The organism is Paraburkholderia unamae (genome assembly GCF_003096875.1).
GTDB lineage: Bacteria > Pseudomonadota > Gammaproteobacteria > Burkholderiales > Burkholderiaceae > Paraburkholderia > Paraburkholderia unamae.
On the sequence record NZ_QEOB01000020.1, the window covers coordinates 1,159 to 114,264 of the forward strand.

Consider the following 113,106-nt stretch of genomic DNA (forward strand, 5'->3'; position numbering starts at 1 on the left):
TGAACGTGGGCACGATCGGTCACGTTGACCACGGCAAGACCACGCTGACGGCAGCGATCACGACGGTTCTGACCAAGAAGTTTGGCGGTGAAGCCAAGGCGTACGACCAGATCGACGCGGCACCGGAAGAAAAGGCACGTGGTATTACCATCAACACCGCGCACGTCGAGTACGAAACGGCTAACCGCCACTACGCACACGTCGACTGCCCGGGCCACGCTGACTATGTGAAGAACATGATCACGGGCGCGGCACAGATGGACGGCGCAATCCTGGTGTGCTCGGCCGCTGACGGCCCGATGCCGCAAACGCGTGAGCACATCCTGCTCGCCCGTCAGGTTGGCGTGCCTTACATCATCGTGTTCCTGAACAAGTGCGACATGGTCGACGACGCCGAGCTGCTCGAGCTGGTCGAAATGGAAGTGCGCGAGCTTCTCTCGAAGTACGACTTCCCGGGCGACGACACGCCGATCATCAAGGGTTCGGCCAAGCTGGCGCTGGAAGGCGACACGGGCGAGCTGGGCGAAGTGGCGATCATGAACCTGGCCGACGCACTGGACACGTACATCCCGACGCCGGAGCGCGCAGTTGACGGCGCGTTCCTGATGCCGGTGGAAGACGTGTTCTCGATCTCGGGTCGCGGCACGGTGGTGACGGGTCGTATCGAGCGCGGTCTGGTCAAGGTCGGCGAGGAAATCGAAATCGTCGGTATCAAGCCGACGGTGAAGACGACCTGCACGGGCGTGGAAATGTTCCGCAAGCTGCTCGACCAGGGTCAGGCAGGCGACAACGTGGGTATCCTGCTGCGCGGCACGAAGCGTGAAGACGTGGAGCGTGGCCAGGTTCTGGCGAAGCCGGGTTCGATCACGCCGCACACGCACTTCACGGCTGAAGTGTACGTGCTGAGCAAGGACGAAGGCGGCCGTCACACGCCGTTCTTCAACAACTACCGTCCGCAGTTCTACTTCCGTACGACGGACGTGACGGGCTCGATCGAGCTGCCGAAGGACAAGGAAATGGTCATGCCGGGCGACAACGTGTCGATCACGGTGAAGCTGATCGCTCCGATCGCGATGGAAGAAGGTCTGCGCTTCGCAATCCGCGAAGGTGGCCGTACCGTCGGCGCCGGCGTGGTTGCAAAGATCATCGAGTAAGTTTTTTGCCAGTCTCGTTGATCGACTAAGTGGTTTCGGGGTTGGCTTTGCCGCCAACCCCAACATGGTTTAGGGGTATAGCTCAACTGGCAGAGCGTCGGTCTCCAAAACCGAAGGTTGGGGGTTCGATTCCCTCTGCCCCTGCCAACTTCCCGCGCTCAGGCGCGTTGTTCTTTAAGGTGTTATGGCGAATCCTTCCGTCGAAACTGTTAATACTTCCAGCGACAAGCTGATGCTTGTAGCGGGTGTATTGTTGGTTGTGGCCGGGTTCGTAGGGTTCTACTGGCTCGGTAGCCAGGAGTGGTATGTCCGCGGTGCAGCGCTCGCAGTGGGCGTGATCGCGGGGGTGGTAGTCGGTCTTCTCTCGGCGCCCGGCAAGAGCTTCATCGCATTTGCCAAAGACTCGTACAAGGAAGTTCGCAAGGTCGTCTGGCCGACTCGCAAAGAGGCCACGCAAACGACGTTGGTGGTCTTCGGTTTTGTGCTGGCAATGGCCATCATTCTGTGGGTTTGCGACAAATCCATCGAGTGGGTGATTTTCTCGGCGATTCTGGGTTGGAAATGATATGAGCGATACACCGGCACCCCCGAGCGGAAAGCGTTGGTATGTGGTGCACGCCTACTCCGGCATGGAGAAGAGCGTGCAACGTGCGCTTCAAGAGCGTATCGAACGTGCTGACATGCAAGATAAGTTTGGCCAGATCCTCGTTCCGACTGAAGAAGTGGTCGAGGTGAAGGGTGGTCACAAATCGGTGACCGAACGTCGTTTCTTCCCGGGCTATGTCCTGGTTGAGATGGAAATGACGGACGAAACGTGGCACCTCGTGAAGAACACGGCAAAGGTGACCGGTTTCGTCGGCGGGGCACGCAATCGCCCGAGCCCGATTTCGCCGCGCGAAGTCGAAAAGATCATGTCGCAGATGCAGGAAGGCGTTGAGAAGCCGCGCCCCAAGACCCTGTTCGAAGTCGGCGAGATGGTCCGCGTGAAGGAAGGTCCGTTCACGGACTTCAACGGCAGCGTCGAAGAAGTCAACTACGAAAAGTCGCGCGTCCGGGTCTCTGTTACCATTTTCGGTCGCGCCACACCGGTCGAACTCGAATTCGGCCAGGTCGAAAAGCTATAAATCGAATACGACGGATCGCACTTTTGGTGCGGTCCGTTTTTCCGCGCTTACGGTCCGCGTCATGGCCGTAGAGGAGCGCCAGTAGTCCTGTCGGCTGTAGATGTAGCCAAAGCAGTTGGCACAGCGAAGATTGCGGCGAACGCGCGCTACCACTCACCAGAACGCTCACGCGTTCCAAAGAGGTTTTCAACATGGCAAAGAAAATCATCGGCTTTATCAAGCTGCAGATTCCTGCAGGTAAAGCCAATCCGTCGCCGCCGGTCGGCCCGGCACTGGGTCAACGCGGCCTGAACATCATGGAGTTCTGCAAGGCGTTCAACGCGCAGACTCAAGCGATGGAACCGGGTCTGCCGATTCCGGTCGTCATCACCGCGTTCGCGGACAAGAGCTTCACGTTCGTCCTGAAGACGCCGCCGGCTACGGTTCTGATCAAGAAGGCAGCGAAGGTCGACAAGGGTTCGGCCAAGCCGCACACCGACAAGGTCGCCACGATCACGCGCGCGCAAGCCGAAGAAATCGCCAAGACCAAGATGCCGGACCTCACGGCAGCCGATATGGATGCAGCGGTCCGCACGATCGCTGGTAGCGCCCGCTCGATGGGCATCGTCGTGGAGGGCGTGTAAATGGCTAAGGTTTCCAAGCGTCAAAAGGCACTGGCCGCCAAGATCGACCGCCAGAAGCAATACCCGATCGGCGACGCACTGTCGCTCGTGAAGGAATGCGCCACGGCGAAGTTCGACGAGTCGATCGACGTTGCAGTGCAGCTCGGCATCGATGCGAAGAAGTCGGACCAGGTCGTTCGCGGCTCGGTCGTTCTGCCCGCTGGTACCGGCAAGTCGGTCCGCGTTGCAGTGTTCGCGCAAGGTGAAAAGGCTGAACAAGCCAAGGCAGCAGGCGCTGAGATCGTCGGTATGGAAGACCTCGCCGAGCAGATCAAGGGCGGCAACCTGAACTTCGACATCGTGATCGCTTCGCCGGACACGATGCGCGTCGTCGGTACGCTCGGTCAGATCCTCGGCCCGCGCGGCCTGATGCCGAACCCGAAGGTCGGGACGGTCACGCCGGACGTCGCCACCGCGGTCAAGAACGCGAAGGCTGGTCAGGTGCAATTCCGTGTCGACAAGGCCGGTATCATCCACGCGACCATCGGCCGTGCTTCGTTCGAGCCGACCGCGCTGCGCAGCAACCTGGACGCGCTCCTCGAAGCGCTGACCAAGGCCAAGCCGGCAACGAGCAAGGGCGTGTACCTGCGTAAGGTCGCTGTTTCGAGCACGATGGGTGTTGGCGTTCGCGTCGACCAGTCGTCGCTGGCAGCGTAAGCTTCGCGAAAAGTTTTGCCGCGTTGACGCTCGATTGGGCAGCAGCGCGGATTTAAAGGGCTTTGGGCGGTTGCGCGGTGGCAAGTACCGCATCGCGCAGCCGGTTGTCAAAGACCGTTGGCGGAAGTGCAGCAGTTGGGCGCTTCCTTAATGCAAAGCCAACGCAGATGGCGAACCCGAAAAGGTTTTGAAGTGCTGATGTGAGCGGGAGCGGGCGGCAACGCCCGAAGATGCAAGCTGATTTACTCCGGACTGGTCGGTCGCCGTTGTTGAACGCGGCATCTGGCGCAACTGCGTTGGGTGTCGAATCTGGAGGTTAACCGTGCCACTGAACAAAGAAGGTAAGCAGGCCGTCGTGGCTGAAGTCTCCGCGCAAGTCGCGAAGGCTCAGACCGTCGTGTTGGCCGAGTATCGTGGAATCGCGGTTGGCGATCTGACCAAGCTGCGCGCGAAAGCGCGTGAGCAACAGGTGTACCTGCGCGTGTTGAAGAACACGCTGGCGCGTCGCGCTGTCGAAGGTACCCCGTTTGCTTCGCTGGCAGAGCAGATGACTGGCCCCCTGATCTACGGCATCTCGGAAGATGCAATTGCTGCTGCGAAGGTCGTCAACGACTTCGCAAAGAGCAATGACAAGTTGGTCATCAAGGCTGGTTCCTACGAAGGCAACGTGATGGACAAGGCAGGCGTGCAAGCGCTGGCCAGCATCCCGAGCCGCGAAGAACTGCTCTCGAAGCTGCTGTTCGTTATGCAAGCTCCTGTCTCCGGCTTCGCGCGTGCACTCGCCGCGCTGGCAGAGAAGAAGCAAGCAGAAGAAGCTGCCTGATTTCAGGCAGTCGAACAAGCAAGAGCGAGCGAAGATCGCTAGCTGTTTCCGAATTCAAATCTGGAGTAATTTCAAATGGCAATCGCAAAAGAAGACATCCTCGAAGCCGTTGGCTCGATGTCGGTTCTCGAACTGAACGAACTGGTCAAGGCATTCGAAGAGAAGTTTGGCGTGTCGGCAGCTGCTGTGGCAGTCGCTGGCCCGGCAGGCGGCGGCGCTGCTGCTGCTGCTGAAGAGCAGACCGAATTCACGGTCAACCTGCTCGAAGCAGGCGCAAACAAGGTTTCGGTCATTAAGGCTGTTCGCGAACTGACGGGTCTCGGCCTGAAGGAAGCGAAGGACCTGGTTGACGGTGCACCGAAGCCTGTTAAGGAAGCTGTGCCCAAGGCTGCTGCTGAAGAAGCCAAGAAGAAGCTGGAAGAAGCCGGCGCGAAGGCTGAAATCAAGTAAGTTTCAGCGCGCTGTGCGAAGGCTGGCGGTTTTTACACCGCCGGCCTTTTTGTGCTTTGTGGGTTCTGCGTTTTTGTGTTCGATTTTTTGCAAGTCGGAGGCGTGAATGCGGGACCGAGAAGCCAAAGAAAATCGTCTTTCGCTGCGTGAGGTATGCGTGGGGGGCGGCGCTTCTCTTTGTCTTCTGAAGCGACTGCAGAAGGCAAGTTTGGTCGGGCAGCGGGCACGTTATGACAAGCCGAAATCCGTTGCCGTCAGCCAGCGGTTGGTAGAGGCCAACCACCAAGCTTCCAGGGCTCGCGAAGCCATCGGGTCTCAGTCGGTGAACACTCGGGTCGTCCTACCCGCCGTGATTCGGAGATCGTATGCACTATTCCTTCACCGAGAAGAAGCGTATTCGCAAGAGTTTCGCGAAACGCCCCATCGTTCACCAGGTTCCTTTCCTGCTGGCCACCCAGCTTGAATCATTCAGCACGTTTCTGCAAGCAGAAACGGCGACCGCACAACGCAAACCGGAAGGTCTGCAAGCTGCGTTCTCGTCCGTTTTTCCTATTGTTTCCCATAACGGCTTTGCTCGTCTAGAGTTCGTGAGCTACATGCTCTCGCCGCCGGCATTCAACATCAAGGAATGTCAGCAGCGTGGCCTCACGTACTGCTCGGCGCTGCGCGCCAAAGTCCGTCTCGTCCTGCTCGACAAGGAATCGCCGAGCAAGCCGGTCGTGAAGGAAGTGAAGGAACAGGAAGTGTACATGGGCGAAATTCCGCTCATGACGCCGACGGGTTCGTTCGTCATCAACGGCACCGAGCGTGTCATCGTCTCGCAGCTGCACCGCTCGCCTGGCGTGTTCTTCGAACACGACAAGGGCAAGACGCACAGCTCGGGCAAGCTGCTCTTCTCGGCCCGTATCATTCCTTACCGCGGCTCGTGGCTCGACTTCGAATTCGATCCGAAGGACGTGCTGTACTTCCGCGTGGACCGTCGCCGCAAGATGCCGGTCACGATCCTGCTGAAGGCGATCGGCCTCACGCCGGAACAGATCCTCGCGAACTTCTTCGTGTTCGACAACTTCACGCTGATGCCGGAAGGCGCGCAGATGGAGTTCGTGCCGGAGCGTCTGCGCGGTGAAGTCGCGCGCTTCGACATCAGCGATCGCGAAGGCAAGGTCATCGTCCAGAAGGACAAGCGGATCAACGCGAAGCACATTCGCGACCTCGAAAACGCGAAGACCACGTACATTTCGGTCCCCGAAGATTATCTGCTCGGCCGCGTGCTCGCGAAGAACGTGGTCGACGGCGACACGGGCGAAGTGATCTCGAACGCGAACGACGAGATCACGGAAAGCGTGCTCGACAAGCTGCGCGAAGCGAAGATCAAGGACATCCAGACGCTCTACACGAACGATCTGGACCAGGGTCCGTACATCTCGTCGACGCTGCGTATCGACGAAACCGCCGACAAGATGGCTGCGCGCATCGCGATCTACCGCATGATGCGTCCGGGCGAGCCGCCGACCGAAGAAGCGGTCGAGGCGCTGTTCAATCGTCTGTTCTACAGCGAAGAAGCGTACGACCTCTCGAAGGTGGGTCGTATGAAGTTCAATCGCCGCGTGGGCCGTGACGAAATCGTCGGCCCGATGACGCTGCAAGACGACGACATCCTCGCGACCATCAAGATCCTCGTCGAGCTGCGCAACGGCAAGGGCGAAGTGGACGACATCGACCACTTGGGCAATCGTCGCGTGCGTTGCGTGGGCGAACTCGCGGAGAACCAGTTCCGTGCGGGTCTCGTGCGCGTGGAGCGTGCAGTCAAGGAACGCCTCGGCCAGGCCGAAAGCGAAAACCTGATGCCGCACGACCTGATCAACTCGAAGCCGATTTCGTCGGCGATTCGCGAGTTCTTCGGTTCGTCGCAGCTGTCGCAGTTCATGGACCAGACCAACCCGCTGTCGGAAATCACCCACAAGCGCCGCGTTTCGGCACTTGGCCCGGGCGGTCTGACGCGTGAGCGCGCTGGCTTTGAAGTCCGCGACGTGCACCCGACCCACTACGGCCGCGTGTGTCCGATTGAGACGCCGGAAGGTCCGAACATTGGTCTGATCAACTCGCTCGCACTGTACGCGCACCTGAACGAATACGGCTTCCTCGAAACGCCGTATCGCAAGGTCGTGGACAGCAAGGTGACCGACCAGATCGACTACCTGTCGGCAATCGAAGAAGGCCGTTACGTGATCGCTCAGGCGAACGCGATGGTGGCCGAAGACGGCACGCTGACCGACGAACTCGTGTCGTCGCGTGAAGCGGGCGAAACGCTGATGGTCACGCCGGACCGCATCCAGTACATGGACGTGGCGCCGTCGCAGATCGTCTCGGTGGCAGCATCGCTGATTCCGTTCCTCGAGCACGACGACGCGAACCGCGCACTGATGGGTTCGAACATGCAGCGTCAGGCCGTGCCTTGCCTGCGTCCGGAAAAGCCGGTCGTTGGTACGGGTATCGAGCGCACCGTTGCGGTCGACTCGGGTACGACGGTTCAGGCGTTGCGTGGCGGCGTGGTGGACTACGTCGACGCGGGCCGTATCGTGATTCGCGTGAACGACGATGAAGCCGTCGCCGGTGAAGTCGGCGTGGACATCTACAACCTGATCAAGTACACGCGTTCGAACCAGAACACGAACATCAACCAGCGTCCGATCGTGAAGATGGGCGACAAGGTTGCGCGTGGCGACGTGCTGGCTGACGGCGCATCGACCGATCTGGGCGAGCTCGCGCTCGGCCAGAACATGCTGATCGCGTTCATGCCGTGGAACGGCTACAACTTCGAAGACTCGATCCTGATCTCGGAGAAGGTGGTGGCGGACGACCGTTACACGTCGATCCACATCGAAGAACTGAATGTCGTTGCACGCGACACGAAGCTCGGACCGGAAGAAATCACGCGCGACATTTCGAATCTCGCGGAAGTGCAGCTTGGCCGTCTCGACGAGTCGGGCATCGTGTACATCGGCGCGGAAGTCGAAGCGGGCGACGTGCTCGTGGGCAAGGTCACGCCGAAGGGCGAAACCCAGCTCACGCCGGAAGAAAAGCTGCTGCGCGCGATCTTCGGCGAGAAGGCTTCGGACGTGAAGGACACGTCGCTGCGCGTGCCCTCGGGCATGAGCGGCACGGTCATCGACGTGCAGGTGTTCACGCGTGAAGGCATCACCCGCGACAAGCGTGCTCAACAGATCATCGACGATGAACTGAAGCGCTATCGCCTCGACCTGAACGACCAGCTGCGTATCGTGGAAGGCGACGCGTTCCAGCGTCTCGCACGTATGCTCGACGGCAAGGTCGCGAACGGTGGTCCGAAGAAGCTCGCGAAGGGCACGAAGATCGATCAGGCTTACCTGAGCGACCTCGACCACTACCACTGGTTCGACATCCGCCTCGCGGACGAAGAAGCAGCGGCGCAGCTCGAAGCCATCAAGAACTCGATCGAAGAAAAGCGTCACCAGTTCGATCTGGCGTTCGAAGAGAAGCGCAAGAAGCTCACGCAAGGCGACGAACTGCCGCCGGGCGTGCTGAAGATGGTCAAGGTGTACCTCGCGGTGAAGCGCCGTCTCCAGCCTGGCGACAAGATGGCAGGCCGTCACGGTAACAAGGGTGTCGTGTCGAAGATCGTGCCGATCGAAGACATGCCGTACATGGCCGACGGCCGTCCGGCCGACGTCGTGCTGAACCCGCTGGGCGTGCCGTCACGGATGAACGTGGGTCAGGTTCTCGAAGTGCACCTGGGCTGGGCCGCGAAGGGTCTGGGCTGGCGTATTGGCGAGATGCTTGCGCGTCAGACGAAGGTTGCGGAGATGCGTGAGTTCCTCACGAAGATCTACAACGAGTCGGGCCACAAGGAAGACCTCGACAGCTTCAGCGACGACGACATCCTCGAACTCGCGCGCAACCTGCGCGAAGGCGTGCCGTTCGCAACGCCGGTGTTCGACGGTGCGACCGAAGAGGAAATGGGCAAGATGCTCGATCTGGCATTCCCGGACGACATCGCACAGAACCTCGGCATGACGCCGTCGAAGAACCAGGTGCGTCTGTACGACGGCCGCACGGGCGAGATGTTCGAGCGCACGGTGACCGTGGGTTACATGCACTACCTGAAGCTGCACCACTTGGTCGACGACAAGATGCACGCGCGTTCGACGGGTCCGTACTCGCTCGTCACGCAGCAGCCGCTGGGTGGTAAGGCGCAGTTCGGTGGCCAGCGCTTCGGTGAAATGGAAGTGTGGGCGCTCGAAGCGTATGGCGCTTCGTATGTGCTGCAAGAAATGTTGACGGTGAAGTCCGATGACGTGACGGGCCGGACGAAGGTGTACGAGAACCTCGTCAAGGGCGACCACGTGATCGACGCGGGCATGCCGGAATCCTTCAATGTGCTGGTGAAGGAAATCCGCTCGCTCGGCATCGACATCGACCTCGACCGCAACTAATCGGACTACGGAGAGAAGGCAATGAAAGCTCTGCTCGATCTATTCAAGCAAGTCCAACAAGAAGAAGTTTTTGACGCGATCAAGATCGGTCTGGCCTCGCCGGACAAGATCCGTTCGTGGTCGTTCGGCGAAGTGAAGAAGCCGGAGACCATCAACTACCGCACGTTCAAGCCGGAGCGGGATGGTCTGTTCTGCGCGAAGATTTTTGGTCCGATCAAGGACTACGAATGCCTTTGCGGCAAGTACAAGCGCCTGAAGCATCGTGGCGTGATCTGCGAGAAGTGCGGCGTGGAAGTCACGCTGGCGAAGGTGCGCCGCGAACGCATGGGCCACATCGAACTGGCCTCGCCGGTCGCGCACATCTGGTTCCTGAAGTCGCTGCCGTCGCGTCTGGGCATGGTGCTCGACATGACGCTGCGCGACATCGAGCGCGTGCTGTACTTCGAAGCGTACGTGGTGATCGAACCGGGCATGACGCCGCTGAAGGCGCGGCAGATCATGACCGAAGAGGATTACTACAACAAGGTCGAAGAGTACGGTGACGAATTCCGCGCCGAGATGGGCGCGGAAGGCGTGCGCGAGCTGCTGCGCGCGATCAATATCGACGAGCAGGTCGAAACGCTCCGTACGGAGCTGAAGAACACCGGCTCGGAAGCGAAGATCAAGAAGTACGCGAAGCGCCTGAAGGTGCTCGAGGCCTTCCAGCGTTCGGGCATCAAGCCCGAGTGGATGGTGCTCGAAGTGCTGCCGGTGCTGCCCCCCGAACTGCGTCCGCTGGTGCCGCTGGACGGCGGCCGCTTCGCGACCTCGGACCTGAACGACCTGTATCGCCGCGTCATCAACCGTAACAACCGTCTGAAGCGTCTGCTCGAGCTGAAGGCGCCGGAGATCATCGTCCGCAACGAAAAGCGGATGCTCCAGGAAGCGGTTGACTCGCTGCTCGACAACGGCCGTCGCGGCAAGGCGATGACGGGCGCCAACAAGCGCCCGCTGAAGTCGCTCGCCGACATGATCAAGGGTAAGGGCGGTCGCTTCCGTCAGAACCTGCTGGGCAAGCGCGTCGACTACTCGGGCCGTTCGGTCATCGTGGTGGGTCCGACGCTCAAGCTGCACCAGTGCGGTCTGCCGAAGTTGATGGCGCTCGAACTCTTCAAGCCGTTCATCTTCAACAAGCTGGAAACGATGGGCGTTGCCACGACCATCAAGGCTGCGAAGAAGGAAGTCGAGAACCAGACGCCGGTGGTGTGGGACATCCTGGAAGAGGTGATCCGCGAGCATCCGGTCATGCTCAACCGTGCGCCGACGCTGCACCGTCTTGGCATTCAGGCTTTCGAGCCGGTGCTGATCGAAGGTAAGGCAATCCAGCTGCACCCGCTCGTTTGCGCGGCGTTCAACGCTGACTTCGACGGTGACCAGATGGCTGTTCACGTTCCGCTGTCGCTCGAAGCGCAGATGGAAGCGCGTACGCTCATGCTCGCGTCGAACAACGTCCTGTTCCCGGCCAACGGCGATCCGTCGATCGTGCCGTCGCAGGATATCGTGCTGGGCCTGTACTACGCCACGCGTGAAGCGATCAATGGCAAGGGCGAAGGCATGACGTTCACGGGCGTGTCGGAAGTGATCCGCGCGTACGAGAACAAGGAAGTCGAGCTGGCCTCGCGTGTGAACGTGCGTATTACCGAAATGGTCCACAACGAGGACAAGTCGGAAGGCGCACCGGCATTCGTGCCGAAGATCTCGCTGTACGCCACGACCGTCGGCCGTTCGATCCTGTCGGAAATCCTGCCGCCGGGTCTGCCGTTCTCGGTGCTGAACAAGCCGCTGAAGAAGAAGGAAATTTCGCGTCTGATCAACACGGCATTCCGCAAGTGCGGTCTGCGCGAAACGGTGATCTTCGCTGACCAGCTGATGCAGTCGGGCTTCCGCCTCGCAACGCGCGCCGGCATTTCCATCTGCGTGGACGACATGCTCGTGCCGCCGCAGAAGGAAACCATCGTCGGTGAAGCCGCGAAGAAGGTGAAGGAGTACGACCGTCAGTACATGTCGGGTCTCGTCACTGCGCAAGAACGCTACAACAACGTGGTCGACATCTGGTCGAACACGTCGGAAGCGGTCGGCAAGGCGATGATGGAGCAGCTCGCGACGGAACCGGTCATCGACCGCGACGGCAAGGAAACGCGTCAGGAATCGTTCAACTCGATCTACATGATGGCCGACTCGGGCGCGCGGGGTTCCGCAACGCAGATTCGCCAGCTGGCGGGTATGCGTGGCCTGATGGCGAAGCCGGACGGCTCGATTATCGAAACGCCGATTACCGCGAACTTCCGTGAAGGTCTGAACGTGTTGCAGTACTTCATCTCGACCCACGGTGCACGTAAGGGTCTGGCTGATACGGCACTGAAGACCGCGAACTCGGGTTACCTGACGCGTCGTCTCGTCGACGTCACGCAGGATCTCGTGGTCGTCGAGGAAGATTGCGGCACCTCGAACGGCGTGGCGATGAAGGCCCTCGTGGAAGGCGGTGAAGTCGTCGAAGCGCTGCGCGACCGTATTCTCGGCCGCGTTGCGGTGGCGGACGTCGTCAATCCTGAAACCCAGGAAACGATCTACGCTTCGGGCGACCTGCTCGACGAAGACGCAGTCGAAACGATCGAAAGCCTCGGCATCGACGAAGTGCGCGTGCGCACGCCGCTGACCTGCGAAACGCGTTACGGCCTGTGCGCATCGTGCTATGGCCGCGACCTGGGTCGTGGTTCGCGTGTGAACGTCGGCGAAGCCGTCGGCGTGATCGCAGCACAGTCGATCGGCGAACCGGGCACGCAGCTCACGATGCGTACGTTCCACATCGGTGGTGCGGCATCGCGTGCAGCAGTGGCCTCGTCGGTCGAAGCCAAGTCGAACGGTACGGTCCGCTTCACGGCGACGATGCGTTACGTCACGAATGCGAAGGGCGAGCAGATCGTCATTTCGCGTTCGGGCGAAGCCATCATTGCCGACGATCACGGCCGCGAGCGCGAGCGTCACAAGGTGCCGTACGGCGCGACGCTGCTGCAACTCGACGGCGACACGATCAAGGCCGGCACGCAGCTCGCCACGTGGGATCCGCTGACGCGTCCGATCATCACCGAGTACGGCGGTACGGTGAAGTTCGAAAACGTCGAGGAAGGCGTGACGGTCGCCAAGCAGATCGACGATGTGACGGGTCTGTCGACCCTCGTCGTGATCGACGTGAAGCGCCGTGGTTCGCAGGCTTCGAAGAGCGTGCGTCCGCAGGTCAAGCTGCTCGACGCGAACGGCGAAGAAGTCAAGATCCCGAACACCGAGCATTCGGTGCAGATCGGCTTCCAGGTCGGCGCACTGATCACGGTGAAGGACGGTCAGCAGGTGCAAGTCGGTGAAGTGCTCGCACGTATCCCGACCGAAGCGCAGAAGACGCGTGACATTACCGGCGGTCTGCCGCGTGTGGCGGAACTGTTCGAAGCACGTTCGCCGAAGGACGCAGGTATCCTGGCGGAAGTCACGGGTACGACGTCGTTCGGTAAGGACACGAAGGGCAAGCAGCGTCTCGTTATCACGGACCTCGAAGGCAATCAGCACGAGTTCCTGATCGCGAAGGAAAAGCAGGTTCTGGTTCACGATGCACAGGTCGTCAACAAGGGCGAAATGATCGTGGACGGCCCGGCCGATCCGCACGACATCCTGCGTTTGCAGGGTATCGAAGCGCTGTCGCGTTACATCGTGGACGAAGTGCAGGACGTGTACCGTTTGCAGGGCGTGAAGATCAACGACAAGCACATCGAAGTGATCGTGCGTCAGATGCTGCGCCGCGTGCAGATCACCGACAACGGCGATACGCGTTTCATTCCTGGCGAACAAGTCGAGCGTTCGGACATGCTCGACGAGAACGACAAGATGATCGCGGAAGACAAGCGTCCGGCGACGTACGAGAACGTGCTGCTCGGTATCACGAAGGCATCGCTCTCGACCGACTCGTTCATCTCGGCGGCATCGTTCCAGGAAACGACCCGCGTGCTGACCGAAGCGGCGATCATGGGCAAGCGCGACGATCTGCGTGGCCTGAAGGAAAACGTGATCGTCGGCCGTCTGATTCCGGCCGGTACGGGTCTCGCGTTCCACAAGGCGCGCCGTGCGAAGGAATCGTCGGATCGCGAGCGTTTCGACCAGATCGCAGCGGAAGAAGCGTTCGAGTTCGGCACGCCGGAAACCCCGGCCGTCGAACCGCAGCCGCAACAGCCGCATACGACGGACGAGTAAGCGCGGGGCGGCGCAAGCCGCCTTTCGCCCTCAGGCTGGAATGGCCTCGCAAAAGCCGCCTGGTTTCGACCGGGCGGCTTTTTTTATTGGCGCGCGCTTTGCGCGCTGGCGGCATGCAAGCTTGCACACTGACGCCTGCGGCCTCGTGCCGCAGCGCCGGATCGCTCGCTGCGTGCATCGGTGAGGCGTGCTAACGTAACGCGCCAAGGCAGTCTGCGTGGGTCTTTTCGTACGGCGCGGGCGGCATTTATCTGAATCTGGAGGCGGTAATCATGTGGGTCGTTGGACTCGGTCTCATCCTGAATCTGGCGGCGTGCGTCGCCAGCTTTTCGCAGTTGCTGCATCACGTCGGCAATCAGCCGGCGGCGAACTTCTTCGCGACCTTCCTCGTGATGTGGGCATTCCTGATCATCGGCTTCATCATGCTGCTCGCGAACCGGCTCAAAGGCGGCGTCGCGCTGCTCGCGATCGGCTCGCTTCTGTTCGTCGGCGCGAATGTCGTGCTCTTCGGCTCCGGCGTGTTCGTGATCGCCGCCGTGGTCGTGGCTATCCTCACGATCGTTGGCGCGGTTCGGGTGGCGCGCCGCCGCGCTGCCTGACGAACCCGGCTTCACATAGGGCCGGGTCCGAACAAGCCGGTCCGCACTTTCCGCTTCCTTCCTCTTTCGGCTCGCCGGCTCGACGCACAAGTGCGTTGCCGGCGCGCGCTTTCCGTTCTGCCGCGCAAACGCGTTGCGGCGCACCTTGCCCCGTCATTTCAGATTCGACCGGTAGTTCGCCTGGGTTTCCGGCCATACTCCGGTTGGGAAGTTGCCTCTGACGGAGGTTCGATGCAGGCTTTCCACCTCGACCTTTTGGCTAACGTTGTTTCAAGTGACGTTTAAGGAGCGCCGCGGTTGGTAAAATGCGCCGACCCGCTTCACTTCCCGTGCCCTTCATGTCCCGCTCCCTCGAAATTCTCAACGAAGTCTTCGGTTATCCCGCATTTAGAGGGCAGCAAGCCGAGATCGTCGAGCACGTCGCAGCGGGCGGCGATTCGCTGGTGCTCATGCCGACCGGCGGCGGCAAATCGCTCTGCTACCAGATTCCCGCGCTCGTGCGGCATGAAGCGGGGCTCGGCGCGGGCATCGTCGTGTCGCCGCTCATCGCGCTCATGCAGGACCAGGTGGCGGCGCTCACGGAAGTCGGCGTACGCGCCGCTTATCTCAATTCGACGCTGAGCGGCGCGGAAGCGGCGGCGACCGAGCGCGCGCTACGCGAGGGCGAACTCGATCTGCTCTACGTTGCGCCCGAGCGGCTGATGACCCCGCGCTTTCTCGATCTGCTCGAGCGCACGCGCATCGGCCTCTTCGCGATCGATGAGGCGCACTGCGTCTCGCAATGGGGCCACGACTTCCGCCCCGAATACATCCAGCTCTCGGTGCTGCACGAGCGCTTTCCGGACGTGCCGCGGATCGCGCTCACGGCCACCGCCGACGCCATCACGCGCGACGAGATCGCGCATCGCCTCGCGCTGGACGACGCGCGCGTGTTCGTTTCGAGCTTCGACCGTCCGAACATCCGCTATCGCATTGTCGAGAAGGACAATGCGCGCACGCAGTTGCTCGACTTCATCCGCGCGGAGCATACGCGCGCCGACGGCACCACGGATGCGGGTGTCGTGTACTGCCTCTCGCGCCGCAAGGTCGAGGAAACGGCGGAATGGTTGAAGGGGCAGGGGGTGCGCGCGCTGCCGTACCACGCCGGCATGGAGTTCGAGATACGCCAGAAGCACCAGGAGCTGTTCCAGCGCGAAGAGGGCGTGGTGATGTGCGCGACCATCGCGTTCGGCATGGGGATCGACAAACCGGACGTGCGTTTCGTCGCACACCTGGATTTGCCCAAGAGCGTGGAAGGCTACTACCAGGAAACCGGCCGCGCGGGCCGCGACGGGCTGGCGGCCAATGCATGGATGGCCTACGGTCTCGGCGACGTCGTGCAGCAGCGCAAGATGATCGACGAGTCCGAAGCCGACGAGCAGCACAAGCGCGTGCAGACCGGCAAGCTCGACGCGCTGCTCGGCCTGTGCGAAACGGCCACATGCCGCCGCGTGCGCCTGCTCGCGTACTTTGGCGAGGAGAGCCAGCCGTGCGGCAACTGCGACACATGCATCGAGCCGCCCGCCACATGGGACGCCACGCGAGAGGCGCAAATGGCGCTTTCCTGCGTGTTCCGCGCGCAGCGCGCGAGCGGCTTCAACTTCGGCGCGGGCCATTTGATCGACATCCTGCGCGGCAACCGCAACGAAAAGATCTTGCAGCGCGGGCACGAGAAGATTTCCACCTTCGGCATTGGCTCCGCGCTTTCGGAACCCGAATGGCGCGCGATCTTCCGGCAACTGGTGGCGTTCGGCTATCTCACCGTCGACCACGATGGGTACGGCTCGCTCGTCCTCACCGAGGCCAGCAAAGCCGTCCTCAAGGGCGAGCAGAACGTCACGATGCGCCGCTACGTGAAGCCCACGCGTACGCGCGCCTCGTCGGGCCGCACGAGCGAGCGTGCCGATCCGACCCTCGGCATGAGCCCGCGCCAGCGTTCGCGCTGGGAGCGTCTGCGCTTGTGGCGCACGGAAACCGCCAAGAGCGAGGGCGTGCCGGCCTACGTCATCTTCCACGACGCCACGCTGGCGGAAATCGCGCGCAACGGCCCGGAATCGGTGGACGAGTTGCGCGATATCCCGGGCATCGGCGCGCGCAAGCTCGAACGCTTCGGCGAGGAACTCGTCGAGGTCGTGGGCGACGAATAAGTCGCGCGCTCGCCTGTCGCTGCGGGATTGTCACGGCGCTGTCACTTCCTCTGTCGTCCGAAATGTCGCAAGCCGTTGACTCAGTTGGTATTTTCGGAATATCATGCTGGGTTCCGGTCTTTGGGACGTGTGCGCTCGTCAGTTGATTTGACGAAAACTAACGTCAAATAAAGAGATTCGGAGTTCCGTAGGAGTATAAGGCGCGTGATTTTCCGCTTTGCCCGGAAATAAATGCGTCGATTTTGTTCAATTTCAGGAATAAACAATGCCAACCATCAATCAACTGGTTCGCAAAGGCCGCGCTTCGGAAGCTACGAAGAGCAAGTCGCCGGCCCTGCAGGACTGCCCGCAGCGTCGCGGCGTGTGCACCCGTGTGTACACGACGACGCCGAAGAAGCCGAACTCGGCACTTCGTAAGGTCGCCAAGGTTCGTCTGACGAACGGCTTCGAAGTCATTTCGTACATCGGTGGTGAAGGCCACAACCTGCAAGAGCACTCGGTTGTGCTGATCCGCGGCGGCCGTGTGAAGGACTTGCCGGGTGTGCGTTACCACATGGTTCGCGGCTCGCTGGATACCCAGGGCGTCAAGGATCGTAAGCAGGCTCGTTCGAAGTACGGCGCAAAGCGCGCGAAGGCTGCGAAGTAAGAGTCAAGCGTCGTCTCGCTTTTTCGGGAGCGGGCGATAAGAGCGACAGGTGCCGGATTGGCCGGTGCTGTCGAGTAAGTGGTCACCCGACCAGGCTGGTAAGTCGTGAGATGAATCGGGTTAGTTGGTGGCCGCGGAGCGCAAGGGATACACCCGCGCTTCAACTGAAAAGTTAAAGGAAGAAACATGCCGCGTCGTCGCGAAGTCCCCAAGCGGGAAGTGTTGCCGGATCCGAAGTTCGGCAACGTTGATGTAGCCAAGTTCATGAACGTGCTGATGCTCTCCGGCAAGAAGTCGGTTGCCGAGCGTATCGTGTACGGCGCTTTCGAACAGATCCAGACCAAGGGTGGCAAGGACCCGCTGGAAGTGTTCACTGTCGCGCTCAACAACGTGAAGCCGGTGGTGGAAGTGAAGAGCCGCCGCGTTGGTGGTGCGAACTATCAGGTTCCGGTCGAAGTGCGCCCCTCGCGTCGTATGGCATTGGCGATGCGTTGGCTGCGTGAAGCCGCGAAGAAGCGCAGCGAGAAGTCGATGGCCCTGCGTCTGGCAGGTGAACTCTCCGAAGCGGCCGAAGGCCGTGGCGGCGCGATGAAGAAGCGCGACGAAGTTCACCGGATGGCAGAAGCGAACAAGGCGTTCTCGCATTTCCGTTTCTAAGAGAAAACCCCTACCGGGGTTTGCTCAAAACGCGGAAAAAATTCCGGGCGGGTGCGCTTATCGAGCGCCTCGCCCGTTTGTGTTCAGGCGCGTTGGGTCGGACCCGGCGCGCACCTCCCCATAGAGGATCAAAGTGGCTCGCAAGACTCCTATCGAGCGCTACCGCAACATCGGTATTAGCGCTCACATCGACGCCGGCAAGACGACGACGACCGAGCGCATTCTGTTTTACACCGGCGTGAACCACAAGATTGGTGAAGTTCACGACGGCGCTGCGACCATGGACTGGATGGAGCAGGAGCAGGAGCGTGGCATCACGATTACCTCGGCTGCTACCACCGCCTTCTGGAAGGGCATGGCCGGCAACTACCCGGAACACCGCATCAACATCATCGACACCCCGGGCCACGTCGACTTCACGATTGAAGTCGAGCGCTCGATGCGCGTGCTCGATGGCGCGTGCATGGTCTACTGCGCAGTGGGCGGCGTGCAGCCGCAGTCGGAAACGGTGTGGCGTCAGGCGAACAAGTACAAGGTTCCCCGTCTCGCGTTCGTCAACAAGATGGACCGTACCGGCGCGAACTTCTTCAAGGTCTACGACCAGTTGAAGACCCGCCTGAAGGCAAATCCGGTTCCGGTCGTGGTGCCGATCGGTGCGGAAGACACCTTCAAGGGCGTCGTCGATCTGATCAAGATGAAGGCGATCATTTGGGACGAGGCCTCGCAAGGCACGAAGTTCGACTACGTCGACATCCCGGCGGAACTCGTTGACACGTGCAACGAGTGGCGCGAAAAGATGATCGAGTCGGCGGCCGAAGCCAGCGAAGAGCTGATGGAAAAGTACCTCGGCGGCGAAGAGCTGAGCGAAGCGGAAGTCGTCAAGGCGATCCGCGACCGGACCATCGCGTGCGAAATCCAGCCGATGCTGTGCGGCACTGCGTTCAAGAACAAGGGCGTGCAGCGCATGCTCGACGCCGTGATCGACTTCCTGCCGTCGCCGGTGGACATTCCCCCGGTTAAGGGCGAGCTCGAAAACGGTGACGTGGCAGAGCGCCGCGCAGCCGACGATGAGAAGTTCGCGGCACTCGCGTTCAAGATCATGACCGACCCGTTCGTCGGCCAACTGATCTTCTTCCGCGCGTACTCGGGCATCGTCAATTCGGGCGACACCGTGTTGAATTCGACCAAGGGCAAGAAGGAACGCCTCGGCCGTATTCTGCAGATGCACGCGAACAACCGTGAAGAAATCAAGGAAGTTCGCGCAGGCGACATCGCTGCTGCGGTCGGCCTGAAGGAAGCGACCACGGGTGACACGCTGTGCGACCCGGCGAACCCGATCATTCTGGAACGCATGGTGTTCCCGGAGCCGGTGATTTCGCAGGCCGTCGAGCCGAAGACCAAGCCTGACCAGGAAAAGATGGGCATCGCCCTGAACCGCCTGGCGCAGGAAGACCCGTCGTTCCGCGTCCAGACGGACGAAGAATCGGGCCAGACCATTATTTCGGGCATGGGCGAGCTCCACCTCGAAATTCTGGTTGACCGCATGAAGCGCGAATTCGGCGTGGAAGCGACTGTCGGCAAGCCGCAGGTTGCCTACCGCGAAACGATCCGCGCCACGGCGAAGGACGTGGACGGCAAGTTCGTCAAGCAGTCGGGTGGTCGCGGCCAGTACGGCCACGCGGTCATCACGCTCGAGCCGAACGAGCAGGGCAAGGGCTATGAGTTCCTGGACGAGATCAAGGGTGGTGTGATTCCGCGTGAATACATCCCGGCGGTCGACAAGGGTATCCAGGACACGCTGAAGGCTGGCGTGCTGGCGGGCTTCCCGGTCGTCGACGTCAAGGTTCACCTGACGTTCGGTTCGTACCACGACGTTGACTCGAACGAAAATGCGTTCCGCATGGCCGGTTCGATGGCGTTCAAGGAAGCCATGCGCAAGGCGCAGCCGGTCATCCTCGAACCGATGATGGCTGTGGAAGTCGAAACGCCGGAAGACTACATGGGCAACGTGATGGGCGACTTGTCGAGCCGTCGCGGTATCGTCCAGGGCATGGAAGACATGGTTGGCGGCGGCAAGATCGTTCGCGCCGAAGTGCCGCTGTCGGAAATGTTCGGCTATTCGACGTCGCTGCGCTCGTTGTCGCAAGGTCGTGCAACGTACACGATGGAATTCAAGCACTACGCAGAAGCACCGCGTAACGTGGCCGACGCGATCATCAGCGCGAAGGCGAAGTAAGCATCGGCGCTCATTTGAGCATGGTGTGGAGCGGGCATGGGTCCGGTCCACATCGCACAGTCACCGATTCACAACTTTTTTGAAAGAAGAGAAACATGGCAAAAGGTAAATTCGAACGGACCAAGCCGCACGTCAACGTGGGCACGATCGGTCACGTTGACCACGGCAAGACCACGCTGACGGCAGCGATCACGACGGTTCTGACCAAGAAGTTTGGCGGTGAAGCCAAGGCGTACGACCAGATCGACGCGGCACCGGAAGAAAAGGCACGTGGTATTACCATCAACACCGCGCACGTCGAGTACGAAACGGCTAACCGCCACTACGCACACGTCGACTGCCCGGGCCACGCTGACTATGTGAAGAACATGATCACGGGCGCGGCACAGATGGACGGCGCAATCCTGGTGTGCTCGGCCGCTGACGGCCCGATGCCGCAAACGCGTGAGCACATCCTGCTCGCCCGTCAGGTTGGCGTGCCTTACATCATCGTGTTCCTGAACAAGTGCGACATGGTCGACGACGCCGAGCTGCTCGAGCTGGTCGAAATGGAAGTGCGCGAGCTTCTCTCGAAGTACGACTTCCCGGGCGACGACACGCCGATCATCAAGGGTTCGGCCAAGCTGGCGCTGGAAGGCGACACGGGCGAGCTGGGCGAAGTGGCGATCATGAACCTGGCCGACGCACTGGACACGTACATCCCGACGCCGGAGCGCGCAGTTGACGGCGCGTTCCTGATGCCGGTGGAAGACGTGTTCTCGATCTCGGGTCGCGGCACGGTGGTGACGGGTCGTATCGAGCGCGGTCTGGTCAAGGTCGGCGAGGAAATCGAAATCGTCGGTATCAAGCCGACGGTGAAGACGACCTGCACGGGCGTGGAAATGTTCCGCAAGCTGCTCGACCAGGGTCAGGCAGGCGACAACGTGGGTATCCTGCTGCGCGGCACGAAGCGTGAAGACGTGGAGCGTGGCCAGGTTCTGGCGAAGCCGGGTTCGATCACGCCGCACACGCACTTCACGGCTGAAGTGTACGTGCTGAGCAAGGACGAAGGCGGCCGTCACACGCCGTTCTTCAACAACTACCGTCCGCAGTTCTACTTCCGTACGACGGACGTGACGGGCTCGATCGAGCTGCCGAAGGACAAGGAAATGGTCATGCCGGGCGACAACGTGTCGATCACGGTGAAGCTGATCGCTCCGATCGCGATGGAAGAAGGTCTGCGCTTCGCAATCCGCGAAGGTGGCCGTACCGTCGGCGCCGGCGTGGTTGCAAAGATCATCGAGTAAATCGAGTAGAATACTCGGCTTGCTGTAGAAGTTGATGTACCCTGGGACCGCCCTCGCGACGCCATGTCGCGGGGTGGTCCTGCGCTCTTTATATCGTCTGGCGGCGCAAGTCCGCCTCGCTCTTTTCAAGGAATCATCATGCAGAACCAAAAAATCCGTATCCGCCTGAAGGCTTTCGACTATCGCCTGATCGACCAGTCGGCTGCTGAAATCGTCGATACGGCGAAGCGCACGGGCGCAATCGTCCGCGGTCCGGTGCCGCTGCCGACGCGTATCCAGCGTTTCGACATCCTGCGCTCGCCGCACGTCAACAAGACGTCGCGCGACCAGCTCGAAATCCGCACCCACCTGCGCCTGATGGACATCGTCGACCCGACGGACAAGACCGTTGACGCGCTGATGAAGCTGGACCTCCCGGCTGGCGTGGACGTCGAAATCAAGCTGCAATAAGGGTCTCCCGCGCGGCCAGGATAGCCTGATCGCGCTAAGTCTTTGATTGCTTGCGGAAAACGAGAAGGGACGTTATACTTGACGTCTTTTCGCGCGTTTGCGCAAAAAATCGGTGTGTCCCTTTCGGGCCTTTACCTCGAAAACGCGCCGGTACTTTGTAAATTAGCCCCGACCAATCGCAGTCGGGAATGGAGAAAACGATGAGCCTTGGACTCGTAGGTCGCAAGGTTGGCATGACGCGTATCTTCACGGCTGACGGGGATTCGATTCCCGTGACCGTGCTGGACGTGTCCGACAACCGCGTGACGCAGATCAAGACTGTAGAAACCGACGGCTACACGGCCGTGCAGGTTGCTTTCGGTACTCGCCGCGCATCGCGCGTGACGAAGCCGCTCGCAGGTCATCTCGCCAAAGCTGGCGTTCAAGCCGGTGAAATCCTCAAGGAATTCCAGATCGACGCCGCTAAGGCCGCCGAACTGTCCGCTGGCGCTGTGATCGGTGTGGAACTCTTCGAAGAAGGCCAGAAGATCGACGTGCAAGGCACCTCGATCGGTAAGGGCTACGCCGGTACCATCAAGCGTTACAACTTCGCTTCGGGTCGTGCTTCGCACGGTAACTCGCGCTCGCACAATGTGCCGGGCTCGATCGGTATGGCGCAGGATCCGGGTCGTGTGTTCCCGGGTAAGCGCATGACCGGTCACATGGGTGACGAAACCGTGACGGTGCAGAACCTCGAAATCGCCCGTATCGACGCAGAGCGCAAGCTGCTGCTGGTCAAGGGTGCCGTGCCGGGTGCAAAGGGCGGCAAGGTTTTCGTGACGCCCGCCGTCAAGGCGCGCGCCAAGAAAGGAGCGCAATAATGGAACTGAAGCTCCTGAACGCTAATGGTCAGGAAGGCGTAGCAGTCAACGCGTCGGACGTCGTGTTCGGCCGTGACTACAACGAAGCGCTGATCCATCAGATCGTTGTCGCCTACCAGGCGAACGCGCGTAGCGGTAACCGCGCACAGAAGGACCGCGAACAGGTCAAGCACACCACCAAGAAGCCGTGGCGTCAGAAGGGTACGGGCCGCGCTCGTGCCGGTATGTCGTCGAGCCCGTTGTGGCGCGGCGGTGGTCGTATCTTCCCGAATTCGCCGGAAGAAAACTTCTCGCACAAGGTCAACAAGAAGATGCATCGTGCAGGCCTCTGCTCGATCTACTCGCAGTTGGCTCGCGAAGGCCGCATCTCTGTCGTGGAAGAGTTCTCGCTCGAAGCGCCGAAGACGAAGCTGCTGGCCGAGAAGTTCAAGGCCATGGGTCTCGAATCCGTGCTGGTCATCACCGACACGGTCGACGAGAACCTGTATCTCGCGTCGCGCAACCTGCCCCACGTGGCAGTCGTTGAGCCGCGTTTTGCCGACCCGCTCTCGCTGATCAACTTCAAGAAAGTGCTGATCACGAAGGCAGCGGTCGCCCAGATCGAGGAGTTGCTGTCATGAGCGAGATTCGCAAGAACGATCATCGTTTGATGCAGGTCCTGCTCGCACCGGTGATCTCCGAAAAGGCGACGCTGGTTGCGGAGAAGAACGAGCAAGTCGTCTTCGAAGTCGCGCCGGACGCGAACAAGCAGGAAGTCAAGGCTGCTGTCGAGCTGCTGTTCAAGGTGGAAGTCGAGTCCGTTAACGTGCTGGTCCAGAAGGGCAAAGCCAAGCGCTTTGGCCGCTTCAACGGCAAGCGCAAGGACGTGAAGAAGGCTTACGTCTGCCTGAAGCCCGGCCAGGAAATCAACTTTGAAGCGGAGGCCAAGTAATCATGGCAATCGTGAAAGTTAAGCCGACCTCGCCGGGTCGCCGTGCGATGGTGAAGATCGTCCACAAGGATCTGCACAAGGGTGCGCCGCATGCTGCGCTGCTCGAAAAGCAATCCTCGAAGGCCGGTCGTAACAACAATGGTCGCATCACGACGCGTCACCAGGGTGGTGGTCACAAGCATCACTACCGCGTGATCGATTTTCGTCGTACGAAGGACGGCATCCCCGCGAAGGTGGAGCGTCTCGAGTATGACCCGAACCGTAGCGCGAACATTGCGCTGGTTCTTTACGCAGACGGCGAGCGCCGCTACATCATCGCGCCGAAGGGCGTGACGGTTGGCACGCAGCTGATGTCGGGTTCGGAAGCGCCGATCCGTGCAGGCAACACGCTGCCGATCCGCAACATTCCGGTCGGTACGACGGTCCACTGCATCGAAATGCTGCCGGGCAAGGGCGCGCAAATCGCGCGTTCGGCTGGTACGTCGGCCATGCTGCTGGCACGTGAAGGCGTCTACGCGCAGGTTCGTCTGCGTTCGGGCGAAATCCGCCGCGTGCACGTCGAATGCCGCGCGACGATCGGTGAAGTCGGCAACGAAGAGCACAGCCTCCGTCAAATCGGTAAGGCTGGCGCGAACCGCTGGCGCGGTATCCGCCCGACGGTCCGTGGCGTTGCAATGAACCCGGTCGACCACCCGCACGGTGGTGGTGAGGGCAAGACTGCTGCTGGTCGCGACCCGGTGAGCCCGTGGGGTACGCCGGCGAAGGGCTACCGCACCCGCAGCAACAAGCGCACGACGAGCATGATCGTCCAGCGCCGTCACAAGCGTTAAGGAGTAGGCAATGGCACGTTCTATTAAGAAAGGTCCGTTCTGCGACGCCCATTTGCTGAAGAAGGTTGAGGCGGCAGCAGCTACGCGCGACAAGAAACCTATCAAGACCTGGTCGCGTCGTTCGACGATCCTGCCGGACTTCATCGGCCTGACGATCGCCGTTCACAACGGCCGTCAACACGTTCCGGTGTATGTCACGGAAAACATGGTCGGCCACAAGCTTGGCGAGTTCGCATTGACCCGTACGTTCAAGGGTCACGCAGCCGACAAGAAGGCCAAGAAATAAGGGGCAATCAAGATGGAAGTGAAGGCAATTCATCGCGGTGCCCGCATCTCGGCGCAGAAGACGCGCCTTGTGGCTGACCAGATCCGCGGTCTGCCGGTCGACAAGGCGCTGAACGTTCTGACGTTCTCGCCGAAGAAAGCGGCTGGCATCGTGAAAAAGGTTGTGCTCTCGGCGATCGCAAACGCGGAACACAACGAAGGTGCTGATATCGACGAGCTCAAGATCAAGAGCATCTACGTCGACAAGGCAGCTTCGCTGAAGCGTTTCACCGCGCGCGCCAAGGGCCGCGGCAACCGCATCGAGAAGCAATCCTGTCACATCACTGTGACGGTCGGGAATTAAGGAGCCATACGATGGGACAGAAAATTCATCCGACTGGCTTCCGTTTGGCCGTCAGCCGCAATTGGGCTTCGCGTTGGTACGCGAACAACAACAATTTCGCGGCGATGTTGAAGGAAGACATCGGTGTTCGTGAGTACCTGAAGAAGAAGCTGAAGAACGCTTCGGTGGGCCGTGTTGTGATCGAGCGTCCGGCAAAGAACGCTCGCATCACGATTTACAGCTCGCGCCCGGGTGTGGTGATCGGCAAGAAGGGCGAGGACATCGAACTCCTCAAGGCCGAACTCCAGAAGCGCATGGGCGTTCCGGTTCACGTGAACATCGAAGAAATTCGCAAGCCGGAAACCGACGCGCAACTGATCGCCGACTCGATCACGCAGCAGCTCGAGCGCCGCATCATGTTCCGTCGCGCAATGAAGCGCGCGATGCAGAACGCAATGCGTCTGGGTGCCCAGGGCATCAAGATCATGAGCGCCGGCCGTCTGAACGGTATCGAAATCGCACGTACCGAGTGGTACCGCGAAGGTCGAGTGCCGCTTCACACGCTGCGTGCTGACATCGACTACGCAACCTCGGAAGCGAAGACGACGTACGGCATCATCGGCGTGAAGGTTTGGGTCTACAAGGGCGACACGCTCGGCCGCAACGACGCACCGGTGGTGGAAGAAGTCGCCGAAGAAAAGCGTCCGCGCCGCAATGCGCGTCCGGGCGATCGTCGTCCGCGCCGTGATGGCGAAGGCGCACCGGGTGCCCGTCGTGGCGCACCGCGCCGTGGCGCCGGCGGTGACGGCAAGAGTGGAGAATAACGATGCTGCAACCGAAACGCAGGAAGTATCGCAAAGAGCAGAAGGGTCGTAACACCGGTATCGCAACGCGCGGCAACGCGGTTTCGTTCGGTGAATACGGTCTGAAGGCTATCGGTCGTGGTCGCCTGACCGCGCGTCAGATTGAAGCAGCGCGTCGTGCAATGACGCGTCACATCAAGCGCGGCGGCCGTATCTGGATCCGTATTTTCCCGGACAAGCCGATCTCGCAAAAGCCGGCGGAAGTGCGTATGGGTAACGGTAAGGGTAACCCGGAGTACTACGTCGCCGAGATTCAGCCGGGCAAGATGCTGTACGAAATGGATGGTGTGTCCGAAGAACTGGCCCGTGAAGCCTTCCGTCTGGCCGCAGCCAAGCTGCCGCTGAAGACGGTCTTCATGGTTCGCCAGCTCGGCGCCTAAGGAGTGAATGATGAAGGCATCCGAACTTCACCAGAAAGACCAGGCCGCGCTCAACAAGGAGCTGTCGGACCTGCTTAAGGCGCAATTCGGCCTGCGCATGCAACTCGCGACCCAGCAGCTCACGAACACGAGCCAGCTGAAGAAGGTTCGTCGCGACATCGCACGTGTGCGGACCGTCCTGACTGAGAAGGCGAACCAGAAATGAACGAAAGCGTGAAAACCTCGCTTAAGCGGACGCTGGTCGGCAAGGTCGTCAGCAACAAGATGGACAAGACGGTCACCGTTCTGGTCGAGCGCCGCGTCAAGCACCCGATCTACGGCAAGTACGTTGTGCAGTCGAAGAAGTACCACGCTCACGACGAAGCGAACACGTACAACGAGGGTGACCTCGTTGAAATCCAGGAGACCCGTCCTCTCTCGAAGACGAAGGCCTGGACGGTGTCGAAGCTGATCGAAGCAGCACGCGTGATCTAAAAGCGCAGTTGTAAAGCAGCAACATCCCGGGGAGCCATTCTCCGGGATGCAGAAGTTGTTGAAATCGCTAAAGATTTCGCTTGCTAGACCAAGATTATCGAGTTATAGTCTTGGTCTTCCCTCTTTATGAGCACGTTGTTGGCAAAGCAACGGGCAGAAGTACTGAGGGAGGTGGTTCGGGCGCCAGTCCGGATCTGCAAGATTCACCGGAATGCGATGGCCGGTTTCGTTTGCCGTCGCTGCTGTTCTAACCCAAGCAGCTGAGCGGTCGTTCTAGTGGCGGCGCGGCTGACGGGACCAAGACTGACTGGATGTGCCATGGTGGCGCAACCGGATTAAGTTGGGAAAGATAAACCATGATCCAGACCGAAACTCGGCTTGAAGTAGCCGACAACACGGGTGCGCGTGAAGTCATGTGCATCAAGGTGCTCGGCGGCTCGAAGCGTCGTTATGCCAGCATTGGCGACATCATCAAGGTGACCGTCAAGGAAGCAACGCCGCGTGGGCGCGTGAAAAAGGGCGAAATCTACAACGCCGTTGTGGTTCGCACCGCGAAGGGCGTGCGCCGTCAAGACGGCTCGCTGATCAAGTTCGATGGCAACGCCGCCGTGCTTTTGAACACCAAGCTTGAGCCGATCGGCACCCGTATTTTCGGGCCGGTTACGCGTGAGCTGCGTAGCGAACGATTCATGAAGATCGTTTCGCTGGCGCCGGAAGTGCTGTAAGGAGTCGCGATGAACAAGATTCGCAAGGGTGACGAAGTCATCGTCGTCACTGGCAAAGACAAGGGCAAGCGCGGCGTCGTAGTGGCGATTGGCGAAGAGCGCGTTACTGTCGAAGGCATCAACATTGTCAAAAAACATGTGAAGCCGAACCCGATGAAGGGTACGACGGGTGGCGTGGAAGCCAAGGCAATGCCGCTGGCTATCTCGAACGTCGCACTGGTCGACGCGAACGGTAAGCCGTCGCGCGTGGGCATCAAGGTCGAAGGGGACAAGAAAGTTCGTTTCCTGAAGACGACCGGTGCTGTTCTGAGCGCCTGACGCTGCGGAGTAAAAAATGGCACGTTTGCAAGAATTTTACAAAGAGAAGGTCGTTCCTGGCCTGATCGAGAAGTTCGGTTACAAGTCGGTCATGGAAGTGCCGCGCCTCACCAAGATCACCCTGAACATGGGTGTCGGTGAAGCCGTCGCTGACAAGAAGGTCCTTGAGCACGCCGTTGGCGACCTCACGAAGATCGCCGGCCAAAAGCCCGTCATCACCAAGTCGCGTAAGGCAATCGCTGGTTTCAAGATCCGCGAAAGCTACCCGATCGGTACGATGGTTACCCTGCGTGGCAATGCCATGTACGAATTCCTGGACCGTTTCGTGACGGTTGCGCTCCCCCGCGTGCGCGACTTCCGTGGCGTGTCGGGCAAGGCGTTCGACGGCCGTGGTAACTACAACATCGGTGTGAAAGAGCAGATCATTTTCCCCGAAATCGACTACGACAAGATCGACGCGCTGCGTGGGCTGAACATCAGCATCACGACGACTGCGAAGACCGACGAAGAAGCGAAGGCACTGCTCGCCAGCTTCAAGTTCCCGTTCAGAAACTGAGGTTACCGTGGCTAAACTGGCACTGATCGAACGTGAAAAGAAGCGCGCTCGTCTGGCAGCGAAATTTGCACCGAAGCGTGCAGAGCTGAAGGCGATCATCGACGACCAAAGCAAGTCTGAAGAAGAGCGTTACGCAGCTCGCCTCGAACTGCAACAACTGCCCCGCAACTCGAACCCGACCCGCAAGCGTAACCGCTGCGCGATCACGGGTCGTCCGCGTGGCACGTTCCGCAAATTCGGTCTCGCACGTAACAAGATTCGTGAAATCGCGTTCCGTGGTGAGATCCCTGGCATCACCAAGGCGAGCTGGTAATAGGAGAAACATAAATGAGCATGAGTGATCCTATCGCCGATATGCTGACTCGCATCCGCAATGCGCAGATGGTCGAGAAAGTTTCGGTTGCTATGCCCTCGTCGAAAGTGAAGATTGCGATTGCGCAGGTTCTGAAGGACGAAGGTTATATCGACGACTTCGCGGTGAAAACCGAAGGTGCGAAGTCGGAATTGAACATCGCGTTGAAGTACTACGCTGGCCGTCCCGTTATCGAGCGCATCGAACGCGTCTCGAAGCCGGGTCTGCGCGTGTACCGCGGCCGTAACGACATCCCGCAGGTCATGAATGGCCTGGGCGTTGCGATCGTCTCGACGCCGAAGGGTGTGATGACGGACCGCAAGGCGCGCGCTACTGGCGTCGGCGGCGAAGTTATCTGCTACGTCGCTTAAGACCTAAGGAGAAGAAACATGTCTCGAGTAGGTAAGAGCCCGGTCGCGCTGCAAGGCGCAGAAGCGACGCTCAGCGACGAGAAGATTACCGTCAAGGGCGCGCTGGGTACGATTTCGCAAGCTGCGAACCGCCTCGTCAAGGTGGTGAACGACAACGGCACGCTCAAGTTTGAGCCGACCGACGACAGCCGCGAAGCCAATGCGATGTCGGGCACGATGCGCGCGATCGTCGCGAACATGGTGCAAGGCGTGACGAAGGGTTTTGAGCGCAAGCTGACGCTGGTTGGCGTTGGTTACCGTGCTCAGGCGCAAGGCGACAAGCTGAATCTGTCGCTGGGTTTCTCGCACCCCGTGGTGCACCAGATGCCCGAAGGCATCAAGGCCGAAACCCCGTCGCAAACGGAAATCGTGATCAAGGGGATCGACAAGCAGAAAGTCGGACAGACCGCAGCAGAAGTGCGCGGCTATCGTCCGCCTGAGCCGTACAAGGGCAAGGGCGTGCGTTATTCCGACGAGGTCGTGATCCTCAAAGAAACGAAGAAGAAGTAAGGGTGCGCAATCATGGATAAGGTTCAATCTCGCCTGCGCCGCGCTCGTCAGACGCGTCTCAAGATCGCTGAGCTTCAGGTCGCGCGTCTGGCCGTGCATCGCACGAACACGCACATCTACGCGCAAGTGTTCTCGCCCTGCGGCACCAAGGTGCTGGCCAGCGCGTCGACGCTTGAAGCTGAAGTGCGTGCGCAACTGGCTGACCAGTCGGGCAAGGGCGGCAACGTCGCCGCTGCCTCGCTGATCGGCAAGCGTATTGCAGAAAAGGCTAAGGCCGCCGGCATCGAATCCGTCGCCTTTGACCGCTCGGGTTTCCGCTACCACGGCCGCGTCAAGGCGCTGGCTGATGCAGCGCGCGAAGCCGGGCTCAAGTTCTAAGGAAGGAATTCGTCATGGCAAAGATGCAAGCGAAAGTTCAGGCTGACGAACGCGACGACGGCCTTCGCGAAAAAATGATTTCGGTCAATCGCGTGACCAAGGTTGTGAAGGGCGGCCGTATTCTCGGCTTCGCCGCACTGACCGTGGTTGGCGATGGTGATGGCCGCGTCGGTATGGGCAAGGGCAAGTCGAAGGAAGTGCCGGTTGCTGTCCAGAAGGCGATGGAACAAGCTCGCCGCAACATGTTCAAGGTGCCCCTGAAGAACGGCACCCTGCAACACGAAGTGCACGGCAAGCATGGCGCATCGGTCGTCCTCCTCGCTCCGGCGAAGGCAGGTACGGGCGTGATCGCCGGCGGCCCGATGCGCGCAGTGTTCGACGTGATGGGCGTGCAGAACGTCGTGGCCAAGAGCCACGGTTCGACGAACCCGTACAACCTCGTTCGCGCCACGCTGGACGGTCTGCGCAAGCAGTCGACCCCGGCTGACATCGCGGCGAAGCGCGGCAAGTCCGTCGAAGACATTCTGGGCTAAGGGTGGGCACCATGTCTGAAAAAACTGTCAAGGTTCAGCTCGTCAAGAGCCTGATTGGGACCCGCGAAACGCACCGTGCCACCGTGCGCGGTCTCGGCCTGCGCCGCCTGAACTCGGTTTCCGAGTTGCAGGACACGCCGGCTGTGCGCGGCATGATCAACAAGGTCTCGTACCTCGTCAAGGTCATCGGTTAACGCGCACGCGGACCAAAAGACTCCAGGAGTTTGAAATGGAATTGAATAACCTGAAGCCGGCAGAAGGCGCGAAGCACGCTAAGCGTCGCGTCGGTCGCGGCATCGGCTCCGGCCTCGGCAAGACCGCCGGCCGTGGTCACAAGGGTCAGAAATCGCGTTCGGGCGGCTTCCACAAGGTTGGCTTCGAAGGCGGTCAAATGCCGCTGCAACGTCGTCTGCCGAAGCGCGGCTTCACCTCGCTGACGAAGGAATTCGTTGGTGAAGTGCGCCTCGCCGACCTCGAGAAGCTGCCGGTCGACGAAATCGATCTGCTGGCTCTCAAGCAGGCAGGCCTCGTGGGCGAACTGACCCGCAGCGCGAAGATCATCGCCACCGGCGAGATCAAGCGCAAGGTCGTCGTGAAGGGCCTGGGTGCGACGAAGAATGCGCGTGCTGCGATTGAAGCAGCAGGCGGTTCTTTTGCCGAGTGATTGTGAGTGGTGCGTGCGGGCTTGCCCGCCGTCACTAGCATCTGCATCGGAGAAGCTACTTGGCTAACAGCCCGAGTCTCGCAAAAACCGGTCGCAGCGCACCGAAGTTCGGCGACCTGCGTCGGCGTGCAGTGTTCCTGCTGCTGGCGCTGGTCGTTTATCGCATCGGCGCGCACATTCCGGTTCCGGGTATCGATCCGGACCAGCTGGCGAAGCTCTTTCAGAGCCAGTCGGGCGGCATCCTTGGCATGTTCAACATGTTCTCGGGTGGTGCACTGTCGCGGTTCACGATCTTCGCGCTGGGTGTGATGCCGTATATCTCGGCGTCGATCATCTTGCAGCTGATGGCGATTGTTTCGCCGCAGCTCGAGGCGCTGAAGAAGGAAGGGCAGGCTGGACAACGCAAGATCACGCAGTACACGCGGATCTTCACGGTGGTGCTGGCGACGTTTCAGGCGTTCGGCATCGCGGTCGCGCTGGAGAACCAGCCCGGCCTCGTGATCGATCCGGGCATGGTGTTCCGCTTGACGACGGTCGTGACGCTCGTGACCGGCACGATGTTCCTGATGTGGCTTGGTGAGCAGATCACGGAACGCGGGCTTGGCAACGGCATTTCGATCATCATCTTCGGCGGGATCGCGGCGGGTTTCCCCAATGCGATCGGCGGTCTGTTCGAACTGGTTCGCACTGGCTCGATGGGCCCCGTCTCGGCGATCATCATCGTGGTGCTGATTGCGGCCGTGACGTATCTGGTAGTGTTCATTGAACGCGGCCAGCGCAAGATCCTCGTGAACTATGCGAAGCGTCAGGTTGGTAACAAGATTTACGGCGGGCAGTCGTCTCACCTGCCGCTCAAGCTGAACATGTCGGGTGTGATTCCGCCGATCTTCGCGTCGTCGATCATCCTGTTCCCGGCGACAGTTCTGAACTGGTTCAGTTCGGGTTCGCGTTCCGGCTGGTTCGCGGACACGCTGCACAACGTGGCCGAAGCTCTCAAGCCTGGCCAGCCTGTGTACGTGTTGCTGTACGCGTTGGCGATCGTCTTTTTCTGCTTCTTCTACACCGCACTGGTGTTCAACAGCAGGGAAACGGCCGACAACCTGAAGAAAAGTGGCGCGTTCGTTCCTGGCATCCGCCCGGGCGATCAGACGGCACGTTATATCGACCGCATCCTCACGCGTCTGACGCTGGCCGGTGCGATCTATATCGTGTTCGTTTGCCTGCTGCCGGAGTTTCTGGTACTGCGCTGGAACGTGCCGTTTTATTTTGGCGGAACGTCGTTGCTGATCATTGTCGTCGTCACAATGGACTTCATGGCGCAGGTACAGTCGTACGTGATGTCGCAACAATATGAATCGCTGCTCAAGAAGGCCAACTTCAAGGGCGGCGGCGTCCCGATGCGTTGAAAGGACCTATGGCCAAAGACGATGTAATCCAGATGCAAGGCGAGGTGATCGAAAACCTCCCCAACGCAACCTTCCGGGTGAAGCTGGAAAATGGCCATGTCGTTCTAGGGCATATTTCCGGAAAGATGCGGATGCACTACATCCGTATCCTCCCGGGCGACAAGGTGACGGTTGAGTTGACGCCTTACGATCTGTCGCGTGCGCGGATCGTGTTCCGGGCGAAGTGATTTAGGAAAAAGGGTAATATCATGAAAGTGATGGCATCGGTAAAGCGCATTTGCCGCAACTGCAAAATCATCAAGCGTAACGGCGTCGTTCGCGTGATCTGCAGCTCGGACCCGCGCCACAAGCAGCGCCAAGGCTGATTAGCGCGCTTGCGCTTTTTGTTTGAGGAAAAACAATGGCTCGTATTGCAGGGGTTAACATCCCGAACCACCAGCACACTGAAATCGGCCTGACGGCAATTTTCGGTGTTGGCCGCACGCGTTCGCGCAACATCTGCGTGGCCGCGGGTGTGCCGTTCAACAAGAAGGTCAAGGACCTGGACGACGCGGATCTGGAAAAGCTGCGTGAGGAAGTGGGCAAGTTTGTCGTCGAAGGCGATCTCCGCCGTGAAACGACGATGAACATCAAGCGCCTGATGGACCTCGGCTGCTACCGCGGCGTGCGCCATCGCAAGGGCCTGCCCCTGCGTGGCCAGCGTACGCGTACCAACGCACGTACGCGCAAGGGTCCGCGCCGCGCAGCACAGTCGCTGAAGAAGTAAGCGGATCTGACAGTTACAGGAAAACGTAATGGCTAAGGCTTCGAACAACTCCGCGGCGCAACGCGTTCGCAAGAAGGTTAAGAAGAACGTCGCCGAGGGCGTGGTTCACGTTCACGCGTCGTTCAACAACACCATCATCACGATCACCGACCGTCAAGGCAACGCGCTTGCCTGGGCAACCTCGGGCGGTCAGGGCTTCAAGGGTTCGCGCAAGTCGACCCCCTTCGCAGCTCAGGTCGCAGCCGAATCGGCTGGCCGCGTGGCGATGGAATACGGCGTGAAGAACCTCGAAGTGCGGATCAAGGGCCCCGGTCCTGGCCGCGAATCGGCGGTGCGCGCGCTGCATGGTCTTGGCATCAAGATCACCGCGATCTCCGACGTGACGCCGGTCCCGCACAACGGCTGCCGTCCGCCGAAGCGCCGTCGCATCTAAGGCGTCGCTTTTGCCGATCGCCTGAGCCGCCGGAAACGGCGTCCCAGGCTCTCGGCGCTATTGAATTGACTAAGCCCACCGTTCGGTCCAAAGGGCCGAACTAGCGCGAGTCGCGGGTCCTCCCGTTTTAGACTTCGCGTGATCAATTATCGAAGGAAAGCAACGTGGCACGTTATATCGGCCCGAAGGCCAAGCTGTCCCGCCGTGAAGGCACCGACCTCTTCCTGAAGAGCGCACGCCGCTCGCTCGCTGACAAGTGCAAGCTCGACAGCAAGCCGGGTCAGCATGGCCGCACCTCGGGTGCCCGTACGTCCGACTACGGCACGCAGCTTCGCGAAAAGCAAAAAGTGAAGCGTATCTACGGCGTGCTCGAGCGTCAGTTCCGCCGCTACTTCGCGGAAGCGGACCGTATCAAGGGCAACACCGGCGAAAACCTGCTGAAGCTGCTCGAGTCGCGTCTCGACAACGTCGTGTACCGCATGGGCTTCGCATCGACCCGCGCTGAAGCGCGTCAGCTCGTGAGCCACAAGGCTCTCACGCTGAACGGCGTCGTCGCGAACATCCCGTCGATGCAAGTGAAGGCTGGCGACGTCGTCGCGATCCGCGAAAAGGCGAAGAAGCAGGCGCGTATCGTCGAAGCCCTGTCGCTGGCAGAGCAAGGCGGCATCGCAGGTTGGGTTTCGGTCGACGCGAAGAAGTTCGAAGGCACGTACAAGGGCATGCCTGAGCGCAGCGACATCGCTGGCGACATCAACGAAAGCCTGATCGTCGAATTGTATTCGCGGTAATCGGATTAACGGCCGGGGTGACCTCTGTGCTTCGCGCAGGAGGTGGCCTCGGCTGTTTAATTTCAGGTTGTGGCCATCTCAGCCTTATCGGTGTAACGAGCCGAGGGTATTGAAAAGGAAAACCTATGCAAACCAGTTTGTTGAAACCCAAGATCATCGCTGTGGAATCGCTCGGCGACAACCACGCGAAAGTGGTCATGGAGCCGTTCGAACGCGGTTATGGCCATACCTTGGGTAACGCGCTCCGGCGCGTGCTGCTGTCGTCGATGGTGGGCTATGCGCCGACCGAAGTGACGATCGCAGGCGTCGTGCACGAATACTCGACGCTCGATGGTGTGCAAGAGGATGTGGTCAACCTGCTGCTGAACCTGAAGGGTGTGGTGTTCAAGCTGCATAACCGTGACGAAGTGACGGTTACGCTGCGCAAGGAAGGCGAAGGCGTTGTCACCGCTGGTGACATCGAACTCTCGCACGACTGCGAAGTCATCAATCCGGAACACGTGGTTGCGCATTTGACGAAGGGCGGCAAGCTCGACGTTCAGATCAAGATCGAAAAGGGCCGCGGCTATGTGCCGGGCAACGTGCGCCGTTATGGCGACGAGTCGGCCAAGATCATCGGCCGCATCGTGCTGGACGCGTCGTTCTCGCCGGTTCGCCGCGTGAGCTACGCCGTGGAAAGCGCGCGTGTCGAACAGCGTACTGACCTCGACAAGCTCGTGATGAACATCGAAACCAACGGCGTGATCTCGCCTGAGGAAGCGATCCGCCAGTCGGCGCGCATCCTCGTGGATCAGCTGTCGGTGTTCGCTGCTCTGGAAGGCACGGAAACGGCCGCGGAAGCGCCTTCGCGCGCACCGCAGATCGATCCGATCCTGCTGCGCCCGGTGGACGATCTCGAACTCACGGTTCGCTCGGCGAACTGCCTGAAGGCCGAGAACATCTACTACATCGGCGATCTGATCCAGCGCACCGAGAACGAGCTGCTCAAGACCCCGAACCTGGGTCGCAAGTCGCTCAACGAGATCAAGGAAGTGCTCGCTTCGCGCGGTCTCACGCTCGGCATGAAGCTCGAAAACTGGCCGCCGGCTGGTCTCGACAAGTAATGTATGTGGCACAGACGCGGATTTTCCTTTAGAATCCGCGTCTTGCCTTTTTCACGTACCGGCCCGTGCCTTCATGGAAAGGCGATAGAAGAGCTGGACCAAAACTTTGTTTCAAGGAAATTGAAATGCGTCACCGTCATGGTCTGCGGAAACTGAACCGCACGAGCAGCCACCGTCTGGCAATGCTCCGTAACATGTCCAACTCGCTCATCGAGCACGAAGTCATCAAGACGACGCTGCCGAAGGCGAAGGAACTCCGTAAGGTTGTCGAGCCCCTCATCACGCTGGGCAAGAAGCCGTCGCTGGCAAACCGTCGTCTGGCGTTCAACCGCCTGCGCGATCGTGACTCGGTCACGAAGCTGTTCGACGTGCTCGGTCCGCGTTTCGCGAACCGTCCGGGCGGCTACCTGCGTATCCTGAAGTTCGGTTTCCGTGTTGGCGACAACGCGCCGATGGCACTGGTCGAACTGCTCGACCGTCCGGAAGTCACGGAAGAGAACATCCAGGAAGCGGAATAAGCTTTCAGTCGCTTGATCTCACGATCGAGCGGCGCGCGAAAAAGCCAGGCCTAGCCTGGCTTTTTTGTTTTTGGGCGCGGATTAAAACGCGCCGAGTCGTGTTTACCGGTCGCAGGTCCCTTTTGCCACATGGCGCACAAGAGAAGGCAATCGGCGCCGATGGTACGATTACGTTCTGCCCCGAAGTCCGCGTTCGCTGCTGCGCGCGGGCGCCACGCCGGAGTTCGTCGTGACCCTCAATGTGACCCTGATGCTGACCACGGTGCCCGACGATGGCACCGCCGAAAAGCTTGCCTCCGGCTCGCTTGCGCAGCGCCTCGCCGCCTGCGTGACGCGTCTTGGCGTCGTGCATTCGGAATATCACTGGCAGGGGAAGATCGAGTCGGGCGAAGAGATCCAGCTGCTTTTCAAGACGAGCCTCGCCCGCGCGGCCGAGCTCGAACAGTTCATCCAGACCCAGCATCCCTACGAAACGCCCGAGATTCTCTCGTGGCAGGCCACGGCGTCGAACGCCTACGGGCAGTGGGTCAATGCCGAGACTCAGCGTCCCCTACATGTCTAACCGCATCAATCGGCGCTCGCGCGTCGCGCCTTCGCTCTTCAGCTTCTTCGCACTAGTCTGCTGTCTGCTGCCGCTGCTGTTCGGTGCGTCGCTGGCGCGTGCCGCCGACGATGACTTCCTGCCCCCCGATCAGGCCTTCACGTTCAGCGCGAGCGAAGAGGCGGGCATGGTCGACGTGCATTTCAAGATCGCGGACGGCTACTACATGTACCGCGAGCGCTTCGCCTTCGCCGCGCGCAACGGTACGACGCAACTTGGCGATGCGCAGATCCCGCCTGGCCACGTGAAGTTCGATCCGACGTTCCAGAAGAACGTGGAGACCTATCGCGGCGAATTGACGATTCGCGTGCCGGTGCAGAAGGCGGGCGGCCCGTTCGATCTCGCCGTGACATCGCAAGGCTGCGCCGATGCGGGCATCTGCTATCCGCCTGCGGAGCACGTCTATCGCGTGAGCGGTGCGGCTTTGCAGGCCGCTACGGCGGCCCAGAGCGTCGCTCCTGACGCGGCTCGGGCGCCGTCCACGCCCGCGCCCTTGCCCCAGCCGAGCGCCGCACCGGCTCCGTCTGATGCCGAGCCTTGGTACGAGCGCGCCACGAGCGCCGACTACGCCCAGTCACTGCTGCAAGGAGGCGGCTTCTTCGCGGTGGTCGGCCTGTACTTCGTCGCGGGCATGGTGCTGAGCCTCTTGCCCTGCTCCTATCCGATGATCCCGATCCTTTCGGCGATCATCGTCGGTGAGGGCGCGCGCGTGACGCGGAGCCGCGGCTTCGCGCTCTCGTTCGTCTACGTGCTCGGCATGGCGCTCGTCTATACCGCGCTCGGCATTGCTGCCGCCCTCGTGGGCCAGAGTCTGGGCGCGTGGTTGCAGAATCCGTGGGTGCTCGGCGTGTTTGCGGTGCTGCTCACGGCCTTTGCGGTGATGCTGATCGCGGGCTACGACATCGCGCTGCCGCAGCGCTGGCAGGACGGCGCCTCGCGCGCCACGCAGGGCCGCTCGGGCGGAAAGTTCGCGGCGGTCGCCTTGATGGGCGCGCTTTCCGCGCTCGTGGTGGGCGCCTGCATGACCGCGCCGCTGTTCGCGGTGCTCGCGTTCATCGCCCACACGGGCAACGCCGTGCTCGGCGGCGCGGCGCTCTTTGCGATGGGCCTGGGCCTTGGCGTTCCGCTGATGATTCTCGGGCTTGGCGCTGGCGCGCTGCTGCCGCGCGCAGGCACGTGGATGGACGGCGTGAAGGTGTTCTTCGGCGTCGTGCTGCTGGCCGCCGCGCTGTGGATCGTCTGGCCGGTGCTCGGCGCGACCGCGCAAATGCTGCTCGCCGCGCTCTGGCTGCTGCTCGCGGCGGCGGCGCTCGGCCTGTTCACGCCGAATGCGGGGTCGTCCAACGTCTGGCGCCGTCTTGGACGTGGTCTGGGCGCGGCGTTCGCCATCTGGGCGGCGACGCTCATCGTCGGGCTTGCCGCCGGCTCCAGCGACCCGCTGCGTCCGCTCGCGGTGCTCGCCGCGCGCGAGGGTGGTGCGGGCGGTGTGGGCGCTTCCGCCGCCGTGACCGGAAACCAGAACGGCGGTGCGAACGCAGCCGATGCGCTGGCGTTTGCGCCCGTGCGTTCGCCTTCGCAACTCGACGCGGCGCTCAAGTCGGCAGGCAAGCCGTCGATGCTCGACTTCTACGCAGACTGGTGCGTGAGCTGCAAGGAAATGGAGAAGTTCACCTTCAGCGACCCACGCGTGCAGGCGCGCCTCGCGCAACTCGGGTTGTTGCGCGCCGACGTGACGGCCAACAATCCCGACGATCAGGCGCTGCTCAAGCGCTTTGGCCTGTTCGGGCCGCCGGGCATCATCTTCTTCGATGCGCAAGGCCGCGAAGTGCTGCGCGTGGTGGGCTACGAAAACGCCGACCGTTTCCTCGCGCGGCTCGATCGCGTGACGGCGCCCGCAGCGCAACCGCAGGCTTCTCCGTCAGCCTGAGCGCGGGCGCAAAAACAAAAGGGCACGTCCGTGGACGTGCCCTTTTGCATGTGAGGTAAGCGACGCTTACTTCTGCGCGCGCAGCAAACGCGCGGCGTCGAGCGCGAAATACGTGAGGATGCCGTCGGCGCCCGCGCGCTTGAACGCGAGGAGCGACTCCATCATCACCTTGTCGTGATCGAGCCAGCCGTTTTGCGCGGCGGCCTTGAGCATGGCGTACTCGCCGCTCACCTGGTACACGTAGGTCGGGAAGCGGAACTCGTCCTTCACGCGGCGCACGATGTCGAGATACGGCATGCCGGGCTTGACCATCACCATGTCCGCGCCTTCCTCGATGTCGAGGCGCACTTCGCGCAGCGCTTCATCGGAGTTGGACGGGTCCATCTGGTAGGTCATCTTGTTGCCCTTGCCCAGATTCGACGCCGAACCGACGGCGTCACGGAACGGACCGTAGAACGCCGAAGCGTACTTGGCCGAGTACGCCATGATGCGCGTATGAATATGGTTCTCGCTTTCGAGCATCTCGCGGATCGCGCCGATGCGGCCGTCCATCATGTCCGAAGGCGCGACGATATCGACGCCCGCTTCGGCCTGCGTGCGCGCCTGCGCGACGAGGATCTCGATGGTTTCGTCGTTGATGACGTAGCCGTTTTCGTCGAGCACGCCGTCCTGGCCGTGGCTCGTGTACGGGTCGAGCGCAACGTCGCAGAGCACGCCGAGATCGGGGAAACGTTTCTTCAACTCGCGCACGGCACGCGGAATCACGCCGTCCGGGTTCGTCGCCTCGACGCCATCGGGCGTCTTGAGCGCCGGGTCGACCACGGGGAAGAGCGAGAGCACCGGAATGCCGAGTTCGACGCACTGCTCGGCGACGCCCATCAGCAGATCGATGGACACGCGCTCGACGCCGGGCATCGACGGCACGGCTTCGCGCACGTTGTTGCCCGCGACGACGAACACGGGGTAGATCAGGTCGTTGGTGGTGAGGAGGTTTTCGCGCATCAGACGGCGCGAGAAATCGTCACGTCGCATGCGGCGCGGACGATGATGCGGGTAGAAGCTCATGTCGGCGGATATCTTGAAACGGGATGGGTCCCGGGGCGCGGGAAACTTTTCGGGACAATGGTATATCATACCGATCGAGCGAGGCGCCTGGCGCCGAGCTCCCCGCTTCTCCTCCCTGAGCGGGTGCCTGTCGTTTTTCGATAAGGCTGTTTAACCCGCCGGCATTTACGGCGGGTTTTTTTCTGGGAGGCTGAAAATCGCGGTTTTAGCGCCGCGAGCGGGCCCGCAAAGGGCGTTGACGGCCGTGGCCGGTGAGCGTTGTGTGCGGTAGCGCACATAGCGGGTCTCAAGGCTGCGCGTCTTGCCGGAAGATCAGACGAAAGCGCGCCAAACGCCCGCCAAACGCCCGCTGGCGCGGGCCGCAGCCCCGAGCGGCGTTACTTCGTTACTTCGCTGCCGCGCCGGTTTCTTCCTCGGATGCCTGCGGCACGATCCAGCTTTCGATCACCGCGTGCGCCTCGTCCAGCCCCACGCGCTTGAGCGCGGAGAAAAGCTGGGCGCTCAATTTCCCTTCGTAGCCTTGCTGACGATATTCGTCGAACGCCTTGTTCGTCGTACGCAGCGCGAGCACGCTTTCCTGACGCGTCAATTTGTCGCATTTCGTGAGGAGGGCGTGGATCGGCTTGCCCGTCGGCGCGAACCACTCGATCATGCGGCGGTCGAGGTCGGTGAGCGGGCGACGCGCGTCCATCATCAGGACGAGCCCCACGAGCTGGGCGCGCGTTTGCAGATACAGCGAGAGCAGTTGCTCCCAGTGCGCCTTCGCGGCCAGCGGCACTTCGGCGTAGCCGTAGCCCGGCAGGTCGACAAGATAGCCGGCCGGTTCGTCAGCGGGGCCGACGCCGAAATAGTTGATGTGCTGGGTGCGGCCAGGCGTCTTCGAGGCGAAGGCGAGGCGCTTCTGGTTGCACAACAGATTGATGGCGGTGGACTTGCCGGCGTTCGAGCGGCCGGCGAACGCGACCTCGGGCCGCGCCGTGGCGGGCAGATCGCGCAGGTGGTTGACCGTCGTAAAGAACCGGGCTTGATGCAGCAGGAAGGCCATCGGAAAAGGACCACATTATGAAACAACGCGGCGGGTGGCCCCGCCGGGCCCGGAAGCGCCCGGGATGGAATCTGGGATATCGGGGCGAGGCCCGACTGGCGCGGTGACGCCTTGCGCGCTATTGTACAATGCGATGGTTTACTGAATACCAGTGAGGCCAGCGCGGGCCTTTCGAGGTAGATCGGTCGCTGTCGTCCATTGCAGAACCTGATTCCCACAAGACGAAACAAGGTGCGCGAATGAATCGACTGGGCAAGTCCTTGAAGGTGTTCGAGAGTGCGATAGCGGCGGGTCTTACAGCAAGTTTAGTCATGATGGCGGGGCAAGCAAAAGCGGCGGAGCAGGGCACGCCGGCCAAGCCCGATCTCGCCCGGGGGCAAGCGATCGCCGCGCAGGTTTGCGCGGCCTGTCACGCGGCCGACGGCAACAGCGCCGGCGGCGCTTATCCGAAGCTCGCCGGCCAGCACGCCGACTATCTCGTCAAGCAGCTCAAGGACTTCAAGCCACAGCCCGGCGGCAAGCCGGCCGCACGCGCCAACCCGATCATGGCGGGCTTTGCGGCAGCGCTGTCAGACCAGGATATGATCAACGTCGCAGCCTGGTTCGCCTCCCAGACACCCAAGCCCGGTTACGCACACGACGCGAAGACCGTGCCGCAAGGTCAGGCCATCTGGCGCGGCGGCATCGCCGACAAGGGCGTGCCGGCGTGCGCGGCCTGCCACGGGCCCACGGGGCAGGGCATTCCGATCCAGTACCCGCGCCTGTCGGGCCAGTGGTCGGAGTACATCGTCGCGCAGCTCAACGCGTTCCAGCAGGGCACGCGCAACAACAACGACCCGATGCGCACCGTCGCGCACCGGCTCTCGGACGACGAAATCAAGGCCGTCGCCGACTACGCCGCAGGCTTGCACTGACTGTGAGTTTGCCGCGCGATTGCCGCGCGTCGATCGAAGCGGCCGGCAGGAGAACAAGAAAGGGTGAGGGCGTCGCCACGCCGGCGGCGCGCCTGCACCCTTTTTTGCTGTAGCGTCTGACACGCGTGCGAAACCGACGCACGAGCGAGAAGCGAAAAGCGGAGTTTGAATGAGCGTCACCACGCAGGGTTTGCAGTTGAATGTTCGCCAGAAGGCGGTGAAAGGCGCCGTCGAGCTGATCAGTTCGATGCGCTTCGCGATTGCGCTGCTCGTCGTGCTCGCCATTGCGAGCATCATCGGCACGGTGCTCACGCAGGACGACCCTTACCCGAACTACGTCAACCAGTTCGGCCCGTTCTGGGCCGACATCTTCCGCTCGCTGAGCCTCTACACGGTCTACAGCGCGTGGTGGTTCATGACGATCCTCGGCTTTCTCGTGGTGTCGGTCTCGCTGTGCGTGATCCGCAACGCGCCGAAGATGCTCGCGGACATGAAGAGCTGGAAGGACAAGGTCCGCGAAGGCAGCCTGCGCGCGTTCCATCACAAGGGCGAATTCGCCGTGGAAGGCGGCACGCGCGAGCAAACCGCGGTCACGCTCGGCAAGCTCGCGGGCCGCATGGGTTACCGCTTCGTCACGCGCGAAACCGAAGGCGCCACGCTCATCGCCGCCAAGCGCGGCGCGCTCACGAAGATCGGCTACATCTTCGCGCACCTCGCGATCGTGGTGATCTGCATCGGCGGCCTGCTCGACAGCAATCTGCCGATCAAATTCCAGATGTGGCTCTTCGACAAGACGCCCATTCGCAGCAATGCCGTCATCAACGACATTCCGCCCGAGCACCGGCTCTCGCAGTCGAACCCGACCTTCCGCGGCTACGCGTGGGTGCCGGAGGGCCAGTATGTGTCCACGGCCATCCTCAACCAGCCCGACGGCTCGCTGATCCAGGACCTGCCGTTCTCGATCCAGCTCAACAAGTTCATCGTCGATTACTACTCGACCGGCATGCCCAAGCTGTTCGCGAGCGACATCGTCGTGATCGACCACAAGACGGGCCAGCGCGTTCCGGCGCGCATCGAGGTGAACGAGCCGTTCGAGTACGACGGCGTGTCGATCTATCAGTCGAGCTTCCAGGACGGCGGCTCGCAGATGTCGATGACCGCATGGCCCATGGCGGGCGCAAGCATGAAGAGCTTCCCGTTCGGCGGCACGATCGGCAATTCGGCGCCGCTCGCGGCGCCCGCGGGCCAGAGCCTGCCGGGCATGGACGGCCAGACGATCGAATTCGCCGACTTCCGCGCGATCAACGTCGAGAACATCTCGAACGGCAGCGGGGTGAACGACGTGCGCGGCGTGGCACACCAGTCGCTCAAGGAAGCGTTCGACGAGCGTCTCGGTTCCGGCGCGAAGAGCTCGAAGCCGCTCGACCTGCATAACGTCGGGCCCTCGGTGCAGTACAAGGTGCGTGACAAGGACGGCCAGGCGCGCGAGTACAACAACTACATGCTGCCCGTGGACGTGGGCGGCGGCGATCGCATGTTCCTCGCGGGCATGCGCGAGAATCCCGACGATCCGTTCCGCTACCTTCGCATTCCCGCCGACAGCGGCGGCACGCCCAAAGAATGGATGATGTTGCGCGCGGCCTTCGAAGATCCCGCGTTGCGCGTGCAGGCGGCGAAGCGCTTCGCGACGCGCTCCGTCCCCGATTCGAACCGCGAACTGCAACAGCATCTGGAGGAGAGCGCGGAACGCGTGCTGACCCTTTTCGCAGGCACGGACGCGCCGAAGACGGGCGCGGCAACGCCGGCAGGCGGCTTCCAGGCGGTGGCGACCTTCATCGACAAATCGGTGCCGAAGGACCAGCAGGAAAAGGCTGCGGGCCTGCTGCTGCGCATGCTGGAAGGCGCGACGTGGGACCTGTGGCAGCTCGCCCGCGAGCAGGCCGGCGAGCCGGACCTGAAGCCCGATGCCGATTCCGCGCGCTTCGTGCAGGACTCGATCAATGCCATATCCGACAGCTTCCTGTATGGATCGCCTGTCTATCTACAGCTCGATTCATTCAAGCAGGTGCAAGCTTCGGTATTTCAGTTGACGCGCGCGCCGGGCAAGAAAGTCGTGTATCTTGGCAGCCTGTTGCTCGTGCTTGGCATCTTCTCGATGTTCTACGTGCGTGAGCGGCGGTTGTGGTTCTGGCTGAAGGATCGGAAAGATCCGGATGGCGAGGGCCACGGCGTCGACGTCATCATGGCGATGTCGACCGCCCGCCGTACCCTCGACTTCGAGAAGGAGTTCGCCCGTACCCGCGACGCGGTCGGCCGCGCGCTGGGCGCGGCGCCGAAGACTGGCGACGCGAACGGCAACGGCACGGACCGTGCGCCGTGATCCAGGATATTCACGATCGACACCGGTAAGCCCATGGACTTGACTCAGGTTTCCTCTTCCGCAAAGGCTCGCCGCGCCGAACGCGCTGCTTTGGCCGGCTCCGCGGCGCGCGACGCCGCGGGCGCTCACGACCTCCACACGGACGACTTCTTCGACGAACGCCCGTTCCTGCGCCGCCTGAGCGCGCTCGACTGGCTGTTCGCGCTGGCGCTCGTGGCGGGCGCGGGTTTCGCGCTCTCGCGCTACCACGCGCACATGAACTACTACGACAAGCTGGTGCTCTGCGGCACGACACCGGCGCTCGTGGTGCTGGGCTGGCGCTGGAAACCGGCGCGGCTGCTCATGGCCGGCATCGCCGTGCTCGCGATCGGGGCCATCCAGATCTACCAGGGCGACCTCGCGCGCGCCGATCAAGCCTTCTTCCTCAAGTATTTCCTCTCCAGCCAGTCGGCCATTCTGTGGATGAGCGCGCTCTTCGTGCTCGCCACGCTGTTCTACTGGATCGGGCTGCTCTCGCGCTCGGCCACCGGCGGCGCGATCGGCACGAAGCTCACGTGGGCGGCGGTGCTCATGGGCTTCGTCGGCCTGATGGTGCGCTGGTACGAGTCGTATCTGATCGGCGCGGACGTGGGCCATATTCCCATCTCGAACCTCTACGAAGTGTTCGTGCTGTTCAGCCTCATCACGGCGCTCTTCTATCTGTATTACGAAAAGCACTACAACACGCGCGCGCTCGGCGCGTTCGTGCTGCTCGTGATCAGCGCGGCCGTGGGCTTCCTGATGTGGTACTCGATCGCGCGCGACGCGCAGCAGATCCAGCCGCTCGTGCCCGCGCTGCAAAGCTGGTGGATGAAGATTCACGTCCCGGCGAACTTCATCGGCTACGGCAGCTTCGCGCTCTCGGCCATGGTGGGCGTGGCCTACATCATGAAGGAGCGCGGCGTGCTGGCGGACCGCCTGCCCTCGCTCGACGTGCTCGACGACGTCATGTACAAGTCGATCGCCGTCGGTTTCGCGTTCTTCACCATCGCCACGATCCTTGGCGCGCTGTGGGCCGCGCAGGCCTGGGGCGGCTACTGGAGCTGGGACCCGAAGGAAACCTGGGCGCTGATCGTCTGGCTCAACTACGCGGCCTGGCTGCACATGCGCCTCATGAAGGGGCTGCGCGGCGGCGTGGCGGCCTGGTGGGCGCTCACGGGCCTGCTCGTCACGACCTTCGCGTTCCTTGGCGTGAACATGTTCCTCTCGGGCCTGCACAGCTACGGCAAGCTGTAACCAAAACCGCTCGCAGGACGAACTAACCGTCGGATGCCTCGCGCTCCGACGGTTTTTTTTCGTCAGCCTGGAAGCTTTGCGCGCCACGTGCGTTTGCCCGCTTGAGGTCATCCAGTCGATCCACCCCTCGCCCCCTCGCGAGTCGCGGCGGGGACGGATCGCGACACCATCAACGCGCCGGTGGCGCCAAGCCGCGCAGGAAGCAGGAGCAGCAACATGTGGATCAAGCGGAGCAGCAGGATCTTGCTCAACGGTGACGACATCCCCGCGAGCGAAATCACGCCGCAAAAGGTGTTCGAGCAGCGCCGGCGCATTTTGCAGGCGGCGGGCGCGCTCGCGCTGGGCGGCATTGCGGGGCCATTCGGCGCGACGCAGGCGCTCGCGGAATACGCGCCCGGCGACCCGAAGGCCCAGAAGCTCGCCGCGCAAACGAACACGAAGTTCGTCGCGCTCGACAAGGTCACGCCCTACAAGGACGTCACGACCTACAACAACTTCTACGAGTTCGGCACCGATAAAGGCGACCCGGCCCAGAACGCGCACACGCTGCGCCCACGTCCGTGGAAGCTGAGCGTCGAAGGTGAGGTGAAGAACCCGAAGGTCTATGACATCGACGAGATCCTCAAGCTCGCGCCGCTCGAAGAGCGCGTGTACCGTCACCGCTGCGTGGAGGGGTGGTCGATTGTCGTTCCGTGGATCGGTATTTCGCTTTCCGAACTGATTCGCCGCGCGCAGCCTACGGGCAATGCGCGTTATGTGCAGTTCGTCACGCTCGCCGACCCCTCGCAGATGCCGGGCCTCGCCGAGCCGATTCTCGACTGGCCGTATTCGGAAGGCCTGCGCATGGACGAAGCGATGAATCCGCTCACGCTGCTCACCGTGGGCCTGTACGGCCAGGTGCTGCCGAACCAGAACGGCGCGCCCGTGCGTGTGATCGTGCCGTGGAAGTACGGCTTCAAGAGCGCGAAGTCGATCGTGAAGATCCGCTTCGTCGCGAACCAGCCACCCACTAGCTGGAACAAGTACGCGCCGAACGAGTACGGCTTTTATTCGAACGTGAACCCGAACGTCGATCACCCGCGCTGGAGCCAGGCCACGGAGCGGCGCATCGGTGAGGACGGTTTCTTCCAGCCCAAGCGCAAGACGCTCATGTACAACGGCTACGGCGATCTCGTGGCGTCGATGTATCAGGGCATGGATCTGCGCAAGAACTTTTGAGCGGCGCACGCGCCATGGAGCGAGAGATGGAATCGACAACCACACCGCAGGCAGCGGCCTTGCCGCGTGCGAAGGCTGCGAAAGCGGGCGCGCGCGCGGCGGGCGCCACCGGCCCGCGCTGGCTGCCATGGGCGAAGGGGGCGGTGTTCGTCGCCGCGTGGTATCCGCTCGCACGCATCGTGTTCTTCGGCTTCACCGACCGGCTGGGCGCGAATCCGATCGAGTTCATCACGCGTTCCACGGGCCTCTGGACGCTCGTGTTCCTCTGCATCACGCTCGCGGTCACGCCGCTGCGCCGGCTCACCGGCTGGAACGCGCTGATCCGCTTTCGCCGCATGCTGGGCCTGTACGCGTTCTTTTACGCGGCGCTGCACTTCACCACTTACATCTGGTTCGACAAGTGGTTCGACGTCGCCGCAATGCTCAAGGACGTGGGCAAGCGGCCGTTCATCACGGTGGGCTTTGCGGCGTTCGTGCTGCTGATTCCGCTTGCGGTGACGTCCACGCGTGCGATGGCGCGGCGGCTCGGGCGGCGCTGGCAGACGCTGCATCGGCTCGTCTATGCGATCGGTGTGCTGGCGATCCTCCACTTCTGGTGGATGAAGGCGGGCAAGCACGATCTCGCGCTGCCCAAGCTCTACGGCGCGATCATGCTGGTGTTGCTCGGCTGGCGGCTGGGCGTGTGGCTGCTTGGGCGATGGCGCGCCGCGCGGGCGGGCGCAGGCGCCGTGTAGCGGCCAGATCGGCGTTTCTCAGTCACTTCTCAGGCGCTTCTCGCGCGAGCAGACAACAAAAAAGCGACGCCGGGGCGTCGCTTTTTCGCATGGACGGAGCGCCGCAAGCGCTTAGTCCGGCAGCACGCGCTCGCTAGCGAACAACTGCGCCACGTTTTCGCGCTCGCGCGCGAGATGCACGCGCGTGCCGTCGACCATCACCTCGGCCGCGCGCGCACGCGTGTTGTAGTTCGAGCTCATCACGAAGCCATAAGCGCCCGCCGAGCGGATCGCGAGCACGTCGCCCGGCTCGATCGCCAGGTCGCGCGAGCGGCCCAGCCAGTCGCCGCTTTCGCACACCGGGCCGACCACGTCGTAGGTCTGGGCCTGCGCATTGCGTTCCACGACCGGCTCGATCGCGTGATACGCGTCGTACATCGCGGGGCGGGCGAGGTCGTTCATCGCCGCATCGACGATCGCGAAATTCTTCTCCGAACCCGGCTTCAGGAATTCGACGGTGGTGAGCAGGATGCCCGCGTTGCCCACGAGCGAGCGGCCCGGCTCGAAGTACACCTCGCGCGCCCGGCCGACCTGCTTGCCATATGTCTCGATGCGGTCGAGCACCGTGCGCACGAACTCGCCGATATCGGGCGGCGTTTCGTCGTCGTAGCGAATGCCGAGGCCGCCGCCCACGTCGATGTGGCGGATGCTCACGCCGTCGGCTTCGATCTGGTCGACGAGTTCGAGCAGCTTGTCGATGGCGTCGAGGTACGGCGCGATTTCGGTGATCTGCGAGCCGATGTGGCAGTCGATGCCGACCACTTCGAGATTCTGCATGGCCGCGGCCGCGCGATAAGTGGCGCGCGCCTCTTCGAACGCGACACCGAACTTGTTTGCCTTCAGGCCCGTGGAAATGTACGGATGCGTTTTCGGATCGACGTCCGGATTCACGCGCAGCGAGACCGGCGCCTTCCTGCCGAGCTGGCCCGCCACGTCGTTCAGGCGGTCGAGTTCGGGAATCGATTCGACGTTGAAGCACTTCACGCCAGCTTCGAGCGCTTCGCGCATTTCACCCGCGGTCTTGCCGACGCCCGAGAACACCACGTCCTGCGCCTTGCCGCCCGCCGCGAGCACGCGCGCGAGCTCGCCCGCCGAAACGATGTCGAAGCCGGCGCCTTCGCGCGCGAACAGATTGAGCACCGCGAGGTTGCTGTTCGCTTTCACCGCGACGTGCACCTTGGCGTGGCGGCCGGCGCAGGCGTCGGCATAGGCGTGCCATGCGGCGGTGAGGGCCGCGCGCGAGTACACGTAAAGCGGCGTGCCGTACTGCGCGGCGAGATCGGCGGCGGACACGCCTTCTACGAAGAGCGTGCCGTTGTCACGGTGAAAAGCGGACTGGGTCATGCGAGCATCTTATTGGGTTGGCTCGGCGCCGGAAGCCGGTTGCGGACTGCCGGTGGCCGAAGGTGGGGTGCTGAGTTCGGTGTCCGGGGACAACGAGAGCGGCGTGCCCGAGGTGTCGGGAATCGTCCCGAGCGGCGCCGACGCCGACGATGCCGAGTCAGGCGCATTCGCGGGCGTGTTCGCACCGGTGTCCTGCGGCTCGGATTCGAAGCTGGGCTTGGGCGGAAGCGGCGGCACGGTGGGCATGTACAGCGGCCCGCGCTGGCCGCAACCCGCGAGCGCAACGGCGCTTATCGCAAAAGCCGCTAGAATCGCGCGGGTCGATACGCGGGATGCCGCTGCGCGCATCTCTGAAATGACACGCATAATTGTCCCTGAATGAATAACCGGTGGAGTTTAGCATGCCAGACAGTGACTACCTGAGCCGCGCGGAGGCCGTGCTGGCGGCCGTTGAGCGCGCCGTGGACGAGACCGAGGCCGACATCGAACTTGAGCGTAGCGGCAACGTTCTGACGCTCGAATTCGAGAATCGCACGAAGATCATCGTGAATCTGCAACCGCCGATGAGCGAGATCTGGATCGCGGCGAAGGCAGGCGGTTTCCACTATCGCTTTATCGACGGCGAGTGGCGCGATACGCGCACGGGCACCGAGTTCTTCTCGGCGCTCACGGCCTACGCGACGGAGCAGGCGGGCGAGCCGGTTCGGTTCGCGCCCTGAAGCCAAAAGCGTGAGCACGTAAAAAAAGCGGGCGCCAGTTGCAAAGCTGGCGCCCGTTTTTCATGGTTCCGGTTCCGGCGAGATTCAGTGCCCCCGGAACAGATTCATGATGTCTTCCTTTTCCTTCGCATTCACGTGTTCGGGCGTGGGCGCCGCGCCGGCGCTGTCACTCCCGCCCGCGCCCGAAGCCCCGCTCGCCGAGGCTTCCAGCGCCGCCTGGCTGATGCCCACCGTGGAGACGAAGCCGCGACCCGGCGTGGCGTCGGCATAGTAAAGCTCGTCGCCGAGCGTGACGATGCCGTCGGGCATCGCCATCTTGTACTCGGGCACGCCGTTGAGCGCCTTCTGCATGTAGTCGATCCATACCGGCAACGCGAGGCCGCCGCCCGTTTCCTTGTCGCCCAGGCTGCGCGGGTTGTCGTAGCCGATCCACGCGATCGCGGCCAGCGTGTGCTGGTAGCCGGCGAACCAGGCGTCGCGCGAGTCGTTGGTCGTGCCGGTCTTGCCGCCCAGGTCGGTGCGCTTGAGGACGTTCGACTTCGCGCCCGTGCCGCGCTGGGCGACGCTCTGCAAGAGGCTGTTCATGATGTACGCGTTGCGCGGGTCGATGGCGCGCGGTGCGTTCTGCCCGGCCACGAGCGGCTGCGCCTGGGCGACCACCATGCCGCGCTGGTCCGTGACCTCGGCGATCAGATACGGATTCACGCGATAGCCGCCGTTGGCGAACACCGAGTAGGCGCCCGCCATCTGCAACGGCGTGACGAGACCCGCGCCGAGCGCCATTGGCAGGTAGGCCGGGTGGCGGTCGGCGTCGAAGCCGAAATGCGTGATGTACTGCTGCGCGTACTTCGTGCCGATATGGTTGAGGATGCGGATCGACACGAGGTTCTTCGACTTCATGAGCGCCGTGCGCATGCTCATGGGGCCGTCGAAGCCGCCGCCGTAGTTCTTCGGCTCCCACGCCTGGCCGCCGGTTTCCGCAGCACTGAAGAAGAGCGGCGCGTCGTTGATGACGGTGGCCGGCCCGAGGCCCTTGTCGAGCGACGCCGAATAGATGAACGGCTTGAAGCTCGAACCGGGCTGCCGCCACGCCTGCGTGACGTGGTTGAACTTGTTCTTGTTGAAGTCGAAGCCGCCCACGAGCGCGCGGATCGCGCCGTCCTGCGGCACGATCGAGATGAACGCGCCTTCGATCTGCGGCAACTGCGTGATCGACCATTCGCCTGCGTTGTTGCGCGCCACGCGGATGATCGCGCCTGGCCGGATTCTCTGCGACGGCTGCGCGCGCGTGCTCAGCGCGAACTGCGCGAAGCGCAGACCGTCGCCGGTAATGATCGCAGTGTTGCCGTCCATGAGGGTGGCCTGCACTTCCTTCGGGCTCGCGGCGGTGACGACGGCCGCCACCAGCTCGCCGTTGTCGGGGTGCTCGACGAGGGCGTCGTCGATGGCCTGCTCGCGGTCCTCGGCGTCGGAGGGCAGGTCGATGAACGCTTCCGGCCCGCGATAGCCGTGGCGGCGCTCATAGTCCATGAGCCCCTTGCGCAGCGCGTGATAGGCGACGTCCTGATCGGCCGAGTCGATGGTCGTGACGACGTTCAGGCCGCGCGTGTACGCCTCTTCGTGGTACTGCGCGTACATCATCTGGCGCACCATTTCCGCCACGTATTCGGCGTGGACGCTGAACTCCTTGCCCGCGCCCTTGACGACGAGCGGTTGCGCCGCGGCCGTGTCGTACTGCTCCTGCGTGATGTAGTGCAGTTCCAGCATGCGCTGGAGGATGTACTCCTGACGCACCTTCGCGCGCTTCGGATTGACGACCGGGTTATAGGCCGAGGGCGCCTTGGGCAGCCCGGCGAGCATCGCGCATTCGGCGAGCGTGAGATCTTTCAGATCCTTTCCGAAATACACGCGCGCGGCGCTCGCGAAGCCATACGCGCGCTGACCCAGATAGATCTGATTCATGTACACCTCGAGAATCTGATCCTTCGAGAGCTTGGACTCGATCTTGTAGGCGAGCAGCATCTCGTAAATCTTGCGCGTGTAGGTCTTTTCGCTCGAAAGGAAGAAGTTGCGCGCCACCTGCATGGTGATCGTGCTCGCGCCCTGGGTGGCGTGGCCATTGGTGAGCGCGACCACGCCCGCGCGCGCGATGCCCGCGAGGTCGACGCCGCCGTGGTCGTAGAAGCGCGCGTCCTCGATGGCGAGAATGGCCTTCTTGAGATTGTCGGGCACGTCCTGGAAATGGACGATGTCGCGCCGTTCCTCGCCGAATTCGCCGATCAGCACGTGGTCGCGCGTGTAGATGCGCAGCGGCACCTTCGGGCGGTAGTCGGTGAGCGCCTCGAGCGAAGGCAGGTTCGGGGTGGCCACGACGAGCGCGTAGCCGAGCACCAGCGCCACGCACACCACGCCCGCGAAGATCAGGCCGAAAAAGGCGATCAGCAGCGTAGCCCACCATGGGCGTTTGCGCCGCCTGGGTGGTTCGGGCGGCGTGGAGGGCGGCACGGACGAAGGAAGCTGATCTTGCATACGAACACCAGAAAAACGGTCCCGCGATTATAGCCGCCGCTCGCCGCGGGGCTTTCGAGATGCTTACATACGCGGACCCATGCGATTGGGCAACCCGATATCCGCACTGTAGACGCGCCTCTCGCGTGTGGGTAGCACGCAGGTCGAACGTTGGCCATATGGCCGAGTATTCGGGCGAGGCGCGGGTTCGCACAATGTCCCCATCGACGCGCGGCGAATGGTTCGCGGCGCGCGGGCGTATGGGAGAAGTGCAATGGGATTCGGGAGTTCGGTGTTGTTGGGCGCGCGCCGCTATGCCGCGGGCGTGGATCTCGGCGTGCGCGGCCTCACGCTGGTGGTGTTGAGCCAGCGCGTCGTCGGCGCGGGGCCGGTCCGGCTCGAATGGCTGGCGAGCGCGCCGCTCGCGCGCGAGGCGCTGGCGGGCGCCGAGATCGTCGATCGCGCAGCCGTTGTCGGTGCGTTGCGCAGTGTGTTTGGCGAGTTGCCGCGTGCTTGCGCGGCGGCGTCGCTGCGTTGCGCGATGGCGCTGCCCGCGAGCGCCACGCTCGTCGCGACAGTACCGCTCGCGCGCTTCGCGCCATCCGGCCCGGTAGACGACTCCGGCATTCATGCGGGCCTGGAGCCGCTCGTGCTTGCGGAGGCCGAGCGTGTGGCCGGCGTCGAGCGCGGCGAACTCGCGGTCGACTGGAGCGTGCTGCCGGCCACGCCCGCCCTCGACGCCCGGCAGGCGCGCGAAGCGCAGATCACGATCGCGGCAACGGCGCGGCAGCACCTGGAAACGCGCATCGAATGTGCGGCCATGGCCGGCATCACGCTATGCGCCATGGACGACGAAGCGCACGCCGCGTTGCGCGCCATGCGGTATGCGGCGGCTTACGAGCTGCCGCCGCACGAACCCTGGGTGGCGCTCTGGATCGGACAGGAAGGCGTGCACGGCTGGCATCTGGTCGACGACTCGGTCGTTCGGCAGATGCGCTTTCCGGCGCTCGAGCATGCCGATCTCGTGGAGGCGTTGCGCGATCTTGTCGATGGCGAACAGCCCGGCTGCGTGCAGGTTTCGGGCGAGCTTGCCATGCTGCGCGGCGTGAACTTCACGCTGGCCGACATCGGCGACGCGCTGAGCGCGCCGGTGCTGCCGTTCGAGTGCGCGCCGCTCGCCGACATCGAACGGTCTCTCGATGCGCACCTCCTGCATGATCCCGCGTGCGCTGTGGCGTTCGGGCTCGCGCTGCGCGGGGTGAGCGAATGACGGGCGCGGTGTCGGGCGGGCGTGCTGTGCGCATTGTCTCGCCACGCGCGCTCGGCGGGTTCAATCTGCTGCCTTGGCGGCAGCGTGCGATCCGTCGGCTGCGCCGGCGGCGGTTGTTCGAGTGGTTGGCCGCCGCGGTCGCGGGCGGCGCGTGTGCGCTCGGGGTTGTGCTCTGGCAGTTCGAGGAGCGCGGCGGGATCGAGGCGCGGCGTGACGTATTGGAGCAACCGCTTGCGCACTGGCGTGCTCCGTTGGGCGAAGCGCAGCGGCTGGCGCGCGAGGCCGAGGCGCGGCGTACCGGCGAGCAACTCGCGCGACAGCATGCGCGGGCGGCAACGCGCCTTTTCGCGCTCGCCGATGCGCTGGCGAGCGGCGTTCCACCGGGCACAGGTTTGGAGCAGCTTGCCCAGTTCGCTGATGAAACCGATCTGCTGGCGAGCGCGGCGGACGAGTCGGCTGCGGCAGCATGGCTTGGACGGTTGCGCGCGCTGCCCGGCGTCGAGACCGTGAGCGTGCGAGAGCTCAAGCGCGCAACACCGGCGGGCGGCGCACGCGCAGGTTCAAGTTCAAGTGCACGCCCGCAGGAGGGGGAGCCGATTCGCGTCGCAGCGCATCTCGTCTGGCAAGGGGCGAGCGATGTGCCGCGCGCCGACAGGCCCGGCGTGCAGCGAAGTCCCGCAGCGAAGGAGGCGAAATGAGCGCCGCCGTGCAGGCGCGAGCGAGCGTTGCATGGCGTGGCTGGCCGCCGCTTCATGCGTGGAGCGCGCCCCGGCGTCTTGCCGTCGCGTTGGCGATCGCATTCCTGTCGGGAGCGGTGGCGAGCTGCGCGTGCATCGTCGGGGATCCGCTGGGCGTGCATGCGGGGCGCACCGCGCTGGCGGACGCCCAGATGCGTTACGACGACGCCAGGCGAGCGTTGGCGCGCTTGCCCGCGTTGCGCGAGGCAGCGGCCGGGGAGGCCGCGCACGTGCCGCACGCCGGCAATTCTGCGGACGACATTCGCCGGATCTCGCAGCTTGCCGCACAAGCGGGCCTCGTCTTGCACGCCCTGGAGCCAGGTGCCGCCGGCGGTGCTCACGCCGAAGCGTTCCGTTCGATCAAGCTGGTCGCGCAAGGCAGCTTTGCGCAATTGCGTTCGCTACTGGAAGCGTTCGTCAGCGAGCCTGCCTTGACGGTGCCAGCCGAACTGGCGATCCGGCGCACGAGCGCCGGCCTTTCGATATCGACGACATTGCGCGTGTACGACGCGCTGCCCGCCGCACCGCTTGCCTTGGCGTCCGCCGAAGGCGCCGGGGCGGTTGCCGACCCGTTCGCTCGCGCCACGGCGGCCGGAAGCGCTCAGAGCGGCTGGCGGCTCGCCGGCATCCTTCAGGACCGGCAGCGCATCGTCGCGCTCGTGGAAACGCCCGAAGGCGTCGTCACGGCGCAAGCGGGGCAGGCGATTGGCGACGGGCGCGTCGTGCAGGTCGGGCCGGCGCGTGTTGTCGTGCTGGCGGGCGGGGCGACGCACGCGCTCGGCTGGACCGAGGCGGCGAAATGAGCGCGGTCCGTGCGGGCGTTTGCGTGCTCTGCGCATCGCTGTGGAGTGTCGCCGTATCGGCCGCCACGCCATTGCCGCAGCGTGCGTGGGCGCGGCAGTCAGTGGCGCTCGCGCATTACGAAGCGCCGCCGCTGCCGAAAGACACGGTAGGCACAGAGGGTGCGGAAGCGTCGTCGTCGCAGTGGGTGGCCAATCCTTTTACGGGCGGCGGCGAGGGCGCGGCTCCAGAAAACAGCCCGGCAGACAATGCCGACGAGGCTGCCGGCGGCGCGCCGCCCGCACGAGAACCCAGCAGCACCGTACCGGTTACTGCGCCCCTCGAAGGGCCGCCCGTGCCCATGCGCGCACCGGCGCGGCTCAGCGACTCCGCCGCCGGTGACGACGGCTTGCCGCCCGACCGGCCCATCACGCTCAACTTCCAGCGCGCGGAACTCACGGCCGTACTGCACGCATTCGCCCAGTTCACGAAGCTCAATATCGTCGCAAGCGAACGGGCGCGCGGCCAGGTCACGTTGCGCCTCGATCGCGTGCCGTGGCGCACCGCGTTCGACCTGCTGCTCGAGGCGAACGGCCTGGCGATGTCGCGCATTGGCGACGTGATCTGGGTCGCGCCCGCCGCCGAGCTCGCGGCGCGCGAGCGCCAGCGCTTCGAGGCGCATGCGCGGGCCGCCGAGCTGGAGCCGCTCGCGAGCCGCGCGTTCGAGCTGCACTATGCACGCGCCGAAGACTTGCGCCGGCTCCTGAGCGGCTCGGGTGCGCAGCGCGCGCTTTCGAAGCGCGGCGCTGCCGTGGCGGATACGCGCACGAACCTGCTGTTCGTCACCGATCTGCCAGCGCGGCTCGACCAGATCGGCGAACTCGTGCGGCGTCTGGACGCGCCGGCGCGCCAGGTGCTGATCGAGGCGCGTATCGTCGAGGGGGACGAGGGACTCTCGCGCGAGCTGGGCGTGCGCCTTGGCGTGACGCCCGTGGCGGTGGACGGTTCCACCGCGCGCGGCCTGAGCACGGGTGCGGACGGCACCGTCTACGACCTTGCGGCCGGACCGCTTTCGGGTTTCGAGGCTGCGGGCCTGGGCCTCACGCTGCTGGCCGCGCGCGCCACGCGCCTGCTCGACATCCAGTTGAGCGCGCTGGAGGCCGAGGGGCGCGGTCGGGTGGTGTCGAGTCCGCGCGTCGTCACGGCCGACCGCGTGAAGGCGGTCGTGGAGCAGGGCACGGAGCTGCCGTATCAGGCCAAGGTCGGGCAGGGCGTTTCGGGCGTGCAATTCCGGCGCGCCAGCCTGAAACTGGAGGTGGAGCCGCAGATCACACCCGACGGCCGTGTCATTCTGGACCTCGACGTGGCCAAGGACAGCGTGGGCGAACAGACCGCCGCCGGGCCCGCGATCAACACCAAGCACGTGCAGACTCGCGTGGAAATCGAGGACGGCGGCACGGTGTCGATTGGGGGGATCGACGCAAGCGATGATCGGGATGATGTGACGCGTGTGCCGCTCCTGGGCAAAATACCGTTTTTGGGCGCGCTTTTTTCGCATCGCGCGCATCGGGACCAACGCAGCGAACTGGTGGTTTTCATCACGCCGCGTGTCGTGGAGTCGAACTGACCCTAGTTGGCCGCAAGCGGCGCGCCGGGGCCGGAACGCCCAGGCCGCAGGCTCGACAACGCCGCCGCTTTGCCAGTAAGCTGCCACACCAACCTTTCGTAGGAATCGCTGCAAGTGCGGGACGCAAACGCCAATGTATTTTTCGTAGGGCTCATGGGCGCCGGCAAGACGACCGTGGGCCGGGCGGTCGCGCGCCGGCTGGAGCGTCCGTTTTTCGACTCCGATCACGAGATCGAGGCGCGCACCGGCGCGCGCATCCCGGTGATCTTCGAACTGGAAGGCGAAGCGGGCTTTCGCGAGCGCGAGGCCCAGGCGATCGAGGAGCTGACGGGGCGCGAAGGCATCGTCCTCGCCACCGGCGGCGGCGCGGTGCTGCGGCCCGAGAACCGCGCGGCGCTCAAGGCGCGCGGCTTCGTCGTGTATCTGCGCGCGCATCCGCACGACCTGTGGCTGCGCACGCGGCGCGACAAGAACCGGCCGCTTTTGCAGACCGAAGACCCCAAGGGGAGGCTCGAAGCCCTCTACGAAGCACGCGACCCGCTCTATCGCGAGGTCGCCGACTTCGTGATCGAAACGGGCCGGCCCTCGGTCAACGGGCTCGTCAACATGGTGCTGATGCAGCTCGACATGGCCGGGGTCGCGCGGGCCATCGCGCGCGAGTAGGGTCCGAACAGGGTGCGAACCACGCCCCGGTCGAAGCGTCAGGTAGTGCACCAGCAACTCTCACACTTCAGAGCATGATTACCGTCAACGTCGAACTGGGCGATCGAGCCTACCCCATCCATATCGGCTCCGGCCTGATCGGCCAGACGGCGCTCTTCGCGCCCCATATCGCCGGCAAGTCGGTGACGATCGTGACGAACACCGTCGTCGATCCGCTCTACGGCGATGCGCTGCGCGCCGCGCTCGCGCCGCTCGGCAAGGACGTCAACACCGTCGTGCTGCCCGATGGCGAGGCGCACAAGAACTGGGAAACGCTCAACGAGATTTTCGACGCGCTGCTCACCGCGCGCGCCGACCGCAAGACCACGCTCATCGCGTTGGGCGGCGGCGTGACGGGCGACATGACCGGCTTCGCGGCCGCCTGCTACATGCGCGGCGTGCCGTTCATCCAGGTGCCGACCACGCTGCTTTCGCAGGTCGATTCGTCGGTGGGCGGGAAGACCGGCATCAATCATCCGCTCGGCAAGAACATGATCGGCGCGTTCTACCAGCCGCAGGCCGTGATCGCCGACATCGGCGCGCTGCGTACGCTGCCGGAGCGCGAACTCGCGGCGGGCATTGCCGAGGTCATCAAGACGGGCGCCATCGCCGACGCCGAATTCTTCGACTGGATCGAAGCCAACGTCGAAGCGCTCAACCGCTGCGAACCCGAAGCGCTCGTACACGCGGTCAAGCGCTCGTGCGAGATCAAGGCTTCGGTCGTGGCCGCCGACGAACGCGAAGGCGGCCTGCGCGCCATTCTCAACTTCGGCCACACGTTCGGCCACGCGATCGAGGCCGGGCTGGGCTACGGCGAATGGCTGCACGGCGAGGCCGTGGGCTGCGGCATGGTGATGGCGGCCGATCTTTCGGTGCGCGTGGGCATGCTGGACGACGCTTCGCGCGCGCGGCTCGTGCGCCTGGTGCAGGCCGCCAAGCTGCCGGTGCAAGCACCCGCGCTCGGCGCGGATCGCTATGTCGAGCTGATGCAGGTCGACAAGAAGGCCGAGGGCGGGGCGATCAAGTTCATCCTGCTCAAGCGCTTCGGCGAGACGCACATCGGCCGTGCGCCCGACGAAGCCGTGCAGGCCACGCTCGCGGCCACGACGCAAGGCTGACGCGCCGCCGGCCATAACCCCTCGCGGAGGAACGGTGAGCGATACCCGCAGCGATATCCGTAGTGATCCCCGTATTGATCCCAGCCGTGAAATACGCGGCGCGGCGCCCGCGGCCGACGCCAACGCCGCGCTCCTCGCCTCATTCGAGGCGGGGCTCGCGCCTTATGCGGCACACGCTTCGCATTCGCGCGGGCGGCGCTACCCGGAGCCGCCACCGGCCGCGCGCAGCGAATTTCAGCGCGACCGCGACCGCATCGTCCACTCCACCGCGTTTCGCCGCCTCGAATACAAGACCCAGGTCTTCGTGAACCACGAGGGCGATCTCTTTCGTACGCGGCTCACGCACAGCCTCGAAGTCGCGCAGATCGCGCGCTCGGTCGCGCGCAATCTGCGTGTGAACGAGGATCTCGTCGAGGCGATCTCGCTCGCGCACGACCTCGGTCATACGCCGTTCGGCCATGCGGGCCAGGACGCGCTCAACGAGTGCATGCGCGAGCACGGCGGCTTCGAGCACAACCTGCAAAGCCTCGCCGTGGTCGACGAGCTCGAGGAGCACTACGGCGCGTTCGACGGCCTGAACCTGTGTTTCGAGACGCGCGAGGGCATCCTCAAGCACTGCTCGCGCGAGCACGCGCGGCGTCTGGGCGATCTGGGCGAGCGCTTCCTGCTCGGCCGGCAGCCTTCGATCGAGGCGCAGATCGCCAACATCGCCGACGAGATCGCCTACAACAACCACGACGTCGACGACGGCCTGCGCTCAGGCCTCCTCACCATCGAGCAGCTCGCCGAAGTCGAGCTCTGGCAGATGCATTACGACGCCGCGCGGGCCGAGTATCCGCAGATCGAGGGGCGCCGGCTGATCCACGAGACCGTGCGGCGCATCATCAATACGCTCATCGTCGACCTGATCGGGCAAACGCGGCGCAACCTCGCCGAGCGCGCGCCGCAGTCGCTCGACGATGTGCGCGCGGCGCCGCCCCTCGTCGCGCACAGCGAGCGCGTGGCGGCGCAGGCGGCCGCGCTCAAGCGTTTTCTGTACCGCAACCTGTACCGCCACTATCGCGTGATGCGCATGGCCAACAAGGCGCGGCGTGTGGTGAAGGGCTTGTTCGAAGCGTTCAGCGAAGACCCGCGCCTCTTGCCGCCCGCGTACCAGACGCCCGACGCCGCGCTCCAGCCTCGCCTCATTTCGCACTACATCGCGGGCATGACCGACCGGTATGCCCTGAAGGAGTATCGCCGGCTCTTCGTCGTCGACGACGACGCGTGAGCGCGGCGCGCGCCCTGCCGATTCCGGGAGTCCATCCGATGAAGTCCTGGCCGTATCCGCGCGTCGCCGCGCACCGTGGGGGCGGCACGCTCGCGCCCGAAAATACGCTGGCCGCCTTGCGCATCGGCGCGAGCTACGGCCACACGATGGTCGAGTTCGACGCCAAGCTGTCCACCGACAACATCGCGTTCCTGCTGCACGACGACACTGTGGACCGGACCTCGAACGGGCACGGCGCGGCCGCATGCATGCGCTACGCGGAGCTGGCCGCGCTCGACGCCGGCAGCTGGCGGGACGCGCGCTTCGCCGGCGAACGCATGCCCACGCTCGCCGAAGTCGCAGCCAGTTGCCGAGAACTGGGCCTCGCGGCGAATGTGGAGATCAAGCCCTGTACGGGCCGTGACGTGGAGACAGGGCGCATCGTCGCCGCGGAAACAGCGCGGCTGTGGTCAGGGGAAGCAGAAGGCGCGCAAGGCGTGTCGCCGTTGCTCTCATCCTTCTCCTACGCGGCGCTGGAAGCGGCGCGAGACGCTGCGCCGGATCTGCCGCGCGGCCTGCTGTTCGAGCGTGTGCCGACCGACTGGCGCGAGCAAACCGCCGCGCTCGGCTGCGTCTCGCTCCACGCGAGCCATCGCCACCTCGACGAGGCGCTTGTCGGGCGTATCAAGGCCGCGGGGCTTTTCATGCTCGCTTACACGGTCAACGGCCTCGAGCGGGCGCGCGAACTCGTGCGTTGGGGCGTCGATACGGTCTGCACCGACCGCATCGACCTGATCGGGCCGCGCGCGCTCGACGCCTGAAGCGCGGCGAGCGGCTGACGCCGCGAGGTTGCGTCTAGCGGCAGCGCGCGAGCAGCGCGCCCGCTACCAGCGCCACGCCGCCGACAATCGCCACGGCTTGCCACGGGTTGCGATGCACATAGTCGTCGGCGCCGGCGATGGCCGCGTCGGTGTGTTCGCGCGCGCTCGCCCGCGCCACTTCGAGGCGTTCACGGGCGGCGTCGAGGCGTTTGCGGATGTCGGCGCGCAATGCCGTGGCATCGGCCTGGGTTCCCTCGCCCAGCGTGGTTTCCAGTTCGGCTAGCAGATCACGCAACTCGTCGGCGATATCGGCGGCGGCGCTGCGGCCGCGACGCGCAATGCGCCGCGCGCGGCGGCCCGTGCGCGTCCAGGAATCTCCGAGGGCTTCTCGCGTGTTCGGAAAGGCGCTCATGTATGGCTCCGTCGTTGAAAAAGCACAGGTAAAAGGCTCGCCGCAGCGCGCGCGAAAAAGGGCGCGTCAAGGCGAGGACCGGAGTGCGAGTATTGCGCAATTCCAGTGCCCGGGCTTTGAAACCGCGCAGCGCGAACGGCGCAAACGCCCGCCGGATGGGGCTCCCCCGTCCGGTGACAAAACAAATGATTACGGGGACAGCACGCTTTTTCGCAGAGGCATAGAATCAGGATAAGCCCATGCGATTGTCGGGAAAATCTGGTGAAGCGTGAGACTGGAGGGGACGGCAGGGAGGGGGATCGCCGCTCTTCGCCGGACACCGCTGGGGTGAGGCGAAGGGCGGGCGAAATGGCGCGCAGCGCGGCCTAGAAGTTGTAACCGACCTTCAGATAGGTCACGAGCGGGTTCAGGTGGATCTTGGCTTCCGAACGACGCACCGTGCTGAGCTGGTTGTTGACCGTGGTGTCGAACGAGGCGATCACGCTGATCGGGATGTACGAAAGCGAGAAGCCGGCGAACCAGTGCTTCGTGAAGTTGTAGTTGAAGCCCAGGTTAAACACGGGGGCCCAGGAACGATCCGTCGAAACACTGGTCGGACCCCCAAGTACACCTTGTTCGAAGGCGGCGTTCGTGATGTGCGCGTCGGTGAACCAGGCGTAGGTGAAGCCGATGCCGAGGTAGGGCCGGAATTTTGCTTCAGGCTTGTTGAAGTAGTACTTGAGCAACAGGGCCGGGCTCCAGAGCTTCGCCTCGCCGACCTTGCCGAACGTGCTGAAACTGCCGCCGCCGGAAAGGTCGAACTTCGGCGGAATGCCCAGTTCGGCTTCGGCAGCGAAGTGGTCGGTGATGTAGTAGCCGAGGGAAAGCCCCAGGGTGTCTGCGGAACTGATATTGGCGCCAGTGTTCGGAATGGCCATGTTAACCGGCGTGCCACCTGAACTGATGATCTTGAGCGGGTCGCTGCTGTCCTGGGGCATGAAGCGGAACCAGCCGGTGGTGACGTAGAACGTGTTGGCTGTCTGTGCGTGTGCTGCCGTGAAACTGGCGAGCGCGGCTACCCCTGCCAGCGCCTGTTTTAATTTCATATTAATGCTCCTCCATGAAAGGCCCGCCCATTATGAACACAACGTTTGCAACAAACCATACGCGACCGTTAGAGCTTTTTTACTAAGCGCCGCGAGCTTTCCGCTTAAGCCGCATTCCGGCGAGAACTAGCGCTGGAGCGGCCTGGCGGGTCTGCGGGTATTCACCAACGGAACCAGGAAAATCGAGCATGGCACGGCTTGCACGTCTTTATGTTCCCGATCAGCCGCAGCACGTGATCCTGCGCGGACTCGATCAGCAGCCCGCGTTCGTCGATGACCAGGACTACGAACTGTTCATCGACTGCCTGAAGGCCGCGGCGCGCGATCATCATCTGGCGGTTCATGCGTGGGTTTTGATGCCCGGCGCGGTGCAACTGCTCGTCACGCCCTCCGACGAATCCAGCCTTCCCAAGGCAATGCAGGCGGTCGGCCGGCGCTACGTAGCGCATTTCAACCGGCGCTATGCGCGGCGCGGCACGCTCTGGGAGGGGCGTTACCGGGCAACGGTCATCGAGGGTGAGCGCTTCTTCCTGCTGGCGAGCCGGGTGGTCGAGCTCGCGCCGGTGCGCAGCCACCTCGTGACGGCGCCCGAGGACTACCGATGGTCGAGCTATCGCCATCACATCGGTCTCACGGTCGACAGCCTCATCACCGATCACCCGCTCTACTGGGCGCTCGGCAATACGCCGTTCGAGCGTCAGCGCGCGTACCGGGAGCTGTGCGAGCTGCCGCTCGACGAGCGCGAAACCACGCAGCTCATGCAGGCCACGCTCAAGGGCTGGGTGCTCGGCAGCGACACCTATCGCGACTGGGCGTCGCGCAGCGCGAACCGGCGCGTCTCGCCGCTGCCGCGCGGGCGGCCGCGCAAGGTGCGCGAGGCGCCGGGCACGCCCGCGGCCGCTCCGGGCGCCCTCGGTGCAGCGGCCACCGCAAGCGCCGCTGCCACGCCTGCCACGGCGGTGAACCCGGCAGGCGGGCATGTCGGCGGCTCCGGGACGGGGCAATCCGCCCCCCATTCCGGGTCTCAACCTGCGGCCAATCCGGGTGGCGCCGGCGCGACCCATGGAGCCGGTCATCAAAGCCATCAGGGGAGTGGTTCCGCTACAACACCTGGTGTGAATCCGAATCCCACAACGGGCCATTCTGGTGGTTCACAAGGTTCCGGCGGCGGCGGCCAGGGCAGCCCGGCTTCGGGGCACGATGAACGCAAGCCCGGCACCGGCACGCACTGATCGTCTTTCGGGTCAAGGGTTTACGAGATAAACGGCATCTACGGGTGCCGTTTTCTTTTGCCCGAAAATGATGTGGCACCAATAAAATAATGTGCGAATGCACCAATACGATAATTGGGGTTCGAACATCACGTTTTATTTGCATGCCCTTGATTCGTCGCGTATATTCGCCTTTCGGCTCTCCTGGGCGCATAACGCGGGAAGCACGTAACACCCCGCGCAACGCCGTACAGCGGTCACGCGAGCGGCGGGAAACAAAGAACACGGATTCAACGGTCGGCAACGGCCCCCCACTCTGACGGTGTCCCCATGACTGATCACCAGCAGCGCGCCGCGGTGCCCGCAGCGCAAGGTCTCTATGACCCGCAAAACGAACACGACGCCTGTGGCGTCGGCTTCGTCGCCCATATCAAGGGCAAGAAGAGCCACGAAATCATTCAGCAAGGCCTGAAGATTCTCGAAAACCTCGACCACCGGGGCGCCGTGGGCGCCGATCCGCTGATGGGCGACGGCGCGGGCATCCTGATCCAGATTCCGGACGCGTTCTATCGCGAAGAAATGGCCAAGCAGGGCGTCACGCTGCCGCCGTTCGGCGAGTACGGCGTCGGCATGATCTTCCTGCCGAAGGAACACGCTTCGCGTCTCGCATGCGAGCAGGAACTCGAACGCACGGTGCGCGCCGAAGGCCAGGTCGTGCTGGGCTGGCGCGATGTGCCAGTCGACCACGCCATGCCGATCTCGCCCACGGTGAAGGCGAGCGAGCCGCTGATCCGCCAGATCTTCATTGGCCGCGGCAAGGACGTGATGGTCACGGACGCGCTCGAGCGCAAGCTGTACATCATCCGCAAGACCGCGAGCCACCGCATCCAGGCGCTCAAGCTCAAGCACGGCAAGGAATATTTCGTGCCGTCGTGCTCGGCGCGCACGGTCGTCTACAAGGGTCTGCTGCTGGCGGGCCAGGTCGGCGTGTACTACCGCGACCTGCAAGACGAGCGCGTCGTGTCGGCTCTGGCGCTTGTGCACCAGCGCTTCTCGACCAACACGTTCCCGGCGTGGGAACTGGCTCACCCGTACCGCATGATCGCCCACAACGGTGAAATCAACACCGTGAAGGGCAACGTGAACTGGCTGAACGCCCGTACCGGCGCGATCGCCTCGCACGTGCTCGGCGACGACCTGCCCAAGCTGTGGCCGCTGATCTACCCGGGCCAGTCCGATACCGCTTCGTTCGACAACTGTCTCGAACTGCTGGTGATGGCAGGCTACCCGCTCGTCCACGCGATGATGATGATGATCCCGGAAGCCTGGGAACAGCACACGCTGATGGACGAGAACCGCAAGGCGTTCTACGAATACCACGCTGCGATGATGGAGCCGTGGGACGGCCCCGCCGCGATCGCCTTCACCGACGGCCGCCAGATTGGAGCTACGCTCGACCGTAACGGTCTGCGTCCGGCGCGCTACATCGTCACGGACGACGATCTGGTCATCATGGCGTCGGAAGCCGGCACGCTGCCTATCCCTGAGTCGAAGATCGTCAAGAAGTGGCGTCTCCAGCCGGGCAAGATGTTCCTGATCGACATGGAGCACGGCCGCATCATCGACGACAAGGAACTCAAGGACAACCTCGCCAACGCCAAGCCGTACAAGAGCTGGATCGACGCCGTGCGCATCAAGCTCGACGAGATCGAGCCGAAGGCGGAAGACGTCGCGACCGCGCGCGCAGAAGCCGCTGCGCTGCTCGACCGTCAGCAGGCGTTCGGCTATACGCAGGAAGACCTCAAGTTCCTGATGGCGCCGATGGCGATGTCGGGTGAAGAGGCCGTCGGTTCGATGGGCAACGACTCGCCGCTGGCGGTCATGTCCAACAAGAACAAGACGCTCTACAACTACTTCAAGCAGCTGTTCGCGCAGGTCACGAACCCGCCGATCGACCCGATCCGTGAAAACATGGTGATGTCGCTCGTCTCGTTCATCGGCCCGAAGCCGAACCTGCTCGACACGAACAACATCAACCCGCCGATGCGCCTCGAAGTGTCGCAGCCGGTGCTCGACTTCAAGGACATCGCGAAGATCCGCGCGATCGAGCAGTACACGGGCGGCAAGTTCAGCAGCTACGAGCTGAACATCTGCTATCCGGTGGCCTGGGGCAAGGAAGGCATCGAAGCGCGTCTCGCGTCGCTGTGCGCGGAAGCCGTCGATGCGGTCAAGTCGGGCTACAACATCCTGATCGTGTCGGACCGCCGCGCGGACCGCGACAACGTCGCGATCCCGGCGCTGCTCGCCACCTCGGCGATCCACTCGCATCTCGTGCAGCACGGTCTGCGCACGAGCACGGGTCTCGTCGTGGAAACGGGTTCGGCGCGTGAAACGCACCACTTCGCGCTGCTCGCCGGTTTCGGCGCGGAAGCCGTGCACCCGTACCTCGCGATGGAAACGCTCGCGCAGATGGCGCAGGGCCTGAAGGGCGATCTGTCGGGCGAGAAGGCCGTCTACAACTTCACCAAGGCAGTGGGCAAGGGCCTGCTCAAGGTGATGTCGAAGATGGGCATCTCCACGTACATGTCGTACACGGGCGCGCAGATTTTCGAAGCGGTGGGTCTCGCTGACGAACTCATCGCCAAGTACTTCAAGGGCACGGCATCGAAGGTCGGCGGCATCGGCCTGTTCGACGTCGCGGACGAAGCGATCCGCATGCACCGCGACGCATTCGGCGACAACCCGGTTCTCGCCAACATGCTCGACGCGGGCGGCGAGTACGCGTACCGCGTGCGCGGCGAAGACCACATGTGGACGCCGGACGCGATCGCCAAGCTCCAGCACTCGGCACGCAGCAACTCGTACCAAACGTACAAGGAATACGCGCACCTGATCAACGATCAGACCAAGCGCCATATGACGTTCCGCGGTCTGTTCGAATTCCGCCTCGACCCGGCGCGCGCGATCTCGATCGACGACGTCGAGCCGGCCAAGGAAATCGTCAAGCGCTTTGCGACTGGCGCGATGTCGCTCGGCTCGATTTCGACCGAAGCGCACGCCACGCTCGCCGTCGCGATGAACCGTATCGGCGGCAAGTCGAACACGGGTGAAGGCGGCGAAGACGAGAAGCGGTACCGCAACGAGCTGCGCGGCATTCCGATCAAGAACGGCGACACGATGCGTTCGATCATCGGCGAAGAAGTCGTCAAGGACATCCCCCTGAAGGATGGCGACTCGCTGCGCTCGAAGATCAAGCAGGTGGCTTCCGGCCGCTTCGGCGTGTCGGCGGAGTACCTGTCGTCGGCTGACCAGATCCAGATCAAGATGGCGCAGGGCGCGAAGCCGGGCGAAGGCGGTCAGCTGCCGGGCCACAAGGTTTCGGAGTACATCGGCAAGCTGCGTTACTCGGTGCCGGGCGTGGGCCTCATCTCGCCGCCGCCGCACCACGACATCTACTCGATCGAAGATCTGGCGCAGCTCATTCACGATCTGAAGAACGTGAACCCGGTGTCGTCGATCTCGGTGAAGCTGGTGTCGGAAGTGGGCGTGGGCACGGTGGCAGCCGGTGTGGCGAAGGCCAAGGCCGACCACGTCGTGATCGCCGGTCACGACGGCGGCACGGGCGCGTCGCCGCTCTCGTCGCTCAAGCACGCTGGCACGCCGTGGGAACTCGGTCTCGCGGAAACGCAGCAAACGCTGGTGCTGAACCAGTTGCGCGGCCGCATTCGCGTGCAGGCCGACGGCCAGATGAAGACGGGCCGCGACGTGGTGATCGGCGCGCTGCTCGGCGCGGACGAATTCGGCTTTGCGACGGCGCCGCTCGTCGTCCAGGGCTGCATCATGATGCGCAAGTGCCACCTGAACACCTGCCCGGTTGGCGTTGCGACGCAAGATCCGGTGCTGCGCGCGAAGTTCTCGGGCCAGCCCGAGCACGTCGTCAACTTCTTCTTCTTCATCGCTGAAGAAGTGCGCGAAATCATGGCGCAACTGGGTATCCGCAAGTTCGACGATCTGATCGGCCGCGCGGATCTGCTCGACACGCGCCGTGGCGTGGAACACTGGAAGGCGAAGGGTCTCGACTTCTCGCGCGTGTTCTACCAGCCGACGGTTGGCGAGGAAGTCGCACACAAGCACGTGGGTACGCAAGACCACGGTCTCGAGCGCGCGCTCGATCACACGCTGATCGAGAAGGCAAAGGCTGCGATCGAAACGGGTGAGCACGTCTCGTTCATCCAGCCGGTGCGCAACGTGAACCGCACGGTCGGCGCGATGCTCTCGGGCGTCGTCGCGAAGAAGTACGGCCACGACGGTCTGCCGGAAGACTCGATCCACATTCAGTTGAAGGGCACGGCAGGTCAGAGCTTCGGCGCGTTCCTCGCTCGCGGCATCACGCTGGATCTGGTTGGCGACGGCAACGACTACGTGGGCAAGGGCCTCTCGGGCGGCCGCATCATCATCCGTCCGACCAACGACTTCCGCGGCAAGTCCGAAGAAAACATCATCTGCGGCAACACGGTGATGTACGGCGCACTCGAAGGCGAAGCCTTCCTGCGCGGCGTGGCGGGCGAGCGCTTCGCGGTGCGTAACTCGGGCGCGACGGCGATCGTCGAAGGCACGGGCGACCACGGCTGCGAATACATGACGGGCGGCACGGTGGTGGTGCTCGGCGAAACGGGCCGTAACTTCGCGGCGGGCATGTCGGGCGGTATCGCCTACGTGTACGACCCGGAAGGCACGTTCGCCGGCAAGTGCAACAAGTCGATGGTTACGCTCGATCCGGTGCTGCAACAAGCCGAACAGGAGCGCACCGTGGACCGCGCACTGTGGCACGCAGGCCAGACCGACGAAGCGCTGCTCAAGGGACTCGTCGAGCGTCACTTCCAGTTCACCGGCTCGCCGCGTGCGAAGGCGCTGCTGGAAAACTGGGACGCGGCACGCCGCCAGTTCGTGAAGGTGTTCCCGACGGAATACAAGCGCGCACTGGGCGAAATCGGCGCGAAGAAGGCGAACCAGGAAGAGCTGGCCGCTTGAATCCCGTCTGATTCCAGCACTGACGACTTAAAGACGAAGCGCCCGCCGCGCGACTAGATACGCGGCGGCGGGCGCGGTCCCCCTCACTGAATAGATAGATAGACGAGAACCAAATGGGTAAGGCAACCGGTTTTCTCGAGTTCGAGCGCCAGCATGAGGCGTACGAAGCACCGCTCACGCGCGTGAAGCACTACAAGGAATTCGTGGCGGCGCTCTCCGACGCCGACGCGAAGGTCCAGGGCGCACGCTGCATGGACTGCGGCATCCCGTTCTGCAACAACGGCTGCCCGGTCAACAACATCATTCCGGACTTCAACGACCTCGTGTTCCGCCAGGATTGGAAGAGTGCGATCGAAGTCCTGCACTCGACCAACAACTTCCCCGAGTTCACGGGCCGTATCTGCCCGGCGCCCTGCGAATCGGCGTGTACGCTCGGCATCAACAACGATCCCGTAGGCATCAAGTCGATCGAGCACGCGATCATCGACAAGGCCTGGGCCGAAGGCTGGGTCGCGCCGCAAGTCGCGAAGCACAAGACGGGCAAGAAGGTTGCCGTCGTCGGTTCGGGCCCCGCGGGTCTGGCCACGGCGCAGCAACTCGCGCGCGCCGGACACGACGTGACGGTGTTCGAGAAGAACGACCGCGTGGGCGGCCTGCTGCGCTACGGCATCCCCGACTTCAAGCTGGAAAAGTGGCTGATCGACCGCCGCATGCGCCAGATGGAAGCCGAAGGCGTGACGTTCCGCACCAACGTGTTCATTGGCAAGGGTGAACTGCCCGCGTACATCGGCAACACGGCGAAGGAAACCATTTCGCCGGAAGAACTGAAGGAACAGTTCGACGCCGTGGTGATCGCAGGCGGTTCGGAAACGCCGCGTGACCTGCCGGTGCCGGGCCGCGAGCTCGAAGGCATCTACTACGCCATGGAGTTCCTGCCGCAGCAGAACAAGGTCAACGCCGGCGACAAGCTGTCGAACCAGTTGCTCGCCAAGGGCAAGCACGTGGTGGTGATCGGCGGCGGCGATACGGGCTCCGACTGCGTGGGCACCTCGAACCGTCACGGCGCGAAGAGCGTCACGCAGTTCGAACTGCTGCCGCAGCCGCCCGAGGAAGAGAACAAGCCGCTCGTGTGGCCGTACTGGCCGATCAAGCTGCGCACGTCGTCGTCGCACGAAGAAGGCTGCTCGCGTGACTGGGCGGTCGCCACGAAGCGTCTGGAAGGCAAGAACGGCAAGGTCGAGAAGCTCATCGCCGCGCGCGTGGAGTGGAAGGACGGCAAGATGGTCGAAGTGCCGGGTTCGGAATTCGAAATGAAGGCCGACCTCGTGCTGCTCGCCATGGGCTTCACGCAACCGGTTTCGCCGGTGCTCGAAGCGTTCGGCGTCGAGAAGGATGCGCGCGGCAACGTGCGTGCCTCGACCGAAGGCGACAAGGCGTACTACACGTCGGTGGACAAGGTGTTCACGGCAGGCGACATGCGCCGTGGCCAGTCGCTGGTGGTGTGGGCGATCCGTGAAGGCCGCCAGTGCGCACGTTCCGTCGATGCGTACCTGATGGGCAGCTCGGAGCTGCCGCGTTAAGGCCGGATCTGGGACCAGAGTAAGCGCTAAAGCGCTAACTCTGGTCGACACGTGAGGGCCGTCAATGCGCGCGCTCCGTCGACGCGTACCTGATGGGCAGCTCGGAGCTGCCGCGTTAAATCCGGTGCGTCCGTCGTTGTGACAGGACGCACGGGAGACGGCAGGAGACGAAACGACAGAAACCGGGCACCCGCAAGGGTGACCCGGTTTTTTTACGTCCGTGCTGCGGGTTTGCATGGGCGCGCGGCGCACGGGACAGGATTACCATGTCGCGATTGCCCGACCAATCGAGGCCTGCCGATCATGTCCGAAGCCCGCGAGACCGATCGAGAGACGCAGCAATGGCGGCGCTGCTTCGTCGCGCTCTCGCCAGATCCGGCGACACGCGACGCGCTCGCCGCGCTCGCCGTGCCGGCCAACGCGCGGCGCGTGCCGTCCCCGCAACTGCATCTGACGGTGGCGTTCATCGGCGCGATGTCGTTCGACCAGGGGGACGCGCTGTCGCGGCGGCTCGCCGAGCACGCGCCGCGTATTCCGCCCTCGCAGGTCACGCATATCGAGAGCTGGCCGGGACGCGCGCATCCGCGGCTGATGGTGGCCGTGCTGGCGATGTCGGATGCGTTCACGGCGCTCGACTGGCGCGTGCGCTCGCTGATGGGCGATGTGGGCTTGCCGCTCGACGCACGGGCGTTCCGTCCGCATGTGACGCTCGCGCGGTTCGCGCGCGACGCCGTGGGCGCGCCGGCGACGGCCGACGGTGAAGCGTTGCCGCCGCTGCGCTTCGAGTCGCTGGTGCTGTATTCGAGCACGCTGGCGAAGCAGGGCGCGCGCTATGAAGCCTTGACGAGCGTCGCGCTCGGTTGAAGCGCCGAGGCGCTTCTCAGCGCCCCTCGCCGTCGTTCAGCGTTCGTAGCGTGCCAGCGTCAAACCGTTGAGGTCGATTTCCGGCTTGTGTTGCGTGACGAGGTCCGCGAGCACGCGGCCCGAGCCCATCGACATCGCCCAGCCAGTGGAGCCGTGCCCGACGTTCAGCCACAGTCCGTCCACGCCGGAGCCGCCCAGCAGCGGCGCGCCGTCCGGCACCATGGGGCGGCGTCCGACCCAGAATTGCGCCGAAGAGGGCGTCGCCGCGTGCGGGAACCAGTCGTCGAGCACCTTCATGAGCGTTTGCAGCGCCTGCTCGCGCAGCGTCGAGCGATGGTCGCCGAGTTCCGCCGTTCCCGCCACGCGCAGGTAAGGCCCGAAGCGCGTGATCGCCGTTTTGAGCGACTCGTCCATGAGCGCGGCGCGCGGGGCCTTCTGCTCGTCGACCACGGGCAGCGTGGCCGAATAGCCCTTCACCGGATACAGCGGCACCCGCACGCCGAGCGGCGCGACGAGCGCCGCGCTCTCCACGCCCAGCGCGACCACCACGGCGTCGGCGGCGAGCGTTTGCGGTGTGGCGTCGGCCGGTTCGCTGCGCTCGGCCGGGCGCAGCACTTCCGCCGGCGCGCGGCGCTGCTCGCGCCGGTCCTTGCGGTTGTTCGCCTTGCGGCGGCCGGGCACGGCGCGCACGCGCACGCCGCTCACCTTGCCGCCCGCGGCTTCGAGCGCGAGCACTTCGGTATCGAACAGGAACGTCACGCCTTTCGCCTCGCACACGGCGCGCAGTTCGCGCGTGAAGCGCGCGCAGTCGCCGGCTTCGTCATCGGGCAGATACACGCCCGCCACCGGCTTCACGCGCGACCAGGCGAGGCCCGGCTCGACCTGCGCGCATGCGGCGGAATCGAGCTCGCGATAGGCGATGCCCGCGTCGCGCAACACGCCGAGCGCCGGCTGCGCGAGTTCGAGGTCGTAGTCGCTGCGAAAGAGCTGGAGATACCCCTGGCTGCGCCCGTACTCGAACGCGTGCGTGGCGCGAAACGCGTGCAGGCATTCGCGGCTGTAATAGGCGATGCGCTGCATGCGTTGCTTGTTCACGCGAAAGCGCGCGAGATCGCATTCGCGCAGCCAGCGTGCGATCCAGCGCCACTGCGCGGTGTCGAGCGTGGGCCGGAAGATCAGCGGCGAGGTGGGCTTGAGCAGGTACTTGATGAGCTTCGCGGGCATGCCAGGCGCGGCCCACGGCGTGACGTAGCCGGGCGCGATCACGCCGGCGTTGCCGAAGCTCGTGCCGAGCGCGACTCCCGGTTCTCGTTCGATGACCGTGACGTCGCAGCCTCGTTCGCTCAGATAGTACGCAGTGGCGACGCCGATCACACCGGCGCCGAGGACGATCGTTTTCATGCCGGGAGGACAACAGGAAGGGACGGTGGGTATTGCAGCACGTTCGTGCTCATCGTGCAGTGGATCGAGCAGACGGGCGCTCGGCCGCGTCAGTGGGCGTTTCTTCGGTCAGCACCTTGCCCTTCGTTTCGGGCAGGCACAGCGCCGCGACGATCACGAGCAGGTAGCCCGCGCCCGCCACCGCGCCGATCGCTTTCACGAGCGAGGTGGTTTGCGCGAACGTGCCCACGAGAATCGGAAAGAACGAGCCGAGACCGCGCCCGAGGTTGTAGCAGAAGCCCTGGCCCGAGCCGCGAATCGCGTTCGGATAGAGCTCGGAGAGATACGCTCCCACGCCCGCGAAGATGCCCTGCACGACGATGCCGAGCGGAAAGCCGAGCAGGAGCATGGCGGCGTCGGTGATGGGCAACATTGTGTAGGCCATGCCGAGCACGAACGAGCCGATGGCGAACAGGATGAACGAAGCGCGCCGCCCGATCTTGTCGCAGAGGATCGCGCCGACGATATAGCCCGTGAACGAGCCGACGATCAGCACGATCAGATAGCCGCTCGTGTTGAACACCGAGAGGTGGCGCACCGTCTTGAGGTAAGTGGGCAGCCAGGTGGTGATCGCGTAGTAGCCGCCGAGCATGCCCGTGCACAGCACGCTGCCGAGCACCGTGGTGGCCAGATGCGCGGGCGCGAAGATTTGCAGGAAGCTGCCTTGCACCGCGCCGCTTTCGCGAGCGCGGCGGGTGGCGACGAACACCTCGGGGTCGCTCACGTTGCGGCGCACATAGAGAATCCAGAGCGCGGGCAGGATGCCGATCCAGAAGCACGCGCGCCACGCGTATTCCTCGGGCAGCAGCGCGAAAAAGGCCCAGTAGAGAATGGCGGCCGCGCCCCAGCCGAACGACCAGCTGCTCTGCACGGTGCCCACGGCCTTCGCGCGATGCTGCGGGGAGCGGATCGTTTCGGCCATCATCATCGTGACGACCGTCCATTCGCCGCCAAAGCCGATGCCTTGCAGCGTGCGCGTGGCGAGCAGTTGCCAGAACGAATGCGTGAAGCCGGAGAGGCAGGTGAAAAGGGCGAAAGTGGCGATGGTCCACTGGAGCACGCGCACGCGGCCGTAGCGGTCGGCGAGGATGCCCGCGAGCCAGCCGCCCACCGCCGAGGAGATCAGCGAGCTCGTGGCGATCATCCCGGCCTCGCTCTTGGTCATGCCCCAGGTGGCGATGAGCGTCGGGATCAGGAACGAGTAAATCATGAAGTCGAACGCGTCGACGGCATAGCCGCCGAAGCCCGCGTAAAGCGTGCGCCGCTCACGCGCGTTCAGCTCCGTGAACCATTGAAAGTAGCCCATCGTGTGTCTTCCCCCATTCTTGTTGTGCGCGCAACGAGCCGGGTGAGCGGCGCGCGCGGCGCAAGCGACACGACAGGAGACGGCGTCCTGGGTGGCGCCGCCCCGTTTCCGGTGTGCTGGTGGCGTATTTTACGGTGTGAAAGCACGCTGAGGCGAGGGGGAGAATGCTGGCGCGCTGCGCAGCGGGGTTGCGGCAGGCGGCGCTCAGGCCGCAGCCGGTTCATTGCGCGCTTTCATTGCGCACCTTCATTCGATAGCAAGCGAATGACGGCGCACGCGTGCCGGGCCGGTCAGCCGAGCGTCAACCCGCCGTCGACGTGGATCACCTGGCCCGTAATGTGGCGCGCCGCGTCGCTGAGCAAAAAGCCGATGAGCTCGGCGATATCGGCGGGGTCGGCCACGTGGCCGAGCGGCGTTTCCTGCGCCGCACGCTCCCACACCGGCGCGTTTTCGGGCGTGGGGCCCTTGTCCTTGCGCGTGTAGCCGGGCGCGACGCAATTCACCGTCACGCCGTGCGGCGCCAGTTCCGCGGCGGCGGTTTTGGCGAGCGATTCGAGCGCGGCCTTGGCGGCGGCGGTGGCGGCGAACGGCGCGTCGGCGCGATAACGGTGCGCGACAAACGAACTGAGCGCGACCACGCGGGCGCGCGCCGAGCGCTCCAGCGCGGGCCGGGCGCGCTGCATGAGCGCCGCGAACGCGGCGGGCATGGCGGCGAACGCGCCTTCGAGCGAACCGGCGTCGAGCGCGGCGAGCGACTGGCGCTGCGCGTGCCCGGCGTTGGCCACGATCTGGTCGAGCGTGCCGAAGTGCGCGAGCGTCGCCTCCACGGTCGCGGCGGCATTGCCTGGCTCGGCGAGATCGCTGTAGGTGGTGGCGCAGGTTGCGCCGCGCCGCTCGCATTCGGCGGCGACCGCGACGAGCCGCGCGCGCGCCGCTTCGTCCGCGCCGCGCGCGTGCAGCATGAGCGCGACACCCGATGCCGCGATGCGCCGCGCGAGCGCCGCGCCAATGCCCGAGCCCGCGCCCGTGATCAGCACGACGCGCTCGAAGCCTGCGCCGGCCGCGCTCACGCCGCGACCCGCTCTTCAGGCATGCGCTCGATTTCGAGCGTTTCGTGGTGATACGCCGCAAGCGACTCGCGGTGCGCCACGCTCACGATCGCCGCCTTCGGCAGGCGCTCCATGAAGAGCTTGTAGAGACGGCCTTCGTTGTCGGGGTCGAGCGCGCTCGTCGCTTCGTCGAGGAACAGATAGTCGGGCTTGTGCAGCAGCACGCGAGCGCCCGCGAGGCGTTGCTGTTCGCCCGGCGAGAGCACGCGCGTCCAGTGCGCCGACTCGCCGAGACGGTCCGCGTAGTCTTCCAGGCGGCAGGCGCGCAGCGCTTCGCGGCAGTCTTCGTCGCTGTAGTCGTCGGCGGGCGAGGGGTAGGTGAGCGCGGCCTTGAGCGTGCCGATGGGCAGGTAGCTCTGTTGCGGGATGAACATCATGCGCGCATCCACCGGCGCGTCGATCGAGCCTTCGCCGAACGGCCAGAGGCCCGCGAGCGCGCGCATCAGCGTGCTCTTGCCCGCGCCCGAGGGGCCGCGCACGAGCCAGCGCGAGCCCGGCTTGATGGCGATGTCGCGCACTTCCGACAGCGGCGTGCCGTTGGGCAGCGAGAGCTTGAGATGCTCGGTCGCGAGTTCGTTGTTGTCGATGTAGTGCAGGTTGATGCCGCCGTGCTCGGTGGCGGGCGAGACCGTTTCCTTCAGGCGCGGCGAGTGCACCACGCGCACGAATTCGCGCAGACGGTTCACGGTAGCGCGCCATTCAACCAGCGTGGCGTAACTGTTGATGAACCACGAGAACGAATCGCTCACGGTGCCGAACGCCTGCGAGATCTGCATCAGCACGCCGAACGTGAACGCGCCCGCGAAGTAGCGCGGCGCGGCGACCACGAGCGGGAAGATGATGGCGATCTGGCCGTAGAAGCTCAGCACGAAGGTGAGGCGCTTCGTGTACTTCATCACGCGCCACCAGTTTTCGCGGATGTGCTGGAAGAGGCCTTGTGCGTTGCCGCGCTCGGTGTCCATGCCGTCGTACAGCGCGATCTGCTCGGCGTTCTCACGCAGGCGGATCAGGCCGAAGCGGAAGTCCGCCTCCACCTTTTGTTGCTGGTAGTTGATCGACACGAGCGGATGGCCGACCTTCTGGATCACGAGCGAGCCGAACACGGCGTAGAGCGCGGCGGCCCAGACCATGTAACCCGGAATCGCGAGCGGCTGCCCGCCCAGCGTGACCGTGAGCGCGCCCGCGAGCGTCCACAGGATCGTGATGAACGAGATCAGCGTGACGACCGTGGAGAGCAGGTCGAGCGTGAGCGAAAGCGTGGTCGTGGCGAACGACTGGAGGTCGTCGCTGATCCGCTGGTCGGGGTTGTCGGCGAGGCGGTCGCGCTCGATGCGGTAGAACGCACCCTTGCCGAGCCACTCGCTCAGGAAGCGGTTGGTGAGCCACTGGCGCCAGCGAAAGCCGAGCATCTGGCGCAGATAGCGGCCGTACACCGCGAGGATGATGAAGCCGAACGCCAGCTCGGTGAAGGTCATCAAGAGCGGCGGGAAGCGTTTGACGTCCTTGGCCTGCAACGCGTTGTAGAACTCCGCGCTCCAGCCGTTCAGCCGCACGTTGATCCACACGACGAGCAGGTTCATCACGATGATCGCGACGAGCAGCCCCCAGGCGATCCAGCGTTCCTCGGAAACCCAGTAGGGTTTGATCAGGCTCCACGCGGTGATCTTCTGATGCTCGTTCTGATCGGGCGTGGCGCGGGAAGATTGGTTGGTCATGTGCGTCCTGATGTTTTGTGCCGGCCCGCTCGGGCCGCTTTCGCCATATGCCGCGCGCCGCGCGGCGGCCGCTGTGCACGGATTCTGTCGGCAACCGCTTAAGTGAGACTTAACGAGACTTGACGGGGTAAATGCCGGGGCAAGTGCCTGGCGAAACGCTGAGGCAAATGCCCGCGCCGCGCCGCCGTAGCGTGGCGCTCATTGTCTCACCGCGCGGGCTCGCGAGGCGAAAGGAGCGGGTCCAAGGCATTGTGCCAGACGAGCCGTGCCGTTCCGTCGAGGTTTGCGGGCGCCGCGCGTTTTGTGGTCTAATCGACGGTGACGAAACAGGGGTGCTTCACCGGTATGCCGGGCATGCCGTACTGAGGCTGAGAGAGACCCTTCGCACCCGATCCGGGTAATACCGGCGCGGGAAGTTTCCAGAAAGTCTTGCCGGAGCGCCCTGGCCTTTGCAGGGGCGCCAGGTTTCCCGCCGGGCCGCGCGTTCGGCGCTCGGGTCCATACGATTTCCGTATCGGGCCGTCTGCGCCGCATAGCCTCCACGGTCGGCCTTGCCAGCCGGTTTCGTCCTTGGGTACGTCTGCTGCTGCCGTACGGAAAGGATACGATGACCGCCTATTCTCTTGCTTGTTCCCCGTTTTTCACTGCGCACGCCTTGCCTGACGGAGCGTCGTCATGAGCCGCGTCCATCACCATAGCGTGGGCGGCACGCCCGACTTCGCCGTGCTCGGCGGCGGCCTGTGCGGCCGGCTCGTCGCATGGCGTCTGGCCGGCGAGGGCCATCGCGTCGCGCTCTACGAGCGTGGCGGCCCCGAAGGCGGCGAGGCCGCGGCCTGGGTCGCGGCGGCCATGCTCGCGCCGCTCGCCGAGGCGGCCGTTGCCGAACTGCTCATCACCGAGCTTGGCGTGGCGTCGCTCGAAGCCTGGCCGCGCATCCTGGCCGAATTACCCGCGCCCGTGTTCTTCCAGCGCAACGGCACGCTCGTGGTCTGGCATAGCGCCGATCGCACCGAGGCGCCGCTCTTCGAGCGCCGCGTGCGCGCGAACGCGCCGCGCGCGCTTGCCGATGCGAACTTCGTCGCGCTCGCCGGCGCACAGCTCGACGCGGCCGAACCGGCGCTCGCCGGGCGCTTCGCGCGCGGCTGGCTCCTGAACGGCGAAGGGCAGCTCGACAACCGCCAGGCGCTCGCCGCGCTTGCGGCCGGACTCGCCGCGCGTGGTGTGGAAACGCACTGGCACACCACCGTCGACGAAGCGAACCCGCCGCGCGCGCGCGTGACGATCGACTGCCGCGGCCTGGGTGCAAAACCCGTGCTGCCGGGGCTGCGCGGCATACGCGGCGAAGTCGCCCGAGTGCATGCGCCGGGCATCGGCTTGACGCGCCCGGTGCGGCTGCTGCATCCGCGCTATCCGCTCTATATCGCGCCGAAGGAGAACGATCTCTACGTGATCGGCGCGACCGAGATCGAGGGCGAGGACCGCTCGCCCGTGAGCGTGCGCTCGGCGCTCGAATTGCTGAGCGCGGCGTTCGCCGTGCATCCGGCGTTCGGCGAGGCGCGCATTCTCGAACTGAATTCGCAGTGCCGCCCGACGCTGCCCGACCATCGCCCGGCGCTCATTTGGGACGGCAAGGCCACGCTGCGCGTGAACGGCCTCTACCGGCACGGCTTCATGATCGCGCCGGAAGTCGCCGACGAAGCCGCGCGTGTCGCGCAGGCGCTCCTCGACGCCCGCGTGAGCGACGCCGACTCGTTCGAGGCGCTGCGCCGCGCGTCGCGCTGGGGCGAGATGCTGCACGCGCAGGGCGCGCATGAGCCGGCCTGAAGCGTGAAGCACCACCCGAATCAAACCGTAGTCTGAGAACGTATTTGCCATGGACATTCATATCAACCAGAAGCCGCTCACGCTGCCCGAGGGTGCGACCGTCGCCGATGCGCTTACCGCGTTCGGCGCGCGTCCGCCGTTCGCCGTGGCCCTGAACGGCGACTTCGTGGCGCGCGCCCAGCACGGCGCGCGCGCGCTCCAGGCGGGCGACCGCCTCGACGTCGTGAGCCCCGTGGCCGGCGGCTGAGCCGCGCGCATTCGTGCGCGCACCGCGCCGCCGCATCCACGACACCGCCCAAGGATTCCACGCCATGACCACCACTCCCACCGCCGACGCGCTCACGCTCTACGGCGAAACCTTCGCGAGCCGCGTGCTGCTCGGCACCTCGCGTTATCCGTCGCTGCAATCGCTCGCCGATTCGATGGCCGCCGCGCGCCCCGGCATGATCACCGTCGCGCTGCGCCGCCAGATGAACGAGGGCACCGCCGAAGCCGGCTTCTTCGACTTGCTCAAGCGCCACGGCGTGCCGCTGCTGCCGAACACGGCCGGCTGCCTCACCGTCAACGAAGCCGTGACGACGGCGCACATGGCGCGCGAAGTCTTCGAAACCGACTGGATCAAGCTCGAACTGATCGGTGACGACTACACGCTGCAACCCGACCCGGTCGGCCTGATCGAAGCCGCCGCGCGGCTCGTGAAGGACGGCTTCAAGGTGCTGCCGTATTGCACCGAGGACCTCGTGATCGGCCGCCGTCTGCTGGACGCAGGCTGCGAGGCGCTCATGCCGTGGGGCGCGCCGATCGGCACCGGCAAGGGCGTGATCAATCCGTACGGCCTGCGCGTGCTGCGCGAGCGCCTGCCCGATGTGCCGCTCATCGTCGATGCGGGTCTGGGCGTGCCCTCCCACGCCTGCCAGGTGATGGAGTGGGGCTTCGACGGTGTGCTGCTCAACACGGCTGTTTCGCAGGCCACGCACCCCGACGCGATGGCGCGCGCGTTCGCGCTGGGCGTCGAGGCGGGCCGCGCCGCGTATCTCGCCGGGCCGATGGCCGAACGCGAGGCGGCGGTGGCGAGCACGCCCGTGGTGGGCATGCCGTTCTGGCACCAGGATGGAGACAAGCGATGACCGAAACACTGCGACTGCAAGACCGCGAGCTGTTCTGGCCGCCCGCCGACAAGCTCACCGAAACGGCCGAGCGCATCCGCGCACGCCTGGGCGACTGGCCGCCCACGCATGCGCCGTGGCGCATCTGTCTCACGCCGCCCGACGCGCCCAACGGCGGCGACCTCATCGTCGTGACCGACGCGGCGCCGCATCTCGCCAGCATCGCGCGCTGGATGACCGAGGGCGCGGGCGTGATCGAAGCCGCGGGCGAGAGCCCGAAGGCGGCCCGTGTCACGCTGCACCTGGGCGGCGAGCGTTACGCGCTCGAAGGCGAACTGGCGGAAGACTGGATTGCCGCGCTGGCGGCGTTTCTCGACTGCGGATTCGATCCGCACGACGCACTCGTGCTCGCGCTGGCCTGGCGCGACGGCGACGAGCAGCAAGCCGACGCCTGGCCCGTGGACTTCAAGCGCTTTCCGCGCGTGCTCGGCCTGCCCGTCGCGCCCGCGCAGCCGTTCGCGCCGTGCCCGGCGAAGCTCGGCCTGTATCCGGTGCTGCCGACGGCGGACTGGGTCGAGCGCGTGCTCGACTACGGCGTGAAGACGGTGCAGTTGCGCAGCAAGCAGCCGAAGTCGGCAGCGCTCACGCAGGAGATCGAGCGTTGTGTCGCGGCGGGCCGCAAGCACGACGCACAGCTTTTCATCAACGATCACTGGCAGGAAGCCGTCGCCGCCGGCGCGTACGGCGTGCATCTCGGCCAGGAAGACCTGCGCGAAGCCGACCTCGGCGCGATCGCGGCGGCGGGCGTGCGCCTGGGCCTGTCCACGCACGGCTACTTCGAGATGCTGACGGCGCTGCATTTCCGCCCGAGCTATCTGGCCTGCGGCGCGGTCTTCGCCACCACGACGAAGACCATGCCCACGGCGCCCCAGGGCCTGGCGCGCCTCGCGCGCTACGTGAAGCTGCTGGACGGCGTCGTGCCGATGGTGGCCATCGGCGGGATCGACGGCAACATCTTGCCCGCGGTGCTCGCCACGGGCGCGGGCAGCGCGGCGGTGGTGCGCGCCGTGACCGAGGCGGCCGACCCGGCTGCCGCCGTTGCTGCATTGCGCAACGCGTTTACGCAATAATGGTCCACCCTGGCCGGGGGGCGCGCCGCGTGCGCGGGCCCCGGGCTTTGGGGGGCCGCAACCCGCAGCAGCGGGCGATTGCGGCTTACATCAATGGGCCAGGGTGCGTCACGGCAGGTTTTCCACGATGGCCCTATAATCCCGCCTTCGTGTAAATGGACTGTCTGCCACGTGCCCTCATCCTCTGAGACCCTGCTGGAGCTGCGCGACGTCGACTTCGGCTACGGCGAGCGCCTCGTCCTGTCCGGCCTGAACATGCGCTTTGGGCGCGGTCAGGTGGTGGCGGTCATGGGCGGTTCCGGTGGCGGAAAAACGACGGTTTTGCGCCTGATCGGCGGCCTCGTGCGCGCGCAGCGCGGCCAGGTGCTGTTCGGCGGCCAGGACGTCGGCGCGCAATCGCGCGAGGGCCTCTACGCCCTGCGCCGCAAGATGGGCATGCTGTTCCAGTTCGGCGCGCTTTTCACCGACATGTCGGTGTTCGAGAACGTCGCCTTCGCCCTGCGCGAGCACACCGATCTGCCCGAAGAGCTGATCCGCGACCTCGTGCTCATGAAGCTCAACGCGGTCGGGCTGCGTGGCGCGCGCGACCTGGCGCCCTCGGAAATCTCGGGCGGCATGGCGCGCCGCGTGGCGCTCGCCCGCGCCATTGCGCTCGACCCCGAGCTGATGATGTACGACGAGCCGTTCGCGGGCCTCGACCCCATTTCGCTCGGCATCACCGCGAACCTCATCCGCACGCTCAACGACGCGCTCGGCGCAACCTCGATCCTCGTCACGCACGATGTGCCGGAATCGTTCGCGATCGCCGACTACGTCTACTTCGTCGCGAACGGCCGCGTGCAGGCGCAAGGCAAGCCCGCCGAGCTGCGCGCCTCGACCGATCCGATCGTGCGCCAGTTCATCGACGGCGCGCCGGACGGCCCGTTCCGTTTTCACTACCCGACGAACGTGCCGCTCGAAGCGGACTTCGGCATTGGCGGAGGACGCTCATGATCGGCGCCATCAGCTCGATCGGGCGCAGCGTGCTCGACTCGATCGCGCGCGCGGGGCACGCCACGCGCTTTTTCGTGCGTCTCGTGCTCGAATTCTTCCCGCTGCTGCGCCGCCCGCGTCTTGTCACGAAGCAGATCCACTTCGTCGGTAATTATTCGCTGTTGATCATCGCGGTGTCGGGCCTGTTCGTGGGCTTCGTGCTCGGCTTGCAGGGGTATTACACGCTCAACCGCTACGGCTCCGAGCAGGCGCTCGGGCTGCTGGTGGCGCTCTCGCTCGTGCGGGAGCTCGGGCCGGTCGTCACGGCGCTCCTGTTCGCAGGCCGCGCGGGCACTTCGCTCACGGCCGAGATCGGGCTCATGAAGGCGGGCGAGCAGCTCACCGCCATGGAGATGATGGCGGTGGACCCCGTGCGCATCGTGGTCGCGCCGCGCATGTGGGCGGGCGTGATCGCCATGCCGATCCTCGCGGCGATCTTCAGCGCGGTCGGCATTCTGGGCGGCTATGTGGTGGGCGTGCTGCTGATCGGCGTGGACGCAGGCGCCTTCTGGTCGCAAATGCAGGGCGGCGTGGACGTCTGGGCGGACGTGGGCAACGGCGTGATGAAGAGCGTCGTGTTCGGTTTCGCTGTGACGTTTACCGCGCTGTACCAGGGTTACGAAGCCAAGCCCACGCCCGAGGGCGTGTCGCGCGCGACCACCAAGACGGTCGTGTACGCGTCGCTTGCGGTGCTCGGCCTCGACTTCCTGCTTACCGCGCTGATGTTCAACTAACAGTTCAGCTAGAAGCGCCGGGCAGTGACCCGGCCCTCTCGCGGCGTGGCGCTCGCGTGAGCGCCGCCGCAACGGATTCTCATTGGGATGACGATGAAAAAGAATGCTCTCGACTTCTGGGTCGGCCTGTTCGTGGTGCTGGGCTTTATCGCGCTGCTGTTCCTTGCGCTGAAGGCCGGCAACATGAGCTCGCTGTCGTTCCAGCCCACCTACCCGGTGAAGCTCAAGTTCGACAATATCGGCGGGCTCAAGCCGCGCGCGCCGGTGAAAAGCGCGGGCGTGACCGTGGGCCGGGTGGCCTCGATCGGCTTCGACTCCAACACCTACCAGGCGCTGGTGACGATCAACCTCGACCAGCAGTACCAGTTCCCGAAGGACACGTCGGCCAAGATCCTGACGTCGGGCCTGCTCGGCGAGCAGTACATCGGTCTCGAGCCGGGCGGCGACTCGGAAATGCTCAAGGCGGGCGACACCATCTCGATGACGCAATCGGCCATCGTGCTCGAAAACCTCATCGGCCAGTTCCTCTATAGCAAGGCGGCCGACTCGGGCGCCGCAAAATCGTCCAGTGGCGCGAACGCCGACTCCGCGCCGGCCGCGCCCGCAGCGGCGCCGGCCCCGGTGGCTTCGGCAGCCCCGGCGGCAAAATAAGGAGAAGTAACAATGACGACCATACGCATGCGCGCCATCACGATCGGGGTCGCGGCGCTCGCACTCGCAGGGTGCTCGACAGTGCAGACGCCCTCGAAGGACGACCCGTGGGAAGGCTTCAATCGCACGGTGTACACGTTCAACGACAAGGTTGACCAGTACGCGCTCAAGCCGGTGGCGCAGGGCTACGTGAAGGTGACGCCGCAGCCCGTGCGCGACAGCGTGACGAACTTCTTTGCGAACATCGGCGACGTCTACAACGCCGCGAACAACTTCCTGCAACTGAAGATCGCCGACGGCGTTTCGGACATCATGCGGATCGTGATCAACACGGTCTTCGGCGTGGGCGGTCTGTTCGACGTCGCGACGCTCGCGAAGCTGCCCAAGCACAATCAGGACTTCGGTCTCACGCTCGGCCACTATGGCGTGCCGGCCGGTCCGTACCTCGTGCTGCCGCTGTTCGGCCCGAGCACGGTGCGTGACGGCGTGGCACTCGTGCCCAACTACTTCATCAATCCGCTCACCTATGTGGACCCGGCTGCGCTGTCGTGGGGCCTCTACGGCCTGAACGTGGTGAGCACGCGCGCGAACCTGCTGGGCGCGAGCGACCTGCTCGAAGGCGCGGCGATCGACCGCTACTCGTTCATTCGTAACGCCTACCTGCAACGCCGCCACTATCTGCTCTCGGACGGCCACGCATCGGACAGCAACCTGCCCGATTACGGCGATGGCGCACCGCTGCCGAAGTACGACGACGTCGACGAAGGCGCGGCAGGTGCGGCCGCGCCCGCATCGGCGGCGGCCGGCGCGGCTGTCCCGGCTTCGGGTGCGGCGCGTGCGGCCGTGCCGGGCGCGGCGAGCATGCCGTCCGCGTATCCCAACGGCGAAGCAACCGCTCCGGCCACGCTGCAAGGCCCCGCCGGCGCCAGCGCACCGGAAGGCGCCTCGCAAACCACCGTGCCCGGCGACCAGATGATTCCGCCCGCGCGCATCGGCTTCCCGGGCATGCTGCGCCTGCATTGAGGTCACGTCCGGTGGGTGTCAGCGCCGCGCCGGCCATGCATTCGGCATCAACGTCCGACATAAATGTCTGACGTAACAAGCAGAAACGCTTGTCGCACTTTGCTGGCAGTTTTTGACATAGCGAGATAGAACTCGCGTGATATCGTTGGCTCCAACGGGGCGTATGTCTCCAACTTGCAGGACTCGATATGAAAAAATTCTTTCTGTACCCGTTTTTCGCCATGTTTCTTTCGTTTGCCGGCGGCGCGTTCGCTCAGACGGTAGACACCAGCAACCCCGACGCCATGGTCAAGACGATCACGACGCAGGTCATGGATCAGATCAAGGGTGACAAGTCGATCCAGGGCGGCGACATCGGCAAGATCACGCAGCTCGTGAACGAAAAGATCCTGCCGTACACCGACTTCCGCCGCACCACGCAGCTCGCGATGGGCCGCAACTGGCGCACCGCCACGCCGGAGCAGCAACAACAGGTCATCGAGCAGTTCAAGACGCTGCTGATCCGCACGTACTCGGGCGCGCTCGCCCAGGTGCGCGACCAGCAGATCCAGTACAAGCCGTTCCGCGCGAATCCGGACGACACCGACGTCGTGGTCCGTTCGACGGTGCTGAACAACGGCCAGCCGATCGAGCTCGACTACCGCCTGTACAAGACGCCGCAAGGCTGGCGCGTGTATGACATCAACGTGCTCGGCGCGTGGCTGATCCAGGCGTACCAGCAGCAGTTCCAGGAAAAGATCCAGCAGGGCGGCGTGGACGGCCTGATCCAGTTCCTCACGCAGCGCAACCAGCAACTCGCATCGGGCAAGGCGACCTCGTGAGCGAGCGCTTCGCCACCGGCGCCAACCTGACCCACGAGAGCGCGAAGGCCGCGCTCTCGGCCGGGTTCGCGCAGATCTCGGCGGGCGCAACCGCCGTGGACTGCGCCGCGCTCACCCAGTTCGATTCGTCGGCGCTCGCCGTGCTGATCGCCTGGCAGCGCGCCGCGCGCGAGCGCGGCACCTCCCTCGCTGTACTCAATCTGCCTCCCGCGCTCGCTTCTCTCGCGCGCGCCTACGGCGTCGATACGCTCCTGCACGAGCGACATTGACGCGCGTCACCTGGCCGAACCTTCGCGTTCGAGCGGCACGCCGCCGCATGACCAGGTCGACGCTCTTCATCCCAGGGCCAGGCCGGGCTTTCCGACTTGGCCTATAATCAACCGTTTTTTGGGCGCTGCCTCGGCGCAAAAGCATCGCTTGGTGGTTAAGAAGCGTGCGCAGAGACAGCCGGGTCGGCTTGTAAGCCGTCCCCAATTCCGGTCTTCCCCGCAGCATTGATGCATTCATGAGCCGCGCCGTTCGCAAACGGGCGGCGTATTAGTCATGCCAGCCATAGAAATCCGCAACGTCAAGAAGCGCTACAAGTCGCTTCAGGCGCTCAAGGGCGTCAGCTTCACGGTCGAAGACGGCGAGTTCTTCGGGCTGCTCGGCCCGAACGGCGCGGGCAAGACGACGCTCATCAGCATACTGGCCGGCCTCGCCCGCGCGGACGAGGGCTCGATCGCCGTGCGCGGCCACGATGTCGTCTCCGACTACCGCAACGCGCGCCGCAACCTGGGCGTCGTGCCGCAGGAACTGGTGTTCGATCCGTTCTTCACCGTGCGCGAAACGCTGCGCATCCAGTCCGGCTACTTCGGTCTGCGCAACAACGACGCGTGGATCGACGAAGTGATGGCCAATCTCGACCTCACCGAGAAAGCCGACGTGAACATGCGCGCGCTGTCGGGCGGCATGAAGCGCCGCGTGCTGGTCGCGCAGGCGCTCGTGCACCGTCCACCCGTGATCGTGCTCGACGAGCCCACCGCCGGCGTGGACGTGGAACTGCGCCAGACGCTCTGGAAGTTCATCGCGCGCCTGAACCGCGAAGGGCACACCATCGTGCTCACCACGCACTATCTCGAAGAAGCCGAGCAACTGTGCGACCGCATCGCCATGCTGCGGCGCGGCGAGATGGTCGCGCTCGAACGCACGAGCACGCTGCTGCAACGCTTTGCGGGCACGCAGCTATTCCTGCGCTTCTCGGAAGGCGTGCTGCCGGGCGAGCTGCGCGCGCTCGAAGTCGATCCGTCGAACGCCAGCGCGCATCAGCATCTGCTGCGCCTGTCGAGCTACGACGAAGTGGAGCGCATTCTCGCGAAATGCCGTGCGAACGGCTGCAAGCTCGAAGAGGTGGAAGTGCGCAAGGCCGATCTGGAAGATGTCTTCGTGCAGGTGATGAACGGTCCTGAAGTGGTCGAGGGTCTCGCATGAGCGGTTTCCGTACGCTGTTCTACAAGGAAGTGCTGCGTTTCTGGAAAGTCGCTTTCCAGACCGTGCTCGCCCCCGTCATCACGGCGCTGCTGTACCTCACGATCTTCGGCCACGCGCTGCGCGGTCACGTGGAGGTGTATCCGGGCGTGGAGTACACGAGCTTCCTGATTCCCGGCCTCGTGATGATGAGCGTGTTGCAGAATGCCTTCGCGAATAGCTCGTCTTCCTTGATCCAGTCGAAGATCACGGGCAATCTCGTATTCGTTCTATTGCCGCCACTCGCCGCATGGGAGATGTTTGGAGCCTACGTGCTCGCCTCGATCGTGCGCGGCCTCGCCGTTGGCGCGGGCGTGTTCGTCGTGACGATCTGGTTCATTCCGATGAGCTTCGCCGCGCCGCTTTACATCATCGCTTTCGCGGTGCTCGGCTCGGCGATCCTCGGCACGCTCGGCCTGATCGCCGGGATCTGGGCGGAGAAGTTCGACCAGCTCGCGGCGTTTCAGAACTTTCTCATCATGCCGCTCACGTTTCTTTCGGGCGTGTTTTACTCGACGCATACGCTGCCGCCCCTGTGGCGCGAGGTGTCGCGGCTCAACCCGTTCTTCTACATGATCGATGGCTTCCGCTATGGGTTTTTCGGCCTGTCCGACATCAACCCGTTCGTGAGCCTGTCGATCGTTTTCGTGTTTTTCGTGGCGCTCGCCACGCTCGCCATGCGTCTGCTCGCGAGCGGGTACAAGCTGCGCCACTGATCACCAGACGCAATATCAGGCAGGAGCCATACTCATGTTGCCGACTCCGGAACAGGTTAAGCAGTACATCTCGGCAGGGCTCGCGTGCGAGCACCTCGAAGTCGAAGGCGATGGCCAGCACTTCTTCGCGACGATCGTTTCCTCAGCATTCGACGGCAAGCGCTTGATCCAGCGCCATCAGCTCGTCTACGCGGCGCTCGGCGAGCGCATGCGCGAGGAAATCCACGCGCTCAGCATGAAGACGCTCACGCCCGCCGAATGGCAGAACGCATAATCTGGAATCTCAGTGCGAATTACCCAGGATAAAGGCGCCGCAGCCAGCGGCGCAGCTCAACTCGAAGCGACCCCGCAAGCCGGCCGCACCGATCAGGAAACCTCAGGCATGGATAAACTCGTCATCGTCGGCGGGCGGAAGCTCGCAGGGGAAGTGGCTGTTTCGGGTGCGAAGAACGCCGCGTTGCCCATTCTCTGCGCCGGCCTTTTGAGCGCGGAACCCGTTCATCTCGATAACGTGCCCGACCTCCAGGACGTGCGCACCACGCTCAAGCTGCTGCGCCAGATGGGCGTGCGCACCGAGCAGGACGGCGCGCGCGTGCAGCTCGACGCCTCGAAGGTGGACAACCTCGTCGCGCCGTATGAACTGGTCAAGACCATGCGGGCCTCGATCCTCGTGCTCGGGCCGCTCGTCGCGCGCTTCGGCGAGGCGAAGGTGTCGCTGCCCGGCGGCTGCGCGATCGGCGCGCGCCCCGTGGATCAGCACATCAAGGGCCTTCAGGCGATGGGCGCCGAGATCAACATCGAGCACGGCTTCATCGAGGCGCGCGCGAAGCGCCTGAAGGGCGCGCGCATCGTCACTGACATGATCACGGTCACCGGCACGGAAAACCTGCTGATGGCAGCCGTCCTCGCCGACGGCGAAACGGTGATCGAGAACGCCGCGCGCGAGCCCGAAGTGGGCGATCTCGCGCACCTGCTCGTCGCGATGGGCGCGAAGATCGAGGGCATCGGCACCGACCGCCTCGTGATTCAAGGCGTGGACAAGCTGCACGGCGCGAAGCACACCGTCATTCCCGACCGTATCGAAGCGGGCACGTTCCTGTGCGCGGTCGCGGCCGCGGGCGGCGACGTCACGCTGCGCCACGTGCGTCCGCACACGCTCGACGCCGTCACCGACAAACTGCGCGAAGCGGGCGTGACGATCGAAGAGGGCGACGACTGGATGCGCGTGCGCATGCAGGAGCGCGCGCGCGCCGTGAACGTGCGCACCTCCGAATACCCGGCGTTCCCGACCGACATGCAGGCGCAGTTCATGGCGCTCAACACGATCGCGGACGGCACCTCGCAAGTGGTCGAAACGATCTTCGAAAACCGCTTCATGCACGTGCAGGAACTGAACCGCCTGGGCGCGCACATCACGATCGACGGCAAGACCGCGCTGGTCGCGGGCGTGGAGAAACTCTCCGGCGCGAAGGTGATGGCAACCGACCTGCGCGCGTCGGCCAGCCTCGTGATCGCGGGCCTGTGCGCCGACGGCGAAACGCTGATCGACCGCATCTATCACCTCGACCGCGGCTACGACCGCATGGAAGAGAAGCTCACGAAGATCGGCGCGAACGTGAAGCGCATCAAGGGGAGCGCGGCATGAGCACGGTCGAGTCCAAGCCCACGCCGGCGGCCGCCGCCGGCGCGCCGCTCACGCTCGCGCTTTCGAAGGGCCGCATCTTCGAAGAGACGATGCCGCTCCTCGCCGCCGCGGGCATTCAGGTGACCGAGGACCCGGAAACCTCGCGCAAGCTGATCCTGCCGACCACGGACCCGAACCTGAGCGTCATCATCGTGCGCGCGACCGACGTGCCCACCTACGTGGAGTACGGCGCGGCCGACTTCGGCGTGGCGGGCAAGGACGTGCTCAACGAGCACGGCGGCGGCGGCCTGTATCAGCCGATCGATCTCGACATCGCGCGCTGCCGCCTTTCGGTGGCAGTGAAGGGCGGTTTCGATTACGCGAATGCGGTGCGCCAGGGCGCACGCCTGCGCGTGGCCACCAAGTACACCGAAGCCGCGCGCCAGCACTTCGCGGCCAAGGGCGTGCACGTCGACCTGATCAAGCTGTACGGCTCGATGGAACTCGCGCCGCTGGTCGGTCTCGCCGACGCGATCGTCGACCTCGTGAGCACGGGCGGCACGCTGCGCGCGAACAATCTGGTCGAGGTCGAGGAGATCATGGAGATCTCGTCGCGCCTCGTCGTGAATCAGGCGGCGCTGAAGCTCAAGCGCGCCGCGCTGCGACCGATCATCGACGCGTTCGAACGCGCGTCGCGCCGCGAGCAGGCAGCGTAAGCGGCAACAGCGGCGGACAATAGCGGCAAACGCTAGCGGCAGACAACCGCAGCGAGCAGCAAAAGCGGGCAGCATGAGCGCGCCCGCACAACCGATACGGATGGATACCAGCATGGCTATCACGATGCGCAAACTCGATTCCAGCGCCGCAGGCTTCAAGAAGGCGCTGCACGCGGTGCTCGCCTTCGAGGCGAGCGAGGACGAGGCCATCGAGCGCTCCGTCGCGCAGATTCTCGCCGACGTGAAGACGCGCGGCGACGCCGCCGTGCTCGACTACACGAACCGCTTCGACCGCCTCACGGCCACGAGCGTCGCGGCGCTCGAACTCCCGTTCGCCGAGCTCGAAGCCGCGCTGGAGAGCCTCGAGCCCAAGCAGCGCGCGGCGCTCGAAGCGGCGGCGGCGCGCGTGCGCGGCTACCACGAGAAGCAGCGCATCGAGTGCGGCTCGCATAGCTGGCAGTACACCGAATCCGACGGCACGGTGCTAGGCCAGAAGGTCACGCCGCTCGACCGCGTGGGCCTGTATGTGCCCGGCGGCAAGGCGGCGTATCCGTCTTCCGTGCTGATGAACGCCATTCCCGCGCGGGTCGCGGGCGTGCGCGAAATCATCATGGTCGTGCCCACGCCCGACGGCGTGAAGAACCCGCTCGTGCTGGCGGCGGCGCTGCTGGGCGGCGTCGATCGCGTGTTCACGATCGGCGGCGCGCAGGCGGTGGCCGCGCTCGCCTACGGCACAGACACGATTCCGGCCGTCGACAAGATCTGCGGGCCGGGCAACGCGTATGTGGCCTCGGCCAAGCGCCGCGTGTTCGGCACGGTCGGCATCGACATGATCGCCGGGCCCTCGGAAATCCTCGTGATCTGCGACGGCACGACCGACCCGCGCTGGGTCGCCATGGATCTCTTCTCGCAGGCCGAGCACGACGAACTGGCTCAGTCGATCCTGCTGTGCCCGGACGAAGGCTTCATCAAGCGCGTGGAAGACGCCATCGGCGAACTGCTGCCCAGCATGCCGCGCGCCGAAGTCATCGCCACGTCGCTCACGAACCGCGGCGCGCTCGTGAAGGTGCGCGACATGGCCGAAGCGTGCGCCATCGCCAACGAGATCGCGCCGGAGCACCTCGAAATCTCGGCGCTGGAGCCGCAGAAGTGGGGCGCCGAAATCCGCCACGCGGGCGCGATCTTCCTTGGCCGCTACACGAGCGAGAGCCTCGGCGACTACTGCGCGGGGCCGAATCACGTGCTGCCTACGTCTCGTACCGCACGTTTTTCGTCGCCGCTCGGCGTCTATGATTTCATCAAGCGATCGAGCCTGATCGAGGTGAGCGCGGAAGGCGCGCAAACGCTCGGCGAGATCGCGGCGGAGCTGGCGTATGGCGAAGGCCTGCAAGCGCACGCGCGCAGCGCCGAATTCCGCATGAAGTCGCTCTGATGCTTCGCTGCGGCGCGCCTCGCCGGCGCGTCGCGCGGCCTGCAACGAGGGGTTGATGAGAGGTTGAACGTCGCCGCCGCGCAGCATGGAGACAGTGTGCAGCGGCAAATCCCCGCGCGCGTGTGCGGGGCGTATCCGGGTGAAGCGCGGTGTGAACCGCAGTGTGAACCGTAGTCCGAGCCACACGCAGCAGAGACCACGACGATAACCAGGGCGGCCGGCTTGCCGAGCAGCCCGTGCTGGCGGTCCGCTCGCGCGCGCCGCCTTTTGACATGACAACACCACAAGACATCATCCGTCGCGACGTGCTCGCGATGACGAGCTACCCGGTGCCCGACGCATCCGGTTTCGTGAAGCTCGACGCCATGGAAAATCCGTTCGCGCTGCCGGCGGATCTCGCGGCGCTGCTGGCCGAGCGCCTCGCGGCGGTCGCGCTCAACCGCTATCCCGCACCGCGCCCCGAGGCGCTGATCGCGAAGCTCAAGAAGGCGATGCATGTGCCGGCCGAGTGCGACGTGCTGCTCGGCAACGGCTCGGACGAAATCATCAGCATGATCACAATGGCGTGCGCGAAGCCGGGCGCCAAGGTGCTCGCGCCGGTGCCGGGCTTCGTCATGTACGCGATGTCGGCGAAGCTCGCGCAGGTGGAGTTCGTCGGCGTGTCGCTGAAGGCCGATTTCACGCTCGATATCGACGCGACGCTCGCGGCCATCGCCGAGCACACGCCCGCCGTGATCTGGCTGGCGTACCCGAACAACCCCACGGGCACGCTGTTCGACGACGCGGACATCGAGCGCGTGATCGCGGCGGCTGCGGCGGTGAAAAGCCTCGTGGTGATCGACGAGGCCTACCAGCCGTTCGCGATGCAAAGCTGGATGCCGCGCGCGGGCGAGTTCGACAATGTGGTCGTGATGCGCACGATGTCCAAGCTCGGGCTCGCGGGCATTCGCCTCGGCTATCTGGCCGGGCGCCCGGCGTGGCTCAACGAATTCGACAAGGTGCGCCCGCCGTACAACGTGAATGTGCTTACCCAGGCGGCGGCCGATCTGCTGCTCGACCACGTCGACGTGCTCGACGCGCAGGCTGCGCAACTGCGTGTCGAACGCACGACGCTGGCCGCCGAAGTGGCGAAGCTGCCGGGCGCGCAGGTGTTCGAAAGCGCGGGCAATTTCCTGCTCGTGCGCGTGCCCGACGCGGCCGCGGTGTTCGATACACTGCTGTCCGCCCGGATCCTGATCAAAAACGTGGGTAAAATGCACCCATTGCTGGCGAATTGCGTACGCCTGACCGTCGGGACCCCCGACGAAAACGCGCAACTGCTCGCTGCCCTGAAGCTCGTGCTCCGTTAAGGCCGATGCTTCGTTCTCCCATTCTCCTGTTACGGGCTGTTTGAAGGAAATTGCCATGCGCGTCGCGCAAGTCGTTCGCAACACCAGCGAAACGCAAATCCGCGTGAAACTCAATCTGGACGGCACCGGCGAGCAAAAGCTCGCGACCGGTGTGCCGTTTCTCGACCACATGCTCGACCAGATCGCACGACACGGTCTGATCGATCTGGATATCGAGGCGCATGGCGACACGCATATCGACGACCACCATACGGTCGAAGACGTCGGCATCACGCTCGGCCAGGCGGTGGCGCAGGCCATCGGCGACAAGAAGGGCATTCGCCGTTACGGCCACGCCTACGTGCCGCTCGACGAAGCGCTCTCGCGCGTCGTGATCGACTTCTCGGGCCGCCCGGGCCTCGAATTCCACGTGCCGTTCACGCGCGCGCGCATCGGCACGTTCGACGTCGACCTGTCGATCGAATTCTTCCGCGGCTTCGTGAACCACGCCGGCGTGACGCTGCACATCGACAACCTGCGCGGCCTGAACGCGCACCATCAGATGGAAACCGTGTTCAAGGCATTCGGCCGCGCGCTGCGCCAGGCCGCCGAACTGGACGAACGTCAGGCGGGCAAGATTCCGTCGACGAAGGGCAGCCTCTGAGCGTTGTCATTGCGCGAGCGCAAGGCGTGCGACCGGGCGTGAACCGGAGCGCGCCGAAGCGGAGGTTCGCATGCGGCATGCGCGCAACGTTGGCCTTTCGGCTTATGGGCTTGCGCACGCTGACTGGCGTACATTGACGGCTTTGAGGGCAGATCAGGGCATGGCGTGGCGCACGCGCGGCACGCACGGCCAAGGGCAGGGCCTGGTGAGCAGGCCGGATTCGAGATGAAAACTTCAATTGCGATTGTGGATTATGGGATGGGCAACCTGCGTTCGGTGGCCCAGGCGCTGAGGCACGCCGCGCCGGAAGCCGACGTGGCCATCGTCGAGCGTCCGGAGGCTATCCGCGCGGCGGACCGCGTGGTGCTGCCGGGGCAGGGCGCGATGCCCGACTGCATGCGCAGCCTGGCCGAGTCGGGCTTGCAGGACGCCGTGCTCGAAGCCTCGCGCACCAAGCCGCTCATGGGCGTATGCGTGGGCGAGCAGATGCTGTTCGACTGGAGCGCCGAAGGCGACACGAAGGGCCTGGGCCTATTGCCCGGCAAGGTCGTGCGCTTCGAGCTGGAAGGCCGGCTTCAGGACGACGGATCGCGCTTCAAGGTCCCGCAAATGGGCTGGAACCGTGTGCGCCAGGCCCGCGCGCACGCCCTCTGGGACGGCGTGCCCGACGAGAGCTTTTTCTACTTCGTGCACAGCTATTACGTGGTGCCGGCGGACGCGTCGCACACCGTGGGCGAAACGCCCTACGGTGCGGCCTTTACCTCGGCAGTGGCGCGGGATAACATCTTCGCCACCCAATTCCACCCGGAAAAGAGCGCCGCGGCGGGCTTGCGCGTCTATCGCAACTTCGTCCACTGGAACCCCTGATTGCCCGGCGGCGCTGACACTCGCAGCCGCCTTCGCGCACCAGCGCGCGGGCATTCAACTTGCGTCAGCAAGGCCGCCGTAAGAGTTGTACTAAACTAGCGAAACGGCGTCGGATCGGGTCTTTTCTCCACCGGCGCCGGCAGATTTCAACCTCATTCCCAGACACACCCGAAGCTATGCTGCTGATTCCGGCCATCGATCTCAAAGACGGTCACTGCGTACGCCTGAAACAAGGCGATATGGACCAGGCGACGATTTTCTCCGAGGAACCGGCGGCCATGGCCCGACACTGGGTCGAGCGCGGCGCCCGGCGCCTGCACCTCGTCGACCTGAACGGCGCGTTCGCAGGTAAGCCGAAGAACGAAGACGCGATTCGCGAGATCATCCGCGAAGTCGGTGATCAGATCCCCGTGCAGCTCGGCGGCGGCATTCGCGATCTCGACACCATCGAGCGTTATCTCGACGACGGCCTCTCCTACGTGATTATCGGCACCGCCGCCGTGAAAAATCCGGGCTTCCTGCAAGAAGCCTGCACGGCGTTCGGGGGCCATATCATCGTCGGCCTCGACGCGAAGGACGGCAAGGTCGCGACCGACGGCTGGAGCAAGCTCACGGGCCACGAAGTCGTGGATCTCGCGCGCAAGTTCGAGGACTACGGCGTCGAATCGATCATCTACACCGACATCGGGCGCGACGGCATGCTCCAGGGCATCAACATCGAAGCCACGGTGCGCCTTGCGCGCGCGGTGAAGATTCCGGTGATCGCGAGCGGCGGCCTCTCGAATCTCGCCGACATCGACGCGCTTTGCGAAGTCGAGGACGAAGGCGTGGAAGGCGTGATCTGCGGGCGCGCGATTTACTCGGGCGACCTCGATTTCGCCGCGGCGCAAACGCGCGCGGACAGCCTGCGCGAGTCGGACGACGCTTAAGGCGCGAACGCCGGGCCTCCGTTAGCGGAGGCTTTATGCTGCCTTGTGCTGCCTTGTGCCGTTTTTGGCATGCAGCCGCGCCGCTTCACGTGAGGCGGCACTCGCGAAAATTTCGCGATAATTTTTTCGAAGCGCGTCGGGCGTGGGTGAAGCGCGCGACAACGGCCCGGTCGCGGTCCGACTCTGGTCCGATTCCGGACCTGTCGTGCTCCGGCCGTGCTCCAGACGGGCCTGCCTCGGCACGGCTTCACGTATCAACCGATCCGTAAATTCGGCAAGATCATGGCTCTACCCAAACGCATCATCCCCTGCCTCGACGTGACCGCCGGGCGCGTCGTGAAGGGTGTCAATTTCGTCGAACTGCGCGACGCGGGCGACCCCGTCGAAATCGCGCGCCGCTACGACGACCAGGGCGCCGACGAACTGACGTTCCTCGACATCACCGCGACCTCCGACCAGCGCGACCTGATCCTGCCGATCATCGAGGCGGTGGCTTCGCAGGTCTTCATTCCACTGACGGTCGGCGGCGGCGTGCGCGCCGTGGCGGACGTGCGGCGCCTGCTCAACGCCGGCGCCGACAAGGTCAGCATGAACTCGTCGGCTGTCGCCAATCCGCAGCTCGTGCGCGACTCCGCCGACAAATACGGTTCGCAGTGCATCGTCGTCGCCATCGACGCCAAGCGCGTATCGGCGCCGGGCGAGCCCTCGCGTTGGGAAGTGTTCACGCACGGCGGGCGCAAGGCTACCGGCATCGACGCCGTGGAATGGGCGCGCAAGATGGCCGAACTCGGCGCGGGCGAAATCCTGCTCACGAGCATGGACCGCGACGGCACCAAGAGCGGTTTCGACCTCGACCTCACGTGCGCCGTGTCCGACGCGGTGCCGATTCCCGTGATCGCCTCGGGCGGCGTGGGCGGCTTGCAGGATCTGGCGGACGGCATCGTCAAGGGCCACGCCGACGCGGTGCTGGCGGCGAGCATTTTTCACTACGGCGAGCACACGGTGGGCGAGGCGAAGCGCTTCATGGCCGACCAGGGCATTTCGGTGAGGATGTGACGCCATGAGCAACGTACAGACGCAAGACCTCGCCAAAGCGAACTGGCTCGACAAGGTCAACTGGGACGCCAACGGCCTCGTGCCCGTGATCGCACAGGAAGCCGCCACGGGCGACGTGCTGATGTTCGCGTGGATGAACCGCGAAGCGCTCGCCAAGACGGTCGAACTGCGCCGCGCGGTGTACTTCTCGCGCTCGCGCCAGCGCCTGTGGTTCAAGGGCGAGGAGTCGGGCCACGTGCAGCATGTGAGCGAGATCCGCCTCGACTGCGATGAAGACGTCGTGCTGCTCAAGATCGAGCAGGTTTCGGGCATCGCGTGCCACACGGGCCGCCACTCGTGCTTTTTCCAGCAATTCGAAGGCACCGTCGACGAAGGCCGCTGGGTCGCCGTCGATCCCGTGCTGAAAGACCCCGAACACATCTACAAATGACGCAACTGAACACCAACGACACCCTGCTGCGCCTCGCGGCGGTGATCGACAGCCGCAAGGGCGGCGACCCGGACGCGTCCTATGTCGCGCGCCTTTTCCACAAGGGCGACGACGCGGTGCTCAAGAAGGTTGGCGAAGAGGCGACCGAAGTCGTGCTGGCCGCGAAGGACGTGCGCCAGGGCGGCGCGCCGAAGGCGCTCGTGGGCGAGATGGCCGATCTGTGGTTTCATTGCCTCGTGACGCTCTCGCATTTCGACCTGAGCCCCGCCGACGTGCTCGCGGAGCTGGAACGCCGCGAAGGCCTGTCGGGGCTCGAGGAAAAGGCGCTGCGCAAGACGCGCGAGCGCGAAGCGAACGGCGACTGAGGGTTGCGCGCGGCCTGGCGCAACCGGATCGAGCACGACAGCTCTGCATGGGACCGGAGTAAGCGCTAAAGCGCCAACTCCGGATCGACAGCTCTGCAAGGGACCGGAGTAAGCGCTAAAGCGCTAACTCCGGTCGACAGGAGACGAACGGCATGTCCATGTCCGGCGATTACCCGCCCCCTTCGTACCGCAACGGCGTCGATGCGGACCGTCTGCGCAGCCTGCGCACTTTCACGCACGTGCTCTACGCGCTGTATGCGGTCTACTGGCTGACCGGCGGCATCTCCGTGCTGGTCGCCATCATCCTCAACTACCTGAAGCGCGACGAGGCCGTGGGCACGCCCTACGAGCAGCACTTCACGTGGCAGATCCGCACTTTCTGGCTCGGGCTCGCGGGGCATCTGATCGGCGGCGTGCTCATTTTCGTGCTGATCGGCATACCAATTTTGTGGGCTGTCGCAATCTGGACGTTGTACCGTATCATCAAAGGCTGGCTGTATTTGTACGACAACAAGCCGCTGCTCAATCCGCGCGCCTGGTTCTGAGCGGCGCGGCTCCGGCACGGTTTGCCCGATTGGGTTTTCCCGGTTGGATTTGCCCGATTGCACCTCCGGTGCACGTTTAGTCGCTCACCAGGAGCACCATGAGTCACGACCGCAGTACCTGTCTCTTCTGCAAGATCGCCGACGGCGAAATCCCCAGCACGAGGGTGTACGAGGATGACGAATTCGTCGCCTTCCGCGACATTCGGCCGGCGGCTGAAACCCACGTGCTCGTGATCCCTCGCCAACATATCCCTACGCTCGCCGATTGCGGTGAAAACGATGCACCGCTGCTTGGTAGAATGTTTGTACTGGTCGCGCGCCTCGCCAAACAACTGGGCGTTTCGTACACGGGCGGCGAAACCGGTTTCCGCACGGTCGTGAACACGGGACCCGGCGGCGGCCAGGAGGTCTATCATCTGCACGCGCATTTGCTGGCCGGGCCGCGTCCGTGGCACCGCATGGGCTGAGGGCGGCGAAGCCGGCACTTCGGTGCGGTGAGAGCGTCGATGTCGCCGAAAGTGTCAAAGGGTCGTACGCCACGTCGGTGCAACATCACTAAGGCAAGATTTTTATCGCTGCGCAGCGTGCGCGGTGACGGGGTTAAGGAGAGAGTCAATCATGGGTTCGTTGAGCATCTGGCACTGGCTGATCGTCTTGTTGATCGTGGCGCTTGTTTTCGGCACGAAGAAGCTGCGCAATATCGGTAGCGATCTGGGTGGCGCCGTGAAGGGTTTCAAGGAAGGCATGCGCGACGGCGAAGGCAACGCCGCCGACGCGCAAAAGCGCGAACTGCCGCCCAACGGCGGCGCCGTGGACGTCGACGCGAAGGACAAGACGCCGCGCTCGAACGACCTCCGCTAATCGGGCGGCAGCCGGACTTTCCCGCCTTCTATCCCCATCAGGCAGCCAAGGCTGACGGAACACTCCATTCATGCTCGATCTGGGTTTAACCAAGATGGCGCTGATCGGCGTTGTCGCACTGGTCGTTCTCGGGCCGGAGCGACTGCCGCGCGTCGCGCGCACGGCGGGCGCGCTGTTCGGGCGCGCGCAGCGCTACATCAACGACGTCAAGGCGGAAGTCACGCGCGAGATCGAACTCGACGAGCTGCGCCGCATGAAGACCGAGTTCGAGTCGGCCGCGCAGAACGTCGAGAAAAACGTCCACGACAATCTGCGCAAGCATGAAGACGAGCTGAACGACGCCTGGAACCAGGGCACGTCGGTCTCGCCGAGCATTGCGGGCGGCGCCGATCCGGCGAGCGTGGAAGGGGCGGTGGCGGATCAGTCGGGCGACGCTTCGGCGCTTTCCGGCTGGCGTTCCGGCAACGCCGGCGCGGCGGCATCCGACTCCCGCAAACGCAAGAACTGGCGCGTGAAGCAGAACGCAGCGCCCGTGTGGTACAAGCGCGCCACGCTGCGCCGCACGCGTGTGCAGTCGGGCGCGGCGCGCGTCGCGCAGCACACGCCGGCCAGCCTGCGCCGGCCCACACGCTTCTTCTGACGCCGTGCGACGCTTTCGAGTAGGTTCGCATTCGCGCATGTTCAGCAATCCAGGCACGTTCATTTCCAACCGAGGGCCGGCGTGAGCGACCCCCAGCAAACTCAGGAAGAAGGCTCCGAAGAGACCTTCATCTCCCATCTCGTCGAACTGCGCGACCGCATCATCCGCGCGGGCATTGCCGTGATCGTCGTATTCGTCGGCCTCGTGTACTGGGCGCCCGACATCTTCCGTCTGCTTGCGCGTCCGCTCATGCAGAACCTGCCACGCGACGGCAAGATGATCGTCACCGACGTGACCGGCTCGTTCTTCGTGCCGATGAAGGTCACGATGCTCGTGGCCTTCGTGATCGCGCTGCCGGTCGTGCTCTACCAGATCTGGGCGTTCGTCGCGCCGGGCCTCTATCAGCACGAGAAGAAGCTCGTGGCGCCGCTCGTGGCGAGCAGCTACACGCTCTTTCTGTGCGGCATGGCGTTCGCGTATTTCGTGGTGTTTCCGACCATCTTCCGCGTGATGGCGCACTACAACGCGCCGCTCGGCGCGGAGATGACCACCGACATCGACAATTACCTGAGCTTCGTGCTCACCATGTTCATTGCGTTCGGGGTGACCTTCGAGGTGCCGATCATCGTCGTGCTGCTCGTGCGCATGGGCGTGGTGTCGGTGAAGAAGCTCAAGGAAATCCGGCCGTATGTGATCGTCGGCGCGTTCATCGTCGCAGCCGTCGTGACGCCGCCCGACGTGTTTTCGCAGCTCATTCTCGCGCTGCCGCTCATCATCCTCTACGAGGCGGGCATCATCGCGGCGCGCATCTTCATCGGCAACGGCGAGAAGAAGGCCGCGGACGAGAGTCAGGCGGCGAGCTAACGCCGCTCGCAGGCGTACCGAAGTCCATTGCGGAGCGCCTGTCCGGGCGCTCACCCAAGCAAAAGGCCGCGGACCCAGCAGGTTCGCGGCCTTTTTCGTTTGCGCGGTTGGCGGGTTGCGCGCCGGGCCGGGGAGCGGAACGCGCCGCGAACCTCGTCAGCCGCCGTCGTCGCCTTCGCCGTCTTCCTGCTCCGGCTGCTTCGGCGGCGGCGGGCGCTTGCCGATCAGCACGTCGATATCCAGATCCTTGTTCTTGCGCACGAGGTGGACTTTGGCGTCGGTGCCCGGCTTGATCTGCGCGATCACGTTGAGCAGGCGCGTGGTGTCGGTGATGGCCTCGCCGTTTACCGAGGTGAGCACGTCGCCGGGCTTGATGCCGGCCTTGTCGGCGGGGCCGCCTTGCAGCACGCCCGCCACGATCGCGCCCGACTTCTCCTTCAGGCCGAAGGAATCCGCGATTTCCGGCGTCACGTCCTGCGGTTCGACGCCGATCCAGCCGCGCGTGACCGAGCCCGTGGTGATGATGCTCTCCAGCACGCTGCGCGCGGTGGAGACGGGAATCGCGAAGCCGATGCCGAGCGAGCCGCCCGAGCGCGAGTAGATGGCCGTGTTGATGCCGAGCAGGTTGCCGTTCACGTCGACGAGCGCGCCGCCCGAATTGCCCGGATTGATCGGCGCGTCGGTCTGGATGAAGTTCTCGAACGTGTTGATGCCGAGGTGATTGCGGCCGAGCGCGCTGATGATGCCCATGGTGACCGTTTGTCCCACCCCGAACGGGTTGCCGATGGCGAGCACGACGTCGCCCACGCGCGTCTGGTCCATGCGGCCGAGCGTGATGGTGGGCAGGTTCGGCAGGTTGATCTTGAGCACGGCGAGATCGGTTTCCGGGTCGATGCCGATCACCTTCGCATTGGTGGTGCGGCCGTCGGAGAGCGCGATTTCGATCTGGTCCGCGCCGTCGATCACGTGCTGGTTCGTTAGAATGTAACCGTCCGGACTCACAATGACGCCCGAACCGAGGTTGGCGGCAGGCTGCTCCTGCTGCTTCTGGTTTTTGTTGCGATCGCCGAAGAAGTAGCGAAATAGCGGATCGTTCTGGCGAGGATCGGGCGGCAGCGACCCATCCTTGCTCGAGAACACGTTGACGACCGCGGGCATTGCCTTCTGGGCGGCGTCCGCATAGGAGCCCTGGGCGGCGCCTGAGCCCATCCCCGGCGCCACTTCCCGCAGTGCGACGATCGGCTCGGCAAGCTGCTTGCCGAACTGCCCCTGGTGTTGCAGCCACTGCGGTTTGAGCGTGGCGATGATGAACATCAACGCCAGCAGGACCGTCACCGCCTGGGCGAAGAACAGCCAAAAGCGTCTAAGCATCTGAAGATTAGAGGATTATATGGATCGGATCGAACTGGAATTGTATCTGAACAATCTTCTGGAATCCGCGCGGTTCAAGGACTACTGCCCCAATGGCCTGCAAGTCGAAGGGCGGCGGCGCGTGCAGAAGATCGCCACGGGCGTGACCGCCTCGCTCGCTTTCCTCGAAGCCGCGCACGAATGGGGCGCCGACGCCGTGCTTGTGCACCACGGCTACTTCTGGAAGAACGAAGCGCCGCAAATCACGGGCCGCAAGTACCGTCGCCTGAAGACGCTGCTCGCGAACGATATCAACCTGTTCGCCTACCATCTGCCCCTCGACTGCCATCCCGAACTGGGTAATAACGCGCAGTTGGCCGCCCGATTCGGCTGGATCGGCGAACAACGCTTCGGCGAACAGGATCTGGGCTGGATGGCCACGCTGCCCATGCCGATCACGCTCGCGCACTTCACCGCTGAGGTCGAGCAGACACTCGGCCGTACGCCGCTCGTGCTCGGTGACCCCGACTGGCAAATTCGCCGCGTGGCCTGGTGCACGGGGGCGGCGCAAAGTCTGTTCGACGCTGCGATCGAGGCCGGCGCCGACGTCTTTCTCACCGGCGAAATTTCCGAGCCGACCACGCACACCTCGGCGGAAAGCGGCGTGGCGTTTCTTGCCGCCGGCCATCACGCCACCGAGCGCTACGGCGTTCAGGCGTTGGGCGCGCATCTCTCGGAAGCCTTCGACATCGAGCATCTTTTCATCGATATCGACAATCCCGTTTAATCGCGTTTAATCGCGCTTCAGCGTCGTTTCCGGGTTGATTCTGGGTCGACCCGATATCGCGCATTGCGCCGCGCGCAGTGCGCGAATTGTCGTGGTGCAGCATGATTTTATTCGTGAGGCATTTACAAAACGAAAAGAAAGTGGCCCTCTTTTCTGCGGGAAAACCCCGAGATATCAAGGACTTCGGACGCTTTTTAGAGATCGCCCCTTGTAAATGCCAACTCCATTCGAGCAAACTAGCGTTCGGCAGCACCGCGGGTAAGCTGGCGTGACGGATAAATCCAACTCAGAAGTGGGGCGATGTGATGCGAGACAAAGAGAATGACCGCGTCGACGGCAGCCGCCGAACCTGGCTGATTGCGACGTCCGTAGCAGGTGGCATTGGAGGCGTGGCCACTGTCGTACCCTTCGTAGGTTCCTTTGCACCATCCGAAAAAGCCCGCGCCGCCGGCGCGCCTGTCGCTGTCGACATCACGAACCTCCAGCCCGGCTCGATGATGACCGTGGCGTGGCGCGGCAAGCCCGTGTGGATCCTGTACCGCACGGACCGCATGATGGCCGACGTCAAGAAGGCCGATCCCGATCTGGCCGACCCGAACTCCGAGCATCCGTTTTCGCTGCCGATGCCGGAATACTGCATGAACGAGTTCCGCTCGCGCGCCGAGCATCAGAACATTCTCGTGGCCGTGGCCGTCTGCACCCATCTGGGCTGCACGCCTACGCCGCGCTTCCAGGAAGGTCCGCAGCCGAACCTGCCCGACAGCTGGCCGGGCGGCTTCCTGTGCCCGTGCCACGGCTCCACCTACGATCTTTCCGGCCGCGTGTTCAAGAACAAGCCGGCGCCGCAAAACCTCGACATTCCCCGATACATGTTCACGTCCGCGACGGAGATCGTGATCGGCAAGGACGAAAAAGGAGAAGCGTGATGGCGACGGGAACCGACAAGGATGTGGTGGAGACGGCCGGCGCGGCTTCCGGACTGCAAGGCTGGATCGACAAGCGCTTTCCGATGACGGCGACGTGGAAAGCGCACCTTTCCGAGTACTACGCGCCGAAGAACTTCAACTTCTGGTACTTCTTCGGCTCGCTCGCGCTGCTCGTGCTGGTGAACCAGATCGTCACCGGCATTTTCCTCACCATGAACTACAAGCCCGATGCGACGCTCGCGTTCGCATCGGTCGAGTACATCATGCGCGAGGTGCCGTGGGGCTGGCTGATCCGCTACATGCACTCCACGGGCGCGTCGATGTTCTTCGTGGTCGTGTATCTGCACATGTTCCGCGGCCTCCTGTACGGCTCGTACCGCAAGCCGCGCGAGCTCGTGTGGATCTTCGGCTGCGCGATTTTCCTGTGCCTGATGGCCGAGGCGTTCTTCGGCTACCTGCTGCCGTGGGGCCAGATGTCGTTCTGGGGCGCGCAGGTGATCGTGAACCTGTTCTCGGCGATTCCCTTCATCGGCCCGGACCTGTCGCTGTGGATTCGCGGCGACTATGTGGTCTCGGACGTCACGCTCAACCGTTTCTTCGCGTTCCACGTGATCGCCATTCCGCTCGTGCTGGTCGGGCTCGTGATCTGCCACATCATCGCGCTGCACGAAGTGGGCTCGAACAACCCGGACGGCATCGAGATCAAGGAGAAAAAGGACGCGAACGGCGTGCCGCTCGACGGCATTCCGTTCCACCCGTACTACTCGGTGCACGACTTCATGGGCGTGTGCATCTTCCTGATGATCTTCGCGGCGATCGTGTTCTTCGCGCCGGAAATGGGCGGCTACTTCCTGGAGTCGAATAACTTCGTGCCGGCCAACCCGCTGCAAACGCCGCCCGAAATTGCGCCGGTCTGGTACTTCACGGCGTTCTACGCGATGCTGCGCGCCACCACCGACCCGTTCAAGATCGTGCTGATGATCGTGATCGCGCTGCTCGGCGTGCTCGCGCTCGTGCGCGCGCGCGGCAAGTGGCGCGCGGGGCTGCCGGTGCTGGCCGTGCTCGTGATTCTCGCGATGTACTTCACCGAGTCGAAGTTCTGGGGCGTGGTGGTGATGGGCACGGCGGTGATCTCGCTCTTCTTCCTGCCGTGGCTCGACCGCTCGCCGGTGAAGTCGATCCGCTACCGGCCGTTCTTCCACAAGGTGTTTCTCGGCATCTTCGTGCTCGCGTTCCTGACGCTCGCCTTCCTCGGCACGAAACCGCCGTCGCCGGCGGCCACGCTGATCGCCCAGGTCTGCGCGCTCGTCTATTTCGCCTTCTTCCTCGGCATGCCGTTCTGGACGCCGCTTGGCACCTTCAAGCAGCCGCCCGAGCGCGTGCGGTTCAAGCCCCATTAATTGACGAGCGAGGAAGATATGACGAGACAATCTCTGTTTTCGACGCTCGCGAAGGTGAGCGTCCGCGCCAGCCTGGCCGCTTTGGCGCTCACTTGTGCATTTGGGGTCGGGTCCGCGTCGGCGCAGGAAAATATTCCGCTCGACCGTGCTCCCGATAACGGCGAAAATCTTGCTTCGCTGCAACACGGCGCCAAATTGTTTGTAAACTACTGCCTGAATTGCCATAGCGCGAACTTGATGCGCTACAGCCGGTTGCAGGATCTTGGCATTCCACAGAAGCAAATCGAAGATAATCTGCTGTTTACGACCGACAAGGTCGGCAACACGATGTCCATCGCGATGCGCCCGGACGACGCGAAAGCGTGGTTCGGCGTGCCGCCGCCGGACCTCTCCGTGGAAGCGCGGGCGAAAGGGCGTGACTGGCTGTACACGTACCTGCGCAGCTTCTACCGCGACGACACGCGGCCGACTGGCTGGAACAACCTGGTGTTCGAGAACGTGAGCATGCCGCACGTGCTGTGGCAGTTGCAGGGCATCCGCACGGCGAAGTTCGAGGACACGACGGACGAGGAAACCGGGGAAAAAGTGCGTCGTTTCGCAGGGTTCCAGCAGGTCACGCCCGGTACGCTGTCGCCTGTGGATTATGATGCCGACGTGGCCGACCTGGTGGCTTACCTTGGCTGGATGGCCGAACCCGAGCAGAAAACCCGCAGGCAGCTTGGCGTGTGGGTGCTCCTGTTCCTTGGCGTCCTGAGCTTTTTTGCGTGGCGATTGAACGCCGCGTACTGGAAAGATATCAAATAGGCACGTCCTGACCGACGTGGGGCCGGTGCGACGAGAAGCCGTCTGACGGTTCTGGACCGTCAGGCGGTTTTTTCGCCTGCTGGCCTTTTGGGTTTATTGAGGAAATGTAAATCATGATGGTTCTGTACTCCGGCACTACCTGCCCGTTCTCCCAGCGCTGCCGGCTGGTGTTGTTCGAAAAGGGCATGGACTTCGAAATTCGCGACGTCGACCTGTTCAACAAACCGGAAGACATCGCCGTGATGAATCCGTACGGTCAGGTGCCGATTCTGGTCGAGCGCGACCTGATTCTGTACGAGTCGAACATCATCAATGAGTACATCGACGAGCGCTTCCCGCATCCGCAGCTGATGCCGGCCGACCCGGTTCAGCGCGCTCGCGCGCGTCTGTTCCTGCTCAATTTCGAGAAGGAACTGTTCGTGCACGTGAGCACGCTCGAAAACGAGAAGGGCAAGGCCGCCGAGAAGAACCACGAAAAGGCGCGCCTCGCGATCCGCGACCGCCTCACGCAGCTCGCGCCGATCTTCCTGAAGAACAAGTACATGCTGGGCGAAGAGTTCTCGATGCTCGACGTCGCGATCGCGCCGCTGCTGTGGCGTCTGGATCACTACGGCATCGAACTGTCGAAGAACGCCGCACCGCTGATGAAGTACGCCGAGCGCATTTTCAGCCGTCCGGCGTACATCGAAGCGCTGACGCCGTCGGAAAAGGTGATGCGTCGTTAAGCAGCACCCCGGCGGTTTGCGGGTAACAGAGGCGGCGTGCACGGCGTAGGTGTGAGCGCCGCCTCGCGAAAGGATTGTTGATGCAAGAGATTTCCACCAAGCCGTATTTGCTGCGCGCGCTGTACGAGTGGTGCACCGACAACGGCTTCACGCCGCATATCGCGGTGCGGGTCGACAACAGCACGCGTGTGCCGCGCCAGTTCGTGCGCGACGGCGAGATCGTGCTGAACATCAGCTTCGAGGCGACCAGCCAGTTGCAGATGGGCAATGAGATGATCGAGTTCCACGCCCGTTTTTCCGGCAAGTCGCACAAGATCGAAGTGCCCGTTGCAAATGTCCTCGCGATCTACGCGCGCGAGAACGGGCAAGGCATGGCGTTTCCGGTCGAGTCGCCGCCGGGCGACGCCGACGACGTGCTGTCCTCCGAAGATCACGAAGATTCGGACACGGGCGCGCATGAGGCGCACGAACTGCGCGACGAGCCTGCCGAAGCGCCGGCGGCCCCGGTTGCGCCGCGCGCCGTCCAGAAAGATGAGCGCGACGACGACGGTGGCAATAAGGGCGGCAAGGGCCACCTCAAGATCGTGAAATGAAGTAGAATAGCGGGCTACGCCGGCTTAGCTCATCTGGTAGAGCAGTTGATTTGTAATCATCAGGTGGCGGGTTCGAGTCCTGCAGCCGGCACCAATCAAATCAAGGGGTTACAAGATTTTTCTTGTAACCCCTTGTCCGTTTCTGGCGGCTGTGTAACCAATATGTAACCGGATTCAGTCAATCCCGGTCTACGTTGCTTCGGTTACGCGGCATCCCAGAAAGGCGCCGACCACGGCAACTGAGAATCCAGGCGCGTGCCGTACGGGTTGCCGCCGACATCGACGCCAGAGTAATCCTCGCTGGTCATCGGCAAGCCGGTTGCCGGATTGATGGGGTAAGTCATAGCGCTCTCCTTGTTGAGCGGTTGGAAGACGCCCCGCCGTCATCGACGAGGCGGAAACTCAGTCCTCGTCGGTCATCAGAATCGTGATAACGGGTTCGGCGTTGTCGCCTGGGCCGATATGCAGATTCAGCACGACCGGTCGAGGCTGCGTACCATGACCGCCGCGCGGCACGCGGTGCAGTTCAAACGCGATACGCTGCACGCCTCGTGCGCGCTTTGCTGCCAGTGCGCCCATCCAGAGCACGTCCCAAAGCCGGCCGTTTTCGTCTTGTGCAACATGCTTCTTGTTGTCCGCGTCGGTCCACGCAACGCAATCCGCCCATACCGCTGATGTCACCGCGACCGGAATACGAAAGCCGGCTTCTCGCGCCAGACCGCTCACATTGACCAGCACGCCATCGGCAATCGCTTGCGCGCGGGTATAGCTCGAAATCGTCTTACCGAAAACGTCGTCTGGTTTGTGTGTGTTGTCCTGCATGGTGTTCGCTCCTTTAAAGCTGACCGGGTTCCTGATGCAGAGCCCCCTTGCACCGTTTGCCGGTGCCGGCATGGGGTGGCGCTGTGTCTGCCGCCGTTCTTCCCTCTGCTTCGCCCTGATGCACTGCGACGACCAGGCAACAGGGGCGACGTGCAAGGTCACGTCCGGAAGCCGCAGTCCGAAGGAAACGGGTGAGGAACGTGCGCGCAGCGTTCAACCTTGTATGGCGGCACGCCTGGCGTACAGTCATCCGTTTGGGCTAAGCGGCGGGAAGGGCGGCGGCAGGCCGCTATTGCGACGAAACCGGCGTCGCGGGAGAGCGGGGCCGGTGGGCCACGTGCGAGCGCGACCCATGCACGCGTAGCGTGCGTGACTCGCAAGCCAGTGGCGCGCAGCCGGCGCGCATCAGCGCGACGGCGAAGGGGGGCCGCGTCGCGTAGCGACGTGGGGCAAGCGCGTTCAGCGCGCAGCACAGACTGGCGCACCGGCCCCCAGGACGGTTGCCGGTCTGCGTGGGGGAGCCGGTCATCGCTGACAGCCCAAGCTGACAGAGGTCGCCCCAGCGACCGGCAGAGGGCCGGGGGCGGAGCCCCGCCCCGAAGCGCAGCGCTTGCGCTGCGTGCGGGCAAGGTAGTCAGGTCGCAGCACAGCGTAGACCGTAGGCCCACAGGCCGGAGCCGGCGGCGCATCCAGCGCGGACGGATGAGTACCTTGCCCGCACGCAGTGCGGGGCGCTGGTTTTAAGGACACGGCGGGCGTCCAGCCCGACGAATCCCCGTGCGGCCGTACAGGCCGCGTAAGGGGATGGTGGCCTTGCCGCGCAAGCGGCTTCGTTCCCCCTGTATGACTCCGGGCATACAGGGGCACATATGGGTGGTCACGCGCTATACGGAAATGTCGAAACCAAGGAGAGACATACCGTGACAGCGCAGGACGGCCGGATTGTGGCTAGCCAGAACGAGGTGCGCGTATTGCGCGCGCTCAATCGCTTCGGCTGGCTGCCTACGAAATCGCTTGGGGCGCTGCTTTGGCAGCCTTGGCTGCGAAAGCCGGCCGGCGAGCTGGACATGCAGCCGCGGATGCCGACCGCATCGGCCCGGCTGATGGCGCAACGCACGCTGCGCCGACTGTATTTGGCTCGCCAAGTGCTGCGGGCGCGTGCACCAGACGGCAGCCTGATTTACGCGCTCGCCGAAGCGGGTGTACGTCGGCTCGCGCAGCTCGGCGTGCCGGCCGTATCGGGCAAGGATTTGGTGAGGCGCTTCAGCTCGGCGCAGTTCCGCCACCGCAGCATCGCGAACGACATTGCGATTGCCGGCATCGTGGCCGGATTCCGCGTTTCGACCGAGCGCGAAATCGCGCAGGACAAGTGGCTCGGCGGCGAGCAAGGAATCGCGGGCAAGAAGCCCGACGTGCTGCTGCAAGGGGATGGACGGGTCTGGTGGATTGAGGTCGAGAAATCGCGTCGCCGGGCCAGCGACTGGGCGAAGCTCCATGCCTTCCTGAAAGCCGTCCATGACGATGCACACCGGACAGACGGGCCGGCGCTGCTCGGCGGGCTGCGTTGGGCAAAGGTCATCTTCATCTGCACGCCAGCATTCCACGTGCGACTGGTGCGCGAACTGAAAGCCGCCGGATGGAGCGAAGCCACAATAAACCGGCTCACGTCCCACGTCGATGCGCTATACAGTTTCGAGGACATCGCGTTCAAGTAAAAACCAGGCCGCCACAAACCGGCGGCCTGGGTACAGGCCACCCACGCCAGCCGAGCCGGTCTGTGCGTGTAGTGGATGACCTTTTCTGCCCGCCATTCAAGCAGGCCGTGCGATGCGCGCGCGCTCGCGCTTCCGGCTATCGCACGTAAATAAGCGTCAGGGGTCAGCAGTTGCAGTGCTGAGGTTCAGAAACACGCGAGGGCCAGACGTATCGAGGCCACGGCGGCGATGTTGCCGCGACAACCGTCCAGTTGGTCAATTGCCGACTGGGCGGTTGCTTATGATTAATCGCGCGGTATATTGGCCATCTTGGCCAGCTATTCCCTGTTGGCCAACTCCGGCAGGCTCCAGTACCACTTGCTGTCCTTGCCCTTGTACTTTTCCACGCGCAGGGCATCCGACGCACGGCGCAGGGTGCGCAGCGCGATACCGGCCTGTTCGGCGTCGGCCTCGATGGCTTTGGCCGGGATGTCGCCAGCGCTCAGCAGTTCGGCCAAAAACTCCCGAGCCGAATCGACTGCACTGCTGCCGCGCCCTTCGTTTTTTTCCTGGTTGCCGAGTAGTTCGTGTGCGGAACCCGAGACTTCATCGCCCCATGCGATGCATGAAGACGGGACGCCGGCGGCCGGTTCGCACTGTTCGATTTGGTACTCGAAACCGCCATCGTCCGGCCCGATGTTCGACTTGGCGCGAGCGAATATGCGGATGTCTTCGTCGCAGTCGCGCTTCACCTTCGCCGCAATCAGCACGACGCGCGCCACGGCCGTGAACGCGACCGAACCGTTGACCCACTGCGCCGGGTTGCTGCCCGCCTTACCTTTGTTGAAGTGCGTGATGCCGAGCAGCGCTGCGCCGACACTGGCAGCCAGGTCCACGAGCGGTTGCAGCGCGCGACGGGTTTCCGTGTTCTTGTGGCTGTCGCCCGACACGGCGGACACGATGGGGTCGATGATGAGCAACCGGACATTGCCGATTTTCTCGCACGTCTCCTTGAGTGCGGGCATATCGCGAGCTGGGTCGAAGCACTTCACTTTGCCTTCAATGCGCGTGCCCGTAACGAAGTACACGCGGTTCATGTCGGCACCGGCGGCCATCAGGCGCGGCGTCAGCGTATCGCGCGGGTCGTCTTCGCCAGACCAGATGACGATATTGCCCGCCTCGGCCACGGTACCGTCAGGCCAGATGCCGCCTTGCGTGACCGTGGCACCGATGGACATGGCAATCGTCGTTTTGCCGGTGCCCGGCTCGCCGGCCAGCAGGGTCGTCTTGCCGCGGGCGAAATAGCCGTCCCAGAGCCAGTTCATGGGTTGCGGGTGCATCGAAGCACCGTTGACGACGATGACGCCATCGCTCGCGGGTTCGGGCTTGCTGGTCGGTACCGGTTTGGCGAGCGGCAGGATAGTTGCGTCGGCTTGCGTTTGTGCGGTGGACGTGACGAGATTCATGCCGCCACCCCGCCCATAAGTTGTTCCAGAGCATTACTCGGCCAGGCGAGAAAGCGGTTCGGGAGTTTCACCGGGCGCACGCCGTGATAGCTGCCGGTTTCCATGTAGCGCTTGCGGATGGACTGCGGACGCACGGCCATCATCGAGGCGAGTTCTTCGGTCGTGAGGAATGGGCGGAGGGTATGCTGGAGATTCATCTGTATCACCTTTCGCCGTTTGGCGTTTCGTTAGGGTGATACGCATTAGATTTACCCCTATACCGTCCCCCACAAGCGTCCCCGTTCCCCCAACTTGGGGGAGGCGGGCACGGGGGACATTACCGGGCGTCGGCGATTTCCTTGTTGCGCCTCAACCGCTCCCACGCCTTGTCGAACGTCGTGGAGCCTTGCCAGTTCAGGGTTTTGCGAACCTCGGCCTTCACACCTGGCTGCCCGGCGGGGGATTTACGCAAGCTCAGTGGGTCATGTCCGAGTTCCGCTAGAACCCTCAGAATTTCCTGTTCCTGGAAGGCTTGTTGCTGCAAGGGGCGGGGCGTAATGCCCGGCTCCGATGCCCGAGCACCTCCTGCGCTAGTCTCGTCGGCAGCGACCGCGACGAGTTCGGCGGCGGGCGCTTCAAGAGGCCACGCATAGCCATGCCGCGCGCACCAAGAGCGAATATCGGTATGCAAGAGCATCTGCTTGCCGGAAATCGTGGTCGCTGCAATCTCCGTGCGCTCGACGCCATCGGTCACGGCAGCCTTCCATTTCCAGAACACGTCATCGTATGCAGGCGATTGAACCCCGGCATCACTCGTGCCGGCGATAAGGATGGTGGTGGCGCGGTAGTGCGAAATCCACGCTTTACCGTCGTAAGCGCGTATCCAACCCGGCACGTGCCGCCCGTCTGGAAACCGCCGCGAGTCCGAATCCATCTCGTCCGGCCGCACGACGGCGACATCGTGGCGCAACAGAAAGGGATAGATGTCCTCCACGTAGAAGCCGATACGCTCGAACAGGGGCTGCGCGTCGTCGTTCGGCGTGCCGTCCGCGTCGAACAGCGTTCCCTGGTCAGCAAAAAGACGAAGCTGACTGGCCAGCTGCAAGCGCGCACCCATGTCCAAGGGAAGTATGACGCCCGATGCGTCACGGGAGCGGATGTCGTTGATGCCAGTCAAGTCGGCTTCTAGGGCCGAAACTAGATAACCAGCCGCCTCGTACACTATGGCCGTTTCCGCTTGGCCGATTTGCCCGAACAGCTCCCACAAACTGATGAATTGCCCGCTGTCTTTCGACCGTTTTTCCGCGTCACGCACGTTTTCCTCTCACCCTGCTTTGTATAATCCGTTTGAACTTGGCCAGCATGACCAGCTTCGGCAGCTTGGACAAGTTGGCCGATATGGCCAAGAAGTCCTATATCGGCAGCTACCCGCATTTCGTGAAGCCTCGTTGCCATTGGGCATTACAGAGGTCCAGGCCGTGCGCCTCAATGCGGTATCAGCATGACGAGTCCAATGCGATGAGACTATCATCCTGGACGATTCCCATATTCCGCCCTACCAGTGAACCAAGACCTGAAGAAAACCCTCTGGGCCGCCGCCGACAAGCTGCGCTCATCGATGGATGCCGCTGAGTACAAGCACATCGTGCTCGGCCTGATTTTCCTGAAATACATCTCCGATGCGTTCGACGAGCGCCGCGCGCAGCTCGCGGCGGCGTTCGGCAACCAGGAAGACGACCTGTATCTGCCCGACGCGACCGACCATGCTGAAGCACTGGAAGAACGCGATTACTACACGATGGCGAACGTGTTCTGGGTGCCGGCGTCCGCGCGTTGGGAATCCATCCGCGCGCAAGCCAAGCAGCCGGACATCGGCGTGCGGATTGATTCGGCACTGGAAGCTATCGAGGCCGATAACAAGAGTCTTAAAGGAATCCTCGACAAGCGTTTCGGTCGCACGCAGCTCGAACCGGGCAAGCTCGGCGAACTGGTGGACTTGATTTCGACGGTCGGTTTCGGCGAAGGCCATCACGCGAAAGACTTGCTCGGCGAGGTGTACGAATACTTTCTCGGCCAGTTCGCGACGGCAGAAGGCAAGAAAGGTGGCCAGTTCTACACGCCGGCCTCGGTGGTGCGCGTGCTGGTCGAGGTGCTGGCCCCGCACGAGGGACGCGTGTATGACCCCTGCTGTGGTTCGGGCGGCATGTTCGTGCAGTCCGAGAAGTTCATCGAGTCGCACGGCGGCAAGGCGGACGACATCAGCATCTACGGTCAGGAAGCGAACCCGACCACCTGGCGGCTGGTGGCGATGAACCTAGCGATTCGGGGTCTCGCTGCCGACCTCGGCAAGGAGCCGGCCGATACCTTCCATCGCGACCAGCACCCCGACCTGCGCGCCGACTATGTGCTTGCCAATCCACCATTCAATATCAGTGATTGGGGCGGCGAGAGGTTGGCCGACGACCGACGCTGGACGCATGGCGTGCCGCCGGCCAGCAACGCGAACTATGCGTGGCTGCAACATATCCTGCATCACCTCAGTCCGCGCGGGCAGGCGGGTGTGGTGCTGGCCAACGGCAGCATGTCCAGCTCTCAGAACGGTGAAGGCGAGATTCGCCGCGCGATGGTCGAGGCCGGCGTGGTCGATGTGATGGTCGCGCTGCCGCCGCAGCTTTTCTTCAACACGCAGATTCCGGCGTGCCTGTGGTTCCTAGCGAAAGACAGGAGCGGGACGCCGTTTCCTGGTGGCAAACCGAGCCGCGACCGGCGCGGCGAGATGCTGTTTATCGACGCGCGCAAGCTTGGGCGGATGGAGTCGCGCGTGCTGCGAGTGTTCGATGACGAGGACATCGCGCGTATCGCATCCACCGTGCATCGCTGGCGTGCGGATGGCGAGGATGGCGCCGACAAACCGTATGCCGATGTGCCGGGATTCTGCCGGTCGGTGCCGGTGGCCGAGATTGCCGTACATGGGTATGCGCTCACGCCGGGGCGCTATGTCGGCGCGGAAGAAACCGAAGACGATGACGAGGCATTCGGCGAGAAGATGGAATTCTTGACCGCGCAGTTGGCCGAGCAGATAGCGAAAGGGGTGGAGCTGGATACGGTAATTCGCGAAAAATTGGCGGGGCTTGGGTATGCAATTTGAAAAGCGTCCTCTCGGTGAATTCGTATCACTTGTGTCTGGCAATACGCCATCTAAATCGAATTCGTCCTATTGGGGGGGCACGATTCCCTGGGTGTCAGCGAAGGACATGGGGGATTTTTGGATTGAAGATTCCGAAGACCATTTGACGGAGAGTGGGAGTCGTGTCGCATCTCGGCTCGTCCCTCCTGGTACGGTGCTCATACTAACGCGAGGCATGACACTCCATAAACGGGTGCCAATATGTCGAATTTCCAGGGCATCGACATTCAATCAAGATGTAAAAGCCGTGCTTCCCAAGGGCGGGTTGTTGGCACGGTTTCTTCCTTATTTGCTTGTCGGCAATCATGCTAAATTGCATGAGCGCGTTGATTCGGCTGGACATGGTACGGGCCGGTTAAACACGGACTCTCTGTTATCACTTCCTGTGTATGTGCCGAGGATTGCCGCGCAAAACGAAATCGCTGACTTGGGTGAAGCAATTGATGGAAGGTTGCGGCTTCTACGCCAAACCAACGCCACCCTAGAATCCATCGCCCAAGCCCTGTTCAAAAGCTGGTTCATCGACTTCGACCCGGTGCGTGAAAAAGCGGAAGGTCGCGAGCCGGAAGGCATGGATGTGGAAACGGCTGCGCTGTTTCCT

General features: G+C 63.9%; 116 protein-coding genes, 2 tRNA genes, 3 pseudogenes and 1 riboswitch (1 of these 122 only partly in view). Of the genes and pseudogenes, 104 read left to right on the top strand and 17 right to left on the bottom strand.

Translation table 11 applies throughout. The features are described 5' to 3' along the window. The 47 genes from tuf (C7402_RS33490) to dsbD all read left to right on the top strand — a co-directional run. Positions 1–1,154: elongation factor Tu (tuf, locus tag C7402_RS33490; protein WP_244315000.1), on the top strand; the 1,154-nt coding region annotated here is incomplete at its 5' end. A 71-nt stretch (positions 1,155–1,225) separates the two neighbouring features. Then, positions 1,226–1,301 (top strand) — tRNA-Trp (locus C7402_RS33495). A 37-nt stretch (positions 1,302–1,338) separates the two neighbouring features. Next, positions 1,339–1,719, top strand: a complete 381-nt coding sequence (secE, locus tag C7402_RS33500) for a preprotein translocase subunit SecE (protein WP_116613686.1) — start codon at positions 1,339–1,341, stop codon at positions 1,717–1,719. A gap of 1 nt (position 1,720) precedes the next feature. After that, positions 1,721–2,278 carry a transcription termination/antitermination protein NusG gene (gene nusG, locus C7402_RS33505; protein ID WP_112174807.1) on the top strand — a complete coding sequence of 186 codons (558 nt, stop codon included), beginning with the start codon at positions 1,721–1,723 and terminating at the stop codon, positions 2,276–2,278. Between the two features lie 191 nt (positions 2,279–2,469). Then, positions 2,470–2,901 carry a 50S ribosomal protein L11 gene (gene rplK / locus C7402_RS33510; RefSeq protein ID WP_027821100.1) on the top strand — a complete coding sequence of 144 codons (432 nt, stop codon included), beginning with the start codon at positions 2,470–2,472 and terminating at the stop codon, positions 2,899–2,901. Continuing rightward, positions 2,902–3,597: a 50S ribosomal protein L1 gene (gene rplA / locus C7402_RS33515; RefSeq protein ID WP_112174808.1), complete on the top strand. Its 696-nt coding sequence runs from the start codon at positions 2,902–2,904 to the stop codon at positions 3,595–3,597. A gap of 322 nt (positions 3,598–3,919) precedes the next feature. Continuing rightward, positions 3,920–4,420, top strand: coding sequence for a 50S ribosomal protein L10 (rplJ, locus tag C7402_RS33520; RefSeq protein ID WP_112174809.1), 501 nt, complete (start codon positions 3,920–3,922; stop codon positions 4,418–4,420). A 75-nt stretch (positions 4,421–4,495) separates the two neighbouring features. Further along, positions 4,496–4,870: a 50S ribosomal protein L7/L12 gene (gene rplL, locus C7402_RS33525; protein WP_027821097.1), complete on the top strand. Its 375-nt coding sequence runs from the start codon at positions 4,496–4,498 to the stop codon at positions 4,868–4,870. A gap of 365 nt (positions 4,871–5,235) precedes the next feature. After that, on the top strand, positions 5,236–9,342 hold the full coding sequence (gene rpoB, locus C7402_RS33530) for a DNA-directed RNA polymerase subunit beta (RefSeq protein ID WP_112174810.1): 4,107 nt from the start codon (positions 5,236–5,238) through the stop codon (positions 9,340–9,342). A 21-nt stretch (positions 9,343–9,363) separates the two neighbouring features. Beyond that, the gene (gene rpoC, locus C7402_RS33535) at positions 9,364–13,617 is read left to right on the top strand and encodes a DNA-directed RNA polymerase subunit beta' (RefSeq protein WP_112174811.1); all 4,254 of its coding nucleotides are present in this window, start codon (positions 9,364–9,366) and stop codon (positions 13,615–13,617) included. 272 nt (positions 13,618–13,889) lie between these two features. Further along, entirely contained in the window at positions 13,890–14,216 is a 327-nt protein-coding gene (locus C7402_RS33540) for a hypothetical protein (RefSeq protein WP_112174812.1), read from the top strand. A gap of 338 nt (positions 14,217–14,554) precedes the next feature. Then, on the top strand, positions 14,555–16,402 hold the full coding sequence (recQ, locus tag C7402_RS33545) for a DNA helicase RecQ (protein ID WP_116613687.1): 1,848 nt from the start codon (positions 14,555–14,557) through the stop codon (positions 16,400–16,402). A gap of 265 nt (positions 16,403–16,667) precedes the next feature. Next, positions 16,668–17,048: a 30S ribosomal protein S12 gene (gene rpsL, locus C7402_RS33550; protein ID WP_027797953.1), complete on the top strand. Its 381-nt coding sequence runs from the start codon at positions 16,668–16,670 to the stop codon at positions 17,046–17,048. A gap of 186 nt (positions 17,049–17,234) precedes the next feature. Beyond that, positions 17,235–17,705 (top strand): 30S ribosomal protein S7, encoded by a 471-nt coding sequence (gene rpsG, locus C7402_RS33555; protein ID WP_006053291.1) that lies wholly within the window; start codon positions 17,235–17,237, stop codon positions 17,703–17,705. Positions 17,706–17,838: 133 nt separating this feature from the next. Next, a complete protein-coding gene (gene fusA, locus C7402_RS33560) occupies positions 17,839–19,941 on the top strand; it encodes an elongation factor G (RefSeq protein WP_112174814.1) in 2,103 nt (700 codons plus the stop codon). A gap of 95 nt (positions 19,942–20,036) precedes the next feature. Further along, a complete protein-coding gene (tuf, locus tag C7402_RS33565; RefSeq protein ID WP_112174815.1) occupies positions 20,037–21,227 on the top strand; it encodes an elongation factor Tu in 1,191 nt (396 codons plus the stop codon). 138 nt (positions 21,228–21,365) lie between these two features. Beyond that, on the top strand, positions 21,366–21,677 hold the full coding sequence (gene rpsJ / locus C7402_RS33570; protein ID WP_017777154.1) for a 30S ribosomal protein S10: 312 nt from the start codon (positions 21,366–21,368) through the stop codon (positions 21,675–21,677). Positions 21,678–21,877: 200 nt separating this feature from the next. After that, positions 21,878–22,537 carry a 50S ribosomal protein L3 gene (gene rplC / locus C7402_RS33575; protein ID WP_028222628.1) on the top strand — a complete coding sequence of 220 codons (660 nt, stop codon included), beginning with the start codon at positions 21,878–21,880 and terminating at the stop codon, positions 22,535–22,537. Then, positions 22,537–23,157, top strand: coding sequence for a 50S ribosomal protein L4 (gene rplD / locus C7402_RS33580; RefSeq protein ID WP_112174816.1), 621 nt, complete (start codon positions 22,537–22,539; stop codon positions 23,155–23,157). The genes rplC and rplD overlap by 1 nt, the downstream gene beginning before the upstream one ends. Next, positions 23,154–23,468: a 50S ribosomal protein L23 gene (rplW, locus tag C7402_RS33585; protein WP_028206513.1), complete on the top strand. Its 315-nt coding sequence runs from the start codon at positions 23,154–23,156 to the stop codon at positions 23,466–23,468. Before rplD ends, rplW begins: the two co-directional genes overlap by 4 nt. Positions 23,469–23,470: 2 nt before the next feature. After that, on the top strand, positions 23,471–24,298 hold the full coding sequence (gene rplB, locus C7402_RS33590; RefSeq protein ID WP_112174817.1) for a 50S ribosomal protein L2: 828 nt from the start codon (positions 23,471–23,473) through the stop codon (positions 24,296–24,298). Between the two features lie 10 nt (positions 24,299–24,308). After that, positions 24,309–24,584: a 30S ribosomal protein S19 gene (gene rpsS / locus C7402_RS33595; RefSeq protein ID WP_027797286.1), complete on the top strand. Its 276-nt coding sequence runs from the start codon at positions 24,309–24,311 to the stop codon at positions 24,582–24,584. 12 nt (positions 24,585–24,596) lie between these two features. After that, positions 24,597–24,926 carry a 50S ribosomal protein L22 gene (gene rplV, locus C7402_RS33600; protein WP_004199272.1) on the top strand — a complete coding sequence of 110 codons (330 nt, stop codon included), beginning with the start codon at positions 24,597–24,599 and terminating at the stop codon, positions 24,924–24,926. Between the two features lie 11 nt (positions 24,927–24,937). Beyond that, positions 24,938–25,729: a 30S ribosomal protein S3 gene (rpsC, locus tag C7402_RS33605; RefSeq protein WP_027797287.1), complete on the top strand. Its 792-nt coding sequence runs from the start codon at positions 24,938–24,940 to the stop codon at positions 25,727–25,729. Between the two features lie 2 nt (positions 25,730–25,731). Next, positions 25,732–26,148, top strand: a complete 417-nt coding sequence (gene rplP / locus C7402_RS33610) for a 50S ribosomal protein L16 (RefSeq protein WP_042269753.1) — start codon at positions 25,732–25,734, stop codon at positions 26,146–26,148. Positions 26,149–26,158: 10 nt separating this feature from the next. Next, the gene (gene rpmC / locus C7402_RS33615; RefSeq protein WP_007180130.1) at positions 26,159–26,353 is read left to right on the top strand and encodes a 50S ribosomal protein L29; all 195 of its coding nucleotides are present in this window, start codon (positions 26,159–26,161) and stop codon (positions 26,351–26,353) included. After that, positions 26,350–26,622, top strand: a complete 273-nt coding sequence (rpsQ, locus tag C7402_RS33620) for a 30S ribosomal protein S17 (RefSeq protein WP_028206516.1) — start codon at positions 26,350–26,352, stop codon at positions 26,620–26,622. Before rpmC ends, rpsQ begins: the two co-directional genes overlap by 4 nt. A gap of 356 nt (positions 26,623–26,978) precedes the next feature. Further along, entirely contained in the window at positions 26,979–27,347 is a 369-nt protein-coding gene (gene rplN / locus C7402_RS33625) for a 50S ribosomal protein L14 (RefSeq protein ID WP_006998478.1), read from the top strand. Positions 27,348–27,356: 9 nt separating this feature from the next. Further along, the gene (gene rplX / locus C7402_RS33630; RefSeq protein WP_112174818.1) at positions 27,357–27,665 is read left to right on the top strand and encodes a 50S ribosomal protein L24; all 309 of its coding nucleotides are present in this window, start codon (positions 27,357–27,359) and stop codon (positions 27,663–27,665) included. Between the two features lie 16 nt (positions 27,666–27,681). Then, the gene (gene rplE, locus C7402_RS33635) at positions 27,682–28,221 is read left to right on the top strand and encodes a 50S ribosomal protein L5 (protein WP_027819347.1); all 540 of its coding nucleotides are present in this window, start codon (positions 27,682–27,684) and stop codon (positions 28,219–28,221) included. Between the two features lie 7 nt (positions 28,222–28,228). Then, positions 28,229–28,534: a 30S ribosomal protein S14 gene (gene rpsN, locus C7402_RS33640; RefSeq protein ID WP_027819346.1), complete on the top strand. Its 306-nt coding sequence runs from the start codon at positions 28,229–28,231 to the stop codon at positions 28,532–28,534. A gap of 14 nt (positions 28,535–28,548) precedes the next feature. Beyond that, positions 28,549–28,944: a 30S ribosomal protein S8 gene (gene rpsH / locus C7402_RS33645; protein ID WP_027819345.1), complete on the top strand. Its 396-nt coding sequence runs from the start codon at positions 28,549–28,551 to the stop codon at positions 28,942–28,944. An 18-nt stretch (positions 28,945–28,962) separates the two neighbouring features. Then, positions 28,963–29,493, top strand: coding sequence for a 50S ribosomal protein L6 (gene rplF / locus C7402_RS33650; RefSeq protein WP_112174819.1), 531 nt, complete (start codon positions 28,963–28,965; stop codon positions 29,491–29,493). A gap of 12 nt (positions 29,494–29,505) precedes the next feature. Beyond that, positions 29,506–29,871: a 50S ribosomal protein L18 gene (gene rplR / locus C7402_RS33655; RefSeq protein ID WP_112174820.1), complete on the top strand. Its 366-nt coding sequence runs from the start codon at positions 29,506–29,508 to the stop codon at positions 29,869–29,871. A 14-nt stretch (positions 29,872–29,885) separates the two neighbouring features. Further along, positions 29,886–30,404 carry a 30S ribosomal protein S5 gene (rpsE, locus tag C7402_RS33660; RefSeq protein ID WP_028206522.1) on the top strand — a complete coding sequence of 173 codons (519 nt, stop codon included), beginning with the start codon at positions 29,886–29,888 and terminating at the stop codon, positions 30,402–30,404. Between the two features lie 11 nt (positions 30,405–30,415). Next, complete coding sequence (rpmD, locus tag C7402_RS33665; protein WP_010106952.1) at positions 30,416–30,598, top strand: 50S ribosomal protein L30; 183 nt, start codon at positions 30,416–30,418, stop codon at positions 30,596–30,598. A gap of 35 nt (positions 30,599–30,633) precedes the next feature. Continuing rightward, positions 30,634–31,068: a 50S ribosomal protein L15 gene (gene rplO / locus C7402_RS33670; RefSeq protein WP_028228146.1), complete on the top strand. Its 435-nt coding sequence runs from the start codon at positions 30,634–30,636 to the stop codon at positions 31,066–31,068. 59 nt (positions 31,069–31,127) lie between these two features. Beyond that, a complete protein-coding gene (secY, locus tag C7402_RS33675) occupies positions 31,128–32,474 on the top strand; it encodes a preprotein translocase subunit SecY (RefSeq protein WP_116613688.1) in 1,347 nt (448 codons plus the stop codon). Positions 32,475–32,482: 8 nt separating this feature from the next. Further along, positions 32,483–32,701, top strand: coding sequence for a translation initiation factor IF-1 (gene infA, locus C7402_RS33680; protein ID WP_004521905.1), 219 nt, complete (start codon positions 32,483–32,485; stop codon positions 32,699–32,701). A 21-nt stretch (positions 32,702–32,722) separates the two neighbouring features. After that, positions 32,723–32,839, top strand: coding sequence for a 50S ribosomal protein L36 (rpmJ, locus tag C7402_RS33685; protein ID WP_027819338.1), 117 nt, complete (start codon positions 32,723–32,725; stop codon positions 32,837–32,839). A gap of 35 nt (positions 32,840–32,874) precedes the next feature. After that, complete coding sequence (rpsM, locus tag C7402_RS33690; protein WP_027819337.1) at positions 32,875–33,240, top strand: 30S ribosomal protein S13; 366 nt, start codon at positions 32,875–32,877, stop codon at positions 33,238–33,240. A 28-nt stretch (positions 33,241–33,268) separates the two neighbouring features. Continuing rightward, a complete protein-coding gene (gene rpsK / locus C7402_RS33695) occupies positions 33,269–33,673 on the top strand; it encodes a 30S ribosomal protein S11 (protein ID WP_006052224.1) in 405 nt (134 codons plus the stop codon). 164 nt (positions 33,674–33,837) lie between these two features. Then, positions 33,838–34,461 carry a 30S ribosomal protein S4 gene (rpsD, locus tag C7402_RS33700; protein WP_112174822.1) on the top strand — a complete coding sequence of 208 codons (624 nt, stop codon included), beginning with the start codon at positions 33,838–33,840 and terminating at the stop codon, positions 34,459–34,461. Positions 34,462–34,586: 125 nt separating this feature from the next. Next, entirely contained in the window at positions 34,587–35,564 is a 978-nt protein-coding gene (locus C7402_RS33705; RefSeq protein ID WP_027819335.1) for a DNA-directed RNA polymerase subunit alpha, read from the top strand. A 125-nt stretch (positions 35,565–35,689) separates the two neighbouring features. Continuing rightward, complete coding sequence (gene rplQ, locus C7402_RS33710) at positions 35,690–36,082, top strand: 50S ribosomal protein L17 (RefSeq protein WP_027819334.1); 393 nt, start codon at positions 35,690–35,692, stop codon at positions 36,080–36,082. A gap of 250 nt (positions 36,083–36,332) precedes the next feature. Continuing rightward, a complete protein-coding gene (gene cutA, locus C7402_RS33715) occupies positions 36,333–36,644 on the top strand; it encodes a divalent-cation tolerance protein CutA (protein WP_181565720.1) in 312 nt (103 codons plus the stop codon). After that, the gene (dsbD, locus tag C7402_RS33720) at positions 36,637–38,610 is read left to right on the top strand and encodes a protein-disulfide reductase DsbD (RefSeq protein WP_116613689.1); all 1,974 of its coding nucleotides are present in this window, start codon (positions 36,637–36,639) and stop codon (positions 38,608–38,610) included. The genes cutA and dsbD overlap by 8 nt, the downstream gene beginning before the upstream one ends. Positions 38,611–38,676: 66 nt before the next feature. On the opposite strand, the gene hemB is transcribed toward dsbD, so the two are convergent. Then, a complete protein-coding gene (gene hemB / locus C7402_RS33725) occupies positions 38,677–39,675 on the bottom strand; it encodes a porphobilinogen synthase (RefSeq protein ID WP_112174825.1) in 999 nt (332 codons plus the stop codon). Positions 39,676–40,060: 385 nt separating this feature from the next. Further along, complete coding sequence (gene yihA / locus C7402_RS33730; protein WP_112174826.1) at positions 40,061–40,720, bottom strand: ribosome biogenesis GTP-binding protein YihA/YsxC; 660 nt, start codon at positions 40,718–40,720, stop codon at positions 40,061–40,063. A 239-nt stretch (positions 40,721–40,959) separates the two neighbouring features. Here yihA and C7402_RS33735 point away from each other — a divergent pair, with 239 nt between their 5' ends. From C7402_RS33735 to msrQ, 5 genes are all read left to right on the top strand, one after another. Next, entirely contained in the window at positions 40,960–41,634 is a 675-nt protein-coding gene (locus C7402_RS33735) for a c-type cytochrome (protein ID WP_112174827.1), read from the top strand. A 169-nt stretch (positions 41,635–41,803) separates the two neighbouring features. Continuing rightward, positions 41,804–44,014: a cytochrome c biogenesis protein ResB gene (locus tag C7402_RS33740; protein ID WP_116613690.1), complete on the top strand. Its 2,211-nt coding sequence runs from the start codon at positions 41,804–41,806 to the stop codon at positions 44,012–44,014. Positions 44,015–44,047: 33 nt separating this feature from the next. Then, on the top strand, positions 44,048–45,289 hold the full coding sequence (gene ccsB, locus C7402_RS33745; protein WP_112174829.1) for a c-type cytochrome biogenesis protein CcsB: 1,242 nt from the start codon (positions 44,048–44,050) through the stop codon (positions 45,287–45,289). Positions 45,290–45,505: 216 nt separating this feature from the next. Further along, a complete protein-coding gene (gene msrP, locus C7402_RS33750) occupies positions 45,506–46,507 on the top strand; it encodes a protein-methionine-sulfoxide reductase catalytic subunit MsrP (protein ID WP_116613691.1) in 1,002 nt (333 codons plus the stop codon). Positions 46,508–46,521: 14 nt separating this feature from the next. Beyond that, positions 46,522–47,241: a protein-methionine-sulfoxide reductase heme-binding subunit MsrQ gene (gene msrQ / locus C7402_RS33755; RefSeq protein ID WP_165842056.1), complete on the top strand. Its 720-nt coding sequence runs from the start codon at positions 46,522–46,524 to the stop codon at positions 47,239–47,241. Positions 47,242–47,352: 111 nt separating this feature from the next. On the opposite strand, the gene lysA is transcribed toward msrQ, so the two are convergent. Both lysA and lptM read right to left on the bottom strand, forming a co-directional pair. Beyond that, positions 47,353–48,624, bottom strand: a complete 1,272-nt coding sequence (gene lysA / locus C7402_RS33760) for a diaminopimelate decarboxylase (RefSeq protein ID WP_116613693.1) — start codon at positions 48,622–48,624, stop codon at positions 47,353–47,355. A gap of 9 nt (positions 48,625–48,633) precedes the next feature. Then, positions 48,634–48,990 (bottom strand): LPS translocon maturation chaperone LptM, encoded by a 357-nt coding sequence (gene lptM / locus C7402_RS48360; protein ID WP_116613694.1) that lies wholly within the window; start codon positions 48,988–48,990, stop codon positions 48,634–48,636. Between the two features lie 35 nt (positions 48,991–49,025). Here lptM and cyaY point away from each other — a divergent pair, with 35 nt between their 5' ends. After that, entirely contained in the window at positions 49,026–49,343 is a 318-nt protein-coding gene (cyaY, locus tag C7402_RS33770; protein WP_112174834.1) for an iron donor protein CyaY, read from the top strand. Positions 49,344–49,427: 84 nt separating this feature from the next. Here cyaY and C7402_RS33775 read toward each other — a convergent pair whose 3' ends face one another. Next, positions 49,428–51,872 (bottom strand): penicillin-binding protein 1A, encoded by a 2,445-nt coding sequence (locus C7402_RS33775; protein WP_116613695.1) that lies wholly within the window; start codon positions 51,870–51,872, stop codon positions 49,428–49,430. 253 nt (positions 51,873–52,125) lie between these two features. Between C7402_RS33775 and pilM the strand changes: the two genes are divergently transcribed. The 8 genes from pilM to ugpQ all read left to right on the top strand — a co-directional run bounded on the left by pilM (position 52,126) and on the right by ugpQ (position 60,155). Beyond that, positions 52,126–53,121, top strand: coding sequence for a type IV pilus biogenesis protein PilM (pilM, locus tag C7402_RS33780; protein WP_116613696.1), 996 nt, complete (start codon positions 52,126–52,128; stop codon positions 53,119–53,121). Next, on the top strand, positions 53,118–53,819 hold the full coding sequence (locus tag C7402_RS33785) for a hypothetical protein (RefSeq protein WP_112174837.1): 702 nt from the start codon (positions 53,118–53,120) through the stop codon (positions 53,817–53,819). The genes pilM and C7402_RS33785 overlap by 4 nt, the downstream gene beginning before the upstream one ends. Continuing rightward, complete coding sequence (locus C7402_RS33790) at positions 53,816–54,661, top strand: hypothetical protein (protein WP_116613697.1); 846 nt, start codon at positions 53,816–53,818, stop codon at positions 54,659–54,661. Before C7402_RS33785 ends, C7402_RS33790 begins: the two co-directional genes overlap by 4 nt. After that, complete coding sequence (locus tag C7402_RS33795; RefSeq protein WP_116613698.1) at positions 54,658–56,265, top strand: type IV pilus secretin PilQ; 1,608 nt, start codon at positions 54,658–54,660, stop codon at positions 56,263–56,265. The genes C7402_RS33790 and C7402_RS33795 overlap by 4 nt, the downstream gene beginning before the upstream one ends. 108 nt (positions 56,266–56,373) lie before the next feature. After that, positions 56,374–56,928, top strand: a complete 555-nt coding sequence (gene aroK / locus C7402_RS33800; protein WP_112174840.1) for a shikimate kinase AroK — start codon at positions 56,374–56,376, stop codon at positions 56,926–56,928. A gap of 74 nt (positions 56,929–57,002) precedes the next feature. Further along, positions 57,003–58,085, top strand: coding sequence for a 3-dehydroquinate synthase (aroB, locus tag C7402_RS33805; protein ID WP_116613699.1), 1,083 nt, complete (start codon positions 57,003–57,005; stop codon positions 58,083–58,085). A 73-nt stretch (positions 58,086–58,158) separates the two neighbouring features. Next, a complete protein-coding gene (locus C7402_RS33810; protein WP_165842058.1) occupies positions 58,159–59,355 on the top strand; it encodes a deoxyguanosinetriphosphate triphosphohydrolase in 1,197 nt (398 codons plus the stop codon). A gap of 38 nt (positions 59,356–59,393) precedes the next feature. Continuing rightward, the gene (gene ugpQ, locus C7402_RS33815; RefSeq protein WP_116613745.1) at positions 59,394–60,155 is read left to right on the top strand and encodes a glycerophosphodiester phosphodiesterase; all 762 of its coding nucleotides are present in this window, start codon (positions 59,394–59,396) and stop codon (positions 60,153–60,155) included. 34 nt (positions 60,156–60,189) lie between these two features. Here ugpQ and C7402_RS33820 read toward each other — a convergent pair whose 3' ends face one another. After that, positions 60,190–60,567 carry an ElaB/YgaM/YqjD family protein gene (locus C7402_RS33820; RefSeq protein WP_112174843.1) on the bottom strand — a complete coding sequence of 126 codons (378 nt, stop codon included), beginning with the start codon at positions 60,565–60,567 and terminating at the stop codon, positions 60,190–60,192. Between the two features lie 365 nt (positions 60,568–60,932). Further along, positions 60,933–61,652, bottom strand: coding sequence for an OmpW/AlkL family protein (locus C7402_RS33825; protein WP_112174844.1), 720 nt, complete (start codon positions 61,650–61,652; stop codon positions 60,933–60,935). A 188-nt stretch (positions 61,653–61,840) separates the two neighbouring features. On the opposite strand from C7402_RS33825, the pseudogene C7402_RS33830 reads away from it, so the two are divergent. The 4 genes and pseudogenes from C7402_RS33830 to thpR all read left to right on the top strand — a co-directional run. Further along, positions 61,841–62,530, top strand: a pseudogene (locus C7402_RS33830) (transposase); the annotation flags it as partial. 663 nt (positions 62,531–63,193) lie between these two features. Continuing rightward, a complete protein-coding gene (locus tag C7402_RS33835) occupies positions 63,194–67,894 on the top strand; it encodes a glutamate synthase-related protein (protein ID WP_116613701.1) in 4,701 nt (1,566 codons plus the stop codon). 113 nt (positions 67,895–68,007) lie between these two features. Next, a complete protein-coding gene (locus C7402_RS33840; protein ID WP_112174846.1) occupies positions 68,008–69,474 on the top strand; it encodes a glutamate synthase subunit beta in 1,467 nt (488 codons plus the stop codon). 303 nt (positions 69,475–69,777) lie between these two features. Further along, entirely contained in the window at positions 69,778–70,338 is a 561-nt protein-coding gene (thpR, locus tag C7402_RS33845; RefSeq protein WP_112174847.1) for an RNA 2',3'-cyclic phosphodiesterase, read from the top strand. A 36-nt stretch (positions 70,339–70,374) separates the two neighbouring features. On the opposite strand, the gene C7402_RS33850 is transcribed toward thpR, so the two are convergent. The 4 genes from C7402_RS33850 to C7402_RS33865 form a co-directional block, all read right to left on the bottom strand. Beyond that, positions 70,375–71,739, bottom strand: a complete 1,365-nt coding sequence (locus C7402_RS33850) for a D-amino acid dehydrogenase (RefSeq protein WP_112174848.1) — start codon at positions 71,737–71,739, stop codon at positions 70,375–70,377. Positions 71,740–71,788: 49 nt separating this feature from the next. Continuing rightward, on the bottom strand, positions 71,789–73,084 hold the full coding sequence (locus C7402_RS33855; protein ID WP_116613702.1) for an MFS transporter: 1,296 nt from the start codon (positions 73,082–73,084) through the stop codon (positions 71,789–71,791). Between the two features lie 290 nt (positions 73,085–73,374). Continuing rightward, entirely contained in the window at positions 73,375–74,154 is a 780-nt protein-coding gene (locus tag C7402_RS33860) for an SDR family NAD(P)-dependent oxidoreductase (protein WP_116613703.1), read from the bottom strand. Further along, entirely contained in the window at positions 74,151–75,908 is a 1,758-nt protein-coding gene (locus C7402_RS33865; protein WP_112174851.1) for an ABC transporter ATP-binding protein/permease, read from the bottom strand. Before C7402_RS33865 ends, C7402_RS33860 begins: the two co-directional genes overlap by 4 nt. 318 nt (positions 75,909–76,226) lie before the next feature. Beyond that, a riboswitch (TPP riboswitch) is annotated at positions 76,227–76,340 on the top strand. 243 nt (positions 76,341–76,583) lie between these two features. Here C7402_RS33865 and C7402_RS33870 point away from each other — a divergent pair. The 29 genes and pseudogenes from C7402_RS33870 (at position 76,584) to tatC (ending at position 98,772) form a co-directional block, all read left to right on the top strand. After that, positions 76,584–77,732, top strand: coding sequence for an FAD-dependent oxidoreductase (locus C7402_RS33870; protein WP_112174852.1), 1,149 nt, complete (start codon positions 76,584–76,586; stop codon positions 77,730–77,732). A 49-nt stretch (positions 77,733–77,781) separates the two neighbouring features. Beyond that, positions 77,782–77,979 carry a sulfur carrier protein ThiS gene (gene thiS, locus C7402_RS33875; RefSeq protein ID WP_112174853.1) on the top strand — a complete coding sequence of 66 codons (198 nt, stop codon included), beginning with the start codon at positions 77,782–77,784 and terminating at the stop codon, positions 77,977–77,979. 64 nt (positions 77,980–78,043) lie between these two features. Then, positions 78,044–78,859, top strand: coding sequence for a thiazole synthase (locus C7402_RS33880; protein WP_116613704.1), 816 nt, complete (start codon positions 78,044–78,046; stop codon positions 78,857–78,859). Next, entirely contained in the window at positions 78,856–79,968 is a 1,113-nt protein-coding gene (gene thiE, locus C7402_RS33885) for a thiamine phosphate synthase (protein WP_116613705.1), read from the top strand. The genes C7402_RS33880 and thiE overlap by 4 nt, the downstream gene beginning before the upstream one ends. A gap of 171 nt (positions 79,969–80,139) precedes the next feature. Continuing rightward, entirely contained in the window at positions 80,140–80,961 is an 822-nt protein-coding gene (locus C7402_RS33890) for an ABC transporter ATP-binding protein (protein ID WP_116613706.1), read from the top strand. Continuing rightward, positions 80,958–81,734 (top strand): lipid asymmetry maintenance ABC transporter permease subunit MlaE, encoded by a 777-nt coding sequence (gene mlaE / locus C7402_RS33895; RefSeq protein ID WP_116613707.1) that lies wholly within the window; start codon positions 80,958–80,960, stop codon positions 81,732–81,734. The genes C7402_RS33890 and mlaE overlap by 4 nt, the downstream gene beginning before the upstream one ends. Positions 81,735–81,827: 93 nt before the next feature. Further along, positions 81,828–82,385 carry an outer membrane lipid asymmetry maintenance protein MlaD gene (gene mlaD / locus C7402_RS33900; RefSeq protein ID WP_112174923.1) on the top strand — a complete coding sequence of 186 codons (558 nt, stop codon included), beginning with the start codon at positions 81,828–81,830 and terminating at the stop codon, positions 82,383–82,385. A gap of 12 nt (positions 82,386–82,397) precedes the next feature. Further along, a complete protein-coding gene (locus C7402_RS33905; protein ID WP_112174858.1) occupies positions 82,398–83,408 on the top strand; it encodes an MlaA family lipoprotein in 1,011 nt (336 codons plus the stop codon). Between the two features lie 188 nt (positions 83,409–83,596). After that, entirely contained in the window at positions 83,597–84,229 is a 633-nt protein-coding gene (locus tag C7402_RS33910) for an MlaC/ttg2D family ABC transporter substrate-binding protein (protein WP_116613708.1), read from the top strand. Continuing rightward, a complete protein-coding gene (locus tag C7402_RS33915; protein ID WP_112174860.1) occupies positions 84,226–84,498 on the top strand; it encodes an STAS domain-containing protein in 273 nt (90 codons plus the stop codon). The genes C7402_RS33910 and C7402_RS33915 overlap by 4 nt, the downstream gene beginning before the upstream one ends. Before the next feature lie 274 nt (positions 84,499–84,772). Next, positions 84,773–85,699: an ABC transporter ATP-binding protein gene (locus C7402_RS33920; RefSeq protein WP_112174861.1), complete on the top strand. Its 927-nt coding sequence runs from the start codon at positions 84,773–84,775 to the stop codon at positions 85,697–85,699. Further along, positions 85,696–86,451, top strand: a complete 756-nt coding sequence (locus tag C7402_RS33925; RefSeq protein WP_112174862.1) for an ABC transporter permease — start codon at positions 85,696–85,698, stop codon at positions 86,449–86,451. Before C7402_RS33920 ends, C7402_RS33925 begins: the two co-directional genes overlap by 4 nt. A gap of 34 nt (positions 86,452–86,485) precedes the next feature. Beyond that, positions 86,486–86,725, top strand: a complete 240-nt coding sequence (locus C7402_RS33930; protein WP_028213298.1) for a BolA family protein — start codon at positions 86,486–86,488, stop codon at positions 86,723–86,725. Positions 86,726–86,833: 108 nt separating this feature from the next. After that, on the top strand, positions 86,834–88,096 hold the full coding sequence (gene murA / locus C7402_RS33935; RefSeq protein ID WP_116613709.1) for a UDP-N-acetylglucosamine 1-carboxyvinyltransferase: 1,263 nt from the start codon (positions 86,834–86,836) through the stop codon (positions 88,094–88,096). Continuing rightward, a complete protein-coding gene (gene hisG, locus C7402_RS33940; protein WP_112174864.1) occupies positions 88,093–88,791 on the top strand; it encodes an ATP phosphoribosyltransferase in 699 nt (232 codons plus the stop codon). Before murA ends, hisG begins: the two co-directional genes overlap by 4 nt. 112 nt (positions 88,792–88,903) lie before the next feature. After that, the gene (gene hisD, locus C7402_RS33945; protein ID WP_112174924.1) at positions 88,904–90,223 is read left to right on the top strand and encodes a histidinol dehydrogenase; all 1,320 of its coding nucleotides are present in this window, start codon (positions 88,904–88,906) and stop codon (positions 90,221–90,223) included. 272 nt (positions 90,224–90,495) lie between these two features. Then, complete coding sequence (gene hisC / locus C7402_RS33950; protein ID WP_112174925.1) at positions 90,496–91,572, top strand: histidinol-phosphate transaminase; 1,077 nt, start codon at positions 90,496–90,498, stop codon at positions 91,570–91,572. Between the two features lie 55 nt (positions 91,573–91,627). Then, positions 91,628–92,215, top strand: coding sequence for an imidazoleglycerol-phosphate dehydratase HisB (gene hisB, locus C7402_RS33955; RefSeq protein WP_028206573.1), 588 nt, complete (start codon positions 91,628–91,630; stop codon positions 92,213–92,215). A gap of 225 nt (positions 92,216–92,440) precedes the next feature. Further along, a complete protein-coding gene (hisH, locus tag C7402_RS33960; protein ID WP_116613710.1) occupies positions 92,441–93,082 on the top strand; it encodes an imidazole glycerol phosphate synthase subunit HisH in 642 nt (213 codons plus the stop codon). A gap of 176 nt (positions 93,083–93,258) precedes the next feature. After that, positions 93,259–94,011, top strand: coding sequence for a 1-(5-phosphoribosyl)-5-[(5-phosphoribosylamino)methylideneamino]imidazole-4-carboxamide isomerase (gene hisA, locus C7402_RS33965; RefSeq protein WP_112174866.1), 753 nt, complete (start codon positions 93,259–93,261; stop codon positions 94,009–94,011). 282 nt (positions 94,012–94,293) lie between these two features. Further along, positions 94,294–95,067 carry an imidazole glycerol phosphate synthase subunit HisF gene (gene hisF / locus C7402_RS33970; protein WP_112174926.1) on the top strand — a complete coding sequence of 258 codons (774 nt, stop codon included), beginning with the start codon at positions 94,294–94,296 and terminating at the stop codon, positions 95,065–95,067. A gap of 4 nt (positions 95,068–95,071) precedes the next feature. Beyond that, positions 95,072–95,497, top strand: a complete 426-nt coding sequence (gene hisI, locus C7402_RS33975) for a phosphoribosyl-AMP cyclohydrolase (protein WP_116613711.1) — start codon at positions 95,072–95,074, stop codon at positions 95,495–95,497. Next, positions 95,494–95,862 carry a phosphoribosyl-ATP diphosphatase gene (locus C7402_RS33980; protein WP_112174868.1) on the top strand — a complete coding sequence of 123 codons (369 nt, stop codon included), beginning with the start codon at positions 95,494–95,496 and terminating at the stop codon, positions 95,860–95,862. Before hisI ends, C7402_RS33980 begins: the two co-directional genes overlap by 4 nt. 152 nt (positions 95,863–96,014) lie before the next feature. Continuing rightward, positions 96,015–96,407 (top strand): DUF4870 family protein, encoded by a 393-nt coding sequence (locus C7402_RS33985; RefSeq protein WP_112174869.1) that lies wholly within the window; start codon positions 96,015–96,017, stop codon positions 96,405–96,407. Positions 96,408–96,505: 98 nt separating this feature from the next. Next, entirely contained in the window at positions 96,506–96,874 is a 369-nt protein-coding gene (locus C7402_RS33990; protein WP_112174870.1) for a histidine triad nucleotide-binding protein, read from the top strand. A 151-nt stretch (positions 96,875–97,025) separates the two neighbouring features. Then, positions 97,026–97,268, top strand: a complete 243-nt coding sequence (tatA, locus tag C7402_RS33995) for a Sec-independent protein translocase subunit TatA (protein ID WP_112174871.1) — start codon at positions 97,026–97,028, stop codon at positions 97,266–97,268. Between the two features lie 70 nt (positions 97,269–97,338). Beyond that, a pseudogene (gene tatB, locus C7402_RS48365) lies at positions 97,339–97,666 on the top strand (Sec-independent protein translocase protein TatB); the annotation flags it as partial. Positions 97,667–97,761: 95 nt separating this feature from the next. Continuing rightward, a pseudogene (gene tatB, locus C7402_RS48370) lies at positions 97,762–97,908 on the top strand (Sec-independent protein translocase protein TatB); the annotation flags it as partial. Between the two features lie 81 nt (positions 97,909–97,989). Next, positions 97,990–98,772: a twin-arginine translocase subunit TatC gene (tatC, locus tag C7402_RS34005; RefSeq protein ID WP_112174873.1), complete on the top strand. Its 783-nt coding sequence runs from the start codon at positions 97,990–97,992 to the stop codon at positions 98,770–98,772. A gap of 156 nt (positions 98,773–98,928) precedes the next feature. Here tatC and C7402_RS34010 read toward each other — a convergent pair whose 3' ends face one another. Beyond that, complete coding sequence (locus C7402_RS34010) at positions 98,929–100,143, bottom strand: Do family serine endopeptidase (RefSeq protein WP_112174874.1); 1,215 nt, start codon at positions 100,141–100,143, stop codon at positions 98,929–98,931. A gap of 19 nt (positions 100,144–100,162) precedes the next feature. On the opposite strand from C7402_RS34010, the gene C7402_RS34015 reads away from it, so the two are divergent. The 7 genes from C7402_RS34015 (at position 100,163) to C7402_RS34045 (ending at position 105,451) form a co-directional block, all read left to right on the top strand. Beyond that, on the top strand, positions 100,163–100,909 hold the full coding sequence (locus tag C7402_RS34015) for a Nif3-like dinuclear metal center hexameric protein (protein ID WP_116613713.1): 747 nt from the start codon (positions 100,163–100,165) through the stop codon (positions 100,907–100,909). A gap of 305 nt (positions 100,910–101,214) precedes the next feature. Beyond that, a complete protein-coding gene (petA, locus tag C7402_RS34020) occupies positions 101,215–101,835 on the top strand; it encodes a ubiquinol-cytochrome c reductase iron-sulfur subunit (RefSeq protein WP_112174876.1) in 621 nt (206 codons plus the stop codon). Then, a complete protein-coding gene (locus C7402_RS34025) occupies positions 101,835–103,235 on the top strand; it encodes a cytochrome b (protein ID WP_112174877.1) in 1,401 nt (466 codons plus the stop codon). The genes petA and C7402_RS34025 overlap by 1 nt, the downstream gene beginning before the upstream one ends. Before the next feature lie 18 nt (positions 103,236–103,253). Next, positions 103,254–104,039 carry a cytochrome c1 gene (locus C7402_RS34030; protein ID WP_112174878.1) on the top strand — a complete coding sequence of 262 codons (786 nt, stop codon included), beginning with the start codon at positions 103,254–103,256 and terminating at the stop codon, positions 104,037–104,039. A 113-nt stretch (positions 104,040–104,152) separates the two neighbouring features. Then, positions 104,153–104,764 (top strand): glutathione S-transferase N-terminal domain-containing protein, encoded by a 612-nt coding sequence (locus tag C7402_RS34035; protein WP_027797364.1) that lies wholly within the window; start codon positions 104,153–104,155, stop codon positions 104,762–104,764. Between the two features lie 80 nt (positions 104,765–104,844). Next, positions 104,845–105,357 carry a ClpXP protease specificity-enhancing factor gene (locus C7402_RS34040; protein ID WP_112174879.1) on the top strand — a complete coding sequence of 171 codons (513 nt, stop codon included), beginning with the start codon at positions 104,845–104,847 and terminating at the stop codon, positions 105,355–105,357. An 18-nt stretch (positions 105,358–105,375) separates the two neighbouring features. Beyond that, positions 105,376–105,451: transfer RNA gene (locus C7402_RS34045), tRNA-Thr, on the top strand. A gap of 109 nt (positions 105,452–105,560) precedes the next feature. Here C7402_RS34045 and C7402_RS34050 read toward each other — a convergent pair. Both C7402_RS34050 and C7402_RS34055 read right to left on the bottom strand, forming a co-directional pair. Then, complete coding sequence (locus tag C7402_RS34050) at positions 105,561–105,701, bottom strand: peptidase (protein ID WP_116613714.1); 141 nt, start codon at positions 105,699–105,701, stop codon at positions 105,561–105,563. Positions 105,702–105,759: 58 nt separating this feature from the next. Next, positions 105,760–106,341 (bottom strand): DUF6573 family protein, encoded by a 582-nt coding sequence (locus C7402_RS34055; RefSeq protein ID WP_244315001.1) that lies wholly within the window; start codon positions 106,339–106,341, stop codon positions 105,760–105,762. Between the two features lie 758 nt (positions 106,342–107,099). Here C7402_RS34055 and C7402_RS34060 point away from each other — a divergent pair. After that, on the top strand, positions 107,100–107,894 hold the full coding sequence (locus C7402_RS34060; RefSeq protein ID WP_116613716.1) for a hypothetical protein: 795 nt from the start codon (positions 107,100–107,102) through the stop codon (positions 107,892–107,894). Between the two features lie 317 nt (positions 107,895–108,211). On the opposite strand, the gene C7402_RS34065 is transcribed toward C7402_RS34060, so the two are convergent. From C7402_RS34065 to C7402_RS34075, 3 genes are all read right to left on the bottom strand, one after another. Further along, on the bottom strand, positions 108,212–109,339 hold the full coding sequence (locus C7402_RS34065; RefSeq protein WP_116613717.1) for an AAA family ATPase: 1,128 nt from the start codon (positions 109,337–109,339) through the stop codon (positions 108,212–108,214). Beyond that, entirely contained in the window at positions 109,336–109,536 is a 201-nt protein-coding gene (locus C7402_RS34070; protein ID WP_060373689.1) for a hypothetical protein, read from the bottom strand. Before C7402_RS34070 ends, C7402_RS34065 begins: the two co-directional genes overlap by 4 nt. 119 nt (positions 109,537–109,655) lie before the next feature. Continuing rightward, a complete protein-coding gene (locus tag C7402_RS34075; protein ID WP_116613718.1) occupies positions 109,656–110,633 on the bottom strand; it encodes a hypothetical protein in 978 nt (325 codons plus the stop codon). Positions 110,634–110,879: 246 nt separating this feature from the next. On the opposite strand from C7402_RS34075, the gene C7402_RS34080 reads away from it, so the two are divergent. Both C7402_RS34080 and C7402_RS34085 read left to right on the top strand, forming a co-directional pair. Next, a complete protein-coding gene (locus tag C7402_RS34080; RefSeq protein WP_116613719.1) occupies positions 110,880–112,466 on the top strand; it encodes a class I SAM-dependent DNA methyltransferase in 1,587 nt (528 codons plus the stop codon). Further along, positions 112,456–113,106, top strand: the beginning of a protein-coding gene (locus C7402_RS34085) for a restriction endonuclease subunit S (RefSeq protein ID WP_116613720.1). Its footprint extends 687 nt past the window's final position; 651 of the gene's 1,338 nt are visible here — the first part of the coding sequence; its start codon is at positions 112,456–112,458; its stop codon lies beyond the right edge, outside the window. Before C7402_RS34080 ends, C7402_RS34085 begins: the two co-directional genes overlap by 11 nt.

Coding starts and splice junctions, on each gene's coding strand:
- rpsC (WP_027797287.1), top strand. CDS start 24,938: ATGGGACAGAAAATTCATCCGACTGGCTTCCGTTTGGCCGTCAGCCGC.
- msrQ (WP_165842056.1), top strand. CDS start 46,522: ATGGAGCGAGAGATGGAATCGACAACCACACCGCAGGCAGCGGCCTTG.
- C7402_RS33985 (WP_112174869.1), top strand. CDS start 96,015: ATGTCCATGTCCGGCGATTACCCGCCCCCTTCGTACCGCAACGGCGTC.
- rplO (WP_028228146.1), top strand. CDS start 30,634: ATGGAATTGAATAACCTGAAGCCGGCAGAAGGCGCGAAGCACGCTAAG.
- C7402_RS33795 (WP_116613698.1), top strand. CDS start 54,658: ATGAGCGCGGTCCGTGCGGGCGTTTGCGTGCTCTGCGCATCGCTGTGG.
- rpsM (WP_027819337.1), top strand. CDS start 32,875: ATGGCTCGTATTGCAGGGGTTAACATCCCGAACCACCAGCACACTGAA.
- rpoB (WP_112174810.1), top strand. CDS start 5,236: ATGCACTATTCCTTCACCGAGAAGAAGCGTATTCGCAAGAGTTTCGCG.
- C7402_RS34010 (WP_112174874.1), bottom strand. CDS start 100,143: ATGCTTAGACGCTTTTGGCTGTTCTTCGCCCAGGCGGTGACGGTCCTG.
- C7402_RS33840 (WP_112174846.1), top strand. CDS start 68,008: ATGGGTAAGGCAACCGGTTTTCTCGAGTTCGAGCGCCAGCATGAGGCG.
- hisA (WP_112174866.1), top strand. CDS start 93,259: ATGCTGCTGATTCCGGCCATCGATCTCAAAGACGGTCACTGCGTACGC.
- C7402_RS33905 (WP_112174858.1), top strand. CDS start 82,398: ATGACGACCATACGCATGCGCGCCATCACGATCGGGGTCGCGGCGCTC.
- rplD (WP_112174816.1), top strand. CDS start 22,537: ATGGAACTGAAGCTCCTGAACGCTAATGGTCAGGAAGGCGTAGCAGTC.
- rpmC (WP_007180130.1), top strand. CDS start 26,159: ATGAAGGCATCCGAACTTCACCAGAAAGACCAGGCCGCGCTCAACAAG.
- C7402_RS33835 (WP_116613701.1), top strand. CDS start 63,194: ATGACTGATCACCAGCAGCGCGCCGCGGTGCCCGCAGCGCAAGGTCTC.
- C7402_RS33865 (WP_112174851.1), bottom strand. CDS start 75,908: ATGACCAACCAATCTTCCCGCGCCACGCCCGATCAGAACGAGCATCAG.
- hisB (WP_028206573.1), top strand. CDS start 91,628: ATGCGCGTCGCGCAAGTCGTTCGCAACACCAGCGAAACGCAAATCCGC.
- recQ (WP_116613687.1), top strand. CDS start 14,555: ATGTCCCGCTCCCTCGAAATTCTCAACGAAGTCTTCGGTTATCCCGCA.
- C7402_RS34035 (WP_027797364.1), top strand. CDS start 104,153: ATGATGGTTCTGTACTCCGGCACTACCTGCCCGTTCTCCCAGCGCTGC.
- thiE (WP_116613705.1), top strand. CDS start 78,856: ATGACCGAAACACTGCGACTGCAAGACCGCGAGCTGTTCTGGCCGCCC.
- hisI (WP_116613711.1), top strand. CDS start 95,072: ATGAGCAACGTACAGACGCAAGACCTCGCCAAAGCGAACTGGCTCGAC.
- rpsH (WP_027819345.1), top strand. CDS start 28,549: ATGAGCATGAGTGATCCTATCGCCGATATGCTGACTCGCATCCGCAAT.
- rpsE (WP_028206522.1), top strand. CDS start 29,886: ATGGCAAAGATGCAAGCGAAAGTTCAGGCTGACGAACGCGACGACGGC.
- rpsQ (WP_028206516.1), top strand. CDS start 26,350: ATGAACGAAAGCGTGAAAACCTCGCTTAAGCGGACGCTGGTCGGCAAG.
- dsbD (WP_116613689.1), top strand. CDS start 36,637: ATGTCTAACCGCATCAATCGGCGCTCGCGCGTCGCGCCTTCGCTCTTC.
- infA (WP_004521905.1), top strand. CDS start 32,483: ATGGCCAAAGACGATGTAATCCAGATGCAAGGCGAGGTGATCGAAAAC.
- C7402_RS34015 (WP_116613713.1), top strand. CDS start 100,163: ATGGATCGGATCGAACTGGAATTGTATCTGAACAATCTTCTGGAATCC.
- tatA (WP_112174871.1), top strand. CDS start 97,026: ATGGGTTCGTTGAGCATCTGGCACTGGCTGATCGTCTTGTTGATCGTG.
- rplE (WP_027819347.1), top strand. CDS start 27,682: ATGGCACGTTTGCAAGAATTTTACAAAGAGAAGGTCGTTCCTGGCCTG.
- msrP (WP_116613691.1), top strand. CDS start 45,506: ATGTGGATCAAGCGGAGCAGCAGGATCTTGCTCAACGGTGACGACATC.
- C7402_RS34040 (WP_112174879.1), top strand. CDS start 104,845: ATGCAAGAGATTTCCACCAAGCCGTATTTGCTGCGCGCGCTGTACGAG.
- murA (WP_116613709.1), top strand. CDS start 86,834: ATGGATAAACTCGTCATCGTCGGCGGGCGGAAGCTCGCAGGGGAAGTG.
- rplR (WP_112174820.1), top strand. CDS start 29,506: ATGGATAAGGTTCAATCTCGCCTGCGCCGCGCTCGTCAGACGCGTCTC.
- C7402_RS33880 (WP_116613704.1), top strand. CDS start 78,044: ATGACCACCACTCCCACCGCCGACGCGCTCACGCTCTACGGCGAAACC.
- C7402_RS34030 (WP_112174878.1), top strand. CDS start 103,254: ATGACGAGACAATCTCTGTTTTCGACGCTCGCGAAGGTGAGCGTCCGC.
- C7402_RS34065 (WP_116613717.1), bottom strand. CDS start 109,339: ATGAATCTCGTCACGTCCACCGCACAAACGCAAGCCGACGCAACTATC.
- C7402_RS33910 (WP_116613708.1), top strand. CDS start 83,597: ATGAAAAAATTCTTTCTGTACCCGTTTTTCGCCATGTTTCTTTCGTTT.
- C7402_RS33540 (WP_112174812.1), top strand. CDS start 13,890: ATGTGGGTCGTTGGACTCGGTCTCATCCTGAATCTGGCGGCGTGCGTC.
- yihA (WP_112174826.1), bottom strand. CDS start 40,720: ATGGCCTTCCTGCTGCATCAAGCCCGGTTCTTTACGACGGTCAACCAC.
- hemB (WP_112174825.1), bottom strand. CDS start 39,675: ATGAGCTTCTACCCGCATCATCGTCCGCGCCGCATGCGACGTGACGAT.
- nusG (WP_112174807.1), top strand. CDS start 1,721: ATGAGCGATACACCGGCACCCCCGAGCGGAAAGCGTTGGTATGTGGTG.
- rplF (WP_112174819.1), top strand. CDS start 28,963: ATGTCTCGAGTAGGTAAGAGCCCGGTCGCGCTGCAAGGCGCAGAAGCG.
- rpmJ (WP_027819338.1), top strand. CDS start 32,723: ATGAAAGTGATGGCATCGGTAAAGCGCATTTGCCGCAACTGCAAAATC.
- C7402_RS33855 (WP_116613702.1), bottom strand. CDS start 73,084: ATGGGCTACTTTCAATGGTTCACGGAGCTGAACGCGCGTGAGCGGCGC.
- C7402_RS34070 (WP_060373689.1), bottom strand. CDS start 109,536: ATGAATCTCCAGCATACCCTCCGCCCATTCCTCACGACCGAAGAACTC.
- rplA (WP_112174808.1), top strand. CDS start 2,902: ATGGCTAAGGTTTCCAAGCGTCAAAAGGCACTGGCCGCCAAGATCGAC.
- hisC (WP_112174925.1), top strand. CDS start 90,496: ATGACAACACCACAAGACATCATCCGTCGCGACGTGCTCGCGATGACG.
- C7402_RS33785 (WP_112174837.1), top strand. CDS start 53,118: ATGACGGGCGCGGTGTCGGGCGGGCGTGCTGTGCGCATTGTCTCGCCA.
- rpsJ (WP_017777154.1), top strand. CDS start 21,366: ATGCAGAACCAAAAAATCCGTATCCGCCTGAAGGCTTTCGACTATCGC.
- rpsG (WP_006053291.1), top strand. CDS start 17,235: ATGCCGCGTCGTCGCGAAGTCCCCAAGCGGGAAGTGTTGCCGGATCCG.
- C7402_RS33980 (WP_112174868.1), top strand. CDS start 95,494: ATGACGCAACTGAACACCAACGACACCCTGCTGCGCCTCGCGGCGGTG.
- C7402_RS34050 (WP_116613714.1), bottom strand. CDS start 105,701: ATGACTTACCCCATCAATCCGGCAACCGGCTTGCCGATGACCAGCGAG.
- rplP (WP_042269753.1), top strand. CDS start 25,732: ATGCTGCAACCGAAACGCAGGAAGTATCGCAAAGAGCAGAAGGGTCGT.
- rplV (WP_004199272.1), top strand. CDS start 24,597: ATGGAAGTGAAGGCAATTCATCGCGGTGCCCGCATCTCGGCGCAGAAG.
- C7402_RS33990 (WP_112174870.1), top strand. CDS start 96,506: ATGAGTCACGACCGCAGTACCTGTCTCTTCTGCAAGATCGCCGACGGC.
- rpsL (WP_027797953.1), top strand. CDS start 16,668: ATGCCAACCATCAATCAACTGGTTCGCAAAGGCCGCGCTTCGGAAGCT.
- cutA (WP_181565720.1), top strand. CDS start 36,333: ATGCTGACCACGGTGCCCGACGATGGCACCGCCGAAAAGCTTGCCTCC.
- rplN (WP_006998478.1), top strand. CDS start 26,979: ATGATCCAGACCGAAACTCGGCTTGAAGTAGCCGACAACACGGGTGCG.
- aroB (WP_116613699.1), top strand. CDS start 57,003: ATGATTACCGTCAACGTCGAACTGGGCGATCGAGCCTACCCCATCCAT.
- ugpQ (WP_116613745.1), top strand. CDS start 59,394: ATGAAGTCCTGGCCGTATCCGCGCGTCGCCGCGCACCGTGGGGGCGGC.
- C7402_RS33820 (WP_112174843.1), bottom strand. CDS start 60,567: ATGAGCGCCTTTCCGAACACGCGAGAAGCCCTCGGAGATTCCTGGACG.
- secE (WP_116613686.1), top strand. CDS start 1,339: ATGGCGAATCCTTCCGTCGAAACTGTTAATACTTCCAGCGACAAGCTG.
- lptM (WP_116613694.1), bottom strand. CDS start 48,990: ATGCGTGTCATTTCAGAGATGCGCGCAGCGGCATCCCGCGTATCGACC.
- C7402_RS33850 (WP_112174848.1), bottom strand. CDS start 71,739: ATGAAAACGATCGTCCTCGGCGCCGGTGTGATCGGCGTCGCCACTGCG.
- lysA (WP_116613693.1), bottom strand. CDS start 48,624: ATGACCCAGTCCGCTTTTCACCGTGACAACGGCACGCTCTTCGTAGAA.
- C7402_RS33740 (WP_116613690.1), top strand. CDS start 41,804: ATGAGCGTCACCACGCAGGGTTTGCAGTTGAATGTTCGCCAGAAGGCG.
- rplW (WP_028206513.1), top strand. CDS start 23,154: ATGAGCGAGATTCGCAAGAACGATCATCGTTTGATGCAGGTCCTGCTC.
- C7402_RS33920 (WP_112174861.1), top strand. CDS start 84,773: ATGCCAGCCATAGAAATCCGCAACGTCAAGAAGCGCTACAAGTCGCTT.
- C7402_RS33735 (WP_112174827.1), top strand. CDS start 40,960: ATGAATCGACTGGGCAAGTCCTTGAAGGTGTTCGAGAGTGCGATAGCG.
- C7402_RS34025 (WP_112174877.1), top strand. CDS start 101,835: ATGGCGACGGGAACCGACAAGGATGTGGTGGAGACGGCCGGCGCGGCT.
- ccsB (WP_112174829.1), top strand. CDS start 44,048: ATGGACTTGACTCAGGTTTCCTCTTCCGCAAAGGCTCGCCGCGCCGAA.
- hisD (WP_112174924.1), top strand. CDS start 88,904: ATGGCTATCACGATGCGCAAACTCGATTCCAGCGCCGCAGGCTTCAAG.
- rpmD (WP_010106952.1), top strand. CDS start 30,416: ATGTCTGAAAAAACTGTCAAGGTTCAGCTCGTCAAGAGCCTGATTGGG.
- rplK (WP_027821100.1), top strand. CDS start 2,470: ATGGCAAAGAAAATCATCGGCTTTATCAAGCTGCAGATTCCTGCAGGT.
- C7402_RS33930 (WP_028213298.1), top strand. CDS start 86,486: ATGTTGCCGACTCCGGAACAGGTTAAGCAGTACATCTCGGCAGGGCTC.
- mlaE (WP_116613707.1), top strand. CDS start 80,958: ATGATCGGCGCCATCAGCTCGATCGGGCGCAGCGTGCTCGACTCGATC.
- C7402_RS33825 (WP_112174844.1), bottom strand. CDS start 61,652: ATGAAATTAAAACAGGCGCTGGCAGGGGTAGCCGCGCTCGCCAGTTTC.
- rpsK (WP_006052224.1), top strand. CDS start 33,269: ATGGCTAAGGCTTCGAACAACTCCGCGGCGCAACGCGTTCGCAAGAAG.
- pilM (WP_116613696.1), top strand. CDS start 52,126: ATGGGATTCGGGAGTTCGGTGTTGTTGGGCGCGCGCCGCTATGCCGCG.
- rplQ (WP_027819334.1), top strand. CDS start 35,690: ATGCGTCACCGTCATGGTCTGCGGAAACTGAACCGCACGAGCAGCCAC.
- hisF (WP_112174926.1), top strand. CDS start 94,294: ATGGCTCTACCCAAACGCATCATCCCCTGCCTCGACGTGACCGCCGGG.
- cyaY (WP_112174834.1), top strand. CDS start 49,026: ATGCCAGACAGTGACTACCTGAGCCGCGCGGAGGCCGTGCTGGCGGCC.
- rpsS (WP_027797286.1), top strand. CDS start 24,309: ATGGCACGTTCTATTAAGAAAGGTCCGTTCTGCGACGCCCATTTGCTG.
- rplB (WP_112174817.1), top strand. CDS start 23,471: ATGGCAATCGTGAAAGTTAAGCCGACCTCGCCGGGTCGCCGTGCGATG.
- C7402_RS33925 (WP_112174862.1), top strand. CDS start 85,696: ATGAGCGGTTTCCGTACGCTGTTCTACAAGGAAGTGCTGCGTTTCTGG.
- hisH (WP_116613710.1), top strand. CDS start 92,441: ATGAAAACTTCAATTGCGATTGTGGATTATGGGATGGGCAACCTGCGT.
- C7402_RS33705 (WP_027819335.1), top strand. CDS start 34,587: ATGCAAACCAGTTTGTTGAAACCCAAGATCATCGCTGTGGAATCGCTC.
- rpoC (WP_112174811.1), top strand. CDS start 9,364: ATGAAAGCTCTGCTCGATCTATTCAAGCAAGTCCAACAAGAAGAAGTT.
- C7402_RS33790 (WP_116613697.1), top strand. CDS start 53,816: ATGAGCGCCGCCGTGCAGGCGCGAGCGAGCGTTGCATGGCGTGGCTGG.
- rplL (WP_027821097.1), top strand. CDS start 4,496: ATGGCAATCGCAAAAGAAGACATCCTCGAAGCCGTTGGCTCGATGTCG.
- rplX (WP_112174818.1), top strand. CDS start 27,357: ATGAACAAGATTCGCAAGGGTGACGAAGTCATCGTCGTCACTGGCAAA.
- tuf (WP_112174815.1), top strand. CDS start 20,037: ATGGCAAAAGGTAAATTCGAACGGACCAAGCCGCACGTCAACGTGGGC.
- petA (WP_112174876.1), top strand. CDS start 101,215: ATGCGAGACAAAGAGAATGACCGCGTCGACGGCAGCCGCCGAACCTGG.
- C7402_RS33870 (WP_112174852.1), top strand. CDS start 76,584: ATGAGCCGCGTCCATCACCATAGCGTGGGCGGCACGCCCGACTTCGCC.
- mlaD (WP_112174923.1), top strand. CDS start 81,828: ATGAAAAAGAATGCTCTCGACTTCTGGGTCGGCCTGTTCGTGGTGCTG.
- hisG (WP_112174864.1), top strand. CDS start 88,093: ATGAGCACGGTCGAGTCCAAGCCCACGCCGGCGGCCGCCGCCGGCGCG.
- thpR (WP_112174847.1), top strand. CDS start 69,778: ATGTCCGAAGCCCGCGAGACCGATCGAGAGACGCAGCAATGGCGGCGC.
- thiS (WP_112174853.1), top strand. CDS start 77,782: ATGGACATTCATATCAACCAGAAGCCGCTCACGCTGCCCGAGGGTGCG.
- C7402_RS33775 (WP_116613695.1), bottom strand. CDS start 51,872: ATGCAAGATCAGCTTCCTTCGTCCGTGCCGCCCTCCACGCCGCCCGAA.
- rplC (WP_028222628.1), top strand. CDS start 21,878: ATGAGCCTTGGACTCGTAGGTCGCAAGGTTGGCATGACGCGTATCTTC.